Annotated in this window: 121 protein-coding genes (1 of these 121 cut by a window edge); 68 read left to right on the top strand and 53 right to left on the bottom strand. The window is 51.9% G+C overall.

Features of this window, described 5'->3' with window-relative positions; genetic code table 11:
• The 7 genes from mcrD to CVV30_06670 form a co-directional block, all read right to left on the bottom strand.
• A protein-coding gene (gene mcrD / locus CVV30_06700) for a methyl-coenzyme M reductase operon protein D (protein PKL69259.1) crosses the window boundary here: on the bottom strand, window positions 1–80 show its 5' portion. The gene continues 391 nt to the left of window position 1, outside the view; only the first 80 of its 471 coding nucleotides appear in the window; its start codon is at window positions 78–80; its stop codon lies beyond the left edge, outside the window.
• Window positions 81–99: 19 nt separating this feature from the next.
• Window positions 100–1,413: a coenzyme-B sulfoethylthiotransferase subunit beta gene (gene mcrB / locus CVV30_06695; protein ID PKL69258.1), complete on the bottom strand. Its 1,314-nt coding sequence runs from the start codon at window positions 1,411–1,413 to the stop codon at window positions 100–102.
• Window positions 1,414–2,006: 593 nt separating this feature from the next.
• Entirely contained in the window at window positions 2,007–2,465 is a 459-nt protein-coding gene (locus CVV30_06690) for a hydrogenase iron-sulfur subunit (GenBank protein ID PKL69257.1), read from the bottom strand.
• A complete protein-coding gene (locus CVV30_06685) occupies window positions 2,466–4,619 on the bottom strand; it encodes a disulfide reductase (GenBank protein PKL69256.1) in 2,154 nt (717 codons plus the stop codon). It lies immediately after the preceding gene.
• 11 nt (window positions 4,620–4,630) lie between these two features.
• Entirely contained in the window at window positions 4,631–5,554 is a 924-nt protein-coding gene (hdrB, locus tag CVV30_06680) for a CoB--CoM heterodisulfide reductase subunit B (GenBank protein PKL69255.1), read from the bottom strand.
• A gap of 6 nt (window positions 5,555–5,560) precedes the next feature.
• Window positions 5,561–6,142 (bottom strand): CoB--CoM heterodisulfide reductase subunit C, encoded by a 582-nt coding sequence (hdrC, locus tag CVV30_06675; protein PKL69254.1) that lies wholly within the window; start codon window positions 6,140–6,142, stop codon window positions 5,561–5,563.
• A gap of 5 nt (window positions 6,143–6,147) precedes the next feature.
• Complete coding sequence (locus CVV30_06670) at window positions 6,148–7,326, bottom strand: ferredoxin (GenBank protein PKL69253.1); 1,179 nt, start codon at window positions 7,324–7,326, stop codon at window positions 6,148–6,150.
• A gap of 418 nt (window positions 7,327–7,744) precedes the next feature.
• Between CVV30_06670 and fhcD the strand changes: the two genes are divergently transcribed.
• From fhcD to CVV30_06615, 11 genes are all read left to right on the top strand, one after another.
• The gene (gene fhcD / locus CVV30_06665; GenBank protein PKL69252.1) at window positions 7,745–8,629 is read left to right on the top strand and encodes a formylmethanofuran--tetrahydromethanopterin N-formyltransferase; all 885 of its coding nucleotides are present in this window, start codon (window positions 7,745–7,747) and stop codon (window positions 8,627–8,629) included.
• A gap of 114 nt (window positions 8,630–8,743) precedes the next feature.
• Entirely contained in the window at window positions 8,744–9,697 is a 954-nt protein-coding gene (locus CVV30_06660) for a tRNA(Ile2) 2-agmatinylcytidine synthetase (GenBank protein PKL69251.1), read from the top strand.
• Window positions 9,684–10,580 (top strand): hypothetical protein, encoded by an 897-nt coding sequence (locus CVV30_06655; protein PKL69250.1) that lies wholly within the window; start codon window positions 9,684–9,686, stop codon window positions 10,578–10,580. Before CVV30_06660 ends, CVV30_06655 begins: the two co-directional genes overlap by 14 nt.
• Window positions 10,562–11,527 carry a radical SAM protein gene (locus CVV30_06650; GenBank protein PKL69249.1) on the top strand — a complete coding sequence of 322 codons (966 nt, stop codon included), beginning with the start codon at window positions 10,562–10,564 and terminating at the stop codon, window positions 11,525–11,527. The genes CVV30_06655 and CVV30_06650 overlap by 19 nt, the downstream gene beginning before the upstream one ends.
• Window positions 11,528–12,799, top strand: a complete 1,272-nt coding sequence (locus CVV30_06645) for an indolepyruvate ferredoxin oxidoreductase (protein ID PKL69248.1) — start codon at window positions 11,528–11,530, stop codon at window positions 12,797–12,799. It abuts the gene before it with no gap.
• Window positions 12,780–13,907, top strand: a complete 1,128-nt coding sequence (gene aksA / locus CVV30_06640; protein ID PKL69247.1) for a homoaconitate hydratase — start codon at window positions 12,780–12,782, stop codon at window positions 13,905–13,907. The genes CVV30_06645 and aksA overlap by 20 nt, the downstream gene beginning before the upstream one ends.
• A complete protein-coding gene (locus tag CVV30_06635) occupies window positions 13,907–15,118 on the top strand; it encodes a 3-isopropylmalate dehydratase large subunit (protein ID PKL69246.1) in 1,212 nt (403 codons plus the stop codon). The genes aksA and CVV30_06635 overlap by 1 nt, the downstream gene beginning before the upstream one ends.
• Window positions 15,118–15,588: a 3-isopropylmalate dehydratase gene (locus CVV30_06630; protein PKL69245.1), complete on the top strand. Its 471-nt coding sequence runs from the start codon at window positions 15,118–15,120 to the stop codon at window positions 15,586–15,588. Before CVV30_06635 ends, CVV30_06630 begins: the two co-directional genes overlap by 1 nt.
• Entirely contained in the window at window positions 15,585–16,385 is an 801-nt protein-coding gene (locus CVV30_06625) for a hypothetical protein (GenBank protein PKL69244.1), read from the top strand. Before CVV30_06630 ends, CVV30_06625 begins: the two co-directional genes overlap by 4 nt.
• A complete protein-coding gene (locus CVV30_06620; protein ID PKL69243.1) occupies window positions 16,382–17,359 on the top strand; it encodes an isocitrate dehydrogenase in 978 nt (325 codons plus the stop codon). Before CVV30_06625 ends, CVV30_06620 begins: the two co-directional genes overlap by 4 nt.
• Window positions 17,359–17,685: a cupin domain-containing protein gene (locus CVV30_06615; protein PKL69242.1), complete on the top strand. Its 327-nt coding sequence runs from the start codon at window positions 17,359–17,361 to the stop codon at window positions 17,683–17,685. Before CVV30_06620 ends, CVV30_06615 begins: the two co-directional genes overlap by 1 nt.
• A gap of 28 nt (window positions 17,686–17,713) precedes the next feature.
• On the opposite strand, the gene CVV30_06610 is transcribed toward CVV30_06615, so the two are convergent.
• On the bottom strand, window positions 17,714–18,361 hold the full coding sequence (locus tag CVV30_06610) for a tRNA-ribosyltransferase (protein PKL69241.1): 648 nt from the start codon (window positions 18,359–18,361) through the stop codon (window positions 17,714–17,716).
• 231 nt (window positions 18,362–18,592) lie between these two features.
• Between CVV30_06610 and CVV30_06605 the strand changes: the two genes are divergently transcribed.
• The 7 genes from CVV30_06605 to CVV30_06575 all read left to right on the top strand — a co-directional run bounded on the left by CVV30_06605 (window position 18,593) and on the right by CVV30_06575 (window position 23,482).
• A complete protein-coding gene (locus CVV30_06605; GenBank protein ID PKL69240.1) occupies window positions 18,593–18,982 on the top strand; it encodes a hypothetical protein in 390 nt (129 codons plus the stop codon).
• Between the two features lie 298 nt (window positions 18,983–19,280).
• A complete protein-coding gene (locus CVV30_06600; GenBank protein PKL69239.1) occupies window positions 19,281–19,931 on the top strand; it encodes a chemotaxis protein CheC in 651 nt (216 codons plus the stop codon).
• 154 nt (window positions 19,932–20,085) lie between these two features.
• Window positions 20,086–20,655 (top strand): hypothetical protein, encoded by a 570-nt coding sequence (locus CVV30_06595; GenBank protein ID PKL69238.1) that lies wholly within the window; start codon window positions 20,086–20,088, stop codon window positions 20,653–20,655.
• Between the two features lie 90 nt (window positions 20,656–20,745).
• Window positions 20,746–21,198, top strand: a complete 453-nt coding sequence (gene msrB, locus CVV30_06590; GenBank protein ID PKL69237.1) for a peptide-methionine (R)-S-oxide reductase — start codon at window positions 20,746–20,748, stop codon at window positions 21,196–21,198.
• 72 nt (window positions 21,199–21,270) lie between these two features.
• On the top strand, window positions 21,271–21,837 hold the full coding sequence (locus tag CVV30_06585) for a flavin reductase family protein (GenBank protein PKL69236.1): 567 nt from the start codon (window positions 21,271–21,273) through the stop codon (window positions 21,835–21,837).
• 136 nt (window positions 21,838–21,973) lie between these two features.
• Window positions 21,974–22,885 carry a UV DNA damage repair endonuclease UvsE gene (gene uvdE / locus CVV30_06580; protein ID PKL69235.1) on the top strand — a complete coding sequence of 304 codons (912 nt, stop codon included), beginning with the start codon at window positions 21,974–21,976 and terminating at the stop codon, window positions 22,883–22,885.
• Between the two features lie 36 nt (window positions 22,886–22,921).
• Window positions 22,922–23,482 (top strand): manganese efflux pump MntP, encoded by a 561-nt coding sequence (locus CVV30_06575; GenBank protein ID PKL69234.1) that lies wholly within the window; start codon window positions 22,922–22,924, stop codon window positions 23,480–23,482.
• A gap of 129 nt (window positions 23,483–23,611) precedes the next feature.
• Here CVV30_06575 and CVV30_06570 read toward each other — a convergent pair whose 3' ends face one another.
• On the bottom strand, window positions 23,612–24,067 hold the full coding sequence (locus CVV30_06570; GenBank protein PKL69233.1) for a ferritin: 456 nt from the start codon (window positions 24,065–24,067) through the stop codon (window positions 23,612–23,614).
• Window positions 24,068–24,305: 238 nt separating this feature from the next.
• Between CVV30_06570 and CVV30_06565 the strand changes: the two genes are divergently transcribed.
• Window positions 24,306–24,896 (top strand): dsRNA-specific ribonuclease, encoded by a 591-nt coding sequence (locus CVV30_06565; GenBank protein ID PKL69232.1) that lies wholly within the window; start codon window positions 24,306–24,308, stop codon window positions 24,894–24,896.
• On the opposite strand, the gene CVV30_06560 is transcribed toward CVV30_06565, so the two are convergent.
• Window positions 24,817–25,887, bottom strand: coding sequence for a magnesium transporter CorA (locus CVV30_06560; GenBank protein ID PKL69758.1), 1,071 nt, complete (start codon window positions 25,885–25,887; stop codon window positions 24,817–24,819). The genes CVV30_06565 and CVV30_06560 overlap by 80 nt on opposite strands.
• Window positions 25,888–26,008: 121 nt before the next feature.
• Between CVV30_06560 and CVV30_06555 the strand changes: the two genes are divergently transcribed.
• Window positions 26,009–26,665, top strand: a complete 657-nt coding sequence (locus tag CVV30_06555; protein PKL69231.1) for a YbhB/YbcL family Raf kinase inhibitor-like protein — start codon at window positions 26,009–26,011, stop codon at window positions 26,663–26,665.
• Between the two features lie 7 nt (window positions 26,666–26,672).
• Here CVV30_06555 and CVV30_06550 read toward each other — a convergent pair whose 3' ends face one another.
• A complete protein-coding gene (locus CVV30_06550; protein PKL69230.1) occupies window positions 26,673–27,878 on the bottom strand; it encodes an MFS transporter in 1,206 nt (401 codons plus the stop codon).
• Between the two features lie 119 nt (window positions 27,879–27,997).
• On the opposite strand from CVV30_06550, the gene CVV30_06545 reads away from it, so the two are divergent.
• The 3 genes from CVV30_06545 to CVV30_06535 all read left to right on the top strand — a co-directional run bounded on the left by CVV30_06545 (window position 27,998) and on the right by CVV30_06535 (window position 32,216).
• Window positions 27,998–28,699, top strand: a complete 702-nt coding sequence (locus tag CVV30_06545) for a hypothetical protein (GenBank protein ID PKL69229.1) — start codon at window positions 27,998–28,000, stop codon at window positions 28,697–28,699.
• 78 nt (window positions 28,700–28,777) lie between these two features.
• A complete protein-coding gene (locus CVV30_06540) occupies window positions 28,778–30,982 on the top strand; it encodes a hypothetical protein (GenBank protein ID PKL69228.1) in 2,205 nt (734 codons plus the stop codon).
• Between the two features lie 172 nt (window positions 30,983–31,154).
• A complete protein-coding gene (locus CVV30_06535) occupies window positions 31,155–32,216 on the top strand; it encodes a hypothetical protein (GenBank protein PKL69227.1) in 1,062 nt (353 codons plus the stop codon).
• 56 nt (window positions 32,217–32,272) lie between these two features.
• On the opposite strand, the gene eif1A is transcribed toward CVV30_06535, so the two are convergent.
• A complete protein-coding gene (gene eif1A / locus CVV30_06530; protein PKL69226.1) occupies window positions 32,273–32,602 on the bottom strand; it encodes a translation initiation factor eIF-1A in 330 nt (109 codons plus the stop codon).
• Between the two features lie 138 nt (window positions 32,603–32,740).
• On the opposite strand from eif1A, the gene CVV30_06525 reads away from it, so the two are divergent.
• The 4 genes from CVV30_06525 to CVV30_06510 all read left to right on the top strand — a co-directional run bounded on the left by CVV30_06525 (window position 32,741) and on the right by CVV30_06510 (window position 36,941).
• Window positions 32,741–33,916, top strand: coding sequence for a hypothetical protein (locus CVV30_06525; GenBank protein ID PKL69225.1), 1,176 nt, complete (start codon window positions 32,741–32,743; stop codon window positions 33,914–33,916).
• Between the two features lie 61 nt (window positions 33,917–33,977).
• The gene (locus tag CVV30_06520; protein PKL69757.1) at window positions 33,978–35,048 is read left to right on the top strand and encodes a DNA polymerase IV; all 1,071 of its coding nucleotides are present in this window, start codon (window positions 33,978–33,980) and stop codon (window positions 35,046–35,048) included.
• Window positions 35,049–35,610: 562 nt separating this feature from the next.
• The gene (locus CVV30_06515) at window positions 35,611–36,018 is read left to right on the top strand and encodes a hypothetical protein (protein PKL69224.1); all 408 of its coding nucleotides are present in this window, start codon (window positions 35,611–35,613) and stop codon (window positions 36,016–36,018) included.
• A 29-nt stretch (window positions 36,019–36,047) separates the two neighbouring features.
• Window positions 36,048–36,941, top strand: coding sequence for a PhzF family phenazine biosynthesis protein (locus CVV30_06510; protein ID PKL69223.1), 894 nt, complete (start codon window positions 36,048–36,050; stop codon window positions 36,939–36,941).
• A 76-nt stretch (window positions 36,942–37,017) separates the two neighbouring features.
• On the opposite strand, the gene CVV30_06505 is transcribed toward CVV30_06510, so the two are convergent.
• Window positions 37,018–37,386, bottom strand: coding sequence for a hypothetical protein (locus CVV30_06505; GenBank protein ID PKL69222.1), 369 nt, complete (start codon window positions 37,384–37,386; stop codon window positions 37,018–37,020).
• 141 nt (window positions 37,387–37,527) lie between these two features.
• Between CVV30_06505 and CVV30_06500 the strand changes: the two genes are divergently transcribed.
• Window positions 37,528–37,941: a hypothetical protein gene (locus CVV30_06500; GenBank protein PKL69221.1), complete on the top strand. Its 414-nt coding sequence runs from the start codon at window positions 37,528–37,530 to the stop codon at window positions 37,939–37,941.
• A gap of 33 nt (window positions 37,942–37,974) precedes the next feature.
• On the opposite strand, the gene CVV30_06495 is transcribed toward CVV30_06500, so the two are convergent.
• Entirely contained in the window at window positions 37,975–38,418 is a 444-nt protein-coding gene (locus tag CVV30_06495; protein PKL69756.1) for a hypothetical protein, read from the bottom strand.
• 180 nt (window positions 38,419–38,598) lie between these two features.
• Between CVV30_06495 and CVV30_06490 the strand changes: the two genes are divergently transcribed.
• Window positions 38,599–39,081: a hypothetical protein gene (locus CVV30_06490; protein ID PKL69220.1), complete on the top strand. Its 483-nt coding sequence runs from the start codon at window positions 38,599–38,601 to the stop codon at window positions 39,079–39,081.
• A 67-nt stretch (window positions 39,082–39,148) separates the two neighbouring features.
• Window positions 39,149–39,481, top strand: a complete 333-nt coding sequence (locus CVV30_06485) for a DUF1294 domain-containing protein (GenBank protein PKL69755.1) — start codon at window positions 39,149–39,151, stop codon at window positions 39,479–39,481.
• Window positions 39,482–39,609: 128 nt separating this feature from the next.
• Here the strand turns inward: CVV30_06485 and CVV30_06480 are convergent, their stop codons facing one another.
• The gene (locus CVV30_06480; GenBank protein ID PKL69219.1) at window positions 39,610–39,798 is read right to left on the bottom strand and encodes a DNA-directed RNA polymerase; all 189 of its coding nucleotides are present in this window, start codon (window positions 39,796–39,798) and stop codon (window positions 39,610–39,612) included.
• A gap of 131 nt (window positions 39,799–39,929) precedes the next feature.
• The gene (locus CVV30_06475) at window positions 39,930–40,670 is read right to left on the bottom strand and encodes a nitroreductase (GenBank protein PKL69218.1); all 741 of its coding nucleotides are present in this window, start codon (window positions 40,668–40,670) and stop codon (window positions 39,930–39,932) included.
• A 121-nt stretch (window positions 40,671–40,791) separates the two neighbouring features.
• Here CVV30_06475 and CVV30_06470 point away from each other — a divergent pair, with 121 nt between their 5' ends.
• From CVV30_06470 to CVV30_06455, 4 genes are all read left to right on the top strand, one after another.
• Window positions 40,792–41,277 carry a cytidine deaminase gene (locus tag CVV30_06470; GenBank protein PKL69217.1) on the top strand — a complete coding sequence of 162 codons (486 nt, stop codon included), beginning with the start codon at window positions 40,792–40,794 and terminating at the stop codon, window positions 41,275–41,277.
• Between the two features lie 632 nt (window positions 41,278–41,909).
• Window positions 41,910–42,881 carry a hypothetical protein gene (locus tag CVV30_06465; GenBank protein PKL69216.1) on the top strand — a complete coding sequence of 324 codons (972 nt, stop codon included), beginning with the start codon at window positions 41,910–41,912 and terminating at the stop codon, window positions 42,879–42,881.
• Between the two features lie 201 nt (window positions 42,882–43,082).
• A complete protein-coding gene (locus tag CVV30_06460; GenBank protein ID PKL69215.1) occupies window positions 43,083–44,891 on the top strand; it encodes a potassium transporter Kup in 1,809 nt (602 codons plus the stop codon).
• A gap of 135 nt (window positions 44,892–45,026) precedes the next feature.
• Complete coding sequence (locus CVV30_06455) at window positions 45,027–45,653, top strand: SAM-dependent methyltransferase (protein PKL69214.1); 627 nt, start codon at window positions 45,027–45,029, stop codon at window positions 45,651–45,653.
• A 210-nt stretch (window positions 45,654–45,863) separates the two neighbouring features.
• Here CVV30_06455 and CVV30_06450 read toward each other — a convergent pair whose 3' ends face one another.
• Complete coding sequence (locus tag CVV30_06450) at window positions 45,864–46,136, bottom strand: hypothetical protein (GenBank protein ID PKL69213.1); 273 nt, start codon at window positions 46,134–46,136, stop codon at window positions 45,864–45,866.
• Between the two features lie 160 nt (window positions 46,137–46,296).
• Window positions 46,297–46,974, bottom strand: a complete 678-nt coding sequence (locus tag CVV30_06445) for a class I SAM-dependent methyltransferase (protein PKL69754.1) — start codon at window positions 46,972–46,974, stop codon at window positions 46,297–46,299.
• A gap of 52 nt (window positions 46,975–47,026) precedes the next feature.
• On the opposite strand from CVV30_06445, the gene CVV30_06440 reads away from it, so the two are divergent.
• On the top strand, window positions 47,027–47,242 hold the full coding sequence (locus CVV30_06440; GenBank protein PKL69212.1) for a hypothetical protein: 216 nt from the start codon (window positions 47,027–47,029) through the stop codon (window positions 47,240–47,242).
• Window positions 47,243–47,666: 424 nt separating this feature from the next.
• Complete coding sequence (locus CVV30_06435) at window positions 47,667–47,963, top strand: hypothetical protein (protein PKL69211.1); 297 nt, start codon at window positions 47,667–47,669, stop codon at window positions 47,961–47,963.
• A 114-nt stretch (window positions 47,964–48,077) separates the two neighbouring features.
• Here the strand turns inward: CVV30_06435 and rnhC are convergent, their stop codons facing one another.
• From rnhC to CVV30_06415, 4 genes are all read right to left on the bottom strand, one after another.
• The gene (rnhC, locus tag CVV30_06430; GenBank protein PKL69210.1) at window positions 48,078–49,043 is read right to left on the bottom strand and encodes a ribonuclease HIII; all 966 of its coding nucleotides are present in this window, start codon (window positions 49,041–49,043) and stop codon (window positions 48,078–48,080) included.
• A gap of 279 nt (window positions 49,044–49,322) precedes the next feature.
• A complete protein-coding gene (locus CVV30_06425; protein ID PKL69209.1) occupies window positions 49,323–49,739 on the bottom strand; it encodes a hypothetical protein in 417 nt (138 codons plus the stop codon).
• Window positions 49,732–50,298 (bottom strand): hypothetical protein, encoded by a 567-nt coding sequence (locus CVV30_06420; GenBank protein ID PKL69208.1) that lies wholly within the window; start codon window positions 50,296–50,298, stop codon window positions 49,732–49,734. The genes CVV30_06425 and CVV30_06420 overlap by 8 nt, the downstream gene beginning before the upstream one ends.
• Before the next feature lie 224 nt (window positions 50,299–50,522).
• Window positions 50,523–51,950: a hypothetical protein gene (locus CVV30_06415; protein PKL69207.1), complete on the bottom strand. Its 1,428-nt coding sequence runs from the start codon at window positions 51,948–51,950 to the stop codon at window positions 50,523–50,525.
• Between the two features lie 206 nt (window positions 51,951–52,156).
• Between CVV30_06415 and CVV30_06410 the strand changes: the two genes are divergently transcribed.
• Together CVV30_06410 and CVV30_06405 are read left to right on the top strand one after the other, a co-directional pair.
• Window positions 52,157–52,636 carry a hypothetical protein gene (locus CVV30_06410; protein PKL69206.1) on the top strand — a complete coding sequence of 160 codons (480 nt, stop codon included), beginning with the start codon at window positions 52,157–52,159 and terminating at the stop codon, window positions 52,634–52,636.
• A 350-nt stretch (window positions 52,637–52,986) separates the two neighbouring features.
• The gene (locus CVV30_06405; protein PKL69205.1) at window positions 52,987–53,226 is read left to right on the top strand and encodes a hypothetical protein; all 240 of its coding nucleotides are present in this window, start codon (window positions 52,987–52,989) and stop codon (window positions 53,224–53,226) included.
• A gap of 173 nt (window positions 53,227–53,399) precedes the next feature.
• Here the strand turns inward: CVV30_06405 and CVV30_06400 are convergent, their stop codons facing one another.
• The 5 genes from CVV30_06400 to CVV30_06380 all read right to left on the bottom strand — a co-directional run bounded on the left by CVV30_06400 (window position 53,400) and on the right by CVV30_06380 (window position 56,097).
• Entirely contained in the window at window positions 53,400–53,792 is a 393-nt protein-coding gene (locus tag CVV30_06400; GenBank protein PKL69204.1) for a hypothetical protein, read from the bottom strand.
• Window positions 53,789–54,049: a hypothetical protein gene (locus tag CVV30_06395; GenBank protein PKL69203.1), complete on the bottom strand. Its 261-nt coding sequence runs from the start codon at window positions 54,047–54,049 to the stop codon at window positions 53,789–53,791. Before CVV30_06395 ends, CVV30_06400 begins: the two co-directional genes overlap by 4 nt.
• Complete coding sequence (locus CVV30_06390; protein ID PKL69202.1) at window positions 54,046–54,546, bottom strand: hypothetical protein; 501 nt, start codon at window positions 54,544–54,546, stop codon at window positions 54,046–54,048. Before CVV30_06390 ends, CVV30_06395 begins: the two co-directional genes overlap by 4 nt.
• A 189-nt stretch (window positions 54,547–54,735) precedes the next feature.
• On the bottom strand, window positions 54,736–55,041 hold the full coding sequence (locus CVV30_06385; GenBank protein ID PKL69201.1) for a hypothetical protein: 306 nt from the start codon (window positions 55,039–55,041) through the stop codon (window positions 54,736–54,738).
• Between the two features lie 408 nt (window positions 55,042–55,449).
• Window positions 55,450–56,097, bottom strand: a complete 648-nt coding sequence (locus CVV30_06380) for a hypothetical protein (protein ID PKL69200.1) — start codon at window positions 56,095–56,097, stop codon at window positions 55,450–55,452.
• 787 nt (window positions 56,098–56,884) lie between these two features.
• On the opposite strand from CVV30_06380, the gene CVV30_06375 reads away from it, so the two are divergent.
• Window positions 56,885–57,499, top strand: a complete 615-nt coding sequence (locus CVV30_06375) for a hypothetical protein (protein PKL69199.1) — start codon at window positions 56,885–56,887, stop codon at window positions 57,497–57,499.
• Window positions 57,500–57,582: 83 nt separating this feature from the next.
• On the top strand, window positions 57,583–58,521 hold the full coding sequence (locus CVV30_06370) for a hypothetical protein (GenBank protein PKL69198.1): 939 nt from the start codon (window positions 57,583–57,585) through the stop codon (window positions 58,519–58,521).
• 100 nt (window positions 58,522–58,621) lie between these two features.
• Here the strand turns inward: CVV30_06370 and CVV30_06365 are convergent, their stop codons facing one another.
• The 4 genes from CVV30_06365 to CVV30_06350 form a co-directional block, all read right to left on the bottom strand.
• Window positions 58,622–59,302: a hypothetical protein gene (locus CVV30_06365; GenBank protein PKL69197.1), complete on the bottom strand. Its 681-nt coding sequence runs from the start codon at window positions 59,300–59,302 to the stop codon at window positions 58,622–58,624.
• Between the two features lie 227 nt (window positions 59,303–59,529).
• Entirely contained in the window at window positions 59,530–59,796 is a 267-nt protein-coding gene (locus CVV30_06360; protein PKL69196.1) for a hypothetical protein, read from the bottom strand.
• Window positions 59,797–59,859: 63 nt separating this feature from the next.
• Window positions 59,860–60,234: a hypothetical protein gene (locus tag CVV30_06355; GenBank protein PKL69195.1), complete on the bottom strand. Its 375-nt coding sequence runs from the start codon at window positions 60,232–60,234 to the stop codon at window positions 59,860–59,862.
• Between the two features lie 89 nt (window positions 60,235–60,323).
• The gene (locus CVV30_06350; protein ID PKL69194.1) at window positions 60,324–61,247 is read right to left on the bottom strand and encodes a 4Fe-4S ferredoxin; all 924 of its coding nucleotides are present in this window, start codon (window positions 61,245–61,247) and stop codon (window positions 60,324–60,326) included.
• Window positions 61,248–61,513: 266 nt separating this feature from the next.
• On the opposite strand from CVV30_06350, the gene CVV30_06345 reads away from it, so the two are divergent.
• The gene (locus CVV30_06345) at window positions 61,514–62,377 is read left to right on the top strand and encodes a hypothetical protein (protein PKL69193.1); all 864 of its coding nucleotides are present in this window, start codon (window positions 61,514–61,516) and stop codon (window positions 62,375–62,377) included.
• 126 nt (window positions 62,378–62,503) lie between these two features.
• On the opposite strand, the gene CVV30_06340 is transcribed toward CVV30_06345, so the two are convergent.
• On the bottom strand, window positions 62,504–62,785 hold the full coding sequence (locus CVV30_06340; GenBank protein ID PKL69192.1) for a hypothetical protein: 282 nt from the start codon (window positions 62,783–62,785) through the stop codon (window positions 62,504–62,506).
• 308 nt (window positions 62,786–63,093) lie between these two features.
• Between CVV30_06340 and CVV30_06335 the strand changes: the two genes are divergently transcribed.
• Together CVV30_06335 and CVV30_06330 are read left to right on the top strand one after the other, a co-directional pair.
• The gene (locus CVV30_06335) at window positions 63,094–63,663 is read left to right on the top strand and encodes a hypothetical protein (protein ID PKL69191.1); all 570 of its coding nucleotides are present in this window, start codon (window positions 63,094–63,096) and stop codon (window positions 63,661–63,663) included.
• 200 nt (window positions 63,664–63,863) lie between these two features.
• Complete coding sequence (locus CVV30_06330; protein ID PKL69190.1) at window positions 63,864–64,133, top strand: hypothetical protein; 270 nt, start codon at window positions 63,864–63,866, stop codon at window positions 64,131–64,133.
• A 237-nt stretch (window positions 64,134–64,370) separates the two neighbouring features.
• On the opposite strand, the gene CVV30_06325 is transcribed toward CVV30_06330, so the two are convergent.
• Window positions 64,371–64,814, bottom strand: a complete 444-nt coding sequence (locus CVV30_06325; GenBank protein PKL69189.1) for a hypothetical protein — start codon at window positions 64,812–64,814, stop codon at window positions 64,371–64,373.
• Window positions 64,815–65,040: 226 nt separating this feature from the next.
• Between CVV30_06325 and CVV30_06320 the strand changes: the two genes are divergently transcribed.
• On the top strand, window positions 65,041–66,219 hold the full coding sequence (locus CVV30_06320) for a hypothetical protein (protein ID PKL69188.1): 1,179 nt from the start codon (window positions 65,041–65,043) through the stop codon (window positions 66,217–66,219).
• Between the two features lie 93 nt (window positions 66,220–66,312).
• On the top strand, window positions 66,313–66,663 hold the full coding sequence (locus tag CVV30_06315) for a hypothetical protein (protein ID PKL69187.1): 351 nt from the start codon (window positions 66,313–66,315) through the stop codon (window positions 66,661–66,663).
• Between the two features lie 76 nt (window positions 66,664–66,739).
• Here CVV30_06315 and CVV30_06310 read toward each other — a convergent pair whose 3' ends face one another.
• From CVV30_06310 to CVV30_06300, 3 genes are all read right to left on the bottom strand, one after another.
• The gene (locus CVV30_06310; protein PKL69186.1) at window positions 66,740–67,339 is read right to left on the bottom strand and encodes an N-acetyltransferase; all 600 of its coding nucleotides are present in this window, start codon (window positions 67,337–67,339) and stop codon (window positions 66,740–66,742) included.
• A 93-nt stretch (window positions 67,340–67,432) separates the two neighbouring features.
• The gene (locus CVV30_06305; GenBank protein ID PKL69185.1) at window positions 67,433–67,771 is read right to left on the bottom strand and encodes a cupin domain-containing protein; all 339 of its coding nucleotides are present in this window, start codon (window positions 67,769–67,771) and stop codon (window positions 67,433–67,435) included.
• A gap of 220 nt (window positions 67,772–67,991) precedes the next feature.
• Window positions 67,992–69,098, bottom strand: coding sequence for a hypothetical protein (locus tag CVV30_06300; protein PKL69184.1), 1,107 nt, complete (start codon window positions 69,096–69,098; stop codon window positions 67,992–67,994).
• Window positions 69,099–69,206: 108 nt separating this feature from the next.
• On the opposite strand from CVV30_06300, the gene CVV30_06295 reads away from it, so the two are divergent.
• Window positions 69,207–70,244, top strand: a complete 1,038-nt coding sequence (locus CVV30_06295) for a site-specific DNA-methyltransferase (protein PKL69183.1) — start codon at window positions 69,207–69,209, stop codon at window positions 70,242–70,244.
• Between the two features lie 336 nt (window positions 70,245–70,580).
• Here the strand turns inward: CVV30_06295 and CVV30_06290 are convergent, their stop codons facing one another.
• The 3 genes from CVV30_06290 to rbcL form a co-directional block, all read right to left on the bottom strand.
• A complete protein-coding gene (locus tag CVV30_06290; GenBank protein PKL69182.1) occupies window positions 70,581–71,141 on the bottom strand; it encodes a hypothetical protein in 561 nt (186 codons plus the stop codon).
• A 126-nt stretch (window positions 71,142–71,267) separates the two neighbouring features.
• Window positions 71,268–71,462 carry a hypothetical protein gene (locus CVV30_06285; GenBank protein PKL69181.1) on the bottom strand — a complete coding sequence of 65 codons (195 nt, stop codon included), beginning with the start codon at window positions 71,460–71,462 and terminating at the stop codon, window positions 71,268–71,270.
• A 683-nt stretch (window positions 71,463–72,145) separates the two neighbouring features.
• Entirely contained in the window at window positions 72,146–73,438 is a 1,293-nt protein-coding gene (rbcL, locus tag CVV30_06280) for a type III ribulose-bisphosphate carboxylase (GenBank protein PKL69180.1), read from the bottom strand.
• 153 nt (window positions 73,439–73,591) lie between these two features.
• Here rbcL and CVV30_06275 point away from each other — a divergent pair, with 153 nt between their 5' ends.
• The 3 genes from CVV30_06275 (at window position 73,592) to CVV30_06265 (ending at window position 78,105) form a co-directional block, all read left to right on the top strand.
• Window positions 73,592–75,667 carry a peptidase gene (locus CVV30_06275; protein ID PKL69753.1) on the top strand — a complete coding sequence of 692 codons (2,076 nt, stop codon included), beginning with the start codon at window positions 73,592–73,594 and terminating at the stop codon, window positions 75,665–75,667.
• A 110-nt stretch (window positions 75,668–75,777) separates the two neighbouring features.
• Window positions 75,778–77,028: an aldo/keto reductase gene (locus tag CVV30_06270; GenBank protein ID PKL69179.1), complete on the top strand. Its 1,251-nt coding sequence runs from the start codon at window positions 75,778–75,780 to the stop codon at window positions 77,026–77,028.
• A 225-nt stretch (window positions 77,029–77,253) separates the two neighbouring features.
• Window positions 77,254–78,105: a hypothetical protein gene (locus CVV30_06265; protein ID PKL69178.1), complete on the top strand. Its 852-nt coding sequence runs from the start codon at window positions 77,254–77,256 to the stop codon at window positions 78,103–78,105.
• Between the two features lie 357 nt (window positions 78,106–78,462).
• On the opposite strand, the gene CVV30_06260 is transcribed toward CVV30_06265, so the two are convergent.
• Entirely contained in the window at window positions 78,463–80,964 is a 2,502-nt protein-coding gene (locus CVV30_06260) for a TIGR03768 family metallophosphoesterase (protein ID PKL69177.1), read from the bottom strand.
• Window positions 80,965–81,167: 203 nt separating this feature from the next.
• Between CVV30_06260 and CVV30_06255 the strand changes: the two genes are divergently transcribed.
• From CVV30_06255 to CVV30_06245, 3 genes are all read left to right on the top strand, one after another.
• Window positions 81,168–81,824 carry a hypothetical protein gene (locus tag CVV30_06255; protein ID PKL69176.1) on the top strand — a complete coding sequence of 219 codons (657 nt, stop codon included), beginning with the start codon at window positions 81,168–81,170 and terminating at the stop codon, window positions 81,822–81,824.
• Window positions 81,821–82,096 carry a hypothetical protein gene (locus CVV30_06250; protein ID PKL69175.1) on the top strand — a complete coding sequence of 92 codons (276 nt, stop codon included), beginning with the start codon at window positions 81,821–81,823 and terminating at the stop codon, window positions 82,094–82,096. The genes CVV30_06255 and CVV30_06250 overlap by 4 nt, the downstream gene beginning before the upstream one ends.
• Before the next feature lie 794 nt (window positions 82,097–82,890).
• Entirely contained in the window at window positions 82,891–83,457 is a 567-nt protein-coding gene (locus CVV30_06245; protein PKL69752.1) for a hypothetical protein, read from the top strand.
• A 178-nt stretch (window positions 83,458–83,635) separates the two neighbouring features.
• Here CVV30_06245 and CVV30_06240 read toward each other — a convergent pair whose 3' ends face one another.
• Window positions 83,636–84,334 (bottom strand): Fe-S oxidoreductase, encoded by a 699-nt coding sequence (locus CVV30_06240; GenBank protein PKL69174.1) that lies wholly within the window; start codon window positions 84,332–84,334, stop codon window positions 83,636–83,638.
• Window positions 84,335–84,463: 129 nt separating this feature from the next.
• Between CVV30_06240 and CVV30_06235 the strand changes: the two genes are divergently transcribed.
• The 3 genes from CVV30_06235 to CVV30_06225 all read left to right on the top strand — a co-directional run bounded on the left by CVV30_06235 (window position 84,464) and on the right by CVV30_06225 (window position 86,141).
• Window positions 84,464–85,336 (top strand): flavodoxin family protein, encoded by an 873-nt coding sequence (locus tag CVV30_06235; protein PKL69173.1) that lies wholly within the window; start codon window positions 84,464–84,466, stop codon window positions 85,334–85,336.
• Window positions 85,337–85,426: 90 nt separating this feature from the next.
• Window positions 85,427–85,882 carry an endonuclease gene (locus tag CVV30_06230; protein ID PKL69172.1) on the top strand — a complete coding sequence of 152 codons (456 nt, stop codon included), beginning with the start codon at window positions 85,427–85,429 and terminating at the stop codon, window positions 85,880–85,882.
• 73 nt (window positions 85,883–85,955) lie between these two features.
• Window positions 85,956–86,141, top strand: coding sequence for a hypothetical protein (locus tag CVV30_06225; protein ID PKL69171.1), 186 nt, complete (start codon window positions 85,956–85,958; stop codon window positions 86,139–86,141).
• Window positions 86,142–86,261: 120 nt separating this feature from the next.
• Here the strand turns inward: CVV30_06225 and CVV30_06220 are convergent, their stop codons facing one another.
• Window positions 86,262–86,762, bottom strand: coding sequence for a hypothetical protein (locus tag CVV30_06220; protein ID PKL69170.1), 501 nt, complete (start codon window positions 86,760–86,762; stop codon window positions 86,262–86,264).
• Window positions 86,763–86,822: 60 nt separating this feature from the next.
• Window positions 86,823–88,424 carry an ATP-dependent RNA helicase gene (locus CVV30_06215; protein PKL69169.1) on the bottom strand — a complete coding sequence of 534 codons (1,602 nt, stop codon included), beginning with the start codon at window positions 88,422–88,424 and terminating at the stop codon, window positions 86,823–86,825.
• A gap of 169 nt (window positions 88,425–88,593) precedes the next feature.
• On the opposite strand from CVV30_06215, the gene CVV30_06210 reads away from it, so the two are divergent.
• Both CVV30_06210 and CVV30_06205 read left to right on the top strand, forming a co-directional pair.
• Complete coding sequence (locus CVV30_06210) at window positions 88,594–90,174, top strand: hypothetical protein (GenBank protein ID PKL69168.1); 1,581 nt, start codon at window positions 88,594–88,596, stop codon at window positions 90,172–90,174.
• Between the two features lie 88 nt (window positions 90,175–90,262).
• Window positions 90,263–90,838, top strand: a complete 576-nt coding sequence (locus CVV30_06205; protein ID PKL69167.1) for a flavodoxin family protein — start codon at window positions 90,263–90,265, stop codon at window positions 90,836–90,838.
• Between the two features lie 16 nt (window positions 90,839–90,854).
• Here the strand turns inward: CVV30_06205 and CVV30_06200 are convergent, their stop codons facing one another.
• Window positions 90,855–91,598 (bottom strand): MBL fold metallo-hydrolase, encoded by a 744-nt coding sequence (locus tag CVV30_06200; GenBank protein PKL69166.1) that lies wholly within the window; start codon window positions 91,596–91,598, stop codon window positions 90,855–90,857.
• Between the two features lie 71 nt (window positions 91,599–91,669).
• On the opposite strand from CVV30_06200, the gene CVV30_06195 reads away from it, so the two are divergent.
• The 3 genes from CVV30_06195 (at window position 91,670) to CVV30_06185 (ending at window position 94,595) form a co-directional block, all read left to right on the top strand.
• Window positions 91,670–92,590 carry a hypothetical protein gene (locus tag CVV30_06195; GenBank protein ID PKL69165.1) on the top strand — a complete coding sequence of 307 codons (921 nt, stop codon included), beginning with the start codon at window positions 91,670–91,672 and terminating at the stop codon, window positions 92,588–92,590.
• A gap of 83 nt (window positions 92,591–92,673) precedes the next feature.
• Entirely contained in the window at window positions 92,674–93,513 is an 840-nt protein-coding gene (locus tag CVV30_06190; GenBank protein ID PKL69164.1) for an endonuclease, read from the top strand.
• Window positions 93,514–93,557: 44 nt separating this feature from the next.
• Window positions 93,558–94,595, top strand: coding sequence for a hypothetical protein (locus tag CVV30_06185; protein PKL69163.1), 1,038 nt, complete (start codon window positions 93,558–93,560; stop codon window positions 94,593–94,595).
• Window positions 94,596–94,644: 49 nt separating this feature from the next.
• Here CVV30_06185 and CVV30_06180 read toward each other — a convergent pair whose 3' ends face one another.
• Genes CVV30_06180 through CVV30_06155 form a run of 6 tightly spaced genes read right to left on the bottom strand, consistent with a single transcriptional unit; the run spans window position 94,645 to window position 101,906 of the window.
• A complete protein-coding gene (locus CVV30_06180) occupies window positions 94,645–94,848 on the bottom strand; it encodes a hypothetical protein (GenBank protein ID PKL69162.1) in 204 nt (67 codons plus the stop codon).
• Window positions 94,849–94,862: 14 nt separating this feature from the next.
• Window positions 94,863–96,479 carry a hypothetical protein gene (locus CVV30_06175; protein PKL69161.1) on the bottom strand — a complete coding sequence of 539 codons (1,617 nt, stop codon included), beginning with the start codon at window positions 96,477–96,479 and terminating at the stop codon, window positions 94,863–94,865.
• 6 nt (window positions 96,480–96,485) lie between these two features.
• Window positions 96,486–99,293 carry a hypothetical protein gene (locus CVV30_06170; protein ID PKL69160.1) on the bottom strand — a complete coding sequence of 936 codons (2,808 nt, stop codon included), beginning with the start codon at window positions 99,291–99,293 and terminating at the stop codon, window positions 96,486–96,488.
• Window positions 99,290–100,849, bottom strand: coding sequence for an AAA family ATPase (locus CVV30_06165; protein ID PKL69159.1), 1,560 nt, complete (start codon window positions 100,847–100,849; stop codon window positions 99,290–99,292). Before CVV30_06165 ends, CVV30_06170 begins: the two co-directional genes overlap by 4 nt.
• On the bottom strand, window positions 100,849–101,526 hold the full coding sequence (locus CVV30_06160) for a hypothetical protein (GenBank protein ID PKL69751.1): 678 nt from the start codon (window positions 101,524–101,526) through the stop codon (window positions 100,849–100,851). The genes CVV30_06165 and CVV30_06160 overlap by 1 nt, the downstream gene beginning before the upstream one ends.
• Window positions 101,256–101,906: a hypothetical protein gene (locus CVV30_06155; protein PKL69158.1), complete on the bottom strand. Its 651-nt coding sequence runs from the start codon at window positions 101,904–101,906 to the stop codon at window positions 101,256–101,258. Before CVV30_06155 ends, CVV30_06160 begins: the two co-directional genes overlap by 271 nt.
• Window positions 101,907–102,192: 286 nt before the next feature.
• On the opposite strand from CVV30_06155, the gene CVV30_06150 reads away from it, so the two are divergent.
• From CVV30_06150 to CVV30_06135, 4 genes are read left to right on the top strand one after another with little or no spacing between them, the layout of a single operon-like run.
• Window positions 102,193–103,203, top strand: a complete 1,011-nt coding sequence (locus tag CVV30_06150; GenBank protein ID PKL69750.1) for an endonuclease — start codon at window positions 102,193–102,195, stop codon at window positions 103,201–103,203.
• A gap of 9 nt (window positions 103,204–103,212) precedes the next feature.
• Window positions 103,213–104,469: a tryptophan--tRNA ligase gene (locus CVV30_06145; protein PKL69157.1), complete on the top strand. Its 1,257-nt coding sequence runs from the start codon at window positions 103,213–103,215 to the stop codon at window positions 104,467–104,469.
• A gap of 2 nt (window positions 104,470–104,471) precedes the next feature.
• Window positions 104,472–105,914, top strand: coding sequence for a phenylalanine--tRNA ligase subunit alpha (locus CVV30_06140; protein PKL69156.1), 1,443 nt, complete (start codon window positions 104,472–104,474; stop codon window positions 105,912–105,914).
• A 2-nt stretch (window positions 105,915–105,916) separates the two neighbouring features.
• Window positions 105,917–107,545, top strand: coding sequence for a phenylalanine--tRNA ligase subunit beta (locus CVV30_06135; protein ID PKL69155.1), 1,629 nt, complete (start codon window positions 105,917–105,919; stop codon window positions 107,543–107,545).
• On the opposite strand, the gene CVV30_06130 is transcribed toward CVV30_06135, so the two are convergent.
• Window positions 107,514–108,320: an imidazole glycerol phosphate synthase subunit HisF gene (locus CVV30_06130; protein PKL69154.1), complete on the bottom strand. Its 807-nt coding sequence runs from the start codon at window positions 108,318–108,320 to the stop codon at window positions 107,514–107,516. The genes CVV30_06135 and CVV30_06130 overlap by 32 nt on opposite strands.
• A 214-nt stretch (window positions 108,321–108,534) precedes the next feature.
• Here CVV30_06130 and CVV30_06125 point away from each other — a divergent pair, with 214 nt between their 5' ends.
• Complete coding sequence (locus tag CVV30_06125; GenBank protein PKL69153.1) at window positions 108,535–109,761, top strand: adenosylhomocysteinase; 1,227 nt, start codon at window positions 108,535–108,537, stop codon at window positions 109,759–109,761.
• Between the two features lie 364 nt (window positions 109,762–110,125).
• On the opposite strand, the gene CVV30_06120 is transcribed toward CVV30_06125, so the two are convergent.
• Window positions 110,126–110,974 (bottom strand): 8-oxoguanine DNA glycosylase, encoded by an 849-nt coding sequence (locus CVV30_06120; GenBank protein ID PKL69152.1) that lies wholly within the window; start codon window positions 110,972–110,974, stop codon window positions 110,126–110,128.
• Between the two features lie 170 nt (window positions 110,975–111,144).
• On the opposite strand from CVV30_06120, the gene CVV30_06115 reads away from it, so the two are divergent.
• The gene (locus CVV30_06115) at window positions 111,145–111,471 is read left to right on the top strand and encodes a hypothetical protein (GenBank protein ID PKL69749.1); all 327 of its coding nucleotides are present in this window, start codon (window positions 111,145–111,147) and stop codon (window positions 111,469–111,471) included.
• Window positions 111,472–111,596: 125 nt separating this feature from the next.
• Window positions 111,597–111,995: a hypothetical protein gene (locus tag CVV30_06110; GenBank protein ID PKL69151.1), complete on the top strand. Its 399-nt coding sequence runs from the start codon at window positions 111,597–111,599 to the stop codon at window positions 111,993–111,995.
• 48 nt (window positions 111,996–112,043) lie between these two features.
• Here CVV30_06110 and nifB read toward each other — a convergent pair whose 3' ends face one another.
• On the bottom strand, window positions 112,044–112,937 hold the full coding sequence (gene nifB / locus CVV30_06105; protein PKL69150.1) for a nitrogenase cofactor biosynthesis protein NifB: 894 nt from the start codon (window positions 112,935–112,937) through the stop codon (window positions 112,044–112,046).
• A gap of 173 nt (window positions 112,938–113,110) precedes the next feature.
• Between nifB and CVV30_06100 the strand changes: the two genes are divergently transcribed.
• Window positions 113,111–113,686, top strand: coding sequence for a peptidylprolyl isomerase (locus tag CVV30_06100; protein PKL69748.1), 576 nt, complete (start codon window positions 113,111–113,113; stop codon window positions 113,684–113,686).
• Window positions 113,687–114,007: the final 321 nt, after the last annotated feature.

Genomic DNA, 114,007 nt, shown 5'->3' with positions numbered 1-114,007 from the left:
TTCAGCAGGCGTTCTGTGGTCTCGGGATTAAGCAACCGCTCGGCGGAAATCCTGCACTGGGGGAACGTGGCTTCTGTCATTCGTATCCTTTGATTGGGTTTAGATACCCTTTGCAATTGCCTGGATCGGCTTCTTGAATGAGTCAAGCTGGCCGAAGGTGTCCTGGTAGATCTTCGAGGTGTGCTCGGGACCGAACATCTGGGTTCCGGCATCGAGTGCACAGGCTGCGACGATACAGGGCATACCAACACCGGCTGCATGCCGGGTTACGACGTGGTTACCGTTGAAGACACCGGGACCGCCGCCACCGTAGATTGAGTGGCTGAAGAACGAGAAACCAACTGCAACACCCATTGCGCGACCGTAGTCTGCACCGGGGAGGCCGGTCTCGTGCTCAAGCAGGTCGTTGAAGTACAGCAGGGTTGCTGAGACTGCCTGGGCGAAACGTCCGGCACCGCAGTTAACCATGGTTGCTGCAAGGGTTCCTGCAGATGCGTAGGCATTCCAGAGCATGGGGTCCTTGGTCTCGTAGAAGATAAAGCCGCTCTTGCCCTTCTTGCCTGCCTTGATAACCTTGTCCTCAATGGCCTTCTCAACAAGGCTCTGCACGACAGTACCGATGGTACCGGTCTTGCCGTTCTTCTTGACGAGGTCGTAGACGAGGTTGTTTGCATTGAGTCCCTGGTATGCGTAGAGCATGAGTTGTGCACGCTCGAATGGGCCGATTGCGTTACCCATCTCGAACATACCTGCCTGCTCGAAGGTTGCTGAGAGTGCTGCACCCTGGAACGCATTCCGGTGGGTCATCATGACCGCGTGGTTGGCCGGAACGTTACGGAGTGCATAGCCGAGACCTTCGTTGAACTGGGGGATGGAAAGAATCGAGACGACGTTTCCGCCCTGCATGTCCATTGTCTGCGGGTAGGTACCCCAGACTGCTGCCTTGATGTAGGAACCGTCGAACATATCGACCTTGTACTGGTCAACCAGTGCATAGGTGACGGCTGCTGCAACGTTGGTTGCTGCAACATCGTAGGTTGCTGCTGCATCCATACGGGCAGTCGGGACCTCGACGAGGATCATCTTTCCGCCGCCGACCTTGGTGATCTTGGTGTTGTCACCCTCGGTAACCTGGACCATGCTCTTGATCTTGGCTGCGAGTGCATCGGAGTCCTTGACACAGCTGCAGCTCATGCTGCGGCCGAGGATCTGGTTCGACTTACCGCCGACCTTTCCGGTCTTTAATGCGTCTTCGATACCTGCGAAGTTAACTGCCACTGTCCTCTTGGTGAGGTCGATGACATTCAGTGCGCCCTTGTTGACAACGGGGCTGATCTTGTCAAGAGTTACATTGCTCTTTAAAAGTTTGCCTTCATCGTCGTAGAGGTCGATCGTTTCTTTGTATTTAGCCATTTGAATTCCTCCAAATTTTCATTTAACCGCGATACAATACTGTCAGTGAACGAAAGTATACCCTATCGGGGATACTGGAAATGAGTGAAAGTCGCTATTGCACGTCCCCTAAGATGGGACATTCAATAATTCCCAATTTCGCCATATAAGTATTGCGATTTCTTCCCGGAACGACGTATTATAATAATTAAAGAATAATACTTCAAAATGGAGCAATGTTCAAATATTACATATCCTCCGCATTTCATTGTTTTACGCAGTATTACTGCATTCAAAAAAAATATTACCTATGACAATGACGTTTAACTAAAAATATGATTTTTCTGCGCGCTCTGTATAAAAAAGATGAGGTTGAGGTAACCATTTGAACTCATTTTATTTGATAGTTCTGATGAATTCCTGCAGGGAATATGAGTGTGTGAAAATCCCATAAATACGCCCTATTCCTTTTATCGGACATAGTTTACTCTGCAGAAAAAGTCAAAAAAAAAATTTCTGCATCCATTCCCTTCACGGCTATATCGTGAAATCAGCGCTGGTGCGTCTGCCGTAAAAATGGATGGGTGGGTACGGATCCACGGTATAAATCTGTATTATTTCTTGAACTCGGTTATGGGGCTGGGCCCCAGTTCCGTAACCGTGTTGACCACATCAGTAATGACCTCTGCCCACTTTGCACCTTCGGATGCAGAGACGAACGTCATCCTGAATCGGCGGTCGTCAAGGCCGATGCTCTTCATCAGGCGCTTGACCATGAACATCCGCTTTGCTGCCTTGTAGTTGCCTTCAAGGTAGTGGCAGTCACCGAAGTGACAGCCTGATACGAGCACACCATCTGCCCCATCGGCAAATGCCTTTAAGACAAACAGTGCATCAAGACGGCCGGTACACATGACACGGACTACACGGACATCAGGCGGGTACTGGATACGACCGCCACCGGCAAGATCTGCACCGGCGTATGAACACCAGTTGCAGAGAAGACCGATGATCTTGGGTTGCCAGATACCGGGTCCACGTTCGGGGATCTTGAAATTTCCAGGAGCTGACATTTACTGCTCACCTCCGAGCAGGAATGCATCGATCTGCGCCACGATCTGTGGGGTTGTAAAGTGGTTCATCCAGATGGCACCACCGGGGCAGAATCCTCCGCAGGTTCCGCAGCCTTTACATTTTGCTTCGGTTACTTCCATGACCATGCGACCATTCTTCTCAACCAGCGCAAGGGCGCTGTAGGGGCAGAGATTCACGCACATACCGCAGCCTGCGCATTTCTCTTCAATGCAGCTGGCAAAGTACGGCTCGAGTTCAACTTGTCCCTTGTGGATCGGGATACTGGCCGCAGATGCTGCACCTTCAGCAGATGCTACCGTGTCGGGGATATCTTTTGGACCCTGACAGACACCGGCAAGGAAGACACCGGCAGTTGTGGTACCGCACGGGTTCAACTTCGGGTGGGCTTCTAACAGCCATCCGTCCATCGAGCAGGAAACTCCGAAGAGTTTTCTGGTCCTGTTGGTATCTGATGAGGGCTGTACTGCAGATGCGAGCACGACCATATCCATTTCCAGATCGATCGGGCGGTTGAGCAGTGTGTCATCAGTCATTACATGCAGGTTCTTGGTCTTGGGATCCTCAAGGATGTTAGCAACACGTCCGCGGATGAACTTTGCTCCTTCATCCTGGATACGGTAATAGAACTCTTCGTACATCTTTCCGAATGACCGGATATCCATATAGAAGAGATATGGGGTGCATCCGGGGATCTTCTCGATGATCTGGTGGGCGTGTTTCAGCGAATACATGCAGCAGAAACGTGAACAGTATGGCTTGCCAATACCGGTGTTGTCACGTGACCCTGCACAGAGAACGAATGCGACCCGCTTGGGGGTCTGTCCATCGCTTGGACGGACGAGGTGTCCACCGGTTGGACCCGATGCACAGATAAGCCGTTCGAATTCGAGACCGGTGATGACGTTCTCAAATCTCTTGTATCCCCATTCTTCTTTCTTCTCAATCGGGAACAGTTCATACCCGGTTGCAAGAATGGCAGTACCCACTTTGACCTTTATGAACTCATCTTTGGATTCGAGATCGATTGCACGCTTCTCGGGACCGCACGCAGTCACGCAAAGTCCGCACTTGACACAGGAGTCGAAGTCGATCGTATAGATCAACGGGACAACCTGCGGGTGGTTGATGTAGATCGCCTTTCTCGGCTTCATGCCCATTTCGAATGCATTGGGCTTGATAACCGGGCAGACTGCATCACAGTCACCGCAACCATTACAGCCGCCACCGATAAGGCCACGGGCTTCCGCTTCCTTGGGGGTGAGTACACCACGGGCTTTCTTGCGGATGGTGACATCGAAATTACCAATGTACCCTTCAACTGCGTGAACTTCGGAGTAGGTATACAACTCAATATTCGTGTCCCTGCCGACGTCCACCATCTTTGGTGTGAGGATACACTGTGAACAGTCGAGAGTCGGGAATGTCTTGTCCAGCTGGGACATGCGTCCGCCGATGCTGGTATCTGCCTCGATAAGGTACGTCTTGATACCTGCTGCTGCGAGGTCAAGGGCTGCCTGCATCCCGGCAACACCGGCACCGACGACCATTGCGGCTTTTTCTACCGGTACTGACTTCGGGTAGAGATCCTGGAGAAGTCCAGCCTTTGCAACGGCAATACGGACTGCGTCCTTTGCCTTTTCTGTTGAACCTTCGCGGTCGTGCATGTGCACCCACGAGTTCTGGTCACGGATGTTAGCCATCTCGAACCGGAACGGGTTCAGTCCACCTTCCTTGGTTGCTGTTCGGAATGTCGGTTCATGGAGACGCGGGGTGCAGGCTGCGACAACGATACCGGTTAATTTGTGATCCTTGATCGCCTTCTCGATCTTACCTTGGCCCGGTGTGGAACACATGTACTGGTAGTTGTCAACAAATGCGACGCCCGGAATGGTCTTGGAGTACTCCTGTACTGCCATGAGATCCATAGAGCCGGCGATATTTGTACCGCAGTGGCAGAGGAATACACCAACCCGGGGCTTCTGCTGGGTCGTGCTGCCGGTTGTTACCGGTTTTACCTCCGGCTTTGCCGCCGGGGCCTGTTTCTTAACATCCTGTTTCACGGGGGCCGCCTTCTTTGTGTCCTGTTTTTTGGTCTCGGTCTTTTTGGTGGTTGTTTTCTTCTTTTCTACCATTTTGTACCACCTCAAAGCACCTTCTGAAGGAATGATTCGCAGCTGATTCCATGGAGATCCAGCCCGAGGTCCTGTGGACTCATTCCCTGTGCCAGCCCGAGAAGCTCTGCAAAGTGCAGTACCGGCAGATTATATGTGGCACCGAACTTTTCCTGAATCTCAATCTGACCGCGGTCGAACTGGAGCTGACAGAATGGGCAGATATCCGTAAGTGCATCAACCTTCTCTTCTGTAAGATTGATCAGTTTCTCATTGGTGATGTCCAGTGCGTGGACGATATCGTACCCGCGGACACCGCCACCTGCACCGCAGCACTGCATCTTGTTGCGGTATTCAACTGGTGTTGCACCAAGTGCAGCAACAAGCTCTTCCATCCAGACTGGGTGTTCGGTGTTCAGCATAACTTCCTTTTCAAACTCCCGGTCTTTGTGGGGTTTGACGAGGTGGCAGCCATAGTGGACAGCAATACGGGCACCGGTCAGCGGGTTTGTAACGCTGTCGCGGACCTTGTCAACACCGATGAACTTGTCATTGTAGAGTAGCTCTGCAGTGTGGTAGACATTGATAGTACCTTTGTACTCCATGTCGACTTCCTTGAGCACTTCGTTGACAGCATCGCGGAGATCTTTGTTGTGCTTGAGTTTGTGGTTGACTTCCCAGATCGATTTGTAACAACCGTTGCAGACAAGGGCGATATCCATCTTCATCTGCTCAGCAAGGACAAGGTTCCGGGCTGCCATAGCATAGAATACATTAAGATCGATAGAACCGAATGCACCTGGTGCGGGGCAGCAGCTTGCGCCCTTTAAGGGGACGAGCTCAACGCCGAGTTTCTTCATTGCCTTGATGGAAGCGGATTCGACACCGGGGTAACGGTTGGGGGCAATGCATCCAAGGTAGAATGCAAACTTGTGTTTTGCGCCTGATTCTGACATGGTATCTTATCCCTCCCTTTCCTTGATGATCCGGTCGGCATTGGCCTTGAGCTTGTAGTGGTCAAGGATCTTCCTGATGCCAGGCATATATTCCGGATATGAGTGGGTGGTTGGTGGGTCGCGGGAAAGGCCGATCTTCTCGCGGGCAGCACGGTTGACATCGTTGTTAGGTACACCGTGGCCTGAGGCATAGATTGCCGTAACGGTCTTTAAGAAATTGACCGGAACGATATCCCTCTTGAATGCGAGGTTCCTCATGGACATAATGACATCCGTGGGGATGATATCGCGCGGACAGCGGTCGGCACAGCTGTAGCAGGTAGTGCAGAGCCAGAGATCCGGATCGGTCAAAGCTTCATTCTCGAGCCCGAGGACCGCTCTCCTCATAAACAAGCGGATGCGATACGAGCTGCGGGGAGCTGACGGACAGGAGCCGGTACAGGTACCGCACTGGTAGCACATGTGGGCATTTGTACGCGAGATGGCTTTTACGTTCTTGGTGAACTCTGGATTTGAGTCGTTAAGGTATAGTCTCGTGTCCTGGAGTTTCTTGTCCAGCGCTGCTGGGTAACCTTTTGTTCTTTCCATGGAACTCACGCCTTCTCCATCTGCTTGAGGTTAACCTGTCCTGTGATGTCCTCTTTCACCTTTGAGGTTCTCTTGGTGAAGAGTTTCTCTTTGATTCTCTTGAACAGGTCAGTCTCCGTGCCTTTCACGCGGATACCGGTTCTTTGCAGCACAATGATATCCTCACCGGGGCAGGCGTTAACGCATGCTCCGCACAGGATACAATAATCCTTGTTGACTGCAATGGTCTTTTCAATGCTGTCAAGTTTCATGTCAGCAGCTGCCATCGGGCTTGGGAGATAGATCGCATTTGCCGGGCAGATATCTGCACACGTTGAACAGCCGCCGGGGCATTTCTCTGCATGGAATTCGATATCGCCTTCAAAAATCTTCTCAACGGTGATTGCCTCGGTCGGGCAGTTCTTCGAGCACCACGTGCAAGTGCAGCAGTTGTCCTTGATAATATCGACTTTGCCGACTACCTTGTCAGAGATTATCTCGCGCTCAACGGTGATGCACTCTTCGGGGCAGGCCTCAACACACACCTTGCAGGCATCACACTTGGTCTCGTCCCAGATCACGTCGCCTTCGACTTTTCCGGACTCTGCGGTGAACTCCTTGTGTTTCACCACGATTGCCGGGCATAATGCCCCGCACAGGCCACAGAGCGAGCATTTCTCTTTATCAACGGTAAATGTCGTCTTGGTCTTGATTGCAGTCTGGCGGTCCTTTGCGCCAGGAACCGGTCCTTTATAGGTTCCTTCAAAAGCAGGGACGTTGCGGTCAATTGCGTCACGCGGGCAGACCTCTTCGCAGATCGTGCACTTGACGCATTTCTCGTCATCAATCTCCGCTTTCATATCAAATTGCGGGAACCCTTCCTTCTCAAGGATCGGGAGTCTCTCCTGTCCATCCACTTTTAAGGTCAATGCATTGAATGGGCACATTATTACGCAGACGCCGCAGTATGAACACTTGGTCTCGTCGACATCGATGGGGGCAGCGTAATTGATTGCGCCACGCCTTGATGCACCGACAAGCCCGAGGACAATAGCTTCCTCAGGACAAGCCTCCACACATATACCGCATCCCGTGCAGGTCTCTGCATTGAGAATAAGGTTGTTCACGTTCTGAAGGAGTTTTTGCTCCATTACAACGTTGACCCCATCCCTCTTCTTGGAAAATTTGGGAAACAGATTGTTCATGAATTAACCCTCATGCAATACCATTATAGTACGTTTGCCTGTGCTCTGGATTCCCAGGGTCCTGCTACTGTAATATCATGTGCGGGCATGCCCGCTGCTACACAATTGTTACAGCCCGTACAGTTTACCCTGTCAATATGCACTGCAAATGCCATATTTTTACGCACCAGCTATGATCGATTCAAAAAATCGACTATCCAAAAGTGGTCGAAGAATGTAGATAAATCTTCTGAAATTAGCCCGAAAAAAAGGGCTTTTTATTGGAGATTCTAAATTCTGATCTATATACTCTTTATTAAGATTAACAAAATGTTGTGTACTTAATTGCCCGGTTTCTGTGCGCTCTGTTTACTGGAATTAATTTAGAAAATTTATTCAATACCCATCATACTACCATTGTGGTACCGGAGGTTATGATATGGAGATCAACGGAGTTACCATTGACAACGAATTTGCAGAGGCATTCCCGACATGGGTATGCCGGGTGATCATCACAGCAGTCACCATGGAATGGGCAAGGAAAGCAGCAACAGAAGCAACCGGCTTTGCAACATCCGCGATCGGGTGCCCGTGCGAAGCGGGGATCGAACTGGAACTTGACGGTTCGCAGACTCCTGATGGCCGCCCCGGTGTCTCGATCCTGATCTGTGCGGGTAAGAAGAAGATCAAGGATCAGGTTGTTGAGCGTCTCGCTGAGTGTGTACTGACTGCACCAACCACTGCAGTCTTCAACGGTATTATCGACTCAGAAGAGAAGATTCAGGTCAAGCTCCACTTCTTTGGAGACGGTTACGAATACCAAAAAGAAGTTGGCGGCAGGAAGTGCTGGGTCATTCCGATCATGGAAGGAGAATATATTGGTGAGGAAGAGTTTGGCATTGTCAAGGGTGTTGCTGGTGGCAACTTCTTTGTGATGGCAGAGAACCAGATGGCAGCCCTCATCGGTGCGCAGGCCGCAGTGGACGCAATTGCCAAGGTGCCCGGCACCATCACCAGCTTCCCCGGCGGTGTCGTTGCCAGCGGTTCAAAGGTTGGCAGCCTGAAATACAAGTTCATGCCCGCGTCAACCAACGAGAAGTACTGTCCGACCCTCCGGGAAAAAGTCCCCGACTCCAAGGTCCCAGCCGGGATCAAAGGTGTGTATGAGATCGTCATTGACGGTATTGACGAGAAGTCGGTTGCCGCAGCCATGGCAGCGGGAGTCAAAGCCGCAGCACTGGTACCGGGAGTGAAATTCATCACTGCCGGCAACTTTGGCGGCACGCTCGGACCGTATAAGATCGAGCTCCACAAAATTCTCTAATCTTTTTTTTCGTTTTTCCCGGATTATTATATTACTAACGTTTCCTGCCACGTATCGATCGCTATAAATACTGTTATTGCCGATTCTGTTGTTAACGAAATTTTCGGCGATAACATGATCACCCTGAAGCCCGACGACGTAAAAAAGCGTTTTGGACCGCTTTTTGCCCAGAAATTTCTTGTAATGGTCGATGAACGTGCCGGCATAGCAGAGATTCTTGAACAGTGCCGGGCACGCGGCACGATTGAATGGGATGCGATGAACCGCAAGCGTGCCGGGGGTGCAGTCACCGGTTGCGATGTGGAGGGAACATCCATGACCATCCATGCCCGGCTGGGCCGTTTTTCAGTGAACTTCGGTGCAGCCGCGGGAGATATCGGTGGGCAGGCACTCGAAGGAGTCGAGATTGCCGGTGATGAGGTGATCACTTCATGGTCCGGTATCGCCGGCGCCGGTGTGGGAATTGCCGCATGCCTTCCGCAGGCTCCGGGGGTCATACGAGCGGAATATCCAACAGAGGATGACTTGATAGTGGGCGGGGCACGGACAAACCGGGTCCGGATTGTCTCCCCCCGGTACGAGAAGCTCTGCTTCGGCATCGATGACACAGATACAAAAACCGAGGGTGCGACCTGGGTAACCGCGCTCAAGTGTGCAGAGGCATGCACTATTGAGGGTGTTGAATTTTTGAACATGCGCCTTGTCCAGCTCAATCCCGCCGTTCCTCACAAGACTACGAACTGCGTCGGTTCAGCACTGAATTTTGCGGTCAAACCCGAAAAGATCAAAGAATTACAGGAATACATCTGCACGTTTGTACAGGGACATACCTTTTCTCAGGATACGGGTATTGCCTGTTATCGTGGCATCGGATTTCCGATTGAATCACCCGCTTTCAAATGGGTCAAGACAGAGATCCTGACCCTTGATCAGGCTGAGCGGGAGGCAAAGACATTGGGGATTGAATTTCTTGATACCAATGGCCGGAAAGGACGGATCGGTGCACTGGGTGCAGTGCTCTGGGGCAACATGGGTATAGAGGCGGCAGGATTGTATGGAGAGCATTGACGAACCCTATGTAATCCACTACCCGCAGATCGTGGCGGTGGCTGATGAGACCGGCAGCCGGGTGGAACTGATCGAATTTTTTGACTGTGTGGGTGGTGCAATGTGGTCGAAACACCATTATGCCCAGAGCCCGGTGGTGGAGGATGTCCGCAGCGTGGGTGCAACCATGCGGTATCTCTTAAAACCGCAATCGGTGGATCTTGCACTGGAAGGCTCGCGATTCCCGGCGGGTATTTCGGCATGTACTGTTGACGAATCGGAGATTGCGGTCACCTATATCGGTATGGGTGGTGGCGGAGTTGGCGCTGCCTCCTGCCGTTCGGATGCACGCGGAGTCCTGCGGAGCCGGAGCGATCCTGCGGGTGGAGGAAAAGTTGCCGGCGCTACCATCTGGATGCCCCGGATGCAGCGGATGCTCATTGGCGTTGATGACACCGATACTCCTGAAGACGGGGCAACGTGGACACTGGTCCATAATATAGCAAAAGCCGTAGAAGATGAGCATTCAGTCTATCTCTCGCACACAATAGTCCAGCTCTTCCCGGTCGCTTACCGGACCAAGAACTGCGTTGGGCTTGTCGCAGAGTTTGCGACAACTGATCCTGCCGGGCTTACCGAACGGTTCCACGCTCTTTTGAAAAAATACACCCTTTCCCAGAAGACCGGTATGGCCGTATACACCGGTTTTTCACCTTCAGATGAACTGCTCGCATACGGCCGGAAAGTGAAACGTGGCGAGGTCCAGCCGGGACTGATTGAAGAGCTCAGGGACAAGAACTTAAAGATCATCATGAATGGGCGGGGTATCACCGGGGCGGTTGCGGCCATTCCGTTTTTCACCCGGTACGAGGAGGCACTGGAATTATGCAGTGGACCGATCTAAAAGCCCGGCTCCTTTCTCTTGGTTCAGCCCGGCTTACCGGTGAACCTGCGGAACCGTTCATCGCGCGTTCAGCCGCAGGGCCGGGTGCCGGAGGGAGTGGTGCTGTATTCTTCGCCATGGGTGACCACCGGGTCAAGCTTGCCTTAAACCCACTCAGCGCAGTGGAGATTGCTCACCGGGGCAATGGTGTTGCCGAACTCTATTTTGAGGGGGCGCTCATTCCGGGCAGGCTCCTTGAGCCGGGATGTCACTGTCCCGACCAGGCGTTCATCACGGTGACCGGCAGCTGCATCTTCCACTGCCGCTACTGTCCTGTACCAACGTTAAGTGGTAAACGAAAGACAATTGAGGAGATTACGGGAATGGTCGAATCCGTCCGGTACCGGATTAGTGCAATCTCCATTACGAGCGGTATACTTGAGACGATCGAAGAAGAAGAATCCTATGTGCTCGATGTGATTAAGCACCTCCAGATTTACGATCTCCCTATCGGTGTCTCGATCTATCCAACGGATCAAACTCCTGAACGGCTCAAGGCACTTGGTGTGATCGAAGTGAAGTTCAATATCGAGGCAGCAACCTCTGCTATTTTTGCAAAGCAGTGCCCGGGGCTTGATTATGAGATGCTCTGGAGAGTGCTCGACCATTCCGTGGAACTTTTTGGTAAAGGGAGGGTCTTTTCCAACGTGATTATCGGTCTCGGCGAGACTGACGGGGAGATGGAGGCCTGTATCAGACGACTGACTTCTCACGGGATAATTCCGGTACTGCGCCCGCTCAACCCGGTTGCTGAGCTCACCGGTACTCCCCGCCCATCAGCCGAACGGTTGAAAAAGATCTTTGGTATCCATGAACGCGAACTTGCAAAAGCTGGGCTTGACCCGAAAGAGGCGCTTACGATGTGTTCGAACTGTGCCGGTTGCGATCTTGTACCGGGGAGAGATTAGATGAAAGGCATTGATATGATAACAAAAGCCCTGCTTGCATGCACTGACCGGCAATATACCGTTCCGGGATTTCCCGTAACTGAACTTGGTGCAAAAACCCGTGCGGAGATGGTAATCAATGAGAAAACAGCACTCGAATACGCGCTGGGCGATTCGCTGGAAGGACGACGGGCCGCGGTAATCATCAAGAATGTGGGCGTGAATGCCTGTGCGGATCCCCTGCTGCAGGCAGCTGCCCAGGGCCTTATCGGAGGAGTTCTTCTTGTGGCCGGTGATGATCCCGAGGCAGAGGGATCGCAGACTGCACAGGATTCCCGGTATTACGGCGAGCTGGCGGAACTTCCCGTGATTGAACCTGATATCTCCACCTGCTATGCTGGTGTTGAAGCGGCGCTTGCTGCATCAGAGCAGTTCTCCCGGGTCGCGATACTCAGGCTGACGCCTGGAATTATGGATGCAGAGGTGACTGATTCACCAGTTCCCCGGCAAAACGGGAACGGTCGGCTCTCTGACCGGTCCTGGACAATGAACGGGCGAATAACGGCTGCTGAGGAACTCTATCGGACCATGTTTGACTGGTCGAATCGTTCTGCATTAAACCAGTGGAAGGGAGAGCCGGCAGGAGTCGGAGCTGCAACGGGAAATACCCGGATTGTTACCGTCCATCCCCTGCCGGAACGGGCAGTCCAGGTCATGCAGGTAAACGAGATCGGCCGGACCTTTGTCCGCGATCACCGCGGTCTGCAACCGCCGGTTCCGCAGCAGCACCCGCAATCAATGGATGACCGGGGTTTTTACAAGACGTTCTGTAAAGATTGCCCGTTCAAGTCCATGATGAACATCCTCAAAGAACGGCGGATGAACATGATCTGTGATGCAGGCTGTTCAATCCTGGGCATGACAGCCCCGTACGAACTGGGCATTGCCAGTTACGGCATGGGTTCAAGCATTGCGGTTGCGGCACGGAGCACAAAAGTTGCCCTGATTGGTGACTATGCAATGCTCCATTCCGGCATGAATGCCCTGATCGATGTGTACGAGAAGCGGCTTCCGATGCTCTGCATTGTGATGAGCAACAACTGCACGGCGATGACCGGCAAACAGACCTCCTATAATCCGGTTCCCTATCTTATGTGGGCAGACCCGGTGATCTGTCGTGCCGAGGATGAAGAGACACTGAAACGCGAGCTCGTGGTGACGGACACGCCCCGCACGCTTGTGGTAGAAGGTACCTGTCCGGAAGGGAGCAGTCATGAAATCGTTAAATATTGAGATCTGTGATGTAACGTTGCGGGACGGGGAGCAGACACCCGGTGTATCCTTCTCCTGCGAAGAGAAAGTGAAGATTGCGACCCTTCTCGATGAGATCGGCATAGAGGTCATCGAAGCCGGGTTTCCTGCAGTCTCCCAGAACGAAAAACAGTGCGTCAAGACAATAGCAAACCTCGGCCTTGATGCCCGTATCTGCGGCTTTTCGCGGGCACGGGAAGAGGACATCCAGACTGCCATCGACTGCGATGTCGCCATGGTGAGCATCTTCATCCCTACCTCAGAACTGCATGTCCGGCTCAAGTTCAAAAAAACCCGGGATGAGGTGCTGGAAGACTCCTTAAAGATGATCGATTATGCCCGGGATCACGGCGTTCAGGTGCGGTTTGCTGCCGAGGATGCATCCCGGACCGATCTTCCCTTCCTCAAGAAAGTCTATCGGAGTGCGGCGGACCACGGTGCAGTGCTGCTCAGTTTTGCCGATACGGTTGGCTGTCTCATTCCCTCTGAAATGGACCGGATCATGACCGATCTCGTAGCCTCAGTTGACGTGCCGTTCTGTGCCCATTGTCACAATGATATGGGCTGTGCAGTGGCAAACACCCTCACGGCTGCCGAAGCCGGAGCTTTCCAGCTCCACACTACGGTAAACGGTATCGGTGAACGGGCGGGAAATGCTTCGCTTGAGGAACTGCTGGTTGCCCTGCGGATGAAGAAGGGGATTGACCGGTATGACCTGTCCCGGCTGACCGAACTCTCGCATATGGTTGAAAAATTCTCCGGCATCACCCTCCCCCGGAACAAACCGGTGACCGGCGAACTGGCATTCTCCCACGAGAGCGGGATCCATATCGCGGCGATTCTGAAAGACCCTGTTTCCTATGAATATTTCACCCCGGAGATGGTGGGAAGCGAACGAAAATTCATCTTAGGGAAACATACCGGCAGGAAGGCACTCGAGTATGTCATGGAATCGCTCGGCTGCGAATGTACTGATAAGCAGGTATGCCGGGTGCTTGACCTGGTCAAGGATCATTCCGAACACAAATGCAATATCACACCGGATATCTTACGAAAACTGATCAAAAAAGCACAGCAGGAGAGTGAATAATGGCAACATTATCGGAGCGGATTCTTGGCGGAAATGCCGGTGATTATGTGGACCGGAAGGTAGACCGGGCTTATGTCCATGATGGCACGGGTGTCCTCACGCTCGAGGCGTGGAAACGCATCGGGAGTGACCGGCTCACGGATGCGACCCGTCTCTCGATGCTCTTTGATCATATCGTTCCCGCAAACAACAGCAACACGGCATCGCTCCAGCATGAACTGCGTGAATTCGCCCGTGGTTCATTCATGCATTTCACCGATATTGGCTGCGGGATCTGTCACCAGATCATGAGCGAGGGCGTCGTGCTCCCCGGTGAGGTCGTTGTTGGTGCAGATTCGCACAGCTGCACGCTGGGTGCGTTCGGGGCGTTTTCGACTGGTGTCGGGGCAACGGATATGGCGGCAATCTGGCTGACCGGGGAGACCTGGTTCCGCATTCCGGAGAGTATCGGGATACACCTGTCCGGTTCATTCTCCGGTGCTGCGGAAGCAAAAGATCTTGCCCTGACGTATGTGAGCAGGCTGGGTATGGACGGCGCTACCTACAAGGCACTGGAATTTATTGGTGACGGGGTTGTCGGACTCTCCATGGAAGACCGGCTCGTGCTGAGTAACCTTTCGGTCGAGACCGGGGCAAAGACCGGGTTGTTCTATGCCGATGATATGACCGTGCAATATCTCGCCCGGTCAGGACAGGTTGTGCAACCTCAGGTACCTGAACCCTGCACCTATGCGCAGGAACTCTCTATTGACCTGTCGGAGATTGTGCCGCTGGTCTCGGTGCCTTATCGGGTTGACACGGTCAAACCCGTGCGGGAGATTGCCGGACTTCCGGTTGATCAGGTTTTTGTCGGCACCTGCACGAACGGGCGGTATTCCGATCTTGCGCGGTTCGCCCGTATCGTCCGGGGAAAGAGCGTGGCGGTGCGGACGATTGTGGTTCCCGCCTCCAGGGCAGTACTGGCAGAAGCAATCCGGACCGGAGTGCTTACCGATCTGGTGAATGCCGGTTGTACTATTGGTACACCCGGCTGCGGCCCCTGTCTTGGCTCGCATATGGGTGTGCTGGGTGAAGGGGAGGTCTGCCTCTCCACGGCAAACCGGAATTTTAAGAACCGGATGGGTGTTGGTGGAACGATTTACCTGGGTTCGGTAGCTACGGCAGCAGCCAGTGCGCTTGAAGGCGAGATCACCGAACCGGAGGTGTGCTGATGCAGGGCAAAGGGCGTGCAGTCTGCGTAGGTCCAGATATAGATACGGATCTTGTTATCGCAGGGCGGTACCTGCGGACAAAGGATCACAGCATCTGGGTTGAGCATGTGTTCGAGGACTTGGATCCCTCGCTTGCTCCTCTTCTTGACGGGTCGGTGATCGTGGCAGGAAAGAATTTCGGCTGCGGTTCATCCCGGGAGCAGGCGGCGATCGCGATCCGTGAGGCCGGGGTTGCTGCGGTGGTTGCACCATCGTTTGCCCGGATCTTCTTCCGGAATTCAATTAATGTCGGGCTTCCGCTCATCGAATGTGACTTCTCCTGCACAGAAGGATGTCTCGTAACGTTTGATCTTTCCGAAGGATGGGTTGAAGCGGAGGGAAAGAGACACTCCATCCACCCGCTTTCCCCGCGGATGCAGGCGATCCTCTCTGCCGGTGGACTGGTGGAGTACTGGAGGAGCAAGAAGTGATCTTTCCCGAGCAGTGTAAGCAGGTGGGGTACGCAACAACAAAACCCTGCGGCGATCTTGTGTATTTCCTGAGCCGTTACCTTGTCCATGACACCGGTACTGGCTTCGAACTGCTTGAAATTACACCTGATCCCAGCGGAAACGGTATGATGCGAAAACCCCTTGCATCAAAGGTGATCGCAACAGCGAAGGAGACCTACCGCTATCCTGAAAAGGTGCAGATCAATGATCGTGCACTACTGGTGGAGCTTGCACTGGATACGGGATACCGGTGCACGATATTTACCGGGCTGGATGAACACATGACCTTCGTGGTCGATCCCGATCTTTCGGGATTTCTTAAGATCCATGTCTACGATGTATCCCCGCCCCGTCCGAGCCTCTCTGCCTGTCTCCGGGAATTGCAGGCAGCGGGACTCTTCGGCGAACTGTCGATCACGTTCTGCCATCACATCCGGGATATCAAACAGGTCAAAGCAGATGTCTACCCCTGCCGTGCTGCAGGATATACTAAAACACTTGATGCTGATCCGATGCAGGGTGGCGAGACGGTGGCCGGCTGCCTGACCGGTTCGCAGTTCTACACCGAATGCTATGGAAAGGATTTCGCGCTGGAAAATATTTGTCCCCTTGAGTCCGTGCGGGAAGAGCCGTTCATTGCCCGCTGCTGCCGTTCTGAACGCGAGGGAATTGGCATGTATAACGGGAAGTTTGGCGCTGTTGTGCACTGGGGTGCAAATCCCTCCCGCATTGCTCATGCGGTGGAAGACATGGTGGCGCAGTGGAGGGCACGATGACACGAATCGCGATAGTGGAAGGGGACGGGATCGGCCATGAAGTGATCCCGGTTGCCCGCAGTGCGCTCGAACTGCTCCATCCCGAGTACGATTATTTCACGGTTGACGTAGGGTATGGCATGTGGGAGCGGACCGGCTGCCCGTGTGCCGACAAGGAGATCCGCGAGATGAAGGATGCGGATGCGATCCTGTTCGGGGCGATCACCACCCCGCCGATGAAGGATTACCAGAGCGTGGTGTTGCGGATAAGAAAAGCGCTCGATCTATACGCTAACCTCCGTCCGGTAAAGGATGGCGGGTTCGATATCATGATCGTGCGGGAGAATACCGAAGGTCTATATTCGGGTATTGAACAGAACAGCCCGGATCGTGCGACTACGCTTCGGGTGGTGACCCGGGCAGGTTCGGAACGGATCGTCAGGATGGCAATCAAACTTGCCCGGCAGCGGAGGAAACTGCTGACGATCGGCCACAAGGCGAACGTGCTCAAATCAGATGTGCTCTTCCGTGAGATCTGTATTGCCGAGGCAAAGGCAGCCGGGGTGGCGTATAATGACAAGTTTATCGATGCCCTCTCGCTCGATGTGCTCCAGCATCCTGCATCGTATGATGTAGTTGTCACGACCAACATTTTCGGGGACATCCTTTCGGACGTTGCCTCGTATCTTGTCGGGGGGCTGGGACTGGTTCCAAGTGCAAATATCGGTGAGCGGTATGCCCTCTTCGAGCCGGTGCACGGCAGTGCCCCGGATATTGCCGGGAAGAACCTTGCCAATCCTATAGCCACCCTGCGGAGTGCAGGAATGCTCTTGACCCATGTTGGGGATGCAGAGGGAGAGAATCATATTGAATCTGCGATACGGTCCGTGCTTGCACAGGGAATAAAGACCCGGGATCTCGGCGGTTCGGCAGGAACGCGGGAGTTCGGGGATGCGGTGCTCCGCGTGCTGGAACAGACGGGCAGGCGTTCCTGATGTTCGCACAAAAACAGGATTCCGGGCACATACCGGTAACTGAGGGGATTACCCGGAAAACACTGGTCCATGGAGAACATACCCTCATGACGGAATTCGTGCTCAGGAAGGGTGCCCTTCTTCCCGCCCACCGGCATCCGCAGGAACAGACCGGGTACCTTGTTTCCGGCCATATGTTTCTCAATATTGGCGATGATGTGCATGAGGTCCGGCCCGGTGACAGCTGGATAATACCGGGGAATGTGGAGCACCGGGCAACGATTGTCGCTGATTCGGTGGCAGTCGAAGTATTTTCTCCCGTCCGTGAAGATTACCTGCCGGGATAGCAAACCATTCTGGTTAGTGTTTTTCTTTCTATTTCTTTCCCAGCCGCTCGTTCCGGAACTGGATCAGGGCATCGCAGAACTCACCCAGGTACTCCTCCATCGAGAGACTGCCTTCCTGGAATGTGCAGTCGCCCTCCTCGATCACCTTGTTGATGATGTCCCGTGTGGGAAGGATCAGGTCGATAGGTACTCCTGCCTGCTCCGAACCCCGGATAAGGGCTTCGCGGAAGAGCCCGATCGAGTACGCGATGCGGTATTTGTACACGTCCCGGGTCTTCTCCAGATAGCCGGCTACCCGCTCGGTTTCGATGCGGAGGAAATCCTCCTTGACCTTCTCGTCATTGCATTTCCCGAGCATGTACTTGTAATGGGCATACGGGTACATGGTCTCGAGTTCGGCAGGCACAATCCCGCAGGTCCCGAAGATCACGATGTGATACTGGGAAGGATCCAGCACCTGCAAGATGATCATCCGGATCAACTGGTGGCTCGGGCTCGCACTGTAGGGTTTCCGCACCGCACAGGGCATGAAGATCGCGATATCTTTGGGGGCTACTTCATATTCATCGATAATGTAACGGTACGACTTCTCAAACTCCGGAAGATAAAAGGGGGGATCGGTCAGGAGCGGAGTTTCCTCCTTATCCTGTATATCAGATTTTTCCGGAGTATCCATAACTATACCATACCAGATCGTTGCGGGAATACAAGAATCAAGCGCAAAGGACAATGCAGGGATTTCAGGACCGGCCAGCGATAATCATATCCTTTGCAAATGTTCGATGACCTATTCCGGCATGGGCAGATATCCTCATCTCCTCGCGGTGAGGGAACCGTACTACCCTTTCCAAAGTTTTAATCAGGATTAGCAGGTAAACGATAATTCAGCAGAAAAACCGGCGAAAAAATGTTCGAACAATTCATTGAACACGATACCAATGGCGTCCTGAAAGGGCTCACGCTCGAATGGAAATGCCCCCATTGCGAAGGACTCAACTTCAAGCTCATCTTAAAAGAACAGCGGAATATGGGAAATTATCATACCCGCTGCCGTTACTGTAAGGCAAAATACCTGGTCGATTACCCCAAACCCGAACGTGCAATCGAGGGTGAGGAAGAGTTCCTGGAACGACTGTCCCGTGAAGATTTTACTCATGAAGAAGAATTGGACATGATCAAGGATTTTGCGGAAATTGCGGCACTGAAAGTCGATCAGGCACCCCTTGGGGTCATTAAAGAGAAACAAAAAGCCCTTGAAGAAAAGATTGCCTTTGCAAAACGGCGCAGAAGGCTATAATCCGGATGCCCTGAATTCTGAAAGATAACCCCCGTTCCCCGGATTATTCACCAAATCCTGCCAGGATTGGTAAAGTCTCCTTTTATCTCAGTGATTGGGGCATAACCGGACACAAAAATCCGTACAATAAACCCTGTGATCACGTCAGGCAAACTCCACAAGTTATATGTGTTCAGAAATAATACCCCATCAATACCAGTAGTATTCGGCTAAAGCGATAATGGGGAATACAGGTACATGAACGGGAAACCCGGCTATTGGTTGCCGGTTAAAAATCCCTTAATAAAACGAGTGCATTATGGAATTTACCGCAGTACAGATGGATGCGTTGCAGGAACTTGCCAATATTGGTTCTGCACATTCGGCTACCACGCTCTCGCAGATGCTCAATACCAACATCGGCATGAGCGTGCCGAAGATTGATATTATCGATATCTCTAAGGTGGGAGAATTTCTTACCGATGAATTGACCACCATGGTCATCTTTGAGCTCCAGGGCGAGATCCCCCATGGGGGATTTTTAGTTCTGCATTTCCCCCGGGATTCTGCCAAGCGGACCGCAAATATTGTGCAGGGAATCGATTCACAAAGTAAAATGGTACCATGGCCTTCCGAAGTCGAACACCCTTTCAGCGAGATGGACCAGAGTGCGATTATCGAAGTCGGAAATATTATGGTCTCATCATTTTTAAGCGCTGCATCTGATCTCATTGGCCTCGGGATGCTCCCCTCACCTCCTGTCTTGGTAGTTGACATGGCGCATGCGGCCATCACCTCCCTGATCGCTCAGATGACCGTTGAAGTGGACGATGTGATCCTCTTCAAAGTCAAACTGACCTCGGATGAGCACAAGATCGCTGGAAATATTCTCATCTTCCTTGAAGTTAACACGCTCCAGCAGATTGCGTTGAGACTCGAAGCAATGATGAAAAATGAATCGCCCGTATAAGGACAGCGATCTTTAAAAAGACTCCCGGATTATATCCTCAAAAAATCCTATCCCTTTTGGCAAAACACTCTGGCCGGTCAGGAAATTCCCGGATTATTCCGCAATCTATTCAAGACCCCCCGTATGATTATTATGATTAAGAGTGTGGTGCGGGATGGAACCGGTTGTCCTGGGAGGATTGGTATTACCCTTCATCATCCTTATCGCCCGGATCGTTGAGACCAGTCTTGAAACGGTCAGGACGATCTATATCAACCGGGGACATGCGAACCTTGCCGCATGTATCGGTATCATTAAAACCGGTATCTGGCTGCTCTCAACCGGTCTGGTGCTCACCAACCTGTCGGATTACTTAAACCTCTTCGCTTACCTTGCAGGCTATGGTCTCGGGACACTGCTCGGTATGGAGATCGAAAAGATGATCTCCTTGGGGTATGTGATCGTCCGGATCTTCATCCCGGTTGATCCCCGGCCGCTCATCACCGAGCTTGCCACCCTCGGGTATGGTATGACCCGAATCGAGGGAACGGGCAGTTTCTCCTCTACCGTGACAATTGTCTTTATGATTGTGCCCCGCTCGGAATTAGGAAGGCTGATGGGCATACTCTCACGGGAATATCCGGACATTCTCTACACCGTAGAAGATGTGCGCAATATAAAGGAAGGTGCAAAGATCTTCCACAAGGATGCAAAGGCCCGGATCCTAGGATTCTTCGGGTTCTGATCCCTGTTGTTCTGTTTTTCCTCAAACCAAAGCTCTATGCCTTGTCTCATCCACGTAAGTCGTTAACAGAAGATAAAGGATGAAAGGGAAATGAACGGTCACGAGACAATTCCTATTTACCATGCCCGCACGGGAAAAACAGAACAGGTACCTCCGGTGGTAAAAACCGATGAGGGGTGGCGGGCGATTCTGACTCCGGAACAGTTTGAAGTGGCGCGAAAACAGGGCACAGAATACGCATTCACCGGAAAATATCATGCATGGAAAGAACATGGCATCTATACCTGTGCCTGTTGCGGCACTGATCTGTTCGAATCGGCTGCCAAATTTAATTCCGGCACCGGCTGGCCCAGCTTCTCTGCTCCTGTATCCGGGTTAAATATCCGCACTCACCAAGATACTTCGGGCGGGATGTCACGCACCGAAGTGCTCTGCGCCCAGTGCGGGGCACACCTTGGCCATGTCTTTGATGATGGTCCTGCGCCAACGGGCAAGCGGTATTGCATGAATTCGGCGGCACTGGATTTTTACAAAACCTCCTGACAATCCCGGTAGATTTTTTTACCCAACTCTTTTTATATTGCTTATCCCATAGCAGAGCAGGTGAATGGATCTATGGGAAAAATTTCAGCAGGCAGGAATGTCTTTGTGTATCCCATGTCGGTTACCTTACTTGGCACACTGGTGGACAAAAAACCCGATTTTATGGCGCTAGGGTGGATCACACGCGTCAATGCAGACCCTCCTACGGTTGGCTGCGGTGTCGGGCGCCACCATCATTCAATCCGGGGCATTGAGGAGAACAAAACGTTTAGCATCAATTTCCCATCGGCAGAAATGATGGAGAAGACGGATTATTGCGGGCTGGTTTCGGGAAGGAATACAGACAAGGCAGCACTCTTTGACGTGTATTACGGTGAGTTGAAAACCGCTCCTATGATAGCCGAATGTCCGCTCTCCCTGGAATGCCGTTTGCAGACTACGGTGGAAAATCCCACCAATAATTTTTACATTGGAGAAATTATTGCCTCATACACAGAAGAGAAGTATCTCACTGATAGTAAACCGGATATAAAGAAGTTAAACCCGCTTCTGCTTACCATGCCGGACAACCGTTACTGGACCGTTGGCGATTGTGCCGGTAAAGCGTGGAGTGCTGGGAAAAAACTGGTGCATGAATAAAATGTCGGAATATTCCTGATGATCTACAGTAAGATGAACAAGAACGACTGGATTCCTATCGATCCCGGGTTTAGGCTGCGACGCGACAGTGTTTCTGAGGTTGTATCGTTATTTAGATTCTGACGTAGGTGTTTTCATGCGCATTGGCTATCCCTGCATAAACCGCTCGATCGGCTGCACTGCATCGAATACTTTCCGGCTGGCATCCTATTCAGAAGAACGGCTGAAAGAAACGGTAAGTAAAAACCTTGCTTGCCTGTCCCGGATTCTCGCATACAATGTCATGCACGGAATGCTATTTTTCCGGATCACGTCCGATCTCGTGCCATTTGCCTCGCACTCGATCTGTAAGTTCCCCTGGCATGAACACTTTGCAGGTGATTTCCAGCGTATAGGTGAATACATCCGTGAAAACAGGTTCCGGATATCCATGCATCCCGATCAGTTTGTGCTGCTGAATGCCCTCGACAAGGGAGTGTTGCAAAGGAGTATTGCCGATCTGGTGTACCAGGTGCAGGTGCTCGACCTGATGGGCCTTGACGGGGCTGCAAAAGTCCAGATCCACGTCGGGGGTGTGTATGGCGACAAATTGCTCAGTATGGACCGGTTTGCCGACCAGTACGAACTGCTCGATCCGGTCATTAAGAACCGGCTCGTGATCGAGAATGATGAGCGGCTGTACACGATCCGCGATTGCCTTGCCCTGCACGAGCGGACCGGCATCCCTGTTATCGCGGATTCGTTTCATCATGCACTTCATAACAACGGGGAGCGTTTCTCTGACCTGCTCAGATCCCTTAAAGCAACCTGGAAAACACATGATGGCATACCAATGGTTGATTACAGCTCGCAGGAACCGGGAAAACGGGTGGGGGCACATGCCGAGCATATTGTGCCCGAGGAGTTCCGGCAGTTTCTCCATGAAACGATGCTGGCAGATTTCGATATCATGCTCGAGATCAAGGATAAGGAGAAAAGTGCCCTTTCAGCACTTGAGATTGCCCGCAGTGATCCCCGGCTGGTCATAAGAAAGACAACCAAAACGTGATCTTATCAGACTTCCCCACCCAGATTACTGCGACATATGGATTTCCTGACACCTGTTGTGATCGGCATTGGCCTCTCCATGGATTGTTTTGCCGTATCGCTTGCCATTGGCACGACCACAAAAACCCGACTGATTTACGCTGCCGTAATCATCGCGGTCTTTTTTGGTGTGTTCCAGGGAGGGATGACCGTCATTGGCTGGATGGCAGGATCATCTGTCATCGGGTATATCTCGGCGTATGATCACTGGATTGCATTTATCCTGCTTGCCATCGTTGGCGGGAAGATGATTTTGGAGGGTGTACGAGGGGGCGAAGAGGAGGCCCATATTGAGGTTGTCCAGCTGGTCCCGGTGATCGTTTTATCCCTTGCAACCAGCATCGATGCCCTAGCTGTGGGAGTAAGTTTCGGGGTGCTCCAGACCGCAGTACTCATTCCTGCCATTATCATGGGTTTTGTCTGTTTTGCAATCTCGTTTGCCGGTGTGATGCTTGGTGAGCGGCTCGAAGATATTCTTGGCAAAAAAATGGAGATTATCGGAGGCATTATCCTCATCCTGATCGGTATCAACATTCTTGCAGAACACATGGTTTGGTAAATAATCCGTTTTTCCTGCACGTCGCAGGAATGCCCTGATGCAGGAATAAATATTGAACCAGAGTACTAAAACAGTAAAGGAAAAAAAGATGGGATGCGTTTTGAGCATCCACGTTTTTCGTTTTTTCACTTACCACACTTCGGGGAACGCCATGTTGGTATAGACGTCCTCGAGCCGGGCCTTGTGGCCGCGTTCCATGTTCGCCAACTGGGAAAATAGCAGCTGCGTCTCAATGTCCTTTGACAGGTTGGCAAGTTGCGTATACATTTGCACTGCTTCAAGTTCTTTTTTGATCGCGATAACAAGACCCTCAAGAGGTTTCATATCAACACTCAGGGCTGGTGTCGCGAGAGAATCTCCTACTTTGTAATCATGACTTGGATCAAAGTGCATCTTTGCAATATCTTTTGTGAGCATTCCCTGCAGGAACTCGCGGTGTTTTTTCTCATCTCCGGCAAGCTCGGTAAACAGTGACTTTAAAGCTGAGTCCTTTACCTTGTCTGCAATGCCACGGTAAAACGTGTACGCTTCAACTTCCCGGTCGATTGCCATAGATATGATCTTCTTTGCATCGTCTGTTTTCATTGTTACACACCTCTTTTTTTAGAATATTACTATTAGTATATTTAATAACATTGGTCCACCCCAAATAGGGTGAATATGCACCCGTTCTGGCCATTTATCATCAGAAGATTAGCGAGTTCTGTCGTCAATTTCTCGTTTAATGCCTGTTCGGTGGACATATTTCCTGAAATCTCTCAACTCCCGTTTGTAGGTCCATGCCAACTGTTTTATCAGATACTCTCGTGAACACTACATAGACATGGACGCAGATGACCGTGCAGAGATCGAACAGATTCTCGGCTATCATTTCTTTGAACCGCAACATCTGATTCGGGCACTTACGCATCCTGCGTGTGCCAATGAACTGCTCCAGCAGAACAAGCGGTGCATGGATCAGGAAGCCTACAGTACGCTCGGAGATGCCGTACTCAAGACAGGGCTGATTCTCTATCTCATGGAAAAAGGCCTTGAGACCAAAGGAGAGATCACGGTAAACAAGGAACTGGTTGAGAAGAACGAGACCCTTGCAAAAGTTGGCAAACGGTTAAAGATCAAACGGTTCATCCGCCTGGGGCGTGGCGAGAAAGAACTGATGCGGCTTGGAGAAGAGACGATCCTTGCCGATACCTTAGAAGCCCTGATCGGTGCCATATTCCTCGACAGCGATGCAGGTTTTGGCGTGGTAAAACAGTGTATCGGACTCTGGTTCGAACCCGAACTCAGAAAAATCAAAAAAGGGGCAGTAACCAAACCGGCAGAAATCCCGCTTATCAGTCGTCCGCTTTCATCCCCCAGACGTGGAGCACCCAGAGCAAAGAAACTGCAGTCGCGATCACCGTGGAGAGGATAAGGAGCGGCAAGTACCACCATTGTGCTGCCATCGTCCCCTCCATGATCCCGCTCCCTGCGATAGTGGCGATCGTGTTCGGGACCAGGAATGCCGTACCGAGCACCGTGAGGTACGCAGTAACGAGAGCGAACCGGTTGTTCATGCTCTGGAGCTGATTGTTGTAGATGCTCTGCATCACTTCAAGCCCTGAAGAGAGTACGTTCGACATCTGTTCCGAGAGCTCGATATGCCGGTCAATGTTATCCGACAGGATTCCAATCCTGCCTAAGAGTTTTTCATTGTTAGTGATCAGGTCCGCATCCCCGTAGCGCAGGGAATCGACCACGTCTTTTGTCGCCCAGAGCACGTTTAAGTAATCGATCAGCACGTGTTTCATCCGGTAAATGTCATGGGCGATCTTTCTCTTGGCTAAATTCTCCTCAATCAGGGATTTGCTGATCTGGTCACCATGCATCTCGATCTCGCGGAGATACTCGAAGTTCCGGTCATTGTTCTCATCGATGATACGTTCGAGAACCATGGTTATTTTGTCCACAACCGGCTCTTCTGCAATCTTTTTGAAGAACTGCGGAGCATACCGGGAAAATCTCAGGAGCCGGTTGATCTCCTGGCTGTGGAAGGTTAAGATGAAATTGTCGCGGATAAGGACAAAGAGCGGGTGAACGGACATCTTCTCTGCCTTAACCGTTGCGGAAGGGAGCATAATGCCCAGTTCGGTATCGTAATCTTCGTATGCAGAGTAAAAACCCGTAGTCAGTTTCGGAATCGGGATCTTGGAGAATCCGGCATCCAGTGCGATCTGCTCGATCTCTTTCTCATCATCGCTGGTGCTGCAATCTATCCATGCGATGCTGGCATCACGGATTGCGGTAAGATATTCTTCAAGAGGTCGGTCCACCAACCGGTCAATCCGGCCATCCTTGCTAAGAATAATACAGAAACTCAAAGGGATGGGGCCCGAAATCTGGGGTATCTGGGGAGTACTCTGCATTTTCATAGTGTCGCCACATACAAACCGGTCGTGAGCTTGACCGTATATCGTACGAATTATTGATATCTTAAGGGTAAATAAGTGGCTGCTCGTGCAGGATGATTCGTATTATCGTCATGAGATGGTTCGTCGGAATGCTTATTATCCTGCATGTTCCTGTCAGGTTATGGATAATCGCAGGTCCATGCTCCCGGCAGTAATTCTTATTGTTCTTCTCATATCCAGTGGGTGTACCACAAACGTGCAGTCGTCATCAGTCCCAGACTCCCCAACCCCGGGACAACCCGGATACCCACAGACCCCCTCCTCTGCACCTTCAGATGCTTTTACGCTCACGGTCGATTCACTTGTTTCGGGTTCGGCTCTCCCGGAAGTCTATAGCTGCAAAGGTGCAAGTGAATCTCCTGCCGTTTCATGGGTGGGCGTTCCTGTCGGCACGAAAAGTCTTGTGCTGATTCTTGAAGATCCCGATGCATCCTCCGGGACATTTACCCATTGGCTTGTCTACAATATTCCCGTTGGTTCCAACACTATACCCGGCGGCCAGACCGCCCGGAAGGTGCTTGAAAACGGAGCACAGCAAGGGGACACCAGTGCCGGGTCGAGAGGATATTATCCACCCTGCCCGCCCATCGGGACAACACACAGGTACATATTCAGGCTGTATGCTGTCGATATTGATATCACCCAGCCGACTGCTGACCGTGAATCGATCGACATGGCATTACAAGGGCATACAATCGCAAAGGCTGAGTTTTTAACAACGTTCACACGGTAATCATTTTTTATTCCGAATTGTTCCGGACTGATATGGCAAAAACGATCGCGACTGCAATGCACAGTAAGAAACTGACAAAAAAACCATAGACATACCCTGCCGCCATAACAACAATACCTGTTACCAGCGGACCTGCTGCATGCCCGATGTCCATCGTCGATGATAATGCCCCCATCGATGCCCCGATCTGCTCTTTTCTTGCAACATCAGCAACGTATGCACTGGTTGCTACGGTAGACAGGGACATGCCAAGACCCAATACCGCACTCACCATAACGACCGTAAAAAATTCCGAGGCAAAAGGAATGCAGACCGCAGAACATGCCAGGATGATGAGCCCAACAGCGATCTGGATGCGTTTATCGTAGTGGTCGGCGAGTGTTCCAAAGAATGGTTTGGTTCCGGCAATGATCAATACCTGCACCGCAAAGATGATGCCAATAAGGTAAACACTGATGCCCCGGGATGCGAGAATGAGGGGGAGGAATGTCTCAAATGCCCCGAACGTAAAATAGGTTGCCATATCGACGAGTGCGGTGGCACGGAGCCGGTTATTGGAGAAGAACGTGGCAAAACTCTCACGGAAAGTCGAGACCGGGAGCAGGGTTAACGGTGCTGAACGTTCTTCGCGATACATGAGAGTCAGGACGAATACCGGTACGGCTGCAAGCGCCGCTGCAACGTATACCATCCGGTAGGGCAGCAATCCGGGGTACATTATGAACGCGGAGAGGATGATCCCTCCTGCAAGCGGTGCAACGGTCCGGCCAATGAGTGTCGCCGATGAGTACTGCCCGAGCATTGCACCTTTATTCTCCGGGAATCGCTCAGCGATAACGGCAGAGATGACCGGCCCGAGAATTGCCGTGGCGGTACCGTGAAAGAACCGGACCGGAATGAGCCAGAGCGGATCGAAAATGAGCAGGTAGAGAAGCGGGGCCGATAAAAACACCAGCCCCGAGGTGATGAGCAGTCTTCTTCTCCCGATGTGATCCGACAAGACGCCGATGGGAAACGAGAACAGGATACCGGCCAGCGGGGATACCGCCGCAACAAGCCCGATCACCGCATCGTTTGCCCCGATAGCTTGAGAGAAGAGGGGTAAAACCGGATTTTTTGAGATCGTTGTTGAAAAAATTGCAAAGAACCCGAGCAGGAACAGGTAGTACATCATCCGGCGGTCCGGTAAGATGCGTTCTATCGGGCGGAACATTGGTTGCGACATTGCTTTTTATCCCCGGCATTGGTGTTCATCAGAAATATGGGTGCTAATCCAGGCAGCGCGGTATGAAACCCATAATGCTAATAGGAATTACTACGTAAAAATCACGTATGAAGAAATCTGTTTCCCTTGGGATCGCAATCCTTACTCTTGTGGTGCTGGCAGCACTCCTTGTGCTTCCTGTTTCCGGTGCAGTCGATTCACCGGCAACAATTCCTGTAAAGCCATTTGTCAGTGTCAGTATTTCACCGGTAGTTCCTGTCGTTGGTGACACCGCTTATGTCACTGGGGTAGCTGAAGGCGGGAATCTAACTGCCGGTGTCCAGATATGGGTATTTGCCGGGAATTATGTCAACGTCACGACGGTGCCGCTCAATGCAGACGGATACTCTTACAAACAGAGTTACCAGACCGCCCATCTGCCCCCGGCAACGTACTATGTTTTTGTCCAGAGCCCGGCTATGGATGGACAATTTGATATCGACTTTATCGAATCCGGTAAATATACCGGAGAGGTCGTCAACACCAGGACCAACACGATGATTTTCAACTTCACGGGAGTCGGTAGTGTCCATGATAAGGATACAATGCAAGCTCTCTCTGATGCACTTAACCAGCCTGGAATGGACGACGTATACAGCAAGGCTGCATTCCAGCTGGTTGCTCCTGGAGCCATACCCCTGGAAACGACAACTACTCCCGCTGTTCCGGCAACAACCACAGCAAAATCTCCCCTCCCTGTTGAAGTAACGGCAGGTGCACTCGTGATCAGCGGGTGTTGTGCTGCCTTCTGCATGCGAAAAGCACAATAATCTTTTTTCTTCTTTTGAAGTATTCTGGCATATCCCGTATTGGAAAAGTTCATAAATCCGGAAACAAGACGCCTGTTCATGGATGATGCACGCTCCTGGTACATTTCCGGCATGGCCCTCCAGGATCAGAACCGGTACCAGGAAGCACTCCTCGCCTTCGAGCAGTCGCTTGCCCTTGACCCGGGAAATGCAGGCGCATGGAATGGCAAGGGAATGGCGCTTGCCCATCTTTTCGAGAATGCCGAAGCCATCCAGGCATTTGACCGTGCCCTGGCACTCGGAGAGGACAATGAATTTGTCTGGTACAGCCGTGGCATCGCGCTGCACCTGCTCGGGCGCAATGATGATGCAATCCAATCCTTTGATCGTGCACTAAAATTAAAACCGGATAACCCTCCTGTATGGACGGGCATGGGTGATGCCCTGCTGGCCCTTGAACGGTACGACAGTTCAATAAAATCCTATGATCGCGCCCTTACCTGTGCGGCTGATACTTCACCCGCTCTTATGGGAAAGAGCCTTGTCTATTTTGTACTGGGGGATTATGCAAAGGCGCAGGAATTCTCGGAAAAAGCAATTGCACTTGAACCTGACAATATCCTCGCTCTGGTCACGCTGGGTTCTGCCCTCATTGAACAGCGGTTATACGAAGAAGCGATTGTGGTATATGATCGGGCGATACAACTCGATGGGCATAGTGAATATGCATATGCTGGTAAAGCAACAGCCCTTGCGGAACTGGGCCGGTTTCCCGCAGCGCTCGATCTGTTCGATCATGCCCTTTCCCTGAACCCCGCAATGCCGGATGCGTGGATGGGCAAGGGGATGGTCTTGGGGAAACTGGGAAATAACAGCATTGCAATGGAGTCTTTCGACCGGGCGCTCCAGTTCAATCCGGATTGTGCAGTAGCCTGGTATACCGAAGGAAAAATATTCCGGTTTGTCTCCCGCATTGAAGATCGTATACGGATTACCGATCGGATGCCCCCGGTCAACCCGAATACTGCGGAAGCCTGGGGCAGCCGGGCATTTGAAAAGGCCCGTGCCGGTCTCATGGAAGAAGCCGTGCGGGAGTACGATAACGAGCTGAGGACAAATCCCCATTCGCCCCTGCTCTGGTATAACCGGGGAATAGCACTTGATACCCTTGGGAGGTCAGAAGAAGCCATTCACTCCTATGAAAACGCTATCAGTGCAGATCCCGCCATGATGGCTGCATGGTACAACAAGGGCCTTTCAGAGATCGATCTCGGGCAGTTTGCAGACGCAATTATCAATTTCGATCATGCACTGGCACTTGACAAGTCCTCGGCCATCATCCGGATAAACAAAGGGCTCGCACTCTTCCGGCTCTTCCGGTTCGAAGAGGAACTGGTGGCCTACGATGCCGCTCTTGCAATTGACCCTGCGAATGCAGCAGCATGGTATAACAAGGGTGTTGCGCTCCGACAGCTGAACCGAAATGAGGATGCACTATCTGCATTTGAAAAAGCAATTTCACGGGACCATGCATTGACCCGGGCCTGGTTTAACAAGGCAGCAATTCACAGCCGGCAGGGATCCTATGAACTTGCCCTGCAGGCCTATGATCTGGTTCTCTCTCTTGAACCCCAGCATGCGCTTGCATGGGTGGGGAAAAGTTTTGTTTTAATCAATATTGGCAGATCGGGTGCGGGAAAAAAGGCTTTCATCCGGGCGAACCAGGTAGCAGAGCAGCTCTCGCTCATGCGGAGGAATTACGGGGGGGCACTCTTCCTGACGCGAAGGAGTCGCAATTACGTGGCCTTTCTTGATAAAAAAAGGAAAGCCCCCCGCGATGCTTCACTTGCATGGTATTCGATCGGCGTCGATCTCTACCAGAACCACCGCTATGAAGAGGCCATGAGTGCGTTCCACCGGGTACTCTCAATAGATCCTGCCAGTTCACGCAGCTGGTATTATCTCGGGCGTGCTGCTGCGGATCTCGGGAAGTATGCAGAAGCGCTTGAAGCCTATGGTCATGCACTCCGTCTCGATCCTGCCAATAAACAGGTATGGAACAACAAAGGCCTGATCCACCGGAGACGGGGGCAATCCGATACCGCTCTCACGTCGTTTCAAAAAGCGCTCGATCTCGATAAAAAGTATTTCCATGGCTGGTATAATCTCGGTCTGGCATTGCTTGATGAGAAACGGTATGGTGAAGCTGTGGAAGCTTTCGATGCGGCACTCGCTTTAAAGCCCGGAGATCCCCGTGCCCTCAACCGGAAACAGTACGCAGCGCTCAAAGCCGGGTCTTCCTAATTCAATGCGATGCTGGCACATATCCGCTGGCTGATGGGATGGTAAACACGGCTTTTTCTTTTTGGCATATCCCTTTATGGTTATACAGTCACCTTTTCATAAGAGAGTTGTCCAGTATGCAGTTTGAGTCCGATTCCTGTAATTCCCCGAATAGTAACGGGGGTACACTAGTATGATCTCGCTGCGCTTGTACCGTATCTACGATATTGGCAGGGAGATCGATATCGACTGGCTCGAGCGGGCGCTCGCCCAGAATTATTTTACCGCAAGAACCAGTTTTGTCCGGGTCAAACCCAAGTCCATCATGATGGAAGACCCGCCTCTCATGATCCAGATGCACCCGATCCTGGTGGAGCGGGAGGGCAGGACCTTCGAGTTCTCGGTGGTTGCCCGGGTCTTTGATATCGGCGCAATCAGTTTCTGTTTTGTGTACAATGACCGGGAAGCCGATTATACCGAACTGGAGAATATCGCCTTCCTCTTTGCCGGGCAGGAGGGGCTTGCTGAGTATTATGTCCAGTATCTCAAGACCCTGGGCGAGATCATCAAACCGCACATCAAGAATTTTGCCATTGATCCCGAGTTCTTTGAAGATTATACCATCTACGTGACCAATCGCCGGGACGATTCGATCGACCCGGTCCCGCTCCTGACCGGTGAAACCGCGAATATCTCGCCGCAGATGCGCCAGGAAGTTGTAAAAAATTCGCTGAGTTATACCGTTAATGATCTTGTCATGTTGTCATGGGACTCAGCGCTTATCTGTGATCCGGAGAGCCCGACCGATATCATCGATTTAATTGAGTTTGCCAATGTGCAGGTGCTCGAGCTCCGGTATTATGATCGGGAACTCACCCGTGGGATGGAGAAGATGTACGATGATATCGAGCATGCCGACCGACTGTCGCAGTTCCGCCGGAGCCGCAAGTATCACGCGATCATGGCAGCCCAGATGGAGATGTACGCGGAGATCTCCGAGATCATCGAGAAAGTTGACAACCTGATCAAAGTGACCGAGGATATCTACTATGCCCGCGTGTATGCAACCGCCTTAAAAGTGTTGCGCAGCAGCCAGTGGAGCGAGAGCGTGACCCGGAAGATCGATGTGATCCGGGAGAATTACTCGATGCTTTCCGATGAGGTGCGCATCCAACACTCCAATTTCCTCGAATGGGTGATTATCATCCTGATTGCACTCGAATTCGGGCTCGCGATCTGGCAGAGCATAGCGTAAAAATATTTTTTTGTGTGGCCTGACGGGCACACGTATAAAAAACTAAAAAAAAAGTATCAGAGATACCGGTTCTTGCGCAGCCAGTCCGCCTGGGGTGGCAGGTAACGGTAGATGATGTCGCACTTCTCATCCTGGAAACTCCACGGAGTTACAATCAGGATGTCGCCTTCGCGGATCCATGCGCGCTTCTTGATCTTTCCTTTGATCCTGCCCATCCGTGTAACGCCATCGTAACACCGGACCCGGATATGGTTTGCCCCCATCATGAGGTCTGCGAATGCGAACTGCTCACCGGCCCATTTCTTGGGCAGGCGAACCCGGACGACCGGCGTTCCGTCCGCGTTTACTGCGTTTGGATCTACATCATCGTTATTATTCGGTCTAATTCAGACAACTCCTTTGTTACAGGTATGACGTCTAGGCCAATGAAGGTATGTATTGTATAAATGGTGGCGAGACTTCTCACTTTCTCCCCACGCACTCCGGCCCTTATATGCTCATGTATCTACCTTCCTTTTAATCCCATGATCGGAAAAGGTGCCTATCTGAAACAACTGACCGCGTCTACCCTCCAGATGAGATCGGTGGAGGTGGAAAAAGAGATGGAGGGAACCTCCCCCCCGTCGGTGTTTATCGGCAGCTGGAATTATCCGGATGTGTATGCCGGTCCGATGATTGCTCCTCAGCACGGCGACACCACGATCATGGACATGCCCGAGTCATGGATTTCGCAAAACCATACGCAGGAAGAGATCATCGGGTACCGGCTCAATCTTGTGCGGGGAAAATCCCTGGTAAATGCAACAGATATCAGTTCCCGGTTTGTTCAAAAACTCCAGGAAATCTCCCTGTCATCGAATTCCATAGAGAGCGAAGTGGCTTTCTCATCGGTTCCCACCGGTACATCGTTCTCCGAAGATCATACCCCGTTTGGCCCGAGTGCAGGGATTGAGCGGTTCGAGATCGAGAGCGGAAGATGGGACACCAAGCTCGAAAAGGTGTTCTATGACACAGACCTGAGATCCAATGATGCGGTCACCGGTCTGCACCGGCAGGGAGTCCCGTTCTCCAGTATCCAGAAGGCATTCTCGGTCGGTACCATGGGAATGGACCGGACCAGGCACCTTGTTCCAACCCGCTGGTCAATCACCGCGTGCGACACGATGATCGGTGACCAGCTCCTCACTGCCGTAAAGAAAAACCCGGTGATCGATACCTGGCGGGTTCACCAGTTCTCAAGCCTCCACAACAATTACGCAGTTATCCTGATGCCCACCGGCTGGAAATACGAGTGGTCAGAGGCATTTTTAAAAGTTCTGGGAAATGAGGAACTGGTTTTTTCCGATCATGAAGGATACAAAAAGAAAACAGAGTACTCTCACCTGGGCGGATGCTACTACACCTGCAAGATGGCCGTGCTCGAAGCACTTGCCCGCCAGAAGGAGCAGGCAGGAGCAATCATTCTCCGGGAGGCACACCGGGGCTACGTGCCAATGGGTGTCTTCAATGTCCGTGAGAATGTGCGGGGTGCAATGCGGCAGCCTGCACAGGAGTTTGAAGGAATCCGGGATGCTCTCTCCCATATTGCTGAATCGTTTTCCCTGCCCATGACCCGGTTTATCGAGGAAGGAGTATTGCTGCGGGAAACAATCCGACAGCGGCAGTGCAGGCTCAGTGATTTTGCATCGGTAGCGAACTGATATGGTGAAGAGTCCCGTTCTGGAAGGTAATGGCGCGAATCTCTCCTGGAAAGATACGGACATGGATCCCCGGCGGATCATCCTGCACCTCGACATGGACAGTTTCTATGCGTCTGTTGAGATGCAGGAGAACCCGTTGCTGAAGGGAAAGCCCGTAGTCATCGGTGCTGATCCACAGCATGGCACCGGACGAGGAGTTGTCTCTACCTGTTCGTACGAGGCACGGGCATTTGGCGTGCGGTCAGCAATGCCTATCTCGCAGGCCTATGTTCTCTGTCCTCAGGCGATCTATCTGCCCCCACATTTCCCCCGGTATGCCAAGGCATCTGAAGCCGTTATGGCAATCTTAAGATCCCATAATTTCCCGTTCCAGCAGGTGAGTATCGACGAGGCATTCCTGGACATAAGTCCCCTGCGGAGCTTTTCCACGGCAGCCGATTGTGCGGTCCGGATAAAAAATGAGATCCTGGTCCAGCTCGGGCTCACGTGCTCGATCGGTATTGCGCCGACAAAAGTGGTAGCAAAGATTGCTTCGGATGTGAACAAACCCGATGGTCTGACTCTTGTCAAACCGGAAACGCTTTATTCATTCCTTGCCCCGATGCCCGTTCGGAAAATTCCCGGTGTTGGCAGTAAATCCGAAGCAGCGCTCTTTGAGTTGGGTATCAGGACGATCAAGGATCTTGTCGAATACGATACCCAGGAATTGATCTCCCGATTCGGGCATTCGGCCCTCTCCCTCCAGGCAATTACCTCCAGCACCGATGATGACCGGGTTGAAGAGCGGGACGGTGTGAAATCGGTATCCCGCGAGACAACATTTTCTGAAGATACCTCGGATGAGCAGGTGATCGTGGCAACCATCGATGCACTGTCACAGGATGTGAGCCGGAGTCTTATCGATGAATCCCTGCGATGCAGGACCGTTACTATCAAGGTGCGATATACCGGTTTTGTGACCCGGACAAAAGCCCGGACCCTCCCGCACTATACAAATGATCCAAAAACGATCCGCTTAGCTGCACAACTTCTGCTCCGGGAAATGTTTGATGGCCGGAAGATCCGGCTGCTCGGTATACGGTTATCCTCATTTGAGAAACGCGATGCCCGACAGATGATCCTTCCGGTGTAGCAACCTGTTCACCGGGTATCGGGGCTCTTCTCTGTTATGCAGGAAATGCATTTACCGGAAGATTCTTTCATACGTGTCCGGTTACAGAATTTACCGATTTGAAAAAAGAATGCTAAAAACCCTGAAGGGAAAGTCAGGTTCACAAAAAGAAATTTTTCGATATTGGTTATGGGGAGGCTTTTTTCCTGCCGTTTTTAATTAACAGCCGGTTGAGGATGTGTACTTTGTGGAATGCAGTGAATGGGATCAAACCCGGTATTAAATCAAACCACCTCCATTCTATGGGGATATCCTTTAGTTGTTCTTTATAATATTTAAAAATTTCTTTCGAGGAATACCTCAAAATTATAAATGGTTCAGCATTCGCATTGATGATTTATGTATAATTCAAAATATTTTGCATTTACGATCCGGTTTTGTATTAAAAATACTTCTTGTGGTGCCCTGCATTCTGACAGGATCAATTTCACTGGTACCCGTTAGTTTTTTGTTAAGTATTTGGATGTAATCCCGGACCATAAAACAAATCAAATCCGGATGCCTATGTTGAGATGAACGTTTCATGAGCCCTCTGCCGATGGTAACCAATTTTATCGAACAGTTAAAGACAGCACAGACTGATCCTGCTGTAGGAATTCGCATCGTAAGAGTAACCGGTGACGATCATGTGGGACTCTATGTTGCTGAACTGGAAGCACATCGTTCGGTGACCGCTCATTATCACCTGAACGGCAGCGAGATCTACCAGATTGTCCGTGGTGAGGGCACGATTCATACCGGTCATCCGTCCGTGGACGATTTGGTCACCTGGAACAAACCCGTGGATCTCAAAAGTGGCGATTGTTTTACGGTGCAGGAGGGCGAGGTTCATCAGCTGATAAACACCGGTTCAGAATCCATGATTGCATGCTTTGTCTGCCCGGTTGCCCATATCGGCCATGACCGGTTTATCGTCAGGGGGATCGTGTAGTTCCATGAAAAATTTGTGTGAGGCGATGCATGCAGCGATACCGGTTTAAAAAAATTGATGCATTTGCCATGGGCCGTTCGACCGGCAACCCGGCAGGTTGCGTGTACCTGCCACAGGAAGATGCCCTGAGCGCCGAAGGCATGCAGCAGATTGCACGGGAACTTGCGGGCTGCGTAAACGAAGTGGTCTTCCTGTACCCTGATGAGGGGCATACCGGCCTCCGGTTTTTTTCAGCGGAACGCGAAGTTGCGTTCTGCGGGCACGGGATTATTGCTGCCATGTACGATCTTATTAAAAATGACCCGGTACTTTCACTTGATCCGGTTACCCGCATTCACGTGGGGGGACAGGAACTGCTTGTCAGAAACGAGATCGCAAAAGCCGATTCGGTCTTTATCAGTGCGCCGCAACCTGTTGTAGAAAAACTATCCGTATCCCATGACAGGATTGCTGCTGCATTGCGGATCGCACCCGGTGACATTTCAGAAAAACATCATATCTCCTGTATCAACGCCGGGCTCTCGACCCTGATCGTACCGGTCGATGCGCTCGACACACTGCTGTCCATTCACCCGGATCAGCAAAACCTGCGTGAATTCTGCCTGGCAAACGCGATCGAGATCATTTTGGTTTTCTCGACCAGTACTTCATGCGCCGGGAACAGTTACCGTACACGGGTATTTGCCCCCATATTTGGGTATCTTGAAGATCCTGCAACGGGTTCGGGCAATGCGGCACTGGGATATTACCTGCTCAACGAAGGAACCTGGGATGGACGCATGATTGCCATCGAACAGGGAAAGAGCAGGGAGAACCCGAATATCATCCGGCTGGTGAGTGACACCTCAAAAGTTCAGCACAGTGTATTTTTCGGGGGCAACGCGGTTGTACGGATTGAAGGGGAGTATCTTCTCCATCCATAATGGTGGGAAAACAAAAATTCCACCCCTCGATCCTCGCACTCGACGCTGTCACTGTAACTATATGTTAAAAAGGATATCAGGTCTGGCGTTTTTTACTGTGCGAACGCAGCCATGCTTCAACATCTGCCTGTTCAGCCGTGAACGATGCAATCCCCTGCACCAGTTCCGCCATTTCGTCATCGCCCGCTTCGAGTATGTAGCCGTTGCCGCTGAAGATCATTTCTGCCACAAGCCATGCAGTCCTGCTGTTACCCTCACGAAATACCGGGTAGGCGCAGAGGGAAAAAAAGGCAAGCGCTGCCCGCGGGCATATGCCTTGAGTCCGGTTGGCTAAAAAGATCATCTGGTGGAGGTTTGCTTCCGAGAAAAGACGGGCATCGCCGCCATCGGACATTATCACCTGTTTGTGGAAGGCGATGACCTGTTCTAACGTGATATCATTCATGCAGTCCACCCGTTCTCATGAAGGATTTGCGTGCCTTGCCATATAAATCCGGGGAATCCCTCGGCATGGTCGTTTTATGTACACCGGGCGAAAGAGTGATAGTATCCTGCATCCAATAGTGTGAAAAATTTGGTGTTCATTATGGGAATTTTTGACAAATTAACTGGAAAGACTGCAACGCTCAACCCGAAATCAGCCCTCGTGCTCTCAGCCATCACCGTTATTGCGGCAGATGGTGTCATCGACCAGGCCGAGATGAACGATCTCGCAAAGATCTGCCGCGGCGACCGTAAATCCATCGATACTGCGATGGAAGTTTTAAAGGCCAACAAGTTCCCCGGTGTTATCGACCTGATTGCAAACGTCCTTGACGAGAAGCAGAAGATTGCCACGCTCGCCATTCTCTGCGACCTTGCCATGTCCGATGGTGTGCTTGCCGGGGAAGAAAAAGCAGTCCTTCAGATGTACATGGACAAGTTTGGTATTCCTGAAGCAAAGATGACCTCGATCATCGAAGCGATCGCAATCAAGAACGACTTTTCAATCTTTGCGTAAATTTATTCAAATCTTTTTTTTTAAATGTCCCGTTTACGCTTTCCGCATCTCGTTGTAGAGTGAAACAAGCGAGAGGCTTACCAGGTTGAGTGTTGTCGCAATATACCAGAGGATGATCTCGACCGGTGAGAGTGTTGCAATCCAGCCTGACCAGAGCATCAGGCAGATGATTAAAAACGAAAGCAGGGTATCGAATGCAAGAAAGACCATTGGTCTTGAAACTATGCGGCCTACCTGTGCGATGGTGCAATACTCGAAATGCGCCGGTAGGTGAAATAGGTCGAGCCCCGATTTTGTTATATTCATCAGAAGATCTGTGCAGGCCCAGATGGTGACGAGCCATCCAAACCCCAGAAACAGGGCATTTTCTCCCGGTGCAGCCCGAAGTATGCTGATGCCAAAGAGCAGCTTGAAGATGCAGAACGGGATGCCTATCGTGAAACTTAAGAAAAACGGCCGGAGGAAAAACTTCTGGATTGCATCCGATTCCCGTGCATACCTGCACTCAGGTGCATTACCGTCGCCATCATTTCCGCTACCGGGTGAAAGGGAATCGGCCATATATCAGGGAGAGTATGGTGGGGCACGGATATATCAGCTGCGACCCGGTGCTTTTTTTAATGCCCAAACAACCAATACGGTACCAGGAGCCGGTGCATGGGATTTGAGTGCCATCAGTGCGGGGAGTGCTGTTCCCACCTGGGGCTTGTACATAGTATTCGTAAAGATCTCGGGAATTTCCATTTCATTGTCTTCAACCAGTATACTTCGGATGAAACCGAAGTTACCGTCGATGCGGATAAGCACGAGCTCTACCTGGACAAGAGTATCTTTGGAAAACTTCCCGAAGCCTGCCCGTTCTTCCGGCACATGCCCGGCAGCGAGAAAGCGTACTGCACCGTCCACCTGACACGCCCCGATATCTGCCAGGATTTCTCCTGCTGGCGGCTGCTGATCCTCAATCACACCGGACGGAGGGCGGGACGTGTCATGTTCCGGCGCTCGCTCGTCACCGATGATACGCATTTAAACCGGATCTGGGAGGAATGCATTGACCCGTTGAAAGAGAACGATGACGCTGTCTGGGACAAAGAAGTTGTCCGGATTCTCACGCGGGCGGGTTATACGGTGCGGCAGTGATTTCAACTCTGCATCCCGTAAAAAGTTTGCACTCCTCATTGCGAACCTACGTACCTGCCACATCCGGATGAATTGGTTCCGGGTTCACAACGAAAAGGCAATAACCCCGTTTCACAAAACAAAAAGAGTGACTGTTCTTTCCTTACCGGTTTTCTTTGCAGCCTTGTACGCCATTCTCAATACTGGTGCGTTTCTTATCTTTGCAAATGACAAGAGGAAAGCAAAAAACAATGCCTGGCGGACTCCGGAGAATCTGCTGCTGGTTGTTGCTGCGCTGGGCCCGTTCGGTGCATATGCAGCGATGTTACTATTCCGGCACAAGACCCGGAAATTAAAATTTTTCCTGGTACCGGTATTTCTGATCGTCCACGTTGTGGCAATCATCTGCCTGCTACAATAATCTTCCCGCTATGTACTGGGAAGTATGAAAATCAGCGGAATCCTGTAACCGGCTGACAAACCGGGACGTAACCGTACCAAGAAAAAAGCAGAACAAAATGATTACAGAAAATGAAAAAATTTATGAAATCAGAACCGGGGTTTCCGGTGTTTCGGGAGGCAGTCCCTGCAGTATACAGGCCTGCCCTCGGTTGGCTTAAAAGGTACTTCGCATTCTGCCCCACAGTCTGCACAGATTGTTTTTGTCATTTCTCGTGGGCCCTGGTCTCTTGCGCCGCCAAAATTTCTCTGGCCGCCGAATTTATTCTCTCCAAACATGTTAGATCTCAAACAGTCATTTGAATAACTGTGATATGATATAGGTCGCAGTGGTTTATAAAAAATATGTTCGTACGATTCCGGGGAATTTACCGAATCTCTGAAAAAATCCCGGCATCCGTAAAATTACTTCAGGCCCCCTTTTTCCCCACCGTTGCACAGTATACCACAAATTCTTCTTCTCCATCAATCCCGAGCACATCCGCCATCTGCCGGTCGTCAAACGCCCCGATAGCACAGGTACCACAACCGATCTGCTCACCGGCAAGATACAGGTTCTGGCACACATGCCCTGCATCGAGATGGACGAGCCGGTACGCCCGCTCACTGTACCGCCACGCCATCCGGTAAATTACCGCTGACCAGACAAATGTGACTGCCGATGAACGCACGAAAGCCTGCCCGAGACAGGCAGACATAATCCTGTCTGTCATCCCGCTGCCGATTTCTACAAGGGCAAGGCTGTGAGAGAACGCGAGATACCGGTACAGCCCGGGCTGCAAGTCCCCGACACGGTTGATGAGCAGGTATGTCTCGAATGCATGGCGTCCCCCGGCAGAAGGAACATTCCGCAGTGTGTAATACGGCGCTTTTACCTCCACAATTCCCTGCGTGTTCCAGCACAGGAATGCAAGTTCATCCAGGGTGAGCGGATCTCGGGCATAGTGACGGATCGAGCGCCGCGACTCAATGGCAGTCCGGCAATCGATGGGGGGCACCTGTAGGTTTTCATGTCGGGGAAGCGGGATGATCGGGTGGTCTTCCGGCACGGCTTTTTCCAGCGGCGGGGCCGGGAGTCCCTGTGTCTGGTCGGATGCGGAGAGAAACTCGTAGCGGGTCTGTTCCATGAAGGTGCGACCGGTTGGCAGCATATGCCAGTGATTGCCGCTTCATGGCCATAAACAGAACGGTGGAGCTATGCGAATTGCATCCGGGAATTCCCGTTACCAAAATACCCTGCATTTATTACCCCGCCTCCCAAATCTTTTGTAGATGCGAACCAACCGTCACGAGTATTTCCTCGACCTTGCCCTGCGGTGCGCCCACCAGGGAACCTGCCTTCGCCGGAACTTTGGCGCGATCATCGTGGATGAATACAATACCATCGTCTCGACCGGCTACACGGGAGCCCCCCGCAAACAGATGGACTGCACGGAGCTCAACCGCTGCTGGAGAAAGGATCACAACATCCCGTCCGGCTCCAACTATGAGCGATGCCGGAGCGTGCACGCCGAGATGAACGCAATGCTCCAGGCCGGAAAACTGGCCCGGGGATGCACACTCTACCTTGCCGGATTCGATGTCGAGACCGAAGCGCTTACCCAGATCTGGCCATGTTTCCTCTGCTCGAAGATGATCGTGAATTCCGGGATCGCCAAAGTGATCATGCGGACCAGCGATAAGGAACACCGCGAGATGGACCCGATGGTGCTCTACCAGATGCGGAGCCGGGAATCGTTAGGCGAGGATGGGAAATAATCTGTTCAAATTTTTTTATCTGCAGGTCTTATACAAAAAAAATCTGCCACTTTTTTTTAAGTTCTCTCTCCTGCCCATCCCATTTTTTGTACACTTTTATCTGCAAAAATTCCGGTTGCGATCCCCATTGCCGGCATCATCAGGTACCGGTGCAGAATATGACATAATCGCCCATTGGCAATCCCCTGCACGAAAAAACCCTGCGTGAGAAATTATGATTAAAAATGAAGGACTAAGGGGAGGTGTGTGTGTGTAATCCCTTATTAGTCCCGTTTCGTTGCTGGTACTTATTTAAGACGTGCTTGTGTCATTTTCCTGTCATGAGGTAATAACAGGTTCTGGTGACGAATCCAGCATCACCACGGTTCCGCAGTTATTTTGGATCACCATCGTATGCACACAACAAACATGAGCATACGTTCATTTCTATCAGCATTGCTGATTGGCTTGCAGTGGAAGTGCACAACCTCAATGCTGTGCATTAGTGCACAAACACTAAGCACAATATCTATTTTTATCATAGCCTTTAATAAATCAATCGATCAAAGATCGAGACAATGCTGCGAATCAAAAATTATGGGATAAAAAAAGTTTTTTTCACGGAGATACAAACTTTTTAAGGAGACTGGTGTATGGAAGCCGCTGACAAAGAAATTACTCATATCAAGGAGGTGCTGCGCGAAAATCCACGCGGGATGAATATCAAGGAGATCTCAGCTGCGGTTGCCATGAGCCGGAATTCCATTGCAAAATATCTTGATGTCCTGACCGCCGCAGGACAACTCGAAGTCCGGTATGTCGGGAATGCTAAGCTCTTCTATCTGGCAAAACGCGTGCCCCTTGAATCCATGATGAGCATGAGTCCTGACATGATTGCGGTCATGGATAAAGACATGAGGATTGCCCAGGCAAATTCCCCGTTTGTTGATTTTATCGGCGTCCCCAAGGACCGGATCATCGGTTCACGGCTGTTTGACCTTGCTTCGGCAATGCTGCCGGTCGAGCAGATGATGGGCTGGCTGCAGCAGGAAAAAGCAGGGGCTGACTCACCCCACGAGATCCGCATTAAGAAAAATGACAAGGAGATATATTTCAACGCACTTTGCATCCCCACCCTCTTTGAGGACGGGGATACCGGTGTAGCCCTGAGGTTTGAGAATATCTCTGACCGGAAGCAGGCTGAACTCTCTCATGAAGAGCACAAGCGGCTCACCGAGGCAATCCTGTATGCGTGCCCTGTCCCGATGTACGTGATTGGCGAGGATCACCATATTCTCGCGTGGAACCGGGCCATGGAGAAGTTCACCGGGTTAAAATCCGCCGGTCTGGTGGGAACCCGCCGGCAGTGGCAGGCGTTTTATCCGGAGGAACGGCCGTGCCTGGCGGACCTGGTCATCGATGGCTTAACAGAACGGATACCAACATGGTATCCCGGTTCGGGAGCACAACCGGTATCTCGTGACGGAACTTTTACGGCAGAAGATGCGGTACCTGTTCCTGGCGGGGGAAGCAGGAGACTCCGGTTCACGGTGACTTCTGTGATGAACAATGGAGGAGACCTGATTGCCGCAATTGAGACGGTCGAGGAAATTTTTCCGAAATAATTTTTTATTCAGTTACCTTTTGTTATCATTTTATTTTTTTTGCTCATGGATGATCATGCGGGGATAAAAACCAAATTTCCGGTAAAATTGCCAGGCCTCCTCATTGCCATTGCCTACCTATACCCGCTTTCTTTTCACCCATTCCTGCCTTTTTTTACCCTGGCAGAAAGTATATAGCGGTAATTGAATGATCGCTGATTAATGACAATTGCCGGATCCAAGATCATCAAATCCCTTGGGCTTGTTTTTGGCGATATCGGCACCAGTCCCATCTATACCTTGGGAGCCATCCTCCTCTTCATTCTCCCTACGGTAAAAAATGTACTCGGTCTCCTCTCGCTAATCATCTGGTCACTTTTTTTTGTCATTACCGTCCAGTACGCCTGGCTTGCGATGCACCTCGGTGTCAAAGGCGAAGGCGGGACTATCGTTTTAAAAGGCCTTCTCATCTCCTACTTAAAGAAGAACAGCCGTATGGTCTCTTTGGTCTCCCTGCTTACCATCGTTGGTGTTGCCCTTTTCATGGGAGACGGGGTCATCACCCCGGCCATCAGCATCCTCTCGGCAGTCGAGGGTATCCAGCTGATCCCGGGTTTTCAGGGAATCGGGAGCAGTTTTATTCTCCTGATTGCCATTGTGATTGCCTGCGGGCTTTTTATTATTCAGAAACGGGGAACTGAGCGGATTGCATGGGCGTTTGGCCCCATCATGCTCATCTGGTTTTTGACCCTCACGATCACCGGAATCCTGTCGATTCTTTCAGCACCGGAAGTCCTGTTTGCGGTCAGTCCCCAGTACGCGGTCTCCTTTCTTTGGGAAAACGGCTTCATCTCATTTTTTGTGCTCTCTGCTGTAGTTCTCTGCGTGACCGGGGGTGAAGCCCTCTATGCGGATATGGGGCATCTGGGCAAGGAACCGATCATCAGTGCATGGTATCTTGTTTTTCCCGCACTGGTGATCAGTTATCTCGGCCAGGGGGCATTTGTGCTCACCAATCCTGAGGTGCACTCCGTGCTCTTCAACATGATCAAACACGAGTCGGTGATTTTTTACGTGCCTTTCCTGGTCCTGAGTATCGCTGCAACGGTCATCGCATCGCAGGCAATGATCAGCGGAATGTTCTCAATTGTCTACCAGGGGATGACAACCCACCTCCTGCCCAAGTTGCGAATTGATTTCACCTCCCCCGATCTCCGATCCCAGATTTATATAGATACGGTGAACTGGCTGCTGCTCTTTGCTGTTATCATCGTGATGGTGGATTTCGGCACTTCAGAAAATCTCGCTTCTGCCTATGGGCTCGCAGTCACCGGCACCATGACAATCTCTGCAATCCTGATGACGCTCATCTTTATCCAGCGGCATGACCGGCTGAAAACTCTTATTGCGCTATTTTTAATCGGGGTAGACGGGGTATTTTTGTTTTCCGCCTTCCTGAAATTTCCCAGTGGGGCGTACTGGTCAGTGTTTATTGCTGCTATCCCCCTGCTTATCATCCTGATCTTCATCAAGGGACAGGAACGTCTTCATGCGGTACTACAACCGGTGGAACTTGCGACATTTCTCCCCCAGTTCCAGAAAAAATATGCTTCCCTTAAGAAAGTTGAAGGTACAGCGGTATTTTTCACCCGGGATCCCCTCAATATTTCGTCCTATATTTTCCGGACTATCATCAAGGATGAGATCATTTTTGAGGATAATATCTTAGTATCGATCAAAATTTCTGAGGCTCCTTTTGGTATAACAACCGAATTTGATCAGGATCTCGTACCGGGTCTGCACTCATTCCATGTAACGACCGGCTATATGGAAGTCATCAACCTTGAGAAGATCCTGCGGGAACACGAGATCGATGAAAGAGTGATCTTCTATGGAATCGAAAATATCATCAGCCGGCAGGCAATCTGGATAATGTATGGGGCGATCAAACGGCTTACCCCGGACTTTGTCCAGTTTTATTCCCTGCCATCAGATAAGATCCACGGGGTAATCACCCGGATAGAGATGTGAACCGGGTAATGGCCATACAATTTTTTTCCTCCTGCCGGTCAACGTTCACGACCGGATTTTTTTAAAGTAGCATTCCTGATTGGTTTTTTTTATGTCATCCCCGGTACAATACCCTTACGGGAAAAGTGATTGTCAATGACCGGATATTTTGATACAAAGGCCGTGGTCTGGGACAAGGATCCCGGGCGGGTGCAGATGGCAGGAACAATTGCCGATGCCATGATCAACGAACTACACCCTGATGGGACTGAGCTGGTGATGGATTATGGTACCGGCACCGGAAATATTGCGCTGCGGATCGCACCCCGGGTAAACAGGATCATCGCGGTTGATTCGGCAAAAGGCATGCTGGAGGTGCTCAAAGAAAAACTTACGGCCGATGGCATCACTACGATCGAACCGCGGGAATGGAGCATCGGCCAGGATATTGCCGGGCTTCCGGCGTTTGATGCGATCGTGAGTTCGATGACCCTTCACCATGTCAGGGATACTGCTGCTGCGGCCCGGACATTTTACGAACTCCTGCAACCCGGCGGGAGAATTGCGATTGCCGATCTCGATCCCGATATGGGGGAGTTCCACGAAGCATCCGGCATTGCGGAGCACGATGGCATTGACCGGAAGAACCTGCAGCAGGTTTTCGAAGCGGCCGGGTTTGATTCCGTCCGGTTCAGCGATGCCGCCACGATTCATAAGATCTCCTCCCGCACGGGCAAACCCCGGAATTTCACCATCTTCCTGATGACTGCACAGCGGCGATAAACAGAAATTTCTTTTATTTAATTGATATCACCGGGACCGAACGTGGTACCTGCGAATGCATTACCCTCCGATGGATAGCCGGTCCAACCCTGCGGTCATGCAGATTACTATCCCCTTTACTATAAACCAGCCCGTGGTTTATAGCCCGTTTTTCAGGAATTTTGCTGCTGTTTTTTGCAACCTGTTGCACAGAAGAGGACATCAGAGGCACTATTTTCCTGTCCACTTCACCGGTGCGAGCCAGGTTTGATCCATAAAAAAAGCAGAGATCCACGTTTTCAAAGGATTTTCCGGCAGCAGGATTGGTTGAACCGTTTTTCCCGATCGCATTGCATGGTTATCACCTGTGCGAATGTAAAAAAAGCCCGTACCGGGGAGAAAAAAAACGCTCATTTTTCCACGATTTTTTAATTCCGGGAAAGTATCTTTTGTATCGGAACATTCCGGCAAATTAATAAAATTGATATACCCCTTTCCTTCCACTGGAGTGAACGACCTGTAACTCCGATAGCCCTTTACAGAATTTAACTGGTTTTTATGAGCTCGTTGTTTGGATCCGTTGTTTTTTGTTATGGACTGGAAACGTTGCTGTATCTATTGAATGAGGCGATTGTTTTAGCGCTCGACTTGATTGAACTTTAATTTAGTCCTTTCTTCCCGTAAAAACAACGAACAGCCGGTTTTTGTATATTAAATCGATCTCGCTAAACCCGCAGTCCGCCATCCAACCGAGCTGCACCGAGAGTTTCTCGTTCTTGTCGAAAGTATCCCGCCGGTACAACATCTGCTTCTTATCTTCAGTTGAAAGCGGGCACGGCACCAGAAATTCGTCCCAGTAATTCATGTAGCGCCGGTTGATGGCCGCAGTCTCGCCCAGTACCTGGTCGGCGTTTACGAACATGCCTCCGGGATTCAGCGCATTGTAGATTTTCCGGTACAACCGGTATTTGTCCTCATGCCCGAGATGGTGAATGGAGAGTGCTGAACAGATCAGGTCATAGCGGCCGGCAAAGTCCACGCTGCTATAATCGCCGGTAATATACCTGACATTCTTACGATCAGCGAACCGCTCCTGAGCGATGCTGAGCATGGATTCAGAAAGGTCGACCAGCGTGAGTTGAGCGTCCGGGAATTTCCGGGTCATGAGCGCTGACAGAAGGCCGGTACCTGCGCCGATGTCAAGAATAGCCGGGCACGGGTTTTTACATTCCGCAGCCCAGACTGCTGCGCTGTAATAGTCGTCCATCTCGGGAATAATCCATTTTCGTTGCCCATCATACCGGGATGCGGTCGCGTCAAAAGCTCGCTTGATCTGCTCCATAACAACTAATGAGAGCATTGTTCTGGAAGGGTAATCAAACCCGCCGGGTTCCATGAAGCGGTTATGGACTGCGAAATCACTCCGGACTGAACATTCTCTTTCCGGTATCCGGCTGCGGCCTGTGTTACTGGCAGGCACCTTTGAAAAAAAGTTAAACGTTCTCAATATCCGGCAAGTTGTGGTGGATATCGATCCAGTACGGGCAATTTCGAGCCGGAAATATTCAGTGCACTACTGCACAAAAATGCCTGATTGTACTGTACGATGAGAGCAGTTCTCCGGTGAAGTCTCCAGTGGAAACAAAGGGGTATATGAATATTATGAATTTGTCGGATTTACTGCATAAGCATAGATTTTTGTTAAAAACCTGAAAAACCTATCAAACTGGTAGAATATACACCGCGGAATGCTCGCTTCGTCGGCGAATACGACGGTGTATTTAAGATCCAGTCCAGCAGGATTTTTCCCGTAAAAATTTCACGGAGGGGACAAAAAAAGATTACCTGTGGGCAGGGGTGCATCCGGCGTAATGGGCAAAAGGTCACCCGTGCTGCAACCCAAAAGAGCGTCATTAAAAAAAACTCTCCTGAGCTAAAGGACTGCCCTTATGGTCCCGGGACCTGATCAAAACTTTATGTCGGTATTTTAATTATAAGGAAAACCGATTTCAATTAAGGAAATACGTGAAGAACATGACCGAACAAAAAGGACACTTTGAAAAAGGAATCTGGGTAGTGGAGAGCGAACCAGTGGCGACCGTGACTGATGGAAACGTCATTGACAAGAGGTTTGCCGAGGCGACAAAGTCCGTCATATCATCCGTTGATGATGTGATGAAAGTTACCCATGACCTCGTAACAACCGAAGAGGGAAAGCAGTACATTGAAAAAACCATTAAGGATACGCAAACGCAGATCCAGAAATCCTTTGATGATATCATCAGCCGGGTAAAATCCGAAGTGGATAAAACGGTTAAAAATATAAAATAATTTTTCCTGTCCGGAAGAGACCTGCTTTTCCCTTAAAGGAAAGAACGGGCCCCGGGCTGGCAGGCACTGGATACGGGCAACGGATCTCCCGTTGATCTCCGCAACACCGCAACTTCAATGCTCTTTTCCTAATACTTCTTCTGTTGTCCGGAAGTGCATCTTTGCAACAAGCGGTAAACCCGGAAGACCGTTCTTTTCCATGAATTGTTTCCCGGCCTGGATGACCGCAGCCGATGCCCCGAGCGGAAACGTCATCGAGTACTTCTTTGACAGTGACGCAATCTTCTCGATGAATCGTGCCCGGGCCAGGATCGATGCAGCCGCGACCGCGATGTTCTGCTCTGCCCGGTGCATCTGGATCAGCCGGATGGTCCGGCCCTTCTGCTGGAGTTTTCCGAGGATGAAGCGTTTGTCTGCGAACTGGTCGGCGAGTGCTGTTCCGCAGTCAACTTTTTGCAGCAGTTCCTCGATGGCCTTCGCATGCCCCCACGCGAGCAGCGTGTTCAGATTTTTTCCTTCAGTTCTCATCTGCTCGTAGAGCCGGTTGTATTTCTCCGGTGAGATCTCGATGATCTCGAATTTCCCGGCGCAGAGTTGCTTAATCTTTTCCGCGAGTTCCTTAATCTCCCGGTCACTGCAGGTCTTGCTGTCCCGGACGCCCGCTGCTCGCAGTTCCCCCGCAGTCGTTTCATCCACGCAGACCGCTGCGCAGACGAGGGGGCCGAAGTAATCCCCCTTGCCCGATTCATCGGTGCCGATGACGGGATACCCGACATCATAGGCAGAGCCGGATGTACCGGGTGGAACCGGGATTTTTTCCGGAGAACTGGCGGGCGCGTGAATCTTCTCCAGCAATTGTTTCACGCTGTGCAGGAGTTCCGGATCTTTCAGCGGGGAATAATCGAGCGTGAATTTTCCATTCTTGCGCTGGTACAGCCGGATAATGCCGCTCTTATCCTCACGGGAGATGCTGAACTGAAGGCCAAAATTTATGGGTTTGCAGGACTCGATGGTGAAATTATTGGTGAGGAGGATGCTCTTGATTGATTGGTAGTATGCGGTGAGTTGTTCATTGGTCATGGGGGAGCACCTTTTCGCATGAGAGCAAACGATCTGGCATTATCGGTCATTTCGGCTGATGCCTCACGATTTTCCCGGCGTTTCATCCGGGTATGCATGCATGTGCAATGTTATTCATTGTTCTTCACCTGAGTATTTCAGAATTCGCAGGCAGGGAAATGTAGCCGCGCCTGGTTCAGGTCTGTCCATCCGGGGAATCCCTTGTTTTTTAGTCCTGCTCTCATTTTCCATGACTGCGAACGTGTGAACTATTGGAAAAATGACGGTGACAATAAAATATCAGATTTTTTCGATGAGAGCTTCGATTGTGTGTAAGAGAAGGTCTGCCTGGTCCACGGCGAATTCTGCTTCTGCCTCTGATATCGCACCCGCAGTATCGTACACTGAACTATGCCGTTTGCGCCGCATCCGGTCGAATACGACCGAATCTTTTTCATCGAGATACAATTGGGCGAATTTTACTACTGCTATATGCTGGTTCGCTCCGTCCGGCCGGTAACCGTGGGCAAACATCAGGGCCCGGCCGGCCTGGAGAACGGCATTGTACGCGATGGTGTAGGCCCAGTCGCAGTCGCTTGAAAGAAGAAGCCGGGAGGTAGTCACATCCCGGTGTGCAAGAGCGATTGCGTCCGTTATTTTCTTCCGGTCCACGGGAAGTTTTTTTATGAGTCCTTCCCGTTCAAGATCCTCAATCATCGCAGGTTCCGATGATCTGTATCTTGGGCTCATGCATTACATTCTTTACGAAAGGATCTCCGGACTCTTTTCGTTTTCTGAATTCATCGCGATGCATGAGCGTGTAGTTGATCTCCCGGTTGGTTTTCTGTTCGCCGGTATGGATGCGGGGGATCAGGGAATTTTCGTCCACATCGCCCACGATAAAAAGATCGATATCGCTTTTTGCACCTGCGGTTCCCTGCGCAAAAGATCCAAAGATGAACATGCAATCGATGCCGGGGAGCTCCGTGAGATCGTCCCTGATAATTTTTGCAATCCCTTCGGTCTTCAGCACGATCTTCTGCAGATCGCTGTACAGGAAAAAATCCCGGTTGACCGTGTAGTACTGCTGGTTTCCTTTCTTCTGTCCCGCAATGAGACCGAAAGCTTCGAGGTTTGCCAGTTCCCGGCGCACGGCATTGTAATTCTCTTTAGTCATCCGCACTATCTCGCGGATATAATACTCGCTCTCCGGGTTGAGCAGGAACAGGGTGAGGAGTTTCACCCGGGTCTTTGAGGAGATGAGCGCTTCGAGCATGAGTACATAATGTATTCAATTGAGTAAAAAATGTATTCATTGTGAGATTATGGGAACCTGGTGGAGGTGTTTCTTTGGTTATGGGGAACGAGGTGGGGATTGGGCGGGGATGGTGCGGGAAAAAATGGGAGGGTGTGTGATCAATTAGGGTGTAGATGTGTGAGAAAATGATATTCGATTATTTTGTTAGATTGAGGGGATAGAATTTAATTAAAATGCATTTTTCATTCTCCAATCCTATCACCACTGTATAATTTTTGGTACTCGGAAACTGCAAAAACATCAGTCATCGAAGATATGTAATCACATAATATTCTTTGAAAATGATTATCTCTGATTATTTCATCTTTGTAAGTTTCAAAAATTTTACTGTCAAGATAGCGAATATTTTTAGTTTTCATACTCATTTTTTCGATTTCATCTTTCAATCCCTTCAACTCACAAATTTTTGTATATTTTTTTAGAACGGAATCATCCAATTGACGGGGATTTGTCAAATATGCTTTTAATATCCGTCTTAATATGAATCGAGACTTGCCATCCTCTCGATCAATTTTTTGATTATTTATTACAAAATGTTTCTGAATTTCTATTAATCTTTCAAACACTTTATTCCCATTCAGGACTTTGGCGGTCGCAAGTGCCTCAGTGATTGGATACCAATCAGAGACCCGCTTATCTTCAGATTTTTTTTCCACATACTTATCCATATTTTTGCTAATTTCCTCTACAGAATCTAAAATTATTTTTCCGATAATCCAGCTGGTAAATTGTTTTATGTGATCTGGCTTGATGAACGCCTTACCGTTAGAGGTTCCAATACAATCCTGACTTTCGATGCCTTTCAAAAGTCCTTGATTTACCATATCTTCAAGATGCGCTAAAATGATCTTTCTGCTGTCAAAATCCCCAACAATTGCATCTTCCACATCATGGCACTTTTGGGCAATCTCATCAGCTAATGCTACGATTTGTCCTTCTAATGTTGCCGAGAAGGGCAGATCAATAAATAATGCCTCATCAGTTACAATTTGATAATAATAGACGGGGGTCTTTCCCTTCGAATTTTTTGGATAAATTGTCGTGTGTTTCAAGATCCCTTCAAGAACGGGATACGTGAGATTCAGTCCGCCCGATTCCCCATATCCCTCTTCTAATTTCATTAAAACACGCACGCTTTGAAAATTATGTTTGAATCCGATTTTTAGTTGCTCTGGATCAAGTTTGAAATCATTTTTTATTTTTATGTCAGTTCCATCTAGGATGTCAGACAGGACTTTCTCACCGGAATGCCCGAATGGGGTATGACCTACGTCATGTCCGAGTGCTATTGCCTCTGCGAGATCCTCATTTGCATGTATCTGACGAGCGATACTTCGAGCGATTTGAGCTACTTCAAGTGTGTGAGTCAGACGCGTCCGGATATTTTCATTCATTTCCCCGGTAAAACACACTTGAGTTTTATGAATTAACCTGCGAAATGCTTGAGAATACAAGATCCTATCACGATCTCTTTGAAAATCAGTTCTTTCATCGTGGAAATGTTGTTTTCCGGTATCTTTTTTATGTTCAGGATTTTTTCTGGTAATGTGATGACCGGTATTTTTTGTCGCAAGTGGGTGAAGGATCTTTTCGGCAGAAGGGGTATTCATATCTTTTAATAGTTCGGTATCTAAATAACTTGATTATATTTGTTCCCCATTGCCGAGCAGTACGAGATCGTTTGTCGTTTCGATTTGCCGTTTGAGCGTGCGGATGTGTTCGATCAGGAAGTTGCTTCGGGAGCGGGCCGACGATGCAAGCGGTTGACGTAGGCAGTGCTGGGAAGGCGTTTGCTGGAAAATTATAATGCATTGTTATGAAAAATCAATCGAAATCTGAAAAATGGCTGGTAAGAGCGAAGAGCAATCTAATTATAGCACGAATAGGGAAAATTTCCGAGGATCTTATGTACGAAGATCTGGGTAATAATTGTCATGCTGCAGTAGAAAAAGCGCTCAAAGCTTTGCTTGTTTTTCATCACATCGAACCAAATTATAAACCTCCACAAGGGCGGAATGGACATTCGCTTAATTTCTTAATTAAAAAAATTGAAGAATTAAATGTTGTCGTTCCTGATGACATTAAAAATGCATCAAACACTCCATTTTTTTACGGGGGTTGGACAATCCCTTGGATCATCCCGTGGAAAATTGGGTCAACGGCTTCACTGATGAATTACGCAGTTGATCGACGATATCCTGGACAATACGATCCACTACCTGAACAAGGATACACAGATCTCCTAGCTAGAGCGGAAAAAATTGTTGCATGGGTGGAAGAACAAATCCGGATATAACGACTTTGATCAAATCTCTCGCCAAATGGTATAATCTCTCTTTGAGATATTTGTTTTTCACAAGTCTCATCGAATAGCACGAGTTCGTCCGCCCCATTCGTTCCAATCCGGCGTGCGGCTGCGACTGAGCGTGGTGGCGGTGGGCCAGCAGTACGAGCGACCCAAGCGCTGCCCCTCCTCAAAAACCGTATTCTTTCATTTCCCACTTACCCGTGCAGACCCGGAAAACGTTCTACCCCCCAATTGATGCTATTAGCGGATATTTCTGGCCATGATACGCCCGTCTACAGCCTGAACGGAGGGATAATTGACGGAATAGCAAAACAATAGTGTCGTTTTTCCGCGAATTCATGTCAACAATCCTCCCGGAACCGGCAAACGGAGCCCGTAAAGGGGAGATCTGGTCTCATGTCATAATGAGTGTTCCAGGCTACCGGAAAGATCTTCCGGCCCCTCTCAAAAACCCGTATTCTTTCATTTCCCCAATACCCATGCAGACCCGGAAAACGATATGCCTCCCAATTGATGCTATTAGCGGATATTTTCAGCCGCATTTTACCCACATTCAGCCGAAACGGAGGAAGAATTGACGGAATTGCAAAACAATAGTGTCGTTTTTTCGCGAATTCCTGTCAGGAAACCTTCCGGAACCGGCAAACGGAGCCCGTAAAGGGGATATCTGGTCTCATCTCTTCCATGCTCTTTTACCCTTCAAAAAAAGGGGGTATCCGGTTATCTCCGGGCCGGAACTGCCCCGGTCGCATCAGCCCCCCCCTCCCGGTTTTGCCAGTTCTTTTACTGGCACAGTCACCGGTAACCCCTGCGGGCCGATCTCGGTTATGCCGGAGTCCCCGACCCTGAAGTACCGCCAGTTCCCGTGTCGGGAATAGCACCAGAGTTCCCGGAGGATCGGGCCTGAACCGGGGAGCGACCGGAGCCGGCTGACCGGTTCCCGGCACTCGGCCTCCATTTCCGTGAGAGTCCCATACAACCGCTGGGCATTCCGGATCCGGACAAACACGAGAAGCCCGCCCCCGCTGATCACAAAATTACTCACACACTCTACATCCGGCAGGAATCTCATGATCGAGCCCCGCATACGCGCTACCGGGATCGCATCCACCAACCCTTTTTCCGGCCTGCGCCCCCGCGTCATGCGACACACCCGGGTCCGTCGCCCTCCGGATGATCCCGGGGAATATACGGTACCCTGCAAGCCGCGACCGGGATGCGATTTTTGCGCTGGAGTTCCCGGTACACGATCCCGGTCCTTACCGTCACACCAAAATAATGGCGGAGCGGCCTGCGTGCACGGACCGGTGGGACATAATGCATCCAGACCGGTGTTGCCCCGGCCAGCGGGATCACCCGGGCCTGTATTGCGGCCGCTGTGTGTATCCGGACTGCGTTCATCCGGATCGCCCCGCGTCTTCAAGATCATCGAGCCGGTACTGCATATCGGTAATCAACAGCAGCACCCCCTCGATTGCCCGGTCCTGCCGCTCGATCAGCGAACAGATCAGGTCTTGGTTCGCCTTCTCGACCGCAGCATACGGGATATCGGAGTTATTCTCCATCAGTTCCCGGATGATGGCCTGCCTCCGGATCTTCGGATTTTTTCCGGGCGCAATGGCCTGTCCCCGCAATCCGGTCTTCCTCTCCACAGGTTTTACCGGGTTTTTTCCAGCCGTGGCCGTTCTGCGGGATTCAAAGTGTCCCGGTACAGCTCCGTTTTTCCCGGAACAATCCGTTCCCTGTTCCCCGTCATCCTGCCGATCCTTCAGTTCCGGTTGAAGAGATGCCTGGTGCCTCCTTGCCCATTCCAGTTCGCTGATCTCCGTTTCTTCCTTTACTGCACCGGACTGCTCCGGTCCCACAGCATCCCGCTGGAACTCCAAACCAATTCCCATAATCAACCACCTTTTTCCTTTTTTTGTTCACCAACTCCTGTTCATGCACTCACAGTGGAGTGCCGCCTTTCCAGCGCCGGTTCCGGCCGGAGCCGCAGCTCTTCGCAGCAACTCAGGTCCCAATCCACACGCGGACGGCAGGCTCAGCCGTTACGAATGTGCCAGGAAATTAACGACCGGAACCGGCGGTCAATTACGACGTATACGAGAAGAGGCGGGCACGATAATTTCAGCAGCGGGTCCCGCGATGATGGTCCCCGCGCCGGATATCCTGTCGGGCAATGCGATGAGGCCGGCAAGCGTGTGCATGAGGGAGCTGGGGGTTTCATCCCCAAGAACTTTCACTCCTTTCCTGCGGTGCAGACCGGTGATGATAATTCCGCTGACAGACAGCATCGAGAGGTAGAAGAACCGGGAGTAGAAAGCCGCTGCCTTTGGCGCGACTCCGAGCTTCCGGATTTTCCTCGCTGTTTGTGTGCAGAATTCGTTTGACATGCTATATTCTCCTGTTGAAAAATCACTTTTAAAAGGTTTCCCATTACTGGGAAAAATTTCGCAGTCATTTCGGATTTTTAGGAGAATCCGGGCGTGGATTGCGGTCGGTTTTGTGCGGACTGCCCGGCCGGGATTTTCCTTTCAACAGGCGCGGCACACGGGGTGCAGAGGCGAAGGGTTTTACGGGGAATTTTCTGAAAAATTATGCAGGATTGGAGGGATGGTGCCGCATCGTTCAGCTAACCGGGCGGTTGGATGCATGGGGAAATTGTAATGGTTGAGAAAATTTTGGATTTTTTCGTAAAATATGTGACACCGGCGCTTTTGACCTGTTGTTATGGAGCGTGTCTTTTTTTGTAGTAATCTGAACAGGTGACAAATATGAATTACAAACAATTTATGAAAAAATTAATTTTTAATAAATATCACTCCTTGAACCCATTCTTTATTTATTTTTACACTGTTGCCATTCGATAATTGAATCGTATAGGTCTTTGGATCCTCTTGAACTAGTACCAACGGGATTGTTTTAACAGACTTTGTTTCAAAAGAAACTGATAAGTTCTCAAATACCGGTTTTTTATCTTCAATGACAACAAACTGGACTTTTTCCGGGTTGTGCACAGTACCGATTCCGATTACAAAAGGAATTGTGAGAATGCCAATAACAAAGACAATAATCCCAATGGAGAGGAAAATATACTTATGTCTGCTTCTGTGCGCAACGGTTTTCATGATTCTTACCGGATCGTTAAGATCGAGTATTTCCATCTCTGGTTTAAACACCAGTAATGCGACCCCCAGACTAACGAGCATGCATAGCAAAGGAATAATTACGAAAATTGAAATGTTTGCTTGTCCGGAAAGACCAAAATACGTCAATATCGATGTGTAAAGTGCAACAACTGTGGAAACGAGTCCGATAACGTATTTTGCAGTTTCATCCTGTGTTTTCAACGACTCCTTTATGAGAGAATGACCATATTTTTGCCACTCCATCCATTCTTCGGGAATATCCGGGGAGTTGTTGTTGGTAGCCTCCTTTTTTTGATCCATAACTTTCAATCCTTGTCCTTTTTACTAGCCCGCGGGATTTCTGATAATTCATTCTTTGAAAATCTGGATTCGTCACTACGACTTTCAATGTCAGCTAATGGGATTTCGATAGGGGGAATGTGAAGGGGTACTACGGCTCGAATAGGGAAAGGGAACTCGCTGATGAGTGAAACACGAATTGGCACAGCATCTGGTGGAAGTGTTACCCCGTTTGGGACCATTGAAAATAATTTGTGTCCATCTTTTCCTTCAGGACACTCCACAAGAAGAGATTGCTGATCGGGGGATACTTCGAAATCGAAATATTTTTCACATTTATTACACCGCACAATTACATTTGGCATAAAGGAGAATTATTCAATATATATTATAATTATTTCTATGTTTTTGTTTCCCTCCGGTAATGAGAAAAAGATCCAGATGTCCTGAAATGGATCCGATAAACATGAAGTAAAAAATTTAAAGATAGATTTTCCGGCATTAAATATATCGACAAATAATGAAAAATAAAACAGCAAACAATAAAAATGTTAAAATCATTTTATAATTATTATAGAATACTATCTTTGATCTGGAGGTATTGGTTTGTATGAAAACAGGTGATCTAAATTTCATCATTGTTTTTCTTATAATTTCTGTGATAATCTCTGCAGGTTGTTCAATCCCGGAAGATCTTACAAAACCCCCCGTAGCAGAACCTACTCAGACAAAGATATTGCCAACTTCAGCACCGGTTCAGTCTGCACCATCTAAAGAGATCCCACCTGTCATTTCACCGGATCCAACTATGCTGCCCGTCTTCAGCAGCCAGGACACTAATACGAATTTCCTGAATATTGCATTTGGCTATGGGCCCCCATATCTTATGAAATGGGACGATCCTGTGGTGAAAATGGGCATTTCCGGGAGTTACCGTGATACCGACTACCAGATGATCGATAATTTTTTCCAGGATTTTAATAAACACTCTGCAATAACCCACGCGACCTTGTATCAGGATGATAACCAGCCTGTGACAATTATCCTTGTATCCGAATCATTTCTGGATCAGGTCACCAATGATCGTGATATCCTACACCCGACTGATTTTATCCTGCATAGTAATCTCACCGGACAAACCCTCCTGATTCGCAAGCCGATCCTGGGTTCGTCCATCTACAAGGAACGGATATATATCAATGCTGATAGTGGAGAATTCCGCAATTATTCGATCATGCGGGGCGTTCTTCTCGGGCTTGGGTTTCCCGGGTATTCAGAAAACAAAGACAGTATTTTCTACCCTGAAACGGACACTGCAACAAGACTGAGTATCAGTGACTGGAGAGCCGTAGAGATGATGTATAACATGGATTTTAAAAGAAATGATACCAAAAGCCAGGTAAAATTCAAGATGAACTATTGAAAATTCTGGGATCGTTCAAAATAATTTTGACACAATCCACACAAAAAGTTTTTATCTCACATCTCCTGTATTAAGATCAGTTTATGCCTGCCTACTATTTTGCCATGGAAGGATATCACACCGGGGAAAAACCCGACCCCGCTGTCGATAAACTCATCACCATCCAATACCAGAAGATCGATCTTACCACCGGCGAACCGCTGGGAGAACTTACCATTCTTAAGGAATGGGAGAGTTCCGAACAACAGATCATCACCACGTTCTACAATGAGTTCTTCCGGCCGGAGATGCCGGTCACCCACTTTATCCCGGTGGGGATGAGTCTCGATTATGAATACGAGATGATCATCGCGAAATGCAGACAATACAAGCTGCCCGCGATCACCAGCCACCAGCTCTATTTCCAGCGGCCCCGCTTTGACCTCCGGTCCATCGTGGTGCTGCTGAACGACGGCCGGTTTGCCGGAGCCCGGCTCGATCTCTTCTCATCGAAAAAATATGATGGCAGCCATATGAGAAAATGGTACGAGAATAAGGATTTCAAAAAGATCGAGCACTTTGTCCGGGAAGAGACCGAAGCGGTGCTCAAACTGCTGCAGTACCTGAGCAAGTACAAGACCCGGCTCGGTATTACCAAGAAAGAAGAGGGAGGCCCCCGGAAACCGGCGCCGGCACCCTCATCTGCCCGCGGGGAACCGGTGCTTCCCGCCCGGCAAGTACCTGCCCGCCCCCATCCCGCTTCGCCAAAATCCCCGGCACCTTCCATGCAGGCAGCAAAGAAACCGGCAGATGCCCGATCCCCTGCTCCCAAAAAAAGTCCGGCCAAGCTCCTGAAAGCAGAACCCGGAACCCAACGGAAAGGTTCGGCGCAACTCGGCAAGGCAGAATCCGGAGATGCGAAGAGATCCTCGGGTAAGGCAAAATCCGCTGCGCCGCGATCATCAGCGCCCCCCAGCCAGTTCCGCAAACATGCGCCAACAAGAAATACCTCCACAAGAAAACCTGCGGAAAGAAGACGATAGGCCGGAATTTTTTTTTTTTTTATTTTTAACGCTTGGCCCTGGCAATTCCAGCCCGGGAATTTTCCCCGGTTCCTCTCAAAAAAAAATAATTTTCCGGCCCCTACCGGACCCGGGGGATCTCCTCGCCAGGCATCGTGGCTGCGTTATCCTTGGTTAAGTACACAAACGATGCAACAACCGTGTCGAAATCCTCCTTCTCGAACGGGTGGGCTGCATCAGCTGTGAACACGATCACGCTGGAAAAACCGATATCACTGGCACTGGCTTTCTGGGCTACGTAGCCGACATGGGTCATTCCATCCTTTGTTGACTCGAAGCGATCGAAGGTGATGCCGTTATACGTGACTGTGGACTCGACCGGTGCCGGGTTCCAGCCCCGGAATGTATTCCGGTAGGTCTGGTCCTGGTTGAGGCTGATGGGATACGTAACAACAGAGAAGACGTCATTTGGGACGAGTTCGGTCTTGTACATGAGACCCTGCGATCCCTCCGGCATGCTCATCCGCTGGGTCATTACTTCCCAGTCCTGCGGCGCTGTGAAAGTGATATGGAGTTCTGCATCCTTCCAGACTTTCGTGGGTACGATGTAATGGATCACGGTAACGGTGACCTGCGGTGCGCTCGTAGTGGCGGCAGACATGGGGGTTACCACCGGGGTTGGAAGGAGTGTTGCCGCAGTTGCGACCGGTTGCTGGATCGGAGCGGGTGACGACTGGGTGCACCCGGCTGACAGGAGCAGGGCGATGAGGAATATAAGGATTCCAATGCCAAAATGTTTCATAACCTGCTTAATATACGGGCGAGTGATTATAGGTTTTGGTGGACGGGGGAACTCATAACAGAGCAGGTGATTGGGGTTCAGAGGAGAGATCGTGAAACCCGGATTTTAAAAACAATTTTTGAAACAACAAAGAGGCGGTCTTGCCGGGTGAAATGGAATTTTCCCCGGTGAGTGCCGGCAAAACCCCGGGTAATGTTCCGGATTTTTGCCTTCCAGTGTGAGGCGGTTCAATCGATCTCGATAACCTTTGCCAGCAGGCGGCAGGCCGGGCAAGTTTTTCTCCGGGCGGGGAAGAGCAGCAGGATAAGTTTTGCGGCACTGTAGAGTGCGAGAATCAGAAATGCTGCCCCGGTTACGATCGAATAGAGCGGAACATCGCCCCCGTTCCCGGCAGCGAGTCCCAGCCAGGTATACCCGATGATGGCCAGGGAGAAGATGATGTAAAAAAGATAGAACACGATCTCCAGGAACGACGGGCATCCGGTTTCAGGCATACCCGTATGTTTCTGCTTCCGGGTAATATACGTAGTGGATCTTTGCCCCGCTGCCCGGGCAGTTCACGCTGCCCGGAATACCAGCCAGTCGTTCTTCCCCGCTCGTTTGAACTTCACGAGCACGTACGTGCCGTTCAGCCGGTGGCCGTGGAGCTGAACTTCGATCTTTTCGTCATCCCAGTGTTTCGTTTCGTACGTGCCGCTGTCCCAGATGGAAACGGTGCCGGCCCCGTACTGGCCTTTTGGGATCTCGCCTTCAAACGTCCCATACCCGACCGGATGATCCTCGACTGCTACTGCGAGATGCTTCTCTCCCACGGTCTCCGGCACGCCCTTGGGCACGGCCCAGCTCTTCAGCACCCCGTCGCGCTCCAGCCGGAAGTCGTAATGCAGGTGGGTTGCATGGTGTTCCTGGATGACAAAACGCTTGTCGCTCATAGCCGGAGTTCCCTCCGGTTCGCGGGTACGAGAGACGGGGGGTTTCTGATCCGGATGAGCGGATCGGGGTTGTTGCAGAGGACTGTGATCTATATCGCCTCTCCCTGGATCGTGATTGTCTTCTCCACAACCGGGATCTGTTTACCCGCTTTTTCAAGCGCCTTGTCCACTATGTGCCGGACGCCCCCGCAGCAGGGCACTTCCATGCGGGCGATCGTGATGGACTGTATCGTGTGGCGGGTGAAGATTTCAGCCAGTTTTTCGATGTATCCTTCGATATCCGCATCCAGTTTCGGGCAGAAGATGATCAGGATCCGGCCGTGGAGCAGCTCCGCGTGGAAAGCCGCGTTTGCGAAGGGTACGCAGTCAGCCGAGATGAGCAGGTCCGCGTTATCGAAATACGGGGCTGTGGGATTGAGGAGCGTGAGCTGGATCGGCCACTGGCGGAGCTCAGAGAATGTTGAATCCCCCGTAGGCTGGCGTGGCATTCCTCTCTCGCTCCCGCGGGGGATGCTGCGGGCGGCAGACCCCGGGCATCCGGCAAAGGGATGTTTCGGGTCCGGCCCGGAGGGACAGGAGCCGGCCGGGTGCCCGGCAGCGGGCTGCGGGGGGACTGCAGGTTGTCCGGGTCTGGCAGACCGGAGATAAGCAGAATTATCGTGCTCGGGAATGGGGATGGTGTTCTCGATGAGGTACTCGATTGCGGTATTGTAGAGTGGTTTCTGCCCGTGGCCGAGCAGGTGTTCGAGATGCGCTTTGATGACGGGCCCTCCCTGTTGGACTATAGTTGCCATCACCGCCCGCTCATCGTATGGCACGGCTTCCCGTTCGATAACACTGATCGCCCCTTCCGGGCAGGTGCCGATACAGGCGCCAAGCCCGTCGCAGAAAAGGTCGCTGACCAGCCGGGCCTTCCCCTCAATGAGCTGGAGGGCTCCTTCGGGGCAGTCGGGGATGCACTGGCCGCACCCCGTGCATTTTGTTTCATCAATGCTGATGATCTTTCGTTTCATTCAAGGTCTTCTCCTTTTAGATCTCCCCGGAACATGATACCACCGTTCTGGTGGGCTGTGCTCTTAATACCTTTTCCCGGTGTGGGGCCGGGATATTTTTTAAGGGAATTGTCCCGGTAGTTGTTATCTTACAAGGAATTGACCCGATGTGACGTATGCCAGCTTCTTCCGGGGCGGGAGAAACCGCCCGTCAATCTTTGCTTATTTATGGCCCCAAAACCAATACTTTATTAATCCCTTTTTTTAAGTGTTACTGGGAATCATTTATGGCAGGCGATGACGTTTCCGTTGAATCCGTTGAGATAGCATTATTGTCAGAGATCGGGATGTCATCAGCGATAGAGATGAAGAATGCCTACCTGCAACCGCCCGGGGAGATCAGGGACGGGGAACGATATGTTCCTTACCGGGAACCCATAACCTCCCCGGTAGAGGACCAATTGACCGGGCCCAATGCCCTGGTCTATCTAACAAAAATTGTCACACGGATTTCCGGAAAAGAGATCGAACACCTGCTCAAAGATGATGCGGGCCACAAAAAAATTACGAGAACCCCTGAATTTTACGCGGTCGTTCTCACCATGAGTATGCGGCTTGGCGATCCGTCAACAACCCGTTTTATCAATGGGATAGTCGATATTTCCTTCCCTCAGGGAGTAACTATTCTCAACTATTCCCCAAAAGATCAGGGCATTATTACTGCGGTTATTGAAAGCGGCGGCAATGCGATCTCCCTCTCCCGTGACCTGGATTTCCTGGCACCCGCAGTCCCCGGTACAAAAAACCCACCGGATAACCCGGAACACCGGTTTGGGATCCCGGTTGGCCCGGGAGAAATAATATCCGGCACGTACAGCAAAAAAACCGGCTATTCTTTCGCTATCCCCGCCGGTGTTTTACTGGAATACCAGGGGATGCTCAAGAACGATCATGAAATGTTCTGGGAGATCTATCCCCCGATGCCTACGGTGGATAACGAAATTACAGGAAAGGAGATGCAGGCAGTATTTTCCCTGATCATCCGGGCTCCGGAAAAAATCCTGCCGGAAATCCGTATCCAGGTTGAAGGACGGGTTAAAGGCAATCTCTGGGGCGTGGTTCCGGTCAAAGGCTCGATGGTTTTACTGTAACGCCACGATGCCTCTCGTGTTTTAAAAAACTCTGACATTTTTTTTTCTTTTTGAATATTATTTTAAAAAAACCTGCACCGCAACTGCTAAAAAAAAGAATATTTTGCATTTTTACCGGCACACCGTTTACATTTCCCTGAACACGATATCGCCTTCGTGGACTTTCTGGATCACTTTAATGCCGATATCCAGTCCCTCGGAGGCTTCTGCAATCGGTGTGTGTTCGTACTCCATTGACGTTACGGTCTGGTGGAAGTCTTCATGGGCTCCATGGATATGGATTTTTTCACCTTTAGTAAGGTGGTCCTGAAGGATAACCGCCGCTACACTCAGCTTCGGGTAATAATGCATTACCGTTCCAATTCTGGTCTCCATCGTCTTTCCCTCCCAACATGAGTCAATCATCATTCAACGTATTATATTTTACCCAGAATATTTTCCCGTGATGTTTTTCCCCCCTTATCCCTGTCTTTCCCTGGTACGGGATGCGGTTTTTTCGTGGTGAGTTACGGGAACAGGTGTTCAACAGAGAGTTATTGAACTAAAAATTTTAATCAGTACCCATGAAACAAAGGATCATCTTCCTGGTATTTTTGTTACTGGGCATAATACTGGTAAGCGGATGTACAAGTCCGCAATCCTCTTTGCCGGCATCCCCGGTAACGGCAATACCAACGAGTGCTCCTGCCGATATTCCGGAAACATCATCTCCTTCTGTGACTGTTTCACCCGGAATTACGTTCCGGCCCGATGCCGGGCAACCTTCGTATGGAGTAGTTACCGCACAGACGACAAGGATACAGGTCGACAACCCGCATCTGGAATATCTCCAGGTCCGGAAAAAAACCTTTGATTACAGCATCCCCAACTGCCCGATGCAGACTGCCTTTCCGGCAATAGCAAATGATCCCGGTTACGGTATACAACAGCCAATGCCCCGGCTTACTGCACTGACCCAGGACCAGTACGATGAATTCCTCTGGAAATACACTGAAAGAAAAGCCGAAAACACCGCGATAAAAACTCTCCCGGCCTGCATGGGAGCCGAGGCGAATCCGGGATGGAATTTTGTTGAAATCCGGGTCATTCTCAATCCCACCAATGTGAGGCCGGCCAGTTATACTATCACCGAAAATGTCCAGTCCAAAGGAGAGACCGTTGCTCAATTCACGACAACCCGGACATTGGTTCTCGATGAAAAAGTCACCCTGACCAGTTACGTTCCCGTAAAAGCAGATGAACTCGATCTCTTTGATTCTGTCGGGATGACCTATACCCGGCACTAATTATTTATTAAAACCCGGCGGACAACTGCCTTTGTGTCCTTTATCCCCGTCTCTCTTATCAGTCAATCCTGCGATTTTTCCGCAGAATATTCGCATAAGACCGGTTGTCCGGGAAATCCGTTTGTGTTTTTTTCATTGCGATTATTCAAAATGACGATAACATTGGAATAAGGAGCGGAAACCATGATAAAAAAGAAAAAATGTGCAAAGTGAACGGACTTACCTTATATTATTTCATCGTCGTCATCATTGCTGATATCCCAGTCATATTGCTCAAAATCGGGATCCCACGGGTCCTGCGGATTGTCCATAGCATCGCGATAATTATCGCTTTCCCGGTTCACCGGTTCCCGCTTGCCGATGCTGTCCTGTCTGCCGTGCCCCTGGTAGGCGTCACCGCCCCGGTGCCCCCAGCAATCCTTGCCACCTCTTTTCATCTTTATCTCACCTCCATTCCTTGTATTTTTTGAAAAACAAAGATTAATCTTTTTTTTTGAATAAAAATGTTTTCCCAGAGTTGCGTTGCCTGTTCCTTCTTATCGGCCGGGGCTTCCGGGTCGAGCTAATAGTCACCGGTCTGCCCCTGCTGCAACCTGAGGATCTGATACGAACCGGTTACTATCGGATTATCTGCATTGAAAACGGAATGAACGTGAATTGTGAATGAACAAAAAAAAGGTTGGCTGAATCAGAGATTCGCCTGAATATTATTTGCGGACACCGTTCCAGAGATACGTAGCCTTACTCGCGTCATTTGCGCGGTCCCATGTTCCGGTGAAGGAATTTCCGTCAGCTGATATTACAAATTTCATAGTACCGGATGTCCCGGGGATACCATTTTCAGATTCAGACCAGGTGCCGGTCATTGTGGTTCCTTCAACCGTACCCGTGATTAACCCTGTGAACTTTTGTTCGGGATTAATATAGGTTCCGGTTACCGATGAGCCCGTCTGGGTGAACGTAATGTCATCCCCAGGTACCAGGGTCGCGTTATCCGCAGATGTCCATGTCGTGCTCCATAGGCCGGACCAGGATTTTGCCTCAGCAGCAGGTGTTGCCGGTGTTGTACCGGATGTGCTCGTGCAGCCGGCAGCCATCAGCATGAGACAGGCAAGGATAATAACCATTGTTTTTTTCATAAAAATTACCATTTAATTTTTTTATTAACGCCTGTAATTAAACCTGCTGAAATGATGTTGGAGGTTGTCCAGCGACTCTTCAACGTGTTTGACTGATCTTATCAAAGATCCCGCATATGGTGCAAAATAATCTATTGAAATTAAAAAAAAAGTTACAAATAAATCCATTTCATTCCCGTTTTTGCAGTCTCACTTTTTTGTTTCCCTCCAATCGTCCGGTGTTGTTGCCGGATTCACCGTGTTCCTTGTAGGCTTCACCCTCCCTGTTTCTGCAAACAAACCTAAGAACTATAAACCGGGAGCATTACATGGGAGTATCATGGTCCGGATGATGAGTTTTTTTAACCCTGTTCTCTGGTGTTGTGTGGGTTTATTCTTAATTTCCGGTGTATCGGCATTTACCTTGTCCGGCCAGACAATCGATCCATCGGGATCGTTACATCCCGGTGATCCGGTCACCATTTCCGTCACCGCGATTGCTGCATCGGGTGTGGCATTTCCCTCCTATGATGACCTCCAGTTTGTATCCGAGCTCAATGATCCCCTATGGTCATATTCCATCCTGGTCAATGGCGTGGAAAATGTCCGTTCCCCCGAGAGGGGGCGCACGTTAACCATTACCGGGTTTGAACTGGGATACCGGAACCAGGACGAAGTGATCGTGAAGGCAACCGTACAGGGAACCATTCCCCCATCTTCGATACTGGGTGCGACAAAAACGTTTTTGAAGATCCAGGAAATTGATGCACGGGGATATGCGATCCCTTATTCTATCGTTACTATCGATCATCTCATCGGCGAACCCACGCCCGTGCCTACCCCTGCATTCGGCAGTGTTGGGGTTACCTCATACCCCTCCGGGGCAAATGTGTATCTCGATAATGCCTACAAGGGGCTCACCCCGCTCACTCTCGATGCAGTCCCGAATGGCAATCATATCCTGATCATCCGGCTTGACGGCTACGATGATGTTTCCCGTACGATTACGGTGATGGGAATCCTGCAGCCCGTCAGTGTTGCACTCACCCGTGGGGAATCCTCACCTCCGACTGTTGCAGCAACCACAAAGACGACCGGGTCGGTAACCGTAAGACCCGGGCAGACTGTTGTCGCACCAGAACCGGACTCAGGTTCCCTTTCCGTGACAACATCGCCTTTAGGTGCCCAGGTCTATATCGACGGAGAGATGAAAGGTGTCACCCCCACAACAATTCCCGGGCTCTCAGATGGATCGCATTCGGTCACCCTGATCATGGCAGGTTACAGCGATATGAAAACAACCATTATGATCGAGAGAGGAACAACGTCTGAATATATATCCGGGCTCTCCCCGTTGCCAAAAACCCCCGGGTTCGAACTGGTACCCGCTCTCCTGTCCCTTTTGGGAATTGTGGCAATCCGGAAGATCAGGAAATAAATGGTTGCTGTGACCGTTCGGGAGTTTTGGTAAACGATCCCCATCCTTTTTTTAGGATTTCTCACGATTTCACCGGAGGCGTGGAACGAGGGAATGTTTCCCGGCAAGTATCAGAACACGGTTTTATATCCGAAAACATCGGTCTCTATTGCAGTGATACCGGGAGAAGATCGTATGATCACGCAGGATATTGTAAAAAAACTCTGGGATGAGGCGGGGAATGGGAATCTCGCTGTGTGGGATAATGATACAATAACATTGGTGCCACCCGATTATAGTGGCGAGACCGCAGGAAAAAAGCCGCTCGCCATCCTAAAGCCCATCCCGCTCGTGAACAAGTATGAACACTTAGCGTTTGCCCTCAACGACGAAGAACTGCTCGTAAAAATTGAAGAAACCCTCCGGGCTGCCGGTGGAACCGTGACCCGGGGTCCCCGGGCATAATGCCCAGTGGGTGACCGGTTGCACACCGGTTACCGTTTCTGCGGGGGAAAGACCGGATGGAGATGATACTTTCTCCTTATTTCAATGGATGAAAATCCTGTCTCTCAAGAATAAATGCGACGGTCCCTTCTTCGATTCCCTCTCCTTCGTGACACACGCCGGTGCATACAAACCCGTTCTTCTCAAGCACCCGTATTGATGGCTTCAGGTCCGGGTATGTTGTGGCCAGAATCTTCCGGATGCCCGGCAGGGAAAATATGATCGGGATGAGATGCCGTATCGCCTCGGTCGCATAACCCCGATTCTGGAATTCGTCCAGCACCGAATATCCCATGACCACGGTATCCGTTGCCGTAGTCGTCGAAGCAATCCCCCCGCTCCCGATGAGTGTGCGTGTCCCTGTAACCGGATCCACCAGCATCCAGTACCACGTGGTAAAGAGGGGATCGGTATTCTCTGATCTCATCCGGACAAACTCCGTGAGCACTTCTTTATCCATAAGGGGTGGCGGCCAGGATGCGGGAATGGTGGCATCAAGAAGCCGTGAAAGTGCGGTTCTGTCCCTGAGATCGCCAGTCAGGATCGCCAGGGTGGCAGGGATTAGTTCCAGCCGTTCGGTACTGATGGATAATACAGCGATTTGTGTATCCTTTTTATCGGGCACGGAATTATTCATGAATCAATAGTGTTTTGGTTGTTGGTCCATGAATTTTTCCCGGTCATTATCCGGAAGCAAGTCCCCCGGTAAAAAAAAGAGAAGAGTACCCCTTCAGAGCAGTTTTGTCTCTTCCTTAGGCTTTGGCACTTTGACAACCAGCACCCGGAAGACCGCGTTGCTCTCGTTTCTCCACAGGTGCGGGATCCGGGCCGGGCTCTCGACTAACTGGTCTTTTGTCACGGTCTCTTTCTCGGTTCCTATCTCAACAATCCCGGTGCCTTCCAGCACGTAGAAGAAGACATCGACCGGCGTCATGTGCTTTTTGAGCGCCTCGCCGGGCTGGAGGGTGATTACGACTGCGATTGCATTATCGGTATCGTAAATTTTCCGTGCATCTACATGGTGGGGGTTTGGTCCTGACTGGACCTTGGCTACATCAGTAATTTTCATAATCGTTCATCTCCTTTCTCTCATTTAACAGGTTCGTTCCCGGTCAACGAATGCAAATCCCGCAGTTATATTCGTTGCAGGGGATGTTGCCGGTCTCCACTTCATGGGCCGGTGCCTGATGCCCCGGATCATGTCCACGACCCCCGGGCCCCGGCAGGATTAAAAAAAGAATTCTGGTTTTCCGGGTATCATCCGGGATTTTTTTTAGATAACTGTGAAGTTACTGAGTAACTGCAGGGGTGGCGATAAGTACCGGGGTTGTTTTGAGATCTACGGTCATGGACAGCGTACCTTTGGGAGTGATGATAGTCTTGTCACTGACCTTCACGCCGTTATTGAAGACCTCAACGGTCATCGGGAGGCCGGTTGTATCGAGTTTCTGGATGGATACCTCAATGATATCGGTGCTGGCTGCCGATATCTGGTAGAAACGCCCGCCCGTCCCGCTCACTTCGCGCATTCTTCCACCCGATCCAATCGATCCGGTATAATCCCCGTCGTACGTGATTTGTACCCAGACGCCGCTCGCTGGTATAGCGGTCTGGAGCTGGGGTGTGGTAATCGCGGTTGGCTGCGATGCGGGTGTCTGTTCGGGAGCAGCGGTTGCCACCGGGGTTGGTTCAGCGGTAAGTACCGGTGTTGGGACTGTTGGATGGGGGCCTCCAGGTGTAGGCACCAGTGTTACCGGAAGCTGAGGTTCGCTGCTCTTTGCCGACAGGAAACCCGGGTAGATGAATGCTGCACCGGCAACCAGCAGGATGATAACAATGATTGCCCCGGCTGCAATGACCATGTTCTTGTTCAATGCTGCTGATGCAGGAGCACTGGAACGGGGTGAAGTCTTCCGTTTCGGGCCGGAGCCCACTGGGACATTTCTGTCCTCGGTAACAGCGGGCGCGCCTTCGGATTTGTAGCCGATCAGTTTTTTCAGATCCTCTCCTTCATCCTCTGCAAAATCCACATAGGCCGGGGCTGTGCCGGCTGGCAGGAGACCCATCTGCTCTTTGATCTTCTGCGCCCATTCATCCCGCTCGCTGGTCCGGTCGGAACGGGGCTGCTGGGAAAAGACCAGTTGCATAGGTCGTGTTCCCAAATCATGGGTGAAAATCGCAAGCGATATCGCCGGGTCAGCAGACCCGCTTTCCATGGTGGTTACGGTCTCGATCGCAGCAAACGGTATCTCCTTATGCTGGGATACGGTACTGTCGCTGTCCACAATGAGGAGACGCCCGTTTGTCAGTATCATTTCTGAAACCGCAGCATCGACAAGGACATTGTGCGTTGACAGGATTATGGATTCATCACTGTTCAGGTACGGAATTCCCATAGTATCATCTCATCTCTTGCTCTCTTACAAGAAATTTACCTTTTTTAAGCATCAGTCTTTTTGCCATTTATTATCTAGCCTCGCCACCAACCGGTTCATGGAACTATAATGGTAAAAAAGTCCGGGCCTGATCTGCGTTCTGTCACGCTCCCTGCTGGCACGTTTTACAACGGCGACTGCATCAGCGGAGCCGCCCGGTACATCCCTGACAATTCCGTAGACCTCATCATCACCGATCCCCCGTATGGCATCAACGGCGATACGCTCCACAAGCACTACAACCGCAACGAGAAATTCGTTGTCGACGGTTACGTTGAGATTCCACTGGAGGAGTACGGCAGGTTCTCCCGGAAATGGATCGCCCAGGCTGAACGGGTGCTGTGCCCTGGCGGCTCGCTCTACATTGTCTCGGGATACACGAATCTCTACCACATTCTCGATGCCCTGCGAAAGACCGGCCTCAAAGAGGTCAACCATATCATCTGGAAATATCCCTTCGGCGTCTTTACTTGGAGGAAATTCGTATCAAGCCATTACCATATCCTCTTCTATGAAAAACCCGGCGGCAGGAGGACGTTCAATCTCGAATCCCGGTACGGCCTTGGCGAGAAGAACGGGGGCGGGGGCTCGCTCAATAATACCGATCGCGAGGATGTCTGGCAGATCAACCGCGAGTACAAGCCCGGCATGGTAAAGAACAAGAACGAGCTCCCTCCCGAACTGCTGACCAAAATGATCCAGTACAGCAGCAACGAAGGAGACCTTGTCTGCGACTTTTTCTTAGGGGGTTTTTCCACTGTCAAAGCCGCCATCGGGCTTAACCGCCGGGCAACCGGTTTTGAGATCTCACCGGCGATCTTTGATACCCGGATTAAGGAGATTGAGGCGCTGCAACCCGGTTATCTCTTAGCCCTGATGCGGGAACCGGCTGTCCAGCCACGGAAAAACCGGAGGAAAGCCTGGACTGACAAAGATATCCGGTATCTCACGAAGGAGTTCAGGAAACGCCGGGCCCGGGGCGAGACCAAAAAAGCGATTATTGCTGCGCTGGGAGAGACACTCGGGCGCGGGCGCTGGGCGATTGAAAAGGCGCTGAAGAAATATGAGATCCCGGGGAAGCCGGAATCTCGTAATAAAAACGGGTGAGGGAATTTTTTAGCGGGTAACGCAGATATTGAGTGAATTAAAGAGATGGGGGTTGAGACCCCCATACCCCCGTATACGATCAACGTCGCCGCCCCCGACGGGGCGCCCCAGCGGCGATTTGATGGCCGTTTTTTTATTAGCACAATTCGGCTCTGGTGAAACGAGCATGTCCACCCCTTCGGGTCGCTCGGTCGCCTCGTCGGGCGTTTTCCGGGCTAAGAAGGAGATCGACGTTTGATCCGTCAGGGGGGTCAAGGGGATGCTCCCCTTGGGCTGCTTCCCCCTCTGGGGGAGAAAGGGGGTCACTATCGCAAAATAAAAAAAAAGAGATGAGCATCAGTGCCCGGCAAACTTCGTGTCCCAGAAGATATTCTTGCCGGATGCCTTGAGCGGGATGCCATACGCAACACTGCACCCTTTGAGCAGGCCCTGCTGCAGGGCGATAACCCCGGCACTGAACATGACCCGGTTATCCACGTTGTGGATGCTGGCGGTTTTTACCGCTGAACCGACCGCGATGCCGAGATCGGTGATCTTCATCACACAGTTCGGGCCCGGGTAGAGCGCCTTTGCGTTCTTTCCTGCTTTTACGGCTTTTGCCATCTCTGCACAGGTTGCATGCCCGCACCCGCCGCAATTGATACCAAGGCCTTTCCGGCCTTCAACCCCAATCAGGAGCGTAACGTCACTCACTTTTACCTGCTCGCCATTGATCCAGAAAAAGTCCATCTTGATCTCTTTTCCGACTTTGATCATCTGGTTTCCGAGTTTTTCCTGCTCTTTTCCGGTCAGGATTTCGATATGGATTGAGTCGAGTCCTACTGCCTTTGGTGCGGTCCGTGCCGAGAGTGCCATGAGCCCGGCTACGGTTTTAACTGCATCAGATTCTCCGGTCATGCACGATTGTTGGCAGATGAGGAGAAAAAGAGATCGGGCAAAGAGCGGTGCATGACTGTTCCAAAAAAAAGATTATAGCGTTCGCTTATTTTTTGTATTTGTGTTTTCCTTCAATATTCTGGTTTTTTATTTTTGCACAATCAGTTTGTGCGCTGCAGTGTCAACCTTGTAAGACTTCGGGCGTTCGAGCAGATCGAGTGCATTGATCTTCATGTCGACGAGTTCTGAGTAATTGAAGGACTCATCTTTCTTCTCACCTCTCTCGCTCCAGAAAACAACAATGCCGTTCTCCATCTTTTTGCTGGTCACAATATCGTGCATGTTCTTCAATCGGGAATGGGAGATGATGAATTTTTCTGTCGGGGACTTTTTTTAAGCATCCTGTCCCGGAACGACAGGGGAACTTTTTTTCATTTTTTTAATTCCAGACTCGCACCTTTATAGGTAATTAAACAAAAAAAAGAATATTATCAGTTATTTCGGAGAGGACGCAAATGACATCTTCACAATCCACCGGCACGCCCCTTGGCCGGCTCGTACTATTCATGGTCTGCTTATCGATCGCGGGATCTCTGGTTGCAGGAGTTCATTACTTTGCCGTGGATCTTCCGGCACAGAAAGCGATTACTGCTCCTACCAACGATTATTGCGAAATGTCCTGTGAGTGGGTATATGATGATTGCATAGCTGATGGGCTTCCAGACTGGGCGTGCACTAATTATCGTGGTCTCTGCCGCAAGGACTGCTATGGATATTAGCGGTGAATTGTCACGATCACCATGAAATTTTTTTAAGACCTTTCTCTTTCCGGGAAGTTCTCCTGACGGCAGATATGCGGGAACAACCCCATCTCCTCCCGAATACATATATTTTACCGGGATGAACCAGACTCCCCGAACGGAAATGCTGTTGTCAGGTTTTTGATATTAAAAGTCTCAGTATTGTTTTTGCAGGAATTGTTGTTCATCAAGTAAAATTAAAAAAAAGGGTGAACCTTCCGGCACTTACTTGGGCTTGTAATATCCCCACTTCTTCAGGGCTTCGGCCAGTTCCTTTGCCTTCTTGGCCTTCTCATCGAGCGTGACGCCTTCCTGCCATGCCTCAATCGCCTGCATGGTTGCCTTTGCCCCCGCCCGGGTGCCCTTCGGGTGGCCGTGGATGCCCCCGCTCACGAGCAGCACGAGTTCGCAGCCGTAGATGTCCAGCACTTCGGGAACAAGCCCGGGGTGCAGTCCCCCCGATGAGACCGGGAATGCGTTTTTGATTGAGCCCCAGTCCTGGTCGAGTGCCATATGTTCAACCCCGTGGGTCTTTCTCTCCCGCAGCACATCGGCAAGCAGCATGGCTTCTTTTTTCGTGCCAACGAGTTTTCCCACCGCGGTGCCGGTGTGGATCTGACTGACGCCGATGAGCCGCATGAGTTTTGCCAGGAACAGCATCGTGAGGCCGTGCTTTTTGTTCCGGTCAAAGGTTGCGTGCATGGCCCGGTGGGCGTGAATGCCCAGCCCGAGATCGGAGCAGTAGTCCCGCATCGTCATGACGCTTGCCGTGCCTGCGACAACCACATCGATCATCGCAAAGTTCCAGCCATTGTCGGCCAGTAACTGCGCCCGCTTCTTCATGGTCTCGACATCGGCGGAAATATTGAGATACGCGGATTTCTCTTCACCGGTTTCCTTCATTGCCTTGTCCCGCAGTTTGGTCATGAACTTTACGCGTTCCTCAAAGCGGTTGAACGAGGTCGAGGTCAGGTTCTCGTCGTCTTTGACGAAATCAAACCCGCCCATCCAGGTCTCGTACGCGATATCGGCGTGCTCCTGTGCCGAGAACCCGATCTTGGGCTTTGGCACGGCACCGGTGAGAGGGCGATCATATACCTTCATCATCTTGCGGATGCCGTCGTTGCCGAAGTGCGGTCCCTTGAAATTTTTGATGTATGCGGCCGGGAACGAGACATCGATCAGCCGGAGATTTTTGAGCGCCTTCATCCCGAAGATGTTGCCGGCAATCCCGCTGAGCAGCTGCACCGCATTGCCCTCTTCCCAGAGTGCGAGCGGGTATGCGATCTTCGTGTAGTTCCCTTCGATCTCAAAGACGGTTGCCTGTAATTTCTTCATACGGGGGGGCATGGTAAATAGCGTTGTCCATGTTCCCGTTGAACTCTCGGACGCGATCCGCCCGGCTGCTTCTTCGTGGCTGATGCCTGCTGCCGGTTCGAAATAAAAGAGGCAGATGAGTTCATCCTTTGCGGGTGTATACCCGAGGTTTACAAATTCCTTGTACCAGTCGATTGCCATTCAGAACACCATTAACAATCAAAGGAGAGGATGATTAATAATCTTGCAGTAGGGGCAGGCGCAATAACCATCTGCTTATCATATTCAGATGCACAGATACCAGTGACGATCATGCAAAAAATTGAATACGGGATTATTATCTTTGTCGTGCTGATGTCCTTAGTCCTGCTCACTGCCCAGTTTTTTCCCGCGGGCATTGGCAAGTCACCAGCAGCCCAGCCGGTTTCCCCGTCACCCTGGATCCAACCGAACCTTACAGCACCTGATCCCCGGGAGCCGGTCAGTTCCCGGTATGCCCCGGGCGAGATTGCGCAGCGCTGCGATGCAGCGTTAGTATCTGCGAATGCAACGCTTGACGCGATTGCCGCAACTCCCCCGGCCGGCCGCACGGTGGACAATACCCTGCTCAGGTTCGAAGACGCCATGGGGGATTTTTCGGATGCAACCTTGCCCCTGTCGATGATGAGTTATCTCTATCCCGATCCCGCGATCTCGGCAGAAGGCTCGGCCTGCGAAGAAAAGACGGGGATCTTCATGGTCAATGTCTACACCCGCCGCGATCTCTATACGGCAATGCAAGGCCTGACTCCCCGCAATGCGGATGAAGCACGGTTATACAACAAGACGATACAGCGGTTCGAGAAAAACGGTCTCCGTCTGCCGGACGACCGGCTTGCAAACGTGCGGGAGATGATGGCAAACCTCTCCTCGCTTGAGAGCCGGTTCACAACCAATCTGAACAACGACAATACCACCCTTGAGTTTACCCCGCAGGATCTGTCGGGGGTACCGGTAAACATCCTTGCCGGTTTCAAACAGACTGACCGGGGAACGTATATTGTCACCACAAAATATCCGGATTATTTAGCCGTGATACTGGGTGCCGGCAGGGAGGAGACCCGGAAGCGGATGTATTACGCGTATAATAATCGCCAGTCCGTTGAGAACACCCGGCTGCTGGAAGAAGCCATTGTCCTGCGGGAAGAGATCGCAAAAGAACTCGGGTATGCGACATGGGCGGATTACCGTATTGACGGGCGGATGGCAGGAAATAAAGAAAATGTGCTTGCGTTCCTTGCCGCACTCAAAGAGCCCCTCATACAAAAAAACCGGCAGGAGATGGCAGAACTCCTTGCGGTAAAGAAAAAGATCGATCCTTCGGCCACCACTTTAGAGCCCTGGGACATTTTCTGGGTTGATGAAAAAGTCCGTGTTGAAAAATATACTCTTGATGACGAGAAAATCCGGCCGTATTTCCCGCTCGATGCAACCCTGCAGGGTGTTTTTGACCAGTACTCCGGTCTTCTCGGGATCCGGTTTGTCGAGGTGAAGGACGCAAAAGTCTGGGCAGATGGCGTCAAACTCTACCGGATCGAGAATGCAACTGCGGGAACTACGATTGCGTATCTCTATGTTGACCTCTTTCCCCGCGAGGGAAAATACGGTGGTATGATGATGTCCCAGTTGAAGGTCGGCCGGGCAGGACCTGATGGTTCGTACAGTATCCCGGTCTCGGTCCTCATCGGCAATGTGCGGGCACCGGTGGGGGACAAACCCTCGCTGCTCTCGCACGATGATGTTATCGAGCTCTTCCACGAACTCGGCCACGGCCTCCATGTGAGCCTGACCCGTGCACCGTATTCCACCCTGTCGGGCTTCAATGTTGAATGGGATTTTGTCGAGACCCCTTCGCAGGCGCTGGAAGAATGGGCATGGCAGCCGCAGGTGCTCGATGCGATCTCCGGCCTGTACACCGATCCTGCACAGAAACTTCCTGCTGATATCCGCACCCGGATGATCGAGGCCCGCGATCTGGATGCGGGGATCTACTATGCCCGCCAGCTCATGTTCTCCAATGAGGATATGGCATTCCATACCGCCACCGGTCCGGTGGATGTCACCAACATCTCTGATGCAATGTACGAAGAGATGATGGGGATCCCTCCGATCGCTGGTGGCCATGAACCGGCAACCATCGGCCATTTCATGGGGGATTACGATGCCGGTTACTATGGTTACCTCTGGTCGAGAGTGTACGCCCTGAATGTCTATGCCCGTTTCAGGAGCGACGGCCTGACCAACACGACGACCGGCCAGGATTACCGTCACTGGATTCTTGAGCCGGGGAACATGCAGGACGGCGATGTGCTGCTCCGGGGATTCTTAGGAAAAGAGCCCGGCATGGATGTGTTCTACGAACGCCTGCACATCCCGGTTCCGGCCAAATAATCCCCGCAACCGGGATGTTTGCTCTCATGAACCGGCAAACTCCTCCCCCCTCTCCTCTCCCCTCCATTATCCTTATCCGCTTCCGCACCTATTTCCGGTAAGGAACTTCCATGCTCTACCGCACTGTCCCAAAAAACGGCGATAAACTTTCCATCCTTGGCTTTGGCTGTATGCGACTGCCGATGAAAAAAGGCGGCGGCATTGATGAAGAACGGGCAATCCGGCAGATCCGGTACGCGATCGATCACGGCGTCAACTATGTCGATACCGCGCCTATCTACCATTTCGGCAAGAGCGAGCCGATCCTCGGTCGGGCGCTTACCGACGGTTACCGGGAGAAAGTCCGGCTCGCTACCAAACTCCCGCCCTGGTCGGTCTTTTCCCGGGCTGACATGGACCGCATTCTCGCGGAACAACTGGAGATATTCAACACCGATCATATCGATTACTACCTGCTCCACAGTCTCGGCAAGGACTCGTGGGAAAAACTCGTGCGGCTCGGCGTGCTCGAATTTCTCGATACCGCAAAAAAAGATGGCCGGATAAAAAATGCCGGGTTTTCGATTCACAGCAACACGGAGACATTCAGGGAGATCATCGATGCGTACAACTGGGACTTCTGCCAGATCCAGTTCAATTACCTCGATGAGCACAACCAGGTCGGGATCGAGGGACTGAAGTACGCGGCATCAAAGAAGATTGCCGTCATGGTGATGGAACCGCTGCGGGGCGGGAACCTTGCCGGCCATGTGCCGGATGATGTGCAGAAGATCTGGGATGAGGCACCCATTAAGCGGAACGCTGCGGAGTGGGGATTGCGCTGGGTCTGGAACCATCCGGAAGTCACGGTCGTCCTCTCGGGCATGAACGAGGAGGCCCATATCGAAGAGAACCTGCGGGTGGCAGAGACCGCGTTGCCGGGTTCGATCACCGAAGCCGACCTCGCGGTGCTCGAAGAGGCCCGCCAGACCTACCGGCGGTTAATGAAGGTGGACTGTACCGGCTGCCGCTACTGTATGCCCTGCCCGGCGGGCGTCAACATCCCGGAGTGCTTTGCGTTCTACAACAACACCGCGTTCTTCCCGCACAGCCGGGAGAACAAGTTTCTCTACATCGGCCGTCTCGGCGGGATAATGGGGGATACCCCTTCCTATGCCGGGCTGTGTAAGCACTGCGGGAAATGCGAACGGATCTGCCCGCAGCATATTCCCATCCAGCAGCGTCTCGAAGAAGTCTCGGCTGTCATGGAAGGCAGGGGTATGGTTGCCAAGCGGTTTGCGATGAAAGCGGTGATGGGCGGGGCGATGTGGTTGATGGGAATGGGGGGACGGGTTAAGCGGGCGGTGGTGGGGAGGAAGTAGATTCGGGTTTTTTTCACGGCTTTGAAAGATGGCGGTTGTGCAGTGGACGAGTTAGAGAAGCGTGACCGCGTATAGATCAATCGGTTCCTTATTATGACTGACTTTTAACCCATAATTACGTATTTTTTTATTTTATTTTACTAAATTTATCTTTGCGGTTTTTAAATTCAATATATTTTATTTTAGGAACCTTTTTTTAATTCAAATCTCTAATTTTCAAATGATATGGAAAATGTTTGTCTTTCAAAACAACGTAAGATTAAATATAAAGTAATAAAAGTTCAAAATGCCCGCGAACTTGCGAGATTCATATATGATGATTATTTAAAAATTTTGGGACTCTATAATGAGGCTAAAAATGCTTATGACCTTGCTAAAGAAAAATATTTAAAGAACGAGATAAAAAAAGATGAATTAGATCAAATATCTTACCCTGCCGATAAACCACGTATCTCTTTTGAAACCATTTGGGAAAATAATAGTGTCAACGGTTCAAACATCGACATCATAGAGGGAGATAATTTATTAAATAAAAAAATTACTTCAATAGAAATTACCTATACGCGAATAAATAATGGTAGAATTCATGTAAAACTTCACCACCACATAGATTGTAGTTATAATAACAACTATGTAGCTGTATCGGGAAGCGATGAAGTTTGGGTCAATGGCATTTTTAATCAGATTAATGAATTAATTGATAATTGGCAAAATCAAGATACATGGATATATAAGAATAAACGATTTTTTGAATTATTTTCAGGATTGATTATTGGAGTATCTTCAGCTTACATTCTAACATCTCTAATCTATTTTTTTTGGCCAGGTAAGAATTTTCTTCTATCATTTGGAATACTCTCATTTATTGGATTATATATGTCACTCTTTATCGTCTGGCCCCTCGTCAGTTATATTGAAAAATTATACCCCTGCATTGAATTTTTTATGGGTCCCGAACACGCGCAGATAGAGAAAATTAAGAGAGAAAAAATAATTTTTATATTTACAATCATTCTTATTCCATTTATTATCAGTTTTATCTTCTTTATACTATCAAATATTCGAGTTAATCCCTAACTCTTCCAACGCACACTTTTTCATATAAGAATATTAAAAAAAGATTTGGAGTACCCCGAAGGGGTTTCATGTGTGGCGGTTTCAATGACTAAAAAAATAAAACCCATTGCCCCGCCGTGCCTCGGAGAACCCCAGAGGCGGGGAACCCTCCTTAGGAAATCACAAGCTCAAACAACCTTTTGATTCGATCGTGAATCCAATTTCAGATCAAATCTCGCAAACCTTTTTACAAAAAACGTTTTTAATTTCAGTTTCCTGTACAAGAGAAAACACTGTAATTTCTTTCATTGAAAATTATTTTTAAAAAGGATTGTATCCGGCAATTGCTGCCGGTTGGTTGTCACCAGTTGTAGCGAATCAGTCGTACTTTCGGAACAAAGCAGGGTTCTGCCTGCGTATCCACCAGCGTCTCAGGAGCAGGGCTCCCGCGATGATGACTGCGATCCCTGCGATGATGGCGACAATCGTCACAACCGGCAGCTGGGGCTCGGCTGGCGGGGATACGGGAACGGGAGTTGCGGTGGTGACGACTGCTGCCGTTGTGGGAACCACCGCGACCGGTGTCGGTGTCTCCCCGGAATAGGTGGTCTGTGTGGGTACAGAGCCGGTGGAGGTCTTTACAAATACCGCAAAGAGGCTGAAATGGTTCGTTGTAGCAGTAACGGAGCGGGCTGTGGTTGCAGCGGATGTCGGGAGAGATACCCAGGATTTTGTTGTGGTATCGTAATACTGGATCGTTATCGCCTCAGCTTTTCCTCCTGCCTGTGAAAGAGCGGCACCCCACTGGGTCTCAGTCATGGTAAACGTGATGGAAACCGGGTGATCGAAAGTTGCTCCTGCTGGCGTACATTCAACCCCGAGGCCTCCTGCCGTGAAGACCATGCCTGCCGGTGCGGTTGTCCCGGCGATTGCGGTAACTGCCTCCTGCGAGAGAGGGGTTACCGTTACTTCGCCTAAATGCCCTCCATCAGCTGCAAGGGCTTTTGTTGACTGCGGGACGTCGACCGTCACCTCGATTGGAGATAGTGTTGTTGTCTGGACGGTGTAAGGCGCGATGGTCTGGCCAAGATCATTGGTCTTTATGGTTACGCTTGCCTGCCCGGCGGGGCCGGTGGTGACAGGGGCCGTTCTGGAGTCACCGTCACCCGGAGGTACCGATGGTGGAGCTGGAGGAGCAGTTAATGTTTTGAAAAGTTCTGCATTGTATGAACCATTCGGTGATGGGTTCATCTGATTGACGAAGATCTGCTGAGCGGTGACACCATACGAACGCGACAGATTGGCAAGCGACCCTCTACCAACCGCCGGATCAACCGCCGGATCAACTGCGGGATCGACGTCCGTTATCATGATTGAAACGGTACTGTCGCTGTTGCGGTAAATCTCAAACATGCGGAACATCTGGGGATAATCCCGTAATGATGAGGTCTGGACCTCCCAGAATCCATATTCGGGATGGCTGGAATCAGGCGATGGAAATGCGGATACCTGATTCAGATGAAGATGTCCCGCGATCCACAGGATGAAGTTCGGGTAGGTATGTAGTTTGGCAATTATCTGATCCTCTTTCCGATACGAATAATTACTCCAGCTCGCATCATTTGACGGATCTAATACACCTATCGGTACATGCGCAGCGATGATCATGAGCTTGCCGTCCCGCTGACCCGCGTCAAGCTCGTTTACCAGCCAGTCATAACGAGCCTTATCAACTGTTCCATGTCCATACCCGTAAGACGTGGGATCCACGGAATCGGTCTCGTTCTGGGTATCGTCGAGAACGATCATCTTGATGCCGGGCTTTGGTTCAAACGAATAGCAGGCAAACCCTGTTGCTGCGTCGGCCTGGCTGAACCCGTGTCCCACGGGGGATGTTGTGGTATTAAAAAATTCGGACATCCACTGCGACGTTGTGAGAGATGTGCGGTTCAGGTCGGCCGCAAGTACCTGCGGCGGGGTGGAGAAGGAATCGTTAAAGCCGGCACCATACGCCGTACCATTGCGGGTAGTACCGTTTATTGTCCCCATCCACATACCCCGGCTGTTGACCCCGTCAGCGACGCCAAATACATTTCCATGGTTGAGAAGATCCAGGCCGGTATACGTCTGTCGGGAATAAGCATCCTGTCGCAGGAAACCCGTATAGAAATGATCGTGGTTGCCGAGCGTCTGGTACCACTTGATCGATGAATTAATTCCGGCTGGCTGGAATTTATCCTGATAATCGTTGAGTGGCCCATCGATCGGATCATCTATTATACCGGAATCCGGGTCTATCTCCTTCCCATCCAGGTCATCAATATACCATCGCACTTCATTGTACTGGTTGTTGTTGGCGGCATCGCCAAGCGAGATCCCGAAATCAAACGGATCCTGCAGGTGCAGGGCGTTTATTGTCTGGATGGCCGCGTCGAAAACCTGTGTCGACAGGAGCATAACCGGTGAATATCCCGAAGAAACACCGCCGAAGAGGCCAAACCATATCGCTGATGCAGGAGTTTCTTCATCGGTAATATGGATATCGGTTATGGTAAAGAAGTGAACTAGTTTGCTCGTATGGGTCACGGAACCGGCGGTATATCCGGCTGGCATAATATCCAGTCTTTTTGGATAACTCAGCGGCGGGCCGTATATCCAGCTACCGTAACCATAGTTGGTATAGTTTGCAACATCATCAGGACGTATAAGTGTGGGCCTTGGCGTGACATTGGGAGCAATACTAACGGTCCTGTCGGCGGTTGTTTTTACGGTGGAATCTATTGGATAACTGGGTACCGCTGCCGCAACGACAGTCACGGCGAGAGTCATGAATACCAAAAGACCTATAATAATTATCGCAGGGACTGCGCGCTCGTGCATATAACATTCTCCCGGGTTTAAGGATTTCAATTGTTATTGTCCAAAAACATGATAGTTATGCACCGTTCTTTAATCAATGATTCTTTTTGGTTTTTTTTTTACCCAGGCCGGGTCGTGGAAATCCCCCCCAGAATGCCGGCTACGTAACTTAGTTTCATGCTCTTTATTTGCAGAACGCCAAAGTACACATAAGCCGGTGAATCATGAATCCAGTACTCAGCCAGTTCCGAACCGAAATCCGGCAATTCTATCTGGTATCGCTCCTCAACCTCGTCTTTGCAGCCATTGCGATCGCAATTGGCGTGCAGTACATGGTTACTGCCATTCTCAGTCAGACCATCGACCCGCTCATCCCCGGGTTTCCCATGATCCCCGGGTTACGGATCTTCACCGGGGCGATAGCCCTGATCTGTTTCGGGCTCGGTATCCGCTGGATACTCTCAACGGTCAGGATCTTTGAGGGTATCGTTACGATCAAAGATGATCTCGAAAAAGCCGGCGATGCAATCACGGACGAGCGCCTTACCTGCCTAATCGTGCGGATGCTCGCCCATTACCGGGATAATCACAAGACAATCCGGACCATGATCCTTGTCTGCACGCTGGGCGGGGGATGCTTCTTTGTGCTCGGGATCGCCCACAGTCTCAAAGCCCTGTCCGTATCAGCGGGCGGTTTTGCGTTCACGCTCGATAATCTCCTTCTCATCCCCGCCATGCTCCTCACGCTCGGCATTGCCTTGGCAAGCCTGCTCTCGTCGTATTATTTCTCGAAATTCGCAAAAGTCTGGGACCGTCGCCTCCATGAGATCGATGAATCGGAATGCACCTTAAAAAAGACGCTGGGGCTGGATGAGCAATGAGTGGACGGCGGACCGTGTACGAGATCTACTGGGAGATCCTTGTCTATTGCAAATCCCCGCGATCCTTCACCGGCATTATCAACCGGTGTGACCTGAACTCAAAGACCGGGCAGGATTACCTTGAATTCCTGGTGGCGAGGGGATATCTCGCCCTGGTAACCGAAGGGGAAAAGACCCGTTATCATGTGACACCGGCAGCGGCAGAGTATATCGGGCTCTTCTCCTCGCTGTACCAAAAACTCTTCGATGCCACACCGGAATTTAAGCTGTAGGAATCCTGGGACGGTTGTCTTGTCCCGATAAACTTCCGCAATGCGACCGGGTGATTCCCTAGAGTGGGGGGTGGTACCCCGTCTTGCTGAGGACAGGGGGGTGGGGGGTCCCCCCTCATTTTTTTGAGCGGGGGAGGAGGTGGGTACCCCTCCGGGTCTAAGAGGGGCCCCCACCCCCCTCGCGAATTTGGCGATCGTGAGTCACACTCTCCGTCGTGTCTCCATGCGAAGCCGCGCCCGGGTGCATGCAACCGGAGGGGGGGGTGGGAGCCTGTCTTTCAAAAGAGTGGGGGAGGGGTACCCCCCTGTCATGCTGAGAGAGGGGTACCCACCCCCCCTTTTATTTTGAAAGACGGGATGGCCCATCCGTCGTGACTCCATCGGAAGCGGTGGCCGGATGCATGCAACCGGAGGGGGGTGGGCCCCTGTCTTTCGAAAGAGTGGGGGGTAGGGGGTCCCCCCTCATTATCTTGAGGGGTGGGTACCCCTCCGGGCACATGAGGGGCTCCCACCCCCTCTTTTACCGGAACTGATCTCCGGCATGCCCGGATCAGTTTCCGGAGATGCCACAACCCGTCCTGTCGTGGCGGCCGGATGACGCCATCAGGGTATCATCAGAAAATAAATTTGAAGTACAGGATCCAGCCTTCGCGCAATAACCGTGGAAAAACCTGCCCCCAACGCATACCTTTTTCCCGTTTCTTTTCGAGACTGAATAGTACGAGGTGCATGACTGCATGGAATCCGTAACGGAATCGCCCGAACTCTCCGGGGAATATGCAGAAGAGGCCGGCATGATACAGGATGCAGCCCGGCGTCTCCGCAGCGCCCGGACCCGCGGGGAACTCGGCATCATCCTTGTCCATGAAGTGCACAAATACTCCCTTTTTGATCTCCAGATCATCGGCGGGCGGCTCTACAATGATATAGAAAAACTCCCGTCCCCGTACCGCGAGGCAATCCGCCCCTACTTCCACAAGCAGCTCTTCGGGAAGCATCACGAACTCCTGTCCTTTCACCGGCGCGGGGCGTTTGAACGGATGGACACGCCCCTTGCCGATCCGGAAACATTCCAGAAATTCTGCGATATGCTGCCGGAAGGGTGCTTTGACCTCAATGAAGCGAGCGAGCGCAACCCGTACTTCCGGAACCCGAAGAACCGGCTCTTCTATTACCTGATCGCAGCGTTTTCCATGTTCGTGCTCGGTGAACCAGGTCACCCGGTAGGCATGCCGTTTCCCGGGGGATTCAAAGTCGAGCAGCGGGGCAGGGACTATTACTGCCTGATCCGGGACAAGGAAAAGGAAGTGTTCTCCTCCATCTGTAATTTCTGCCCGGCCAAGCAGACGGAAGAGTCCTGATGGATCGTTCAACACCCCGTCATACATAACGATCCGGACCGTTTTTTGCAGTGGAGCGGGGGGATTTTGCCCCCTGTTTTGGAACGATCATTGCCGGCAAATCCTGAACCGGTTCCTGCTAAAAACGGGGTTGAACCCGGTAAAAAAAAATGAACCGTATGGGGAATTTTCAAACGGTTTAACCGTTTACGATCCGGTGCTCTTCGAGAGCCCCGTCATAATAGACTTTGACAGTGATCTCATCGCCTTTCAAAAATCCCCTCAACTTGTCGTCATAAATCTTCTGCACGTGGCGGAGATGGTGGCGGGCGAAATAGTGCTGCATGTATTCGAGGAACTGGATCTCCTGCGTGAGAAACGCGTTCTCGTATTCCTTGGTCTCGCGGGCGAGCGCCAGGCTTTCTTCGTCAGGGATGGTGGCATCATATTCCCCGTGCTGGTCAAGCCCGGAGAACTGCCGCCAGTCCACGACGCCCTGTTCATCGGGTTCGCGGTGGAGCATGTACGGGTACACGCGGCAGATGGCAAAGCGGTTCTCGTAGATGCGGCATTTGCCATTTTCCAAAAACCAGCAGGAACCGTGATCGTCGTCCTTTGTCCGCAGGGCATACCCGGAGACGTAAAACGTCCCGTTCTGGTCGCAGAACTCCGGCGACGGGGCGGGTTCCAGCGCATCGGGTTCAATGGCTTTTACTGCCGTCACATCCCGGTCTAACAGGAAGACATGCCCGTTGAACTCCCGCGTGCAGCATTTTGCGCAGGAAGTACAGCGGAATTTGATATCCCGTATTATTTCTGCGAGACGCTCAACGGGGAAATCAAGGAGGCTGCAACGCTCCATCGTCAGGGCAGCGATACGTAAAGGAATGGGCATCATGGAAATGAAGGATCACCTCAACGGTTTGTGGGAAATTGTGCTGGCAGTGTTTATTGCTCTTTCGAGGGTTTTCGTTCAGCGGGAGGATACTACCGCAGCATTTTTCCTCTCCGGTGTGTCAGTACGGTCATGGAACCGGTGCGTGAACTCCTGCGCAGCAGGGAGATTGGTGACGATGCCAGTCGCCTGTCGCTTACCCTGCACCGCGAGGATTTTTCCGCCGTATATCCCGGCATGATACGATATACGCTGGCCGTTTCATCCAACGATAAGATCCGCGCCGTATTCCGGACCAATTCGTTTGAGTACTCGCCCCTGGTCCCCTTGAAAGCAGAGACGGTTGCCTTCCAGGCCGCCGACGACTGGGAACAGCAACTCCGTGCCAACCCCGATCTTTTTTTCCAGGATCACCGGCCCGAGTCCCCCCGGCATCCGCGTGCCTCCTCGCCCGATCTGGTCGTGATCCAGGGAAGCCCCCGTGGGGACGGGAACTGCGGCATCCTTGCCGGCTGGGCAGCCGGGGCTGCGCACGGGCTGGGTAAAACGGTGCAGGTCATCTACCCGCATGACATGAGCATCCACTGCTGCATCGGGTGTTACCAGTGCTACAATACCGGCGCGTGCGTCTTTGATGATGACATGGAAGAGATCATCAGCGCAATCCGGGCAACATCACTTCTCGTTGTCTGCTCCCCGGTCTATACCAATACCGTGCCCGCCGGGCTCAAGCTGGTCATCGACCGCTGCCAGGCGTACCATGCAGAGCGGGTGTTATACGGCGGGAAGCAGGGACAGAAAGGATTGATCTTCTCCGTTGCCGGAAGAAAGGGAGAGGAAAATTTTACCTGCATCACCCGCGTGATTTCTCCGTTCCTGCGGAACCTGGATATTGAACCGGCTGGGGAAGTGCTCATCGACCACGTAGATGCAGTGAAGGATATCAGGACTATTCCCGGGCTGGAGTGCAATGTTAAGGAAAAAATCACCCGGCTCTTCGAATAATTCCTGATTCCCTCACCTCCTGCCGGATGATTTGTCCCGTGTGCCTCCCCATCTCAAACGAGTTATAGCAGCATCGCCAACCCTCTTGTCATGCCGCTAGAGGATCTTCTCATCCCCATCATCATCTCGCTTGTTCTCGGTTTTGCGCTCGGGTATTATTTTGTAAAAGCGCAGATCACCGCAATTGAGGGAAAATACCGGGCAGACCTCGAGACGTGGAAGATGGAGGCGGCCGGAGAGATACGGAAAGATTCAGTGAACCGGTCGCGCTCCACGCTCAAGGGAAAGATCGCAGAGCAGATGGCACCGATATTACCGGAGTTCCCGTTCAATCCTGCGGATGCCCGGTTTATCGGGTCTCCCATTGATTACATTATCTTTGATGGCCTGACCGAAGTCGCCGATGAAAAGAGTAAAGACATACGGATCGTGTTCATGGATGTGAAACACGGTACGGGAACCCTCACGCGGACACAGCGGGTGATCCGCAATGCCGTTGAGAACAAAGCGGTTTCATGGCAGACGATGAAGATAGCAGATTCATAAAAAAACTCAGCATTTTTTCCGGCAGAAGTCCTTTTTTACTTGGACTTTTTATATTACCCACAGGAGCAGGCTGATGGACACCATAATAAAAGTCATGAGTTTTTTTGTTGCCTTGTTTGTGATAGCAAACGGTGTGTGGGTGGTATACATGCCGCCTTTTGGGGATGAACCCGTAGGGTATGCTATCATTGCAGGGGGGATTCTTATCCCGATTATTGTCCTTTCGGTGGCAAAGCTGGGCGAATGCCGATACCAATGATACGGTTTGCAGGAATTACTTGCCGGTAAGAACCGGCCTTCTGTTTTTTTTTAACGGGAATGAATGTCGCACCACGTTCGGTGGTGTTTAACAAAAAAAGTTGGGTTTTTTATTACCCACTCAGTGGTACGACCGGAATGGTACGTACGCATCATAGATCTTTACTTTGTCACCTTGGGGGGTGTATGCATAGACTTCTGCCCGGTCAACGTATCCGGGTTTTGTGGTGCTGCGCAATGATACCGAGGCTCCTTTATAGAGTGGCCTCTTGATGGAACCGGTCTCCACTACGCCATCCGATCGGGTAACTACTACATCCAGTTGTGTTACAACATTGAGCCCTTTTCCACCCATACACGTTACTGTAATCTGGGGGTCGACTGCCTCGCCATTGCTCGCTACCTGGACATCTATGCCCCAGGCATCCGGCAGGGTCTGGACGGGGCCGGGTGTCAGCGATGCAGCGGTAGTTGCTACAGGAGCCGGTGTTGTTGCTTCCATAGTTTCGACAGCGGTTGGTACCGGTGTTGCAGGGGCTGCGGGTGGCGTCTGGGTGCAGCCTGCTGCGAGGAGCAGGACGACAAGGACGAAGAAGAGGGAAAAAACCCATCTGGTGTTCATACACACACTTCTCACTAAGAAATATTTGAGTGTTATGGGATAATGAAAAAAAGGGAGGCGTTAGTACGCTCTCTTACCCGCTGCCGGCTCGATACCGGTTGGCTGGTTGCGAATGGTCCGATCTTTCATAATGGTATAGACTTCGGTAGCGTTTTCCTTGGGGATCTCGACAAAGGAGTAGGAGTCAAGGATCCGGATCGCACCGATCGCTTTTCCGGGAATGCCAGTCTCACCGGCAATGGCGCCGACAATGTCTTTTGGGGCAACCTTGTGCTGCTTTCCGACCGCCAAAAAGAACCTGACCATGCCGACTTCTGCGCCGGTGTCGGCAAAGTTCATATCTTCGCGTTTCTCTGTCGGGGCCTCGAGGCGCTCTTCCATCTGCATCTTTAAGAGTGCAGCGGCGATGTCAACGGTGTTGAGATCTCCTTCGGTCTCCTTTTCGATGACACGGATGAAGGTCTCGAGACCTCCTGCCACAATGGTCTCGCGCACTGCTTCGAGCACTGCCTTGGTCCTGGTCTCTGCCACATCGCTCTGCGAGGGAACGGGGATGCGGGGTATCTGGACCTTTGCATAGTGCTGGATCTCGCGGAGCTTGTTGAAGTCCTTGGGCGAGACAAAGGTGATTGCCTTGCCGCTCTTGCCTGCGCGCCCGGTCCTGCCAATACGGTGGACATAGTACTCCACATCCTGCGGGATGTCAAAGTTGATCACCATGTCGACGTCATCGACATCGATCCCGCGTGCAGCAACATCGGTTGCAATCAGGATCTCGATGGAGCCTTTCCTGAATCCCTGCATAACGCGGTCGCGCTGGGACTGTTTCATGTCACCGTGCAGCTCTTCTGCCCGGTAGCCCCGGGCCTTGATCTTGCCGGCAAGTTCTTCTGCCCGGCGCTTGGTGTTGCAGAAGATGATAGTCAGGTGCGGATCGGCGATATCGATTAACCGGCAAAGAATATCGATCTTCTCGCGTTCCTTGACCTCGATGTAACTCTGCTCGATCTTCGGCACCGTTAGTTCAGCGTACTGGACCTTGACAAACTCGGGTTTGTTCATGAACCGCTTCGAGATGTCAATGATTGGCTGGGGAAGGGTTGCCGAGAAGAGCAGGGTCTGGCGATCCTGCGGGACTTTCTTGAGGATAAGTTCGATATCATCCCGGAATCCCATGTCGAGCATCTGGTCGGCTTCATCGAGTACAACGGTATGAACATCATGGAGGACGAGCGTCCTGCGGTCAAGGTGGTCCATGACACGCCCGGGGGTGCCGATCACGATGTGGACTCCTGAATGGAGTGCCCGGAGCTGCCGGTCGATAGGCTGGCCGCCATACACCGGAAGAACGAAGATCTTCGGGAGATGCGCGAGGAGATGTGAGAACTCCTCTGCGATCTGGATACAAAGTTCACGGGTGGGACAGAGCACAATGGCCTGGACTACACGTTTGGATGGATCGATCTTTCCGATAACAGGAATCCCAAATGCGGCAGTTTTGCCGGTCCCGGTCTGTGCCTGGGCGGTTACGTCACGCCCGGCCTGTATGAGAGGAATGGCGAGTGCCTGGATAGGCGAGGGCTCTTCGAAGCCCATATCTTCAATGGCTTTTCCGATCTCCTTTGAGAGGTTGAAATCGGAGAACTGTATACGAGTATTCATATCGCTGCTCTATTTAGCGTGAGAGCTCATAAGATGGCGTACTGATCCATGGATTATTACCCGGCATAAACCATGAATTTCTTCCCGGCTCACGGGACAATATTTTTATGGCGCTTCATCGTAAAGGCAATAGTCATTTTATTCTGGCACGATAAGGGGCAACAAGACTATGATTTCCGGTTATCGCACATCGCTTCTTATTGTCCTGCTTTTGCTCGTGTGTACCCTCGTCTTTACTCCTTCTCTTGCAGCAACTGACAAGTCGGTCAGTGATGGTGTCATCACCGTTGTCATGGATAATAACTATCCCCCGTTCTCGTTCCGCGATGCAAAGGGAAACCTTGTCGGGATCTCGGTGGACATGTGGCGGCTCTGGGAGAAGCAGACCGGTAAAAAAGTGGAGATCACCGGTCTTGCATGGGATGACGCGATCCACCGTATGGAAGCCGGGGAGTTCGATGTCATCGACACAATCTTTTTTTCAGATGAACGGGCGAAGGTCTACGATTTCACTCCCTCTTATACCGATGTGGACGTGGTAATATTTTTCAACGCAAATGTCCCGGGCATTTCCAGTCTTGACTCTCTGGATGGATTTGTTGTCGGTATGCATAAGGGCGACAGCTCGATTGCGGATGTGAAAATGAGAGGCGTCACCGTCAGGGAATATGACAGCTATGCATCGGTTGTCAAAGCAGCAAAAGACGGCGATATTGTCGTATTTATCCTTGACAAGCCCAGCGGTATCTATTATCTCTACAACCAGGGGATACAGGACCAGTTCAGGTACACTTCCCCAATCCTGTCAGGAGCCCTCCACCGTGCGGTGAAGAAGGGAAATACCGTACTTCTCACTGAGATAAATCAGGGATTTGTCAAGATCCCCCAGAGTGAGTACGATGCCCTGGACCGCACCTGGTACGGCACTCCCGTTGTGAACACAGAATATTTCCGGATCGTTGCCTTTTTGGCCGGCGCAGTCATCCTGGTAATCGTCCTGCTGGTGATCTGGAACCACATGCTGAAAAGTAATGTAGCGCAGAAGACGGCGGAACTGAATGCGGAACTGGATCAGCGCAGGCGGGCAGAAGATGCACTGAACCGGGCAACCCGGAAACTGAGTATACTCAATGCTATCACCTTTAACGATATCCAGAATGCCTTGTTCTCTCTTTCCGGGTACTTCGAACTTGAAAAACAGCAGCCCGCTGATGAAAAAACACAGGGCTACCGGCAGAAACAGGAGAAGATTATCCAAACGATATCTTCCACACTCCAGTTTGCGAAGAATTACCAGGATCTCGGGAGAAAACCCCCGGCATGGCAGGATGTTTCACAGGTCTTTGCGTTGGGAATTTCGCATGTCGACAGTTCGCACCTGAGCCGGACCATTCAGCTGGATCACCTTGAAATCTACTCTGATCCGTTTCTCGAAAACGTCTTTCAGGCACTGGCAGAAAATGTGATCATCCATGGTAAAACGGCAACAGAAATCGCTCTCCGTTACCAGGAAATTCCCGAGGGGCTCCTCCTGATCTTTGAGGATAATGGAACCGGGATTCCGGAACCGTGGAAAGAAAAAATATTCGAACGAAAAATTGAAGGCAAGAGTGGTATGAGCCTGTACCTTGTCCGGGAGATCCTCTCCATCACGGACATCACGATCAAAGAGACCGGTACAGAAGGAAAAGGGGCCCGGTTCGAGATGCTGGTACCAAAAGGGGAATACCGGTTTGCGGAAAAATCCTGATCGTTCCGGCACCCGGGACGTTTTTCGCATGAGTGCCTGACGATCATTCTATAGGATCCAAAACAAAACCAAGGATCGGAGATCTCTTATGAAAGTTGTAGCATTCAGTGGCAGTGCGCGAAAAGACGCAAACACGGCAATCCTTGTCGATACGGTGTTTGATGAACTGAAAAAAGCGGGTATTGAAACCGAACTCGTGCAGCTTGCAGGAAAGAAGATCCGGGGCTGCACTGCCTGCATGAAATGTTTTGAGAACCAGGACAAGCGGTGCGCAGTAAAAGGGGACGTAGTCAATGAATGCATTGAGAAGATGCTCGATGCAGACGGGATCATCCTTGCATCCCCCACCTATTTTTCCGATGTGTCCTCAGAGATGAAGGCGCTCATTGACCGGGCGGGGTTTGTGGCCAAGGCAAACCAGGACATGTTCCGGAGGAAAGTGGGGGCCGGAGTGATTGCCGTACGCAGGTGCGGGGGTATTCATGCGTTTGATACCCTCAACCACTTCTTCTTCATCAACCAGATGATGGTGCCGGGTTCCTCGTACTGGAATGTCGGCATAGGTCTTGCACCCGGTGATGTGAACGGCGATGATGAAGGTATTATGACCATGAAGACGCTGGGCATCAACATGGCGTGGCTGATGAAGAAGCTGGAAGAATAATCTTTTTCCCCTTTTGTTATACCTCAATTGTCAGGTCATCTATCCCAATAATCAGGCCCGGCCATTCTTTTTCGTACCGCTGCTTCAGGGCGAGCCGCTCGTCCACTGTCTTGTACACTTCCGCACCGAAATGCATGAGGGCAAGCTGCTTTGCGTGCGCCTGTTGTGCGATATGGATCGCGTTCTCCGGATTGAGGTGCGGCCACCCCGGGCTTTCCTCGCCGGGTTTGAGCCCGCATTCGGTGATAAGGAGATCCGCATCCCGCCCGAGGGCAATGGCATTGTCGCAGACGCCGGTATCGGTGCAGTAGGTGATCACCTTTCCATCAATCTCCAGCCGGTACCCGAAACAGGGGGCCGGGTGAACGAGCGGGCGGCACTCCACGGTAAATGGCAGGAAATGCCTGCCCTCAGCCAGTTCAGTGATCTCTGCCTTGTAGGGAAGACCGGAAAACGGCACGGTGTAGGGGTCCCGGACAAAGGTATTGAGATCGGTCATGCTTCCCTTCTGGGTGAAGACATGCAGGCCTCCTTTCAACCGGAATTTGACGAGCGTGTGCAGCCCGGCAATGTGGTCGATATGGAGGTGACTGAGGAAGAGGTACACCGGTTTTTTCTGGGTGATATACCGGTCCACTTTTGCAATCCCATTCCCCGCATCGAAGATGATATCATACTCTTCTGACTGGACAAGCACGGAGACCGTATTGCCGGCTGCGGTATCAAACCAGCCATTGGTACCGAGGAATGTGACCTTCATACCAGTGAAGTGTGCTCTCCAACGGCAAAATAGTTCAGGTTTCAGTGATCCTTTTTTATTCCTGTACATCGATGGTCGATAAACAAAAAGGAGATTTGATTATGAAACAGACAACGCTTATCGTCATTGTTGCAGCCCTGTTCTTATGCTGCATGTGTGTACCGGTCGGTGCGATCATCCAGGAAGTCACCCTCAAGGGAACGGTTGCAACTCTCAACCAGCCCAAGAATATGCTGACTATTGAACACCCCCAGCAATACGGGTGCTCGTATCCTGCAACCGGTGCACCGGTCTGTACCTATACGCCGATGAGTGTTGAGGTGCTTACCGGAACGGTACCGGATCCGGCTGTTTTCTCGGTTTTTACCAACGGTGACCCGGTTGTTGCAACCAGCATCGGGGGTGCCGGGGAGACCTGGATCACGCTCGCAAAACTGTTCGGTTCACGGCCCAACGAGGAGTTTGTAACCGATATTGTTGGAGATTTCAGCACGATACCAACGCCACTTATGGGCAATTACGCGCTGGATGCAACCACGGTTCCGGACTGTGCTGCCTGCACGGGCACGACCTGCACAGCACAGTCATCAAATGTGAAGGTAATGAGCGAGGGAAGGGAAGTCTTTGCACAGGCACTCAAGCCCGGTGAGACCTTAAACTACAATGGCAGGAACGATGGCTCCAGTGTGGCAGTCACCTTTGTCAAAGGGCAGGCACTCTCCTCGAGTTGCCCGGGTAAAGCTGGCATGATCGGGCCCCAGGCGGTTTCGGTCTATATCATCAAGGTAGTGCCGCCCATCAGCGCAGCACAGGTTGACATCCGCACAGCAACCACCACCCGGCCGGATGAGGCGCTCAGGACAGCAGCCCCAACGGTTGCTACCACTTCATCTCCGGCAATGATTCCGACTACAAAATCCGGCATGCTGCCGCTCGCTGCAATCGGCGCGATCGGGCTTGCAGGACTCATCCTTGTGATGAGAAAAGAATAACTTTTTTTCGGCCTTTTTTTGCCCGGTACGATCACAACCTTATCATAGCTCTGCCCCGAACCGGAATGCATACAAGGTGTGCAATGGTACGTGTCGGTGTTCATGTTTCAATGGCTGGCTCGCTCGATCTCGCAGTGGACCGGGCAATGGATGCCGGCTGCGATGTCTTCCAGCAGTTCTCAAGAAACCCGCGGGGATGGGGATTCAAACCCTTGACTGATGAAGATTGCGAAGCGTACCGGGCCAAAATTAAAACAACCGGTCTCCTCCCGGTCGACCACATGCCCTATCTCCCGAACCTTGCCTCCCCGAAACCGGAGGTTTACGAAAAATCCATCACCTCCTTAACCGAGGAACTTGACCGGTGCGGGAAACTGGGAATTCCCTATCTTGTCACGCATCTCGGGCACCACCTCGGGGACGGGATTGCCGGTGGGAGAGCGCGGGTAATCAAAGCGATCAATACCTCCCTTTCCGCTTCGGGTAATTCCGTGATGCTGCTCCTTGAGAACACCGCGGGCGAGAAGAACAGTGTCGGGAGCAGTTTCGAGCATATCCGGGGTATCATGGACGGAATCGATACCCCCGCCCGCGTGGGCATCTGCTTTGACACCTGCCATGCGTTTGCCGCAGGCTACGAACTGAGGACTGATGAGGGCATCGCAGAGACGGTGGCACAATTCGATGAATTACTCGGTATAAAGAACCTCAAAGTTGTGCACTTGAACGACACGAAAGCCGACCGGAACAGCGGTCTTGACCGGCACGAGCATATCGGCATGGGTTTTATCGGGGAGGACGGGTTCCGGCGCATCCTCCACCACCCGGCCTTTAAGGACCTGCCCCTCGTCTGCGAGACACCGGTCGATGACCGGCGGGATGATCGGGGGAATATTGCCAGGGTACGGGAACTGGCCGGTTAATCCCGATATCTTTTTTCCTGTCCGGTAACCATGCTCATACACTCATGGCCCGGAGATTCTGTTCGAAATGCGGCGCAGCACAGGAGTTTTCCGTCCAGAAGTTCTGCACGTCCTGCGGGGCACCGCTTCCGGACCCGGCCCCTGCTGCGATGCCAGATGTTCAGGGGGCAGGTCCCGCCAGCTCTGGTATGCCGGTCCGGATTATTGCAATCGCCGTTATTTTGATCCTTGGTGTTGCAGCCATTTTCCTGCTCCCACAGCTTATGGCGGTGACCGGTACCGCATTGGCCGGCACGGCAAGCGCCAACAATAATCTCCCTCTTCAGCAATCCCCGTCGGGAATGCCCCTGCCCGGCGTGACTACTATCCCTGCGACCGGTACAACGGCTACTCCGGTAGCCACGAAAACGGTACCTTCAGCAACAACAACGGCTCCAATAACAACTCTGACATCCGTGCAAACAACGAGGACTCTTCCTCCCACACCCACAACGACAGTGCCAACCGCTGCACCAACCACCGTCATTACGCTCGAAACCACGAAGGTGCCCCCGCAGCCCCCGGTAAGTTCCTACACCAGCAGCACCCTGGGAGCGCCTTACCTTGATCCTGCCGCACTGGAGGTGCGGGTACATGAACTCATCAATAACCAGCGACAGCAGAACGGTCTCTCTACCCTTTCCTACGATCCGTTCCTTGCAGATATTGCGCGGGGGCACAGCTGGGACATGGTGATAAGGAACTTTTTCGAACATATGAATCCCGACGGTCTGCTGGCAAGGGACCGGGGCAATGCTGCGGGCTATCCCTGTATCAGGGTCGTCAAGGGCGGTTCGTATAACGGAATCTCGGAAAACCTCTACCTGGGAACACGGTACGCCTCGTACTATTCCAATGCCGAAGGGGTAATTACTGCATATAACTGGAGTACAGTAGACGAGATTGCCGAGCGGGCGGTCACCGGGTGGATGGACAGCCCCGGTCACCGCCACAATATCCTCACTTCGCGGTACCAGTTTGAAGGAATTGGTGTTGCGTTCTCTTCTGATGACAAGATTTACGTAACCGAGAATTTCTGCTGATTGCCTGACCGGGACGGCTATCCCGATAAAAATATTCTGATGAAAATTTTTACCGCAGCCCGTTTTTCTGCGATTGGGATACAGTGACCGGCTGTTCATAGTAGTCCGAAGAAAAGGATCGCTCCTGCACATCGCCGACCGCATTTTCAAGGTTTTTTGTCAGCGCGAGACAATCTTCTCCTTTTACCCCGTTGACGTGAATCAGTACCCTGCCTTCGTTGTCAATCGTAATTTCCAGTTCCTGCATGGTCATTTTCTCTCTCCGTATTAATTCAGCCTGAATACCTGAGCATCCCGTTTTACGATAAGACCGGTGAGCAGGTCCCGTGCAGTGAGGCACAGGTATCCCTGCCGGTCAAGGAAAAACGTGAGTTCAAAACGCGGTTCGCCTTTTTTTGCCGGGGGTGATGCATGGAGCAGGGTTGGTTCCTGCATGTTCACGAGTGCCGGGCATACTGCCGGCATTGCATCGGAAGCAGGCCCGGCGATCTGCAGTTCTCCCTTGTTATTTGAGACCAGTTCGATGTGGCTGTGCGGGTCATCTCCCGCAGTGCAAATCTCGCAAAGCGGGATGCCCAGGTACGCCTGCCCGTCGTAAACCCCGCTGATGATGAACCGTGCAACCTGCCCGGCACTGGGGTAGCGGGCCCCGTTACGGACGATAAACCGGTACCGGTATTCCCGGGCAACGGGGTCCCAGTGACGTATGGCATAATCATTCCGGATCCGGTTGGGTTCAAGGATTTCCGGGCTCGCCATTGCCGCACCCCGGGCAATCGCATCGGTCGGATGATCGCAGTAAACCCTCCCGGCTCCCCATCGCTGTTTTATCGCGTCCTGCACGCAGGGAATCGCGCTGCACTCCCCCACCATCAGCACAGCCGTGATCCGCTTCTCTTCCTGTCCGTGTATGCCCGACACGGACAGTGCCCGGTCGATGGTGCGGTTGAGGGTTGCAAACAGTCTCCGCTCGTCAAAGATCCGGCAAAGGTCCGTCCTGCTGACCTGTTCGGCGAGAGAAAATCCTGACACCGGATCGCTCATACGGACTTCCGCTTCCGAATCCTGCACCAGCGCCAGCCGGACCCGCTGCGCTTCGTTCCGGATAAGGGGGAGCAGCCGGGCGGTCCTGGGATCGGTTTCCTGCAACCGGTTCCGGGTAAAGATATCCTGCACCATCCACGCGTCGATCACCGATCCGCCGATGTCATCATGCGCCTGCCCGAGCACCCGGGAATGCTGGCTCCCTGCATCGGGCGAGAATTCGCATGGAGTGACAAGAGCAATATCGAGCCCGTCCGGGTGGAAATCGATCAGAAGGAAGAGTGACCCGGGCACAAGGGGCAGGCCATATCCCCGTGCAGCAGCACAGGCCTCATCGATGAAAAACGGGACACTGAACCCTGCGGCAGTTGCCACCGCATGGAGCCATGTGGAATACATACCGGATGCATTTACCGGAACGGAGAAGACCACTTCGCTGGTGCCCGTAGTGTTGCGGAGTGCATGGGTGAGGAGTGCGGTGAGGAAATCAGAGCCTGCGTTCCTGTACCCGGTCATCTTCCCGTCCGCTCCCGGGACTTGCACGGTGCTGTTCTCAAGGATGTAATGGCGCAGCCATCGTGCCACACCGGCAGGTGCCATCCCCTCCTGCTGCGCCTCCGCCCCGAAGTACCGGGTGCCGGTATCGCTGTACCGGATTTGTGACGGAATCCGGGGAACGTGGTGTTCCTGCCCGGCGACCGGAAAGGAGGTTGACCATCCGGAAAAATCAGGGAGCCTGATTGTGCCGGTCTCATCCCGCAGGGCAACGACCGTCGTGCTATTGCCAAAGTCCACGCCCAGACGCGGCCTGCTCTTTTCCACGGGTGGTTTTTCCTGCATCTGAAGTCACCCCACGATCTGGATATCATACATGTGTTCGTCATTGACAGTGGTGCAGAGTTCGATATCATGGCAGAACCGGGCCGCGAGCATGTTGTGGAGAAATGTCCATTGCTCCTGTGGCTCCGGCCGGGAACAGGTGCGTTCATACTCGGTAATGAGCGGGATAACATCAAGGGTAGTTTCACCAAGAGGCCGGGTCCAGGGCAGTTTCCAGCGCCGCACCTGTCCGTCAAGACTGCCGGTCAGCACTGACTCCCCGCCGGGAAGAACAGCGATCCCCGTCACTGTTGAGGTATGGGCTGGGATAGCTCGCAGCAGGTGTCGCCCTGCGCAGGAAAAGACTGCTACGGTTCCAGTATCAAAGCCGGCCACCAGCACCCGCCCGTCTCCCGCAAATGCAAGTGTGGTGATCGTACCCGGGAGTGCATGAATATCAGGAGCAGGCCGGCCCTCCGGCAGATGGCAGATGTGAATAACTGCATCTGCTCCCGCGTATGCGAGCAGGCTGCCTTCGGGAGAAATGGCCAATGCACTCACCTCGCTGCGGGAATCTTCCCGTACAGAAACGCACCTTCCATCGGAAAGTGTCCAGAGCCGGACACTCCGGTCATTGCTGCCGGTCGCTAGCATGGTGCCATCCGGTGAGATTGCAAGGGCTGTGATCGTACTGGTATGGCCGGTAAGTGTTGTGAGCAGCTGGCAGTCCTGCATGCTCCAGAGGCGCAACTTCCCGTCCCACCCCCCGGAGACCAGCATCGTTCCCTCCGGGGAAAAGGCAAGGCACTGCTGGGTGGTGGTGAGTCCCTCGCCGCTGGCAACAAGCCCGCCGGTTCCATGCCATATCCGCAGCGTGGAATCCCCCCCGGCGCAGGCTAACAGGGCACCGTCAGGATTTATGGCAATCGCCAGGATGGTGCTCGTGTACATATCGAGCGTACGGCTGAATACTCCCGGTTCGCATGAAATCTGCCGGACTTTACTGTCTATATATCCTGCGAAAATTGTCGCTCCATCGGGGGTTGCAGCAATCCCGGTCACTCCCCCGGCAGGATTCAGGAGCGTGTGGATAATTTCACCTGAATCCGTGTTCCAGAGTTTCACCGCACCGTCCCCTCCAGCGCTCGCGATCATCTCTGCCGAAGACGAAAGGACAATCGCCGTTATCGCCTGTTTGTGTGCCTTTTTTTCATGGATTACCGTACCGGTGTTCATGGCATAGATTCGGAGGGTGCCGTTCGTGCACCCGGCAGCCAGGATCCTGCCGTCAGCAGACGAAGCACATGCAGCAAGGGGGCGGTTGTAGAGGGGGATCTCTGCAATGGGAGTGTTTTTTCCTGCCTGCCAGAACCTGAGAATCCGGTCATCGCCTGCAATTGCAAATGCATTATCGCCCGGTGTGATGGCACAACAACGCAGTGGGCCGGTAGTGCCGGTATAGGTTCGGGTGCGTTCACCGGAAGGTATTTTCCACCGTGCGGGCTTGTTCTGTTCATAGATAACGAGACACTCATCACCATGTTCACCAAAAGAGAGGCAACTGACCGGGTTGCCCAGACCTTCCAGCGTTTGCAGGTAATCCGCTTGCTGAAGATCCCATATACCCACGGCCCCGTCCACATATCCCACTGCACAATACCGGTTATCTGATGAGAGTGCACAACAGGTGACTGCGGCATCATGACCTCCAGAACTATCCTGTGCCTGCCCATCTGTCATGTCAACGATCTGGATCTTCCCTCCGGTACTCAAGGGGACAACTGCCGTACCGTTATGCGAACAGGCAAAATGTACCGGGACCTTTCCCCCGGTGGCGACCGACCAGAGGAGTGTACCTGTCATGGCATCCCGGCACCGGAGTGTGCCATCGGTTCCCGCACAGAGCAGGTGGGTGTTATCGGGTGAAAAGGCTAGCCCGCTGGTGGTGCAGGGCCCTGCGGGGAGTTCGAAGAGAAGTGTTCCCGTTTTCGTATTCCAGAGATACACAGTTCCGTCAGCACAGGTGGCTGCGAGCAGGGTGCAGTCTCCTGAAAAAGCAAGGCGAAGGGGCTGGCTGTCCGGGCTCCACGTGGGTGGGGATGGTGCATCATACGGCACCGGGCTGCTCCATGCAACGGGCAGAGCATGGCAGATCTCTTCCCATAGTACCCGGTCCTCACCAACGGGTTTCCACCCGGCTGCTCTCATGGTGGATAAGGCAGTGATTGCAAGAGATGGCGGTGCATGAACAACCAATCGCCAGAGTTCCTTCCACTCAGTGTCCTGGATGAGGCCGGAAATGACGATCTCCCATTCCTCTTCAGACCATGCGACCGGATTCCCTTGCTGTTCTGTTCCGATAAGTGCTGCTGCAAGCACAGGGTACTGCCCAGTCATTTTCGCCGCACTGCGGGTGTGAAACCGGACCCGGTTTGTTGCCCGGGCATAGCCTGTGGCGAGCAGCGGGTGAGGCGGTAACGGGTCGCAGTGCGCATATCGTTCCCGCTGACCGGTGATGAAGAGGAAGAGCGCCAGTGTTTCAGGATCAGAGGGTTGGTAATTGCTCTCGATCGCGATGCTGTTCAATGCAGCATCGTTCCGTTCCAGCACATCTGTGCAGAACGCATCAATGGCAGGTAAGGAATTGAGAGAACACAGCGCAGTCCGGGCAATGCCCCGTGCAGCCTCATCTTTGGAAATGCAAAAAATCCCGGCAAGGCTCCGCACTGCTGCCTCATCACCCTGACGTGCCCATTGTGCGAGTTCCTTAACTGAACGCCGGTACAGCCACGGACCTATGAGGGGGGCAGAAACAGGATACTTCATGCCGCTCACGTAGGGATGCTTTCAAAGGTTTCGAGCGCGATTGTCCGTTCGGTATGTCCATGTGCAGGGACTGCCCGTGACGCGGAGATAGCCCGTCCCTCGGCAAGCCATGCCCGCAGTGCAGCAACGGTCTCGCGCTGGGAGATTGCTAGCGGCACCTGGGTTTTCATGCAGCCGAGGATATCTTCAGTGGTGACCCGGCGCATATTCTCGTTGAACGCTAAGTACATCGCGTCGATCACGGTCTGCTCGATCTCGGCCCCCACGTAGCCTTCGCTCTCCTTTGCAAGCGCATCTAAGGAAAACTCGGCCGGCAGGCACTTGCGTTTTTTCAGGTGAACGGAAAAGATCTCGCGCCGCTCTTCGGTACTGGGAAGATCGAGGAAGAAAATCTCATCAAACCTCCCTTTGCGCAGGAGTTCGGGCGGAAGGGCAGCAATGTTGTTGGCCGTTGCCACCACGAAACAGGGAGCCGTCTTGTCCTGCATCCACGTGAGCAGGTGGGCAAAGACCCGCTGGCTGGTGCCGGCATCGCCGCTGCCGAATGCAAATGCCTTTTCGATCTCATCGATCCAGAGGATGCAGGGTGCAATCGTCTCAGCAAGGGAGAGGGCCCGGCGCGTCCGCTCCTCGGATTCTCCTACAAGGCTGCCAAATAAGGCTCCCACATCGAGCCGGAGCAGGGGCAGGTGCCAGAGATCAGCGATCATCTTGGCCGTGAGACTCTTTCCTGTTCCGGGAATCCCGATAAGGGCAATGCCCTTGGGGGCAGGAAGACCGTAGTCCCGGGCTTCCTGCGTAAACGCCCGCTCCCGGAGCCGGAGCCAGTCCTTGAGCTGGGCAAGCCCGCCGACATTATCGGGATTTTCGGTAAGGCTGTAAAACTCAAGCGCATCTGACTGGCTCAGGACATCTTTCTTGTCCGCGATGATGGCATCGATATCCCGGTCGTCAAGCGTGCCGTGCGTGACAATTGCCCGGGAAAACGAGCGCCGGGCCTGGTTGAGTGTCATGCCGAGCGCAGCCTGGATCAGTTTCTCCCTGCCCGCTTCCGAGAGCGAACTGGTAATCCCGCTCGTTGCAAGGAGGCTGTCAAGCTCTTTTGAGAGTTCAGGAGCCCCGGGGGGAGGGAAATGAATGAGGACTGCTTCGTCCCGGATCTCTTCAGGCACGCGCTGTACCGGGGTGACGATCACCATCGTCCTCCGGCTGTACTTAAACTTCTGGGAAAAGTTGCGGATCTTGCGTTTCACCTGCGGGTTATTCCAGTACTCGTGGAAGTCCTTGAGCAGGATCACCGCATTCTCGTCGGTCTTGGCCATATCGTCAAGAGCCGTAAGCGGGTCGCGGGACTGGGCGAGAAAACCCGAATTTCCGCAGACAACCGAGAACCCGTCCACGCTGTCCCAGGCAATGCACTGGCGGGAAGGTTCCCATTTCTCGCAGACCTCTTTTACCTGCGCAACCACCCGCTCCTCTTCCGGCGTCATCACGACAATCAGGGTAACACGGGCCCGAAGGGAGACATTCAGTTTTCGCGCGAAATCCGGCTCCTTGTGCTGCACTACGTCCACCTCCGCACAACAATCCGCACGGTCCCGTCCGCTTCATTGGTCTGCGACACTACCTCAAACCCGTCCTTTGCTGTCTGCTCAAGCACCATCTTCCTCGCGTACTCCTTCTGGATCGTCTCTGCCTGCTGCTTCAGCTCGTCGGCAATTTTTTTCTGCCCGGTGCCGGACACTCCCCACCAGTCGGCAACCATGTCGTAGGTGCCATCGCTGTTCTTCACAAAACCGACCCCGTAGCCACTGGATTGTATCGCGGCGATATCGACGGTATGCTGCCCGTGATATCCCTTGATGGTGGTATCGGTTTCAACCGTGTGGCCTAATTCCTCAAGGCACTGGATCAGGGCCTCGCGGTGACGGAATTGTGTCCGGATGCGGCTGAAGTGCGACATGGTCCTTATCAGCCCTCCGTGCAGCGGTGCGCGAGCTCGTTGACAAACCGGGCTTCGGGAAAGCCGGTAGCAGTAAGAGTCCCGTTGGCATAGATCGTGAACTCGGTAACCTGTCCTGAAGCGGCTGATAGGGATGCGTGGGATTCGGGCAAGGCAATGGTATCGGTGAGCGGGATGATCCGCTGGTTCGATGAACCGATCAACGGTGTATTGCATTTCAGGGCCGGGATATAGGGGCCGGCAACCAGGAGATCGGTGACTGCAAGCAGGCGTTTCCATGACGGGTGGGCTGACCCGAGCACACGATCTGCTGAAAATCCCGTGAATGTGACAAGTGAATGGCCACGTTCCCGCAGGAGTTCGCCGAGTTCACCCAGTGCATCTGCCTGTGCAAATGGTTCGCCGCCCGAGAACGTGACCCCGTCAATGGGTTCCTGTGCGAAAATGGTGTCAGCAAGGGTCGATGGGGTAACCTGCTGAGCGGGAGTGAATGGTAAAAACTGCGGGTTGAAACAGCCCTCGCAATGGAGAGGGCATCCCTGCACCCAGACGACGGAACGGATGCCGGGTCCGTTCACTGATGACCGTGCAAGAAAACCTGCAAGGTTGATCGCGCTCTTACGTCGGCATCCGTGGTCGTTGGTATAATGCACCTTCATTTTTCCGCCGCGTTTTATGGCTGTTAAATGATTCCGGTGTGGGTGATCGATCTATCTTATAGTATTACCCATAATTTCCCGGAATGAATTCACCCGCGGGGACGTGCAAATAAGCATACTTATGAGATACGATCTGACTATACATATTGAATTTTACCCTTTTTATAGCCATTGAAACGAATTAATGTAATTCATAAGGATTTCGCTCAGTGATTTGCCCATCGCGCAGAAACACCGCTTGGAGTTCGGGGTGACTTATTATCCTGTACAGACAATATATCCGGCAGTGAAAGCGATATTTGACGGCACCGCTGTGCGGGTGGGAAAGGACGGGCGCGTGCTCTATGAACAGAGCGGGTACGGGCGCCTGGAAAAGGATGGCGTGAAACTTGCACCGCAGGAGGCGCTCTATCTCATCCACCGCCAGAAGATCGCAATCGACGGCTATACGTTCGACAGTCTGTTTTCAGAGTTCGCCAGCGAACGCAATTTCCTGCGGAGTTTCCTGGTGTACCGCGATCTCCGCGAACGAGGATACGTGGTGCAGACCGGCCCGCATGACTTCCGGTTATTCCGACGCGGGGAGAAACCCGGTACCGGAGAATCGCTCTACTTGGTACGGGTGCTCTCGGAACGCGATCCCATCCGGTTTACCAAACTGATCGAAGAAGTAGTTGCGTCCCGGAATATGCGCAAACAGTACGTGCTCGCAGTTGTCGATGATGAAGAGGAACTCACGTATTACGAGATCAAGCTCCAGGTCCTGGCAGATGCGTGCACTACCCTGACACCGCTCTCGAAACATAAAGCAGTCCTTATCGGGAAATCCGCAATGGTCCGGATTAATCCCCCCTCCGATCTCGAGGCAGCCGGTTTTGGCAAGCGCCTGGATGACGAACGGCTCATGCTCTCACCGGTTGAACTGCTCTATCTCATGGGAAAAGGTACCGTGGAGCTCCGGAAAGGAGATGTCCCCATCAGCACCCCGGAATATTTTGAACTCGCCCGCGAGAATGATCCGGAACTCCCCGAGAAAGACAAGGTATACACCGAACTCCGGTCGCACGATTACACGCCCCGGACCGGCTACAAATTCGGGCACCACTTCCGGGTCTACTGCGGGAAGAACGTGCATTCCGACCTGCTGGTACATGCAGTGGAGAAGGATGCTGCGCTTCCCATGAGCACGATCTCGCGCTCGGTCCGGATGGCGCACAGTGTCAAAAAGAAGATGTTGTTTGGCACTGTACATACTAACGGAATCCAATTCGTTGAATTTGCACGAATCAAACTGTGAGCACCTTTCATGCCGGAACCGCAGAACAACCCCTGGTCAAGCACGCCGTCTCTCGATATCGAAAAAACATTCGCCGATTTTGGTATCGACCCGATAGGTTCGGTCCTCGCCGAACTCCCCACCGTTCCCTATTTCATGCGGCGGAATATTGTTGTCGGTCACCGCGATTACCTTCCGATAGCAAAAGCGATCCGCAACCGCACGCCCTTCCATATCCTCACCGGGTTCATGCCAAGCGGTCACCCGCATCTCGGTCACTTAATGGTGATGAAGGAAGTGGTCTGGCACGTCCAGCAGGGCGGTAACGGGTACGTGACCATCGCTGACCGCGAGGCTCACGCGGTCCGGGATCTGTCATGGCAGAAGTGTCAGGAATATGGCAAGGAGTATCTCGCCTGCCTCTATGCGCTCGGGTTCGAGGGCACCACGTACTTCCAGAGTAAAAACGAGCGGCTCAAGGATCTCGCGTTCGAAGCGGCAATGAAGGTGAACTTCTCGGACCTCTCGGCGATCTACGGTTTTTCTCCGGAGACCGACATTGCCCACGCGGACAGCGTGATCACGCAGGTAGCCGATATCCTGTATCCCCAGATCGACCGGGAACCTGCTCCTACGCTCGTGCCGGTCGGCGTTGACCAGGACCCGCACATCCGGCTCACACGCGGGGTTGCCCATAAGATGCGGATGTTTACGATAGAGGAGCGGGACGGGTACATCAGTGTCCGGTCCAAGAATGCTCCCGAAGCAGCACTCGATGCGGTGAAAAAGGCGTTCCCGCACGCGAAGAAATACGAAGGCCACGTGGATATCAAAGATGCGCAGTGCGTTGATGTGAGCGCGAAAGTCCGGGAGATTGAACGGGCGCACGGCGGGTATGCATTCTACACGCCCTCGTCCACCTATCACGTCTTTATGCCCGGGCTCACGGGTGGCAAGATGTCGAGCAGTGTTCCCGAGAGCATCATTTCGTTCTACGAGACCGAGTCGGTTGTAAGAAAGAAAGTGATGAGCGGGATCACCGGTGGAAGGGTGACTTTGGAAGAGCAGAAGCGGCTCGGCGGGGAACCGGACAAGTGCTCGCTCTACCTACTCAATCTCTTCCACATGGTAACCGACGATACGGAACTGGCAGAGATCCGGCGGAAATGCACGGCAGGCGAGATTACCTGCGGCCAGTGCAAGAAGGATACTGCGGAACGCGTGGTTTCGTTCCTGCACGACTTCAAGGAGAAGATGGACGTGGCTATGGACACAATTGAGGTGTGAGAATGGCGGAACTGACCCAGAACGAGAAACGGCTGCTGGCAATACTGGAACAAGAGAAGAAGGCAGATGCCCCGCATCTCGCGGGTCTGCTCGAAGCGACTCCTGAAGCCGTGGTGCAGTGGGCGCACCTTGCACAGGATAATGGTCTCGCTCTTGTTGAGAGAATTGTGGCAAAGGAGTTTGTATACACCGATGAGGGGAAGGCCTATGCACAGAACGGGCTTCCCGAGACCCAGCTCCTCCGCTTTATCCTGCCGGGAACAACCCTTGCCGATCTCCAGAAGCACGAGGCGTTTAAGATTGGTTTTGGCCAGCTGAGAAAGAAAGGGCTGGTCAAAGTCGAGGGCACGTCCGTTGCAAAAACCCCGGGAGCCACCACCGATGCGGATGAAGCCGCCCTGAAAAATCCCTCCGATGCCGATCCAAAGACAAAGGAACTCATCAAGCGCGGCATTTTACAGGAATCCGAAACTGTCCGGTACACGATCGCCATCACTCCTGCCGGGCTTGCACTCGTGAAACAGGGGCTCGACCTCAGAGGCGAGACCGGCACCCTCACCCGAGACCAGATCATCTCGGGCGAATGGAAGAACCTCAATCTCCGTAAGTATGACGTGAGCAAACTCCCCAAAAAGGCGTATCCCGGTAAGATCCACCCGTACCAGCGGATCATCGGCGAGATGCGGGAGATCCTGCTCGAAATGGGATTTACCGAACTTTACGGCGGGATCGTCCAGCAGTCCTACTGGAACTTCGACGCCCTCTTCCAGCCGCAGGATCACCCGGCCCGGGAGATGCAGGACACGTTCTATCTCAATGAAACTCTCCCGCTCCCTCCGGGGTACGAGAAGGTAAAGGCCATGCACGAGTCTGGTGGAGAGACCTCTTCGACCGGCTGGGGCGGCGTCTGGAAGGAGGAGAAGGCCGAGCAGTGCGTGCTCCGGACCCACACCACGAGTGTCTCGATCCAGTACCTTGCGAATAACCCGAATCCCCCAGTGAAAGCGTTCTGTGTTGGCAGGGTGTACCGGCGCGAGACGATCGATACCACCCACCTGGCCGAGTTCGAGCAGCTCGAAGGGATCGTGATGGACGAGAACGTCTCATTCGGGAACCTGCTGGGGATCCTCCGGGAGTTCTACAACCGCATGGGCTTCGAGAGCGTGCGCTTCAAGCCCTCGTTCTATCCCTACACCGAGCCGAGCCTTGATGCCGAGGTATATGTTGATGGGATTGGCTGGATCGAGATGGGTGGTGCTGGCATCTTCCGCGAGGAGGTCACCGCCCCGCTCGGGATCAATTACCCCGTTCTTGCCTGGGGTCTTGGCGTGAGCCGGATCGCGATGCTCCGTCTCGGTCTCAAGGATCTCCGGCTTCTGCATAAGAGCGACGTGGCGTTCCTCCGCGAGACGCCTTCGCTGCGCCACACGAAGGGAGGGATCTGAAAATGGCCGTTATTACGCTCCCCTACAAGTATCTCGAACGGCTGACCCGCACCGACAAAAAGACGATCCTCGACAAGGTTGCCCTCATCGGATCGGACGTCGAGCGGATCGAAGAGGACCATGCGGATGTGGAGTTCTTCCCGGATCGCCCCGACCTCTTCTCTCCCGAAGGCGTGGCCCGGGCCATGCGGGGCTATCTCGGGATCGAGACCGGTCTCTCGTCCTACCCGGTCAAACCCTCGGGCATAAAATTCACCGTCGATCCCGCGCTTGCAACCATCCGCCCCGTACTTGGGGCAGCGGTTATCCGGGGAGTCTCGTTCGATGACGAGTCGATCCAGAGCATCATGTCCCTGCAGGAGTCGCTCCACTGGGCAGTCGGCAGGGGAAGAAGCAAGGTTGCGATCGGCATCCACGACATGGATACCGTCAGATCGCCGTTCCACTACATCGCTTCCCGGCCAAGCCGGGGTTTCATCCCGCTCGACTTCACCGAGAAGATGACGATGACGGAGATCCTCGAAAAGCACCCGAAAGGCCGGGACTATGCGAAGATCGTCAAAGATTTCCCGCTCTACCCGCTTATCGTGGACGACGACGACCACGTCCTCTCGTTTCCCCCGATCATCAACGGTGAGCGGACACGCGTGACCATCGATACGAAGAACATTCTTCTCGACACGACCGGCACCGACAAGCGGGCGGTCAGTGTAGCGGTCAATATCATCTGCACCGCGATGGCCGAAGCCGGCGCGAAGATCGAGAGTGTTGAGATCGGCGGCGTGCAGACCCCGACTCTTGCCCCCGCAGAACGGATAGTGAGCGTGAGCGAGTGCTCACGGCTTCTTGGCATCGAGCTGACCGCAGCGTCAATGGCAGAACTCCTCCGGAAGATGCGCTTTGGTGCTGAACCGGCAGGTGCAGACACGGTAAAGGTACAGGTCCCCTGTTACCGTGCTGACATTATGCACGACTGGGACCTGTTCGAAGATGTGGCAATTGCATACGGGTATGACCGGCTCGAAAGCCAGCCGCCCAAAACCTTCACCGTGGGAAAACCCCACCCGGTGCAGGTCAACGCGGCTTTAGCCCGTGAAGCCTTCTGCGGTCTCGGCTATCTCGAAGTGATGCCGTTTACGCTGACCAACGAGGATGTGCTGTACGGAAAGATGCAGCGCGACGAAAAGAAAGGTGTCCTCCATGTCATGCACCCCATCAGCATCGAGAACACCGTGGTCAGGACCGAGCTCCTCCCCCTGCTTCTTGAATTTTTAACCCTGAACCGGCACCGCGAACTCCCGCAGCGCCTATTCACCGTCGGCGATGTCGTAGACTCCTGCCTCACCTACCAGCAGGCAGCCGGGGTCAGCACCCACCCGGACGCGGACTTCTCGGAGGCCTACGCCTCGGCAGACGCGATGCTCCACGAGCTCTCCATCGAATATACAGTGAAGGAATCCACCGACGCGGCCTTCATCGAGGGACGTCGGGGCGATATTATTTCCGGCGGAAAAAAGATTGGAGTCTTTGGCGAGATTCATCCCGCTGTATTGAAAGCGTTTGAACTTGAGCACTCCGTTGCTGCGTTCGAGTTCGACCTCAGAGCCGTACCGGGATATGCCGTTCTCTGAGATACTCTTTTACCTCTTTTACGGTGAACTCCCCGAAGTGGAAAACGCTTGCTGCAAGGCAGGCATCGGCTTTGCCTTTTGTGAAACCGTCGTAGAAATGCGACAGGTTTCCGACACCTCCACTTGCAATTACCGGGATGCCGGCAGCGTCGGATATTGCGGCAGTAATTGCGAGATCAAACCCGTTCTTGGTGCCATCGGTCTCCATACTGGTGAGCAGGATCTCTCCCGCCCCCCGTTCCTCGGCTTCCTTTGCCCAGGCAACCGCATCGATACCGGTTGGCTTGCTGCCGCCGTAGATGACCACTTCATACCAGCATTTTGTGCCGTCTTCGAGAAATACGGGAATTGCTTTCTCGTTAGGGGTGAAGTTCCGGCGCACGTCCATCGCGACCACGATACACTGGGTGCCGAAGGATTCTGCGCCCCGGGTGATGAGGGTTGGGTCGTGCACGGCGCTCGTGTTCATGCTCACTTTATCGGCGCCGGCCCGGAGGATCTGCTGGATATCTTCTAAGGAACGGATACCCCCGCCGACCGTCAGCGGGAGGAAGAGCTGGTCGGCTGCCCGCTTGATCAGCTCAATGATGATGCCCCGTTTCTCCTTTGACGCGGTGATGTCGAGAAACACCACTTCATCTGCGCCCTGCTCATTGTAGCGTTCGGCAAGCTCGACCGGGTCACCGGCATCCCGCAAGCCGAGAAAATTCGTCCCCTTGACCACCCTCCCGTCCTTGAGATCCAGGCAGGGAATGATCCTTCGCGTGAGCACCATTGGTAAAAATTGGGTGTGCTATCCCTATCTATATTTCTCAAACGCGATACTCCGGATTCATCCGTATGCATCCGGATTATTCCGTATCTATCCGGATTATTCAAAGAAGTACCTGTCCCGAATCCCGGAGTTTTTATGTAACTTGGCGTGCCTATTCATAGGGTACGACAGGATACGGGAGGTGCCGTTAAGGGCACCGTCCCTAGGTGATTTTATGAGTACAGGAAAACTGAAGATGGAATGGGCTGCGCAGTACATGCCGGTGCTCGCTGCGATAAAGAAACAGTTTGTCAAGGAAAAACCGTTTGCCGGTATGACGATTGGTATGGCACTCCATGTCGAGGCCAAGACCGCAAACCTCGTCACCACGCTTGCCGCCGGCGGGGCAGTGGTGCATATCACGGGATGCAACCCGCTCTCCACGCAGGACGATGTTGCAGAGGCGCTCAATGATGTGAAAAACGTTCACTGCTATGCAAAGCGGGCCTGCTCGGTCGAAGAGTATTACGCTGCCATTGACCAGGTGCTGGACGCAAAGCCGACCATCACCATCGATGACGGCATGGACCTTATCCACTACATCCACACCAAACGCCGTGACCTCTTAAAGACCGTGATTGGCGGTTGTGAGGAAACAACCACAGGTATCCACCGCCTCCGTGCCATGGCGGCAGACGGGAAACTCGAGTTTCCGGTTATCGCTGTGAATGACACTCCCATGAAGCGGTTCTTTGATAATGTCCACGGGACCGGAGAGAGTGCACTCACCTCGATTATGATCACGACCAATTCCCTGATTGCCGGCAAGTACATTGTCGTTGCAGGGTACGGCTACTGCGGTCGGGGTCTTGCAAAGAAGGCGCACGGGCTCGGTGCCAAGGTCATCGTTACCGAGATCGATTCCCGTCGGGCGCTCGAAGCGCACATGGACGGATACATGGTCATGACCATGGACGAGGCAGCAGCACTCGGGGACATCTTCATCACCACGACCGGCAACATGGCCGTGATTAACCAGAAGCACTTCAAGAAACTCAAAGACGGTGCAATCCTCTCCAATGCCGGTCATTTCAATGTCGAGATCGATATCGAATGGCTCCACAAGCATGCCGACAAGGTCATCACCCGCGAAGGTATCGAGACGTTCATGCTCAAGGGCAAAGCGGTTCACGTACTTGCCGAGGGCAGGCTTGTCAATCTTGCGACCCCCAAGGGTATGGGTCACCCAATCGAAGTCATGGACCTGAGTTTCGCCCTCCAGGCGTTCTGCACCCAGTACATTGCGAAGAACGGCAAGAAACTCAAGGGCGGTGTATACGAGGTTCCGCAGGATATCGATGAGCAGGTTGCAAATATCAAGCTCTCCTCGCTCGGGCTTTCCATCGATACGCAGTCAAAGGAGCAGAAGAAATACCAGTGCAGCTGGGATATCGGGACTTAGATATCCCGGAATATTTTTCTTTTTTACACCCGTTCGGATCCATTTCTTGAGATTACTTTCGTCCACTCGCATACGACATTAGGATACCGGGCTCGTGGGGATGGGCGAGCATCCCCACTTCGCTAGGTCGGTTTAATGCGGGAGAACAGGACTAAATGGAACTGCCTAAACAGAACTGTCGATTTTTCGCTACAGGAGAGCCTCATCGGTGGCAATGAGTGTTATTAATCGCCATTTTTGGGAACGAGAATTGGCGAAGCAGGGGTGCTTATCCACCCCTGCAAGCCTGTTATCGCAATGCGAGTGTCATGGTTTTACTATCCCGATTGTCTGAGCTTAAAAAACCTGAAAAACACCCGGAATCTCATCCTTCCCGCGCCGCAAACAAATATTCCTGCGCATACCCGCAGTATTCCCCGAAATGTTCCCGGGCATACTGTCGTATCGTATTGTAATCCCGGTTGGTGAGCCCGGCTTCGAGATCCAGGTCTGTGAGATAATTCTGCTGCATGATCCGACGGATCCAGACATCGACCGGGAAGGCTTCGTATTTCTGGAAGGCAAAAAGCAGGATGCAGTCTGCTGCCTTGGGCCCTACCCCGTGCAGTTTCATCATCTCTTTCCGGGCATCTTCGTACGGGAGCCTGCGGATTGTTTCTTCCCATTGTTTTTCATCGGTGACTGTGCAGGACGTGCCAAAAACATAGGGCTGGCGGTATCCCAGTTTGCATATCGTGAGCCCCTCATTTCCCTCGTAGGTGATAGATGAGGGACCGGGAAACGAGAAGTAAGTCTTTCCTTCGAATTCGATTTCGTTCCCGAACTGTTCTGCAATCGAGGCAATCCTGCGCCGGATGGTTGGGATGTTCGAATTCGTGGAACAGATATAGGAGATCAGGCACTCCCATGGTGGCTGGCGAACGAGGCGGAGACCGGCGCACCTGCGGATAGCGGCGTGGATGAATGGGTCCCGGTCAATCTTTTTTATTACCTTTTTCAGGTCCAGATCCAAGGAGAAATAATTCCGGATAAACGCGGTGTCAGCGCCCTCAAAGGTCAGACTCGATCCATCCTGTCGGATCTTAATGACCCGGTCGCTGACAATGCCGTACCACCACCCGTCGGCCTTTTGCTCCCAGCGGAAGACCTGGCCACACCCCAGAGTCTGGTCGAGCGAGAATGGCTGGTCTGGGGAAAGGGAGATTTTCGGCATAGGATATTGTACCGGTACGTCTGTCCTTCAACCCATATATGGATACCACACACCCATTTTTTTTATTAAAACCTGTGTTTTTGCCCGGTTCCAGGATCCTGAGCAATGACAAAAAATTGGTTGGGATCAGAACGGATAGCATTTTAATATATAACTCAAAAGTTGTTCTTATGGAACTAGCTGAAAGCCTTAAGGAATTTATCGAAGAAGGAGCGGACTGGGAACGAAAGAATACTTCCGTAAAGGGAGTTTCTATCATCCGGCTTCCCTCGTACAAGAACCGGGCGGCTTCCCTTGCGATTGATATCAACCCCATCGGCGAAAACGGGCTTCCCATGAAGAAAAAAGGGATCATGATCATGAATGCCGCTGAACTGCATGCTTTCCGGGAAGCGTTCAAAAATGAAAAACTCGACAATCTTATTAATGTCCTGGAAGAAGTTACTGGACGAAAAACTGCAGGAAAGCCCGTCAAGGCAGATGTAGTGCAGCTGTAAATCCGTAATTATTGGTTAAATTCACTGGCGGAGGGATAATCATCAGGAAATGGATAGCACTATGTATAATCGTCATTCTGGCAGCCGTAGCGGTATCCGGGTGCCTGGGCGTTAAGACACCCCCCGTGACACGCCCCGCTACCCCGGCGGTATTTGTTGATTACCACCGCACGGGCGGGATAGCCGGTGTGGATGACCGGCTGGTTATTTTTGACAACGGGGTTACCATCATCTCCCGGAAAACCGTCAGCACGGAGACCCTTTTGAACCAGACGGATCTCGAACGGATAACCGGTATTTTCAACGCGGCACAGTTTTCCCAGCTTGGGGGGAATTACACAGCCCGGCATGGTTCTGCCGATTATTACCGGTATACCATAAGTTATCACAGCAAGACGGTAAATGCCGAGGAATCTGCAGTTCCCCCGTCCTTGCAGCCGGTGATTGAAGAGATGAACCGGATCCTGTTTTTAAGTGGCAACGGGGAGCGGGTTGATCGTCCGTTTGCAAACCTGAATTATTGATTCTCTTTTTTTCCGGTATTTGTCCGGTAAAATTATTAAAATAGGAAATTATTTCTTTTCATACATGCACGACTGGACGTCGTGGCCGAGTTTGCCGATCGCGTCGGCCCGGCAGCGCTGGCAGTGGCGCATCTGCTTGACATATTTCCCACACTCGTCCTGCATCTTTCGCTTCATCTCCTGCGTGGGCGGGGTAATGTCGGCAAATTTGTACTGGGCGATGAGCGGGATGACGTTGAACGTGTATACGCCCATCTCGCCGACTTTCTTGGCTATTGCCGGGATATGATCCTCGTTGATGCCGGGGATGTAGACCGTGTTGATCTTTACGATCATGTGCCGCTTTACGGCTTCTTCGATGCCCTTCATCTGCTGGGAGAGGAGGATTTTTGCGCCTTCGAGACCGGTATAGCGCTTGCCATTGTAGTCGATGAACTGGTAGATCTTTGCGCCGATCTCGGGATCGATTGCATTGAGCGTTACGGTGACATTACCGACATCATATTTTTCGAGCAGGTCGATCTTGTCGGGGAGGAGGAGACCATTGGTGCTGATGCATTTGATAACATTGGGATATTCATCGTGAAGGCGGCGGAGGGTTTCAAACGTTTCTTCGTTTGCCAGCGGTTCGCCGGGGCCCGCGATACCGACGACCTTGATGTAATTGTACTTCTCCACTACTTTCTTGACCATGTCCATGGATTCATCGGCATTCAGTACCCGCGTGGTGACGCCGGGGCGGCTCTCGTTTACGCAGTCAAAGTCCCGGATGCAGTAATTGCACTGGATATTGCACTTGGGTGCTACGGGTATGTGGCACCTGCCGAAGGTGTGGCATGCTTTTTCGGAAAAGCAGGGATGTTCATTTATTTTGCGCATCTGCGCTGCATCCCACTCGACTTTTTTCCCCGCAACGTCTGCGACTTGCACTTGATCAGCCATAATCAACACCACTACTTTCGTTCTGTTGGTATAAATACCGTGCAATCGTGATAGTGCATCACGGTGAACAAGAGATCTGCCTGCCTGTCAGTACGCCCGGTTTTTTGTTTACCAGCCTTGTCTCAACGGGGTAAATGTATAAGCCTGACCGGATTATTGTACTGGAGATTACCATGAAGAAGTCTGAGAAGGTCAAGGGCAGGGAAGCGGTGGCGGCGAGAAAGAAACTCTACCCGAAGCTTGCGCTGGTTGCGGCAGCGGGAATCCTGATTATTATAATTGCGGCGTACCTGGTGCTCAATCCGTCCGTCCTCAATCCCAATGGGGCAAAGAGCGGGGATATGGTGACGGTTGAATATACCGGAAGTCTTCCTGACGGGACGGTCTTTGATACGAACGTGAACGCAACACCGCTCACGTTTATCATCGGGCAGGGCCGGGTTATTTTTGAAGAAGGCGTCAAAGGGATGTCTGTTGGGGAGACAAAGACAGTGAATCTTCCGGCTGACAAGGCTTATGGACCGTATAACCAGGACCTTATCCATGTGATGAACCGCTCGTTACTGCCTGCCAACATAACTCCGGTGGAAGGCGGGGTTTTGAAAATTATCCGGCAAACCGATGGGGCTGTCGATCTGGTGAAGGTGCTCAATGTTACGCCCTCGACATTTACCATTGATGAGAACCACGCACTTGCAGGAAAAGATCTTGTCTTTAGGATCCGGATGATTGAGATCCAGAAAGCCTGATACTTTTTTTTGGATATTTTTTTTGGCCGGAATTTGGGTTTTATTTTTGAATCGAAGCTTGTTTTTTATTTTCAAATCGGATCTTGATTTTTATTTTTGAATCGAAGTTTGATTTTAATTTTTAAAACGGATCTTGATTTTAAATTTTCATTTGATCCTTGGTTTTAAAATTTTAATCAAAGCTTGATTTTTATTTTTAAATCGAAGCTTGATTTTATTTTTTTGCTCTGTAGAAAACCTCAATCCAGACAAATAGTATGAACCGGTCAATGTTAGCGAGAATGATCTTACAAGAGATTTCCTTCTTCTGAATCTGATATA

This window comes from Methanomicrobiales archaeon HGW-Methanomicrobiales-1, from assembly GCA_002839675.1.
GTDB lineage: Archaea > Halobacteriota > Methanomicrobia > Methanomicrobiales > Methanospirillaceae > Methanoregula.
The sequence above is the reverse complement of the archived record's forward strand: the minus strand, read 5'-3'. Positions and strand labels throughout refer to the sequence as shown.

Coding starts and splice junctions, on each gene's coding strand:
- mcrB (PKL69258.1), bottom strand. CDS start 1,413: ATGGCTAAATACAAAGAAACGATCGACCTCTACGACGATGAAGGCAAA.
- CVV30_06690 (PKL69257.1), bottom strand. CDS start 2,465: ATGTCAGCTCCTGGAAATTTCAAGATCCCCGAACGTGGACCCGGTATC.
- CVV30_06685 (PKL69256.1), bottom strand. CDS start 4,619: ATGGTAGAAAAGAAGAAAACAACCACCAAAAAGACCGAGACCAAAAAA.
- hdrB (PKL69255.1), bottom strand. CDS start 5,554: ATGTCAGAATCAGGCGCAAAACACAAGTTTGCATTCTACCTTGGATGC.
- hdrC (PKL69254.1), bottom strand. CDS start 6,142: ATGGAAAGAACAAAAGGTTACCCAGCAGCGCTGGACAAGAAACTCCAG.
- CVV30_06670 (PKL69253.1), bottom strand. CDS start 7,326: ATGAACAATCTGTTTCCCAAATTTTCCAAGAAGAGGGATGGGGTCAAC.
- fhcD (PKL69252.1), top strand. CDS start 7,745: ATGGAGATCAACGGAGTTACCATTGACAACGAATTTGCAGAGGCATTC.
- CVV30_06660 (PKL69251.1), top strand. CDS start 8,744: ATGATCACCCTGAAGCCCGACGACGTAAAAAAGCGTTTTGGACCGCTT.
- CVV30_06655 (PKL69250.1), top strand. CDS start 9,684: ATGGAGAGCATTGACGAACCCTATGTAATCCACTACCCGCAGATCGTG.
- CVV30_06650 (PKL69249.1), top strand. CDS start 10,562: ATGCAGTGGACCGATCTAAAAGCCCGGCTCCTTTCTCTTGGTTCAGCC.
- CVV30_06645 (PKL69248.1), top strand. CDS start 11,528: ATGAAAGGCATTGATATGATAACAAAAGCCCTGCTTGCATGCACTGAC.
- aksA (PKL69247.1), top strand. CDS start 12,780: ATGAAATCGTTAAATATTGAGATCTGTGATGTAACGTTGCGGGACGGG.
- CVV30_06635 (PKL69246.1), top strand. CDS start 13,907: ATGGCAACATTATCGGAGCGGATTCTTGGCGGAAATGCCGGTGATTAT.
- CVV30_06630 (PKL69245.1), top strand. CDS start 15,118: ATGCAGGGCAAAGGGCGTGCAGTCTGCGTAGGTCCAGATATAGATACG.
- CVV30_06620 (PKL69243.1), top strand. CDS start 16,382: ATGACACGAATCGCGATAGTGGAAGGGGACGGGATCGGCCATGAAGTG.
- CVV30_06615 (PKL69242.1), top strand. CDS start 17,359: ATGTTCGCACAAAAACAGGATTCCGGGCACATACCGGTAACTGAGGGG.
- CVV30_06610 (PKL69241.1), bottom strand. CDS start 18,361: ATGGATACTCCGGAAAAATCTGATATACAGGATAAGGAGGAAACTCCG.
- CVV30_06605 (PKL69240.1), top strand. CDS start 18,593: ATGTTCGAACAATTCATTGAACACGATACCAATGGCGTCCTGAAAGGG.
- CVV30_06600 (PKL69239.1), top strand. CDS start 19,281: ATGGAATTTACCGCAGTACAGATGGATGCGTTGCAGGAACTTGCCAAT.
- CVV30_06595 (PKL69238.1), top strand. CDS start 20,086: ATGGAACCGGTTGTCCTGGGAGGATTGGTATTACCCTTCATCATCCTT.
- msrB (PKL69237.1), top strand. CDS start 20,746: ATGAACGGTCACGAGACAATTCCTATTTACCATGCCCGCACGGGAAAA.
- CVV30_06585 (PKL69236.1), top strand. CDS start 21,271: ATGGGAAAAATTTCAGCAGGCAGGAATGTCTTTGTGTATCCCATGTCG.
- uvdE (PKL69235.1), top strand. CDS start 21,974: ATGCGCATTGGCTATCCCTGCATAAACCGCTCGATCGGCTGCACTGCA.
- CVV30_06575 (PKL69234.1), top strand. CDS start 22,922: ATGGATTTCCTGACACCTGTTGTGATCGGCATTGGCCTCTCCATGGAT.
- CVV30_06570 (PKL69233.1), bottom strand. CDS start 24,067: ATGAAAACAGACGATGCAAAGAAGATCATATCTATGGCAATCGACCGG.
- CVV30_06565 (PKL69232.1), top strand. CDS start 24,306: ATGGACGCAGATGACCGTGCAGAGATCGAACAGATTCTCGGCTATCAT.
- CVV30_06560 (PKL69758.1), bottom strand. CDS start 25,887: ATGCAGAGTACTCCCCAGATACCCCAGATTTCGGGCCCCATCCCTTTG.
- CVV30_06555 (PKL69231.1), top strand. CDS start 26,009: ATGGTTCGTCGGAATGCTTATTATCCTGCATGTTCCTGTCAGGTTATG.
- CVV30_06550 (PKL69230.1), bottom strand. CDS start 27,878: ATGTTCCGCCCGATAGAACGCATCTTACCGGACCGCCGGATGATGTAC.
- CVV30_06545 (PKL69229.1), top strand. CDS start 27,998: ATGAAGAAATCTGTTTCCCTTGGGATCGCAATCCTTACTCTTGTGGTG.
- CVV30_06540 (PKL69228.1), top strand. CDS start 28,778: ATGGATGATGCACGCTCCTGGTACATTTCCGGCATGGCCCTCCAGGAT.
- CVV30_06535 (PKL69227.1), top strand. CDS start 31,155: ATGATCTCGCTGCGCTTGTACCGTATCTACGATATTGGCAGGGAGATC.
- CVV30_06525 (PKL69225.1), top strand. CDS start 32,741: ATGATCGGAAAAGGTGCCTATCTGAAACAACTGACCGCGTCTACCCTC.
- CVV30_06520 (PKL69757.1), top strand. CDS start 33,978: ATGGATCCCCGGCGGATCATCCTGCACCTCGACATGGACAGTTTCTAT.
- CVV30_06515 (PKL69224.1), top strand. CDS start 35,611: ATGAGCCCTCTGCCGATGGTAACCAATTTTATCGAACAGTTAAAGACA.
- CVV30_06510 (PKL69223.1), top strand. CDS start 36,048: ATGCAGCGATACCGGTTTAAAAAAATTGATGCATTTGCCATGGGCCGT.
- CVV30_06505 (PKL69222.1), bottom strand. CDS start 37,386: ATGAATGATATCACGTTAGAACAGGTCATCGCCTTCCACAAACAGGTG.
- CVV30_06500 (PKL69221.1), top strand. CDS start 37,528: ATGGGAATTTTTGACAAATTAACTGGAAAGACTGCAACGCTCAACCCG.
- CVV30_06490 (PKL69220.1), top strand. CDS start 38,599: ATGGGATTTGAGTGCCATCAGTGCGGGGAGTGCTGTTCCCACCTGGGG.
- CVV30_06485 (PKL69755.1), top strand. CDS start 39,149: ATGAATTGGTTCCGGGTTCACAACGAAAAGGCAATAACCCCGTTTCAC.
- CVV30_06480 (PKL69219.1), bottom strand. CDS start 39,798: ATGTTTGGAGAGAATAAATTCGGCGGCCAGAGAAATTTTGGCGGCGCA.
- CVV30_06475 (PKL69218.1), bottom strand. CDS start 40,670: ATGCTGCCAACCGGTCGCACCTTCATGGAACAGACCCGCTACGAGTTT.
- CVV30_06470 (PKL69217.1), top strand. CDS start 40,792: ATGCGAACCAACCGTCACGAGTATTTCCTCGACCTTGCCCTGCGGTGC.
- CVV30_06465 (PKL69216.1), top strand. CDS start 41,910: ATGGAAGCCGCTGACAAAGAAATTACTCATATCAAGGAGGTGCTGCGC.
- CVV30_06460 (PKL69215.1), top strand. CDS start 43,083: ATGACAATTGCCGGATCCAAGATCATCAAATCCCTTGGGCTTGTTTTT.
- CVV30_06455 (PKL69214.1), top strand. CDS start 45,027: ATGACCGGATATTTTGATACAAAGGCCGTGGTCTGGGACAAGGATCCC.
- CVV30_06445 (PKL69754.1), bottom strand. CDS start 46,974: ATGGAGCAGATCAAGCGAGCTTTTGACGCGACCGCATCCCGGTATGAT.
- CVV30_06440 (PKL69212.1), top strand. CDS start 47,027: ATGAAGCGGTTATGGACTGCGAAATCACTCCGGACTGAACATTCTCTT.
- CVV30_06435 (PKL69211.1), top strand. CDS start 47,667: ATGACCGAACAAAAAGGACACTTTGAAAAAGGAATCTGGGTAGTGGAG.
- rnhC (PKL69210.1), bottom strand. CDS start 49,043: ATGACCAATGAACAACTCACCGCATACTACCAATCAATCAAGAGCATC.
- CVV30_06425 (PKL69209.1), bottom strand. CDS start 49,739: ATGATTGAGGATCTTGAACGGGAAGGACTCATAAAAAAACTTCCCGTG.
- CVV30_06420 (PKL69208.1), bottom strand. CDS start 50,298: ATGCTCGAAGCGCTCATCTCCTCAAAGACCCGGGTGAAACTCCTCACC.
- CVV30_06415 (PKL69207.1), bottom strand. CDS start 51,950: ATGAATACCCCTTCTGCCGAAAAGATCCTTCACCCACTTGCGACAAAA.
- CVV30_06410 (PKL69206.1), top strand. CDS start 52,157: ATGAAAAATCAATCGAAATCTGAAAAATGGCTGGTAAGAGCGAAGAGC.
- CVV30_06405 (PKL69205.1), top strand. CDS start 52,987: ATGTCAACAATCCTCCCGGAACCGGCAAACGGAGCCCGTAAAGGGGAG.
- CVV30_06400 (PKL69204.1), bottom strand. CDS start 53,792: ATGACGCGGGGGCGCAGGCCGGAAAAAGGGTTGGTGGATGCGATCCCG.
- CVV30_06395 (PKL69203.1), bottom strand. CDS start 54,049: ATGAACGCAGTCCGGATACACACAGCGGCCGCAATACAGGCCCGGGTG.
- CVV30_06390 (PKL69202.1), bottom strand. CDS start 54,546: ATGGGAATTGGTTTGGAGTTCCAGCGGGATGCTGTGGGACCGGAGCAG.
- CVV30_06385 (PKL69201.1), bottom strand. CDS start 55,041: ATGTCAAACGAATTCTGCACACAAACAGCGAGGAAAATCCGGAAGCTC.
- CVV30_06380 (PKL69200.1), bottom strand. CDS start 56,097: ATGGATCAAAAAAAGGAGGCTACCAACAACAACTCCCCGGATATTCCC.
- CVV30_06375 (PKL69199.1), top strand. CDS start 56,885: ATGCTGCCCGTCTTCAGCAGCCAGGACACTAATACGAATTTCCTGAAT.
- CVV30_06370 (PKL69198.1), top strand. CDS start 57,583: ATGCCTGCCTACTATTTTGCCATGGAAGGATATCACACCGGGGAAAAA.
- CVV30_06365 (PKL69197.1), bottom strand. CDS start 59,302: ATGAAACATTTTGGCATTGGAATCCTTATATTCCTCATCGCCCTGCTC.
- CVV30_06360 (PKL69196.1), bottom strand. CDS start 59,796: ATGCCTGAAACCGGATGCCCGTCGTTCCTGGAGATCGTGTTCTATCTT.
- CVV30_06355 (PKL69195.1), bottom strand. CDS start 60,234: ATGAGCGACAAGCGTTTTGTCATCCAGGAACACCATGCAACCCACCTG.
- CVV30_06350 (PKL69194.1), bottom strand. CDS start 61,247: ATGAAACGAAAGATCATCAGCATTGATGAAACAAAATGCACGGGGTGC.
- CVV30_06345 (PKL69193.1), top strand. CDS start 61,514: ATGGCAGGCGATGACGTTTCCGTTGAATCCGTTGAGATAGCATTATTG.
- CVV30_06340 (PKL69192.1), bottom strand. CDS start 62,785: ATGATGATTGACTCATGTTGGGAGGGAAAGACGATGGAGACCAGAATT.
- CVV30_06330 (PKL69190.1), top strand. CDS start 63,864: ATGTGCAAAGTGAACGGACTTACCTTATATTATTTCATCGTCGTCATC.
- CVV30_06325 (PKL69189.1), bottom strand. CDS start 64,814: ATGGTAATTTTTATGAAAAAAACAATGGTTATTATCCTTGCCTGTCTC.
- CVV30_06315 (PKL69187.1), top strand. CDS start 66,313: ATGTTTCCCGGCAAGTATCAGAACACGGTTTTATATCCGAAAACATCG.
- CVV30_06310 (PKL69186.1), bottom strand. CDS start 67,339: ATGAATAATTCCGTGCCCGATAAAAAGGATACACAAATCGCTGTATTA.
- CVV30_06305 (PKL69185.1), bottom strand. CDS start 67,771: ATGAAAATTACTGATGTAGCCAAGGTCCAGTCAGGACCAAACCCCCAC.
- CVV30_06300 (PKL69184.1), bottom strand. CDS start 69,098: ATGGGAATTCCGTACCTGAACAGTGATGAATCCATAATCCTGTCAACG.
- CVV30_06295 (PKL69183.1), top strand. CDS start 69,207: ATGGTAAAAAAGTCCGGGCCTGATCTGCGTTCTGTCACGCTCCCTGCT.
- CVV30_06290 (PKL69182.1), bottom strand. CDS start 71,141: ATGACCGGAGAATCTGATGCAGTTAAAACCGTAGCCGGGCTCATGGCA.
- CVV30_06285 (PKL69181.1), bottom strand. CDS start 71,462: ATGCACGATATTGTGACCAGCAAAAAGATGGAGAACGGCATTGTTGTT.
- rbcL (PKL69180.1), bottom strand. CDS start 73,438: ATGGCAATCGACTGGTACAAGGAATTTGTAAACCTCGGGTATACACCC.
- CVV30_06275 (PKL69753.1), top strand. CDS start 73,592: ATGTCCTTAGTCCTGCTCACTGCCCAGTTTTTTCCCGCGGGCATTGGC.
- CVV30_06270 (PKL69179.1), top strand. CDS start 75,778: ATGCTCTACCGCACTGTCCCAAAAAACGGCGATAAACTTTCCATCCTT.
- CVV30_06265 (PKL69178.1), top strand. CDS start 77,254: ATGGAAAATGTTTGTCTTTCAAAACAACGTAAGATTAAATATAAAGTA.
- CVV30_06260 (PKL69177.1), bottom strand. CDS start 80,964: ATGCACGAGCGCGCAGTCCCTGCGATAATTATTATAGGTCTTTTGGTA.
- CVV30_06255 (PKL69176.1), top strand. CDS start 81,168: ATGAATCCAGTACTCAGCCAGTTCCGAACCGAAATCCGGCAATTCTAT.
- CVV30_06250 (PKL69175.1), top strand. CDS start 81,821: ATGAGTGGACGGCGGACCGTGTACGAGATCTACTGGGAGATCCTTGTC.
- CVV30_06245 (PKL69752.1), top strand. CDS start 82,891: ATGATACAGGATGCAGCCCGGCGTCTCCGCAGCGCCCGGACCCGCGGG.
- CVV30_06240 (PKL69174.1), bottom strand. CDS start 84,334: ATGATGCCCATTCCTTTACGTATCGCTGCCCTGACGATGGAGCGTTGC.
- CVV30_06235 (PKL69173.1), top strand. CDS start 84,464: ATGGAACCGGTGCGTGAACTCCTGCGCAGCAGGGAGATTGGTGACGAT.
- CVV30_06230 (PKL69172.1), top strand. CDS start 85,427: ATGCCGCTAGAGGATCTTCTCATCCCCATCATCATCTCGCTTGTTCTC.
- CVV30_06225 (PKL69171.1), top strand. CDS start 85,956: ATGGACACCATAATAAAAGTCATGAGTTTTTTTGTTGCCTTGTTTGTG.
- CVV30_06220 (PKL69170.1), bottom strand. CDS start 86,762: ATGAACACCAGATGGGTTTTTTCCCTCTTCTTCGTCCTTGTCGTCCTG.
- CVV30_06215 (PKL69169.1), bottom strand. CDS start 88,424: ATGAATACTCGTATACAGTTCTCCGATTTCAACCTCTCAAAGGAGATC.
- CVV30_06210 (PKL69168.1), top strand. CDS start 88,594: ATGATTTCCGGTTATCGCACATCGCTTCTTATTGTCCTGCTTTTGCTC.
- CVV30_06205 (PKL69167.1), top strand. CDS start 90,263: ATGAAAGTTGTAGCATTCAGTGGCAGTGCGCGAAAAGACGCAAACACG.
- CVV30_06200 (PKL69166.1), bottom strand. CDS start 91,598: ATGAAGGTCACATTCCTCGGTACCAATGGCTGGTTTGATACCGCAGCC.
- CVV30_06195 (PKL69165.1), top strand. CDS start 91,670: ATGGTCGATAAACAAAAAGGAGATTTGATTATGAAACAGACAACGCTT.
- CVV30_06190 (PKL69164.1), top strand. CDS start 92,674: ATGGTACGTGTCGGTGTTCATGTTTCAATGGCTGGCTCGCTCGATCTC.
- CVV30_06185 (PKL69163.1), top strand. CDS start 93,558: ATGGCCCGGAGATTCTGTTCGAAATGCGGCGCAGCACAGGAGTTTTCC.
- CVV30_06180 (PKL69162.1), bottom strand. CDS start 94,848: ATGACCATGCAGGAACTGGAAATTACGATTGACAACGAAGGCAGGGTA.
- CVV30_06175 (PKL69161.1), bottom strand. CDS start 96,479: ATGCAGGAAAAACCACCCGTGGAAAAGAGCAGGCCGCGTCTGGGCGTG.
- CVV30_06160 (PKL69751.1), bottom strand. CDS start 101,526: ATGGAAACGCCTGCTTGCAGTCACCGATCTCCTGGTTGCCGGCCCCTA.
- CVV30_06155 (PKL69158.1), bottom strand. CDS start 101,906: ATGAAGGTGCATTATACCAACGACCACGGATGCCGACGTAAGAGCGCG.
- CVV30_06145 (PKL69157.1), top strand. CDS start 103,213: ATGCCGGAACCGCAGAACAACCCCTGGTCAAGCACGCCGTCTCTCGAT.
- CVV30_06140 (PKL69156.1), top strand. CDS start 104,472: ATGGCGGAACTGACCCAGAACGAGAAACGGCTGCTGGCAATACTGGAA.
- CVV30_06135 (PKL69155.1), top strand. CDS start 105,917: ATGGCCGTTATTACGCTCCCCTACAAGTATCTCGAACGGCTGACCCGC.
- CVV30_06130 (PKL69154.1), bottom strand. CDS start 108,320: ATGGTGCTCACGCGAAGGATCATTCCCTGCCTGGATCTCAAGGACGGG.
- CVV30_06125 (PKL69153.1), top strand. CDS start 108,535: ATGAGTACAGGAAAACTGAAGATGGAATGGGCTGCGCAGTACATGCCG.
- CVV30_06120 (PKL69152.1), bottom strand. CDS start 110,974: ATGCCGAAAATCTCCCTTTCCCCAGACCAGCCATTCTCGCTCGACCAG.
- CVV30_06115 (PKL69749.1), top strand. CDS start 111,145: ATGGAACTAGCTGAAAGCCTTAAGGAATTTATCGAAGAAGGAGCGGAC.
- nifB (PKL69150.1), bottom strand. CDS start 112,937: ATGGCTGATCAAGTGCAAGTCGCAGACGTTGCGGGGAAAAAAGTCGAG.
- CVV30_06100 (PKL69748.1), top strand. CDS start 113,111: ATGAAGAAGTCTGAGAAGGTCAAGGGCAGGGAAGCGGTGGCGGCGAGA.